Source organism: Microbacterium sp. NPDC057944 (genome assembly GCF_042887445.1).
Taxonomy (GTDB): domain Bacteria; phylum Actinomycetota; class Actinomycetes; order Actinomycetales; family Microbacteriaceae; genus Microbacterium; species Microbacterium natoriense.
The window spans coordinates 1,477,330-1,592,256 of the sequence record NZ_JBHVPJ010000001.1; the positions used below are offsets into that span (position 1 = coordinate 1,477,330).

Consider the following 114,927-nt stretch of genomic DNA (forward strand, 5'->3'; position numbering starts at 1 on the left):
CCCCTCGTCTGTTTTTCTCCCCCGCCCCCGCGGTTGGGGGGGGGGGCCCCCCCTCCCACACCCCCCGCGGCTGGGGGTCCTGCCCCCGGCTCCCCCCCCCCACGGGAGCGGAGAGGCGACGGTGGGAGTGTAAAGAATTCTTGACATGGGTGAGAGGGCGGCGTACGCTCATGTCAAGAATCTTTTACATGGAGGCTGACATGGTCTATCACGAGCGCTTCGCCTGGTCGGGGCTCATCACCTCGGTCGTCACGATGGTCGCCTATGTCGTGCTCGTGCTGCGGGATGCCGCGGGCGGACCTCTGGAGCAGGTCGACTGGCTCCCGCTGATGCTGTGGACCATCGGCGGCGGCATCGTGCTCAGCATCGTGCTCACGATCGCGTGGGGCATCATCGGCAGCCGCGGCGATCGCGAGTCGGCGATGGCGTCGGACATCCGCGACCGCGACATCAGCCAGCTGGGCGGGCGGGTCGAACAGGGCTTCGTCACGATCGCCGGGCTCGGCGTGATCGCCCTCTGCGCGGTCGGAGCCGACGTGTTCTGGATCGCCAACACGATGTTCGCGGGCTTCGCGATCGCGGCGTTCGTCGGCGGCATCGCCAGGGTGGTCGCCTACCGCAGGGGGCTCGTCTGATGGTCAAGCCGACGCTGGTGTCCAACAGCATCCGCTCTCATCGCGAGGCTGCGGGGTTCACGCAGGCCGAGCTCGCTCGCACGGTCGGCGTGACGCGGCAGACCCTCATCGCGATCGAGCAGCAGAAGTACTCCCCGACTCTCGAGCTGGCGTTCCAGATCGCACGCGCGTTCGGCGTCGGGCTCGACGAACTCTTCCAGTACCCGGAGGTGCGCAATGACTGAATCGATGAGGGCCTGGCGTCGTGAGACGTACGGGCCGGCCGCGGGGGTGGCGCTGGAGCAGGTGCCGATCCCCGAGCCCGGTGCCGGCGAGGTGCTGCTGCGCGTGCGTGCGACGTCCCTCAACGCGGGCGACGTGCGGCTCCTGCTCGGAGATCCGCTCCTGGTGCGTCCGGTGTTCGGGCTCACCCGTCCGAAGTATCCGATCCGCGGGATGGATACCGTGGGCGAGGTCGTCGCGGCGGGCCCCGGTGTCATCGGGGTCGAGGTCGGCGATGTCGTCCTGGGCGAGATGCAGGGCGGCGGAGGGCTGGGGGAGTACGTGAGCGTTCCGGCCACCAGGGTGCAGCCGCTGCCGCCGGGGATCGACGAGCGCATCGCGGTCACGCTCCCGGTCGCCGGTGGCACCGCATGGCAGGCGCTCGACCTCGCCGGGGTGGGCCTCGGTGAACGCCCTGCGCGGGTGCTGATCATCGGCGCCTCGGGCGGGGTCGGCACCTTCGCCGTGCAGTTCGCCGCCCTGCGCGGCGCCGAGGTGTGGGCCAGCTGCTCCGAGCGCAACGCGTCGTTCGTGCAGGGCCTCGGAGCGGTGCGGACTCTCGATCACCGTCGCGAGCCGCTCTCGGCGATCCCCGGCGGCCACTTCGACGCGGTCGTCGACATCGCCGGAGGCATCGACCTGCGCGACCTGCAGCGGCTCGTCGCGCGCGACGGCGTGATCGTGCTCGTCACCGGAGACGGAGGTCACGTGATGGGGCCGATCCCGCGCATGATCAGGGCGGCGCTGCTGTCGATCGGTTCGGGGCCGCGCATCCGCTCGCTCGCCGCGAGCAACCGGCCGGAGGTGCTCACGAAGATGCTCGAACTGCTGGCCGCCGGACGCTTCGCGCCCGTGATCGCGCAGGAGTATGACTTCGCGGATGCCGGCGCGGCGCTGGAGCGGCTCGAAGCCGGGCACGTCGTGGGCAAGCTCGTGGTCCGCGGCTCCTGAGCCGCGGGCGGCCGCTGCATCCCTGGCGACGCCCAGCCAGCGGTGACAGAATGGATGCTGGCGTGCCCGAGTCGCATCTTCCCCGGGCGCCGACTCTGACAGAGCGGCGTGGGTCGAAGGACCGCCGGGCCCCTGGACAGCGTCCGCCGCACCTGTGTCCCCAAGGAGCACCATGTCGACGCCTGAGACCGCCGTCACGTCCACTCGCACCGCGCATCACCGCCGCTACCTGATGTGCAAGCCGGAGCACTTCACGGTGAACTACTCGATCAACCCGTGGATGGAGCCGGCCAACCCGACCGACACGGCCAAGGCCGTCGCGCAGTGGCAGAAGCTGTACGACCTCTACATCGAGCTCGGCCACGAGGTGGAGCTCATCGAGCCGCTCGCCGGCTACCCCGACATGGTCTACACGGCCAACGGCGGCTTCCTCATCGACGGCCGTGCCTACGTGCCCTCGTTCTACTACGAGCAGCGTCAGGGCGAGTCCCCCGCGTTCGCCGACTGGTTCCGCGCGAACGGCTTCGACACCGTGATGCCGAAGGAGATCAACGAGGGCGAGGGCGACTTCCTGCTCGCGGGCGATGTGATCCTCGCCGGCACCGGCTTCCGCTCCGCCGGCGACAGCCACCGCGAGGTGAGCGAGGTCTTCGGCCGCGAGGTCGTGACGCTGACCCTCGTCGACCCGCGCTTCTACCACCTCGACACCGCGCTCACCGTGCTCGACCCCGTGGTCGAAGAAGGACGGACCGCGGGCATCGCGTACCTGCCGCACGCCTTCGACGAGGCCTCGCAGAAGGTGCTCGCCGAGCGCTTCCCCGACGCCATCCTGGTCTCCGACGAGGACGGTGCCGTCTTCGGGCTGAACTCGGCCAGCGACGGCTACAACGTCGTCATCTCGCCGCGGGCGAAGGGCTTCGAGAAGCAGCTGCGCGAGCGCGGCTACAACCCGATCCTCATCGACCTGTCCGAGCTGCTGCTCGGCGGCGGCGGCATCAAGTGCTGCACCCTCGAACTGCGCGGTGCCGAGTGACCTCCGCGGGCGTCGACGCCGCGGCCGAGCCGCACGTCGCGCACAACTACCACCCGCTGCCCGTCAACATCGCCCGCGGTGAGGGCGCCTGGGTGACGGACGTCGAGGGCAAGCGCTACCTCGATCTGCTGGCGGCCTACTCCGCGGTGAACTTCGGGCACCGGCATCCGGCCCTCGTCGCCGCGCTCACCGAGCAGCTCGGCAGGGTCACGCTCACGAGCCGCGCGTTCATGAGCGATCGGCTCGAGCCGTTCGCCGCGGCGCTCGCGAAGCTCGCGGGCAAGGACATGGTCCTGCCGATGAACACCGGGGCCGAGGCGGTGGAGACCGGCATCAAGGTCGCTCGCGCCTGGGGCTACCGGGTCAAGGGCATCGCCGACGGGCGGGCCCGGATCATCGTCGCGGCGGGCAACTTCCACGGCCGCACCACCACGATCGTGAGCTTCAGCGACGACGAGTCGGCGCGAGAGGGCTTCGGCCCGTACACGCCCGGCTTCGACGTCGTCCCGTACGGAGATGCGGATGCCGTGGCCGCCGCGATCACGCCGGACACCGCCGCCGTGCTGATCGAGCCGATCCAGGGTGAGGCGGGAGTCGTCATCCCGCCGGAGGGCTACCTCCGACGCATCCGCGAGATCTGCGATGAGAACAACGTGCTGTTCATCGCCGACGAGATCCAGGCCGGTCTCGGCCGCGTGGGCGAGACGTTCGCGTGCGACCGCGAGGAGGTCGTGCCCGACCTGTACCTGCTCGGCAAGGCGCTCGGCGGCGGCATCCTTCCGGTCTCGGCCGTTGTCGGGAACGCCGACGTGCTGGGCGTCATCCAGCCGGGCGAGCACGGCTCGACGTTCGGCGGCAACCCGCTCGCGGCGGCCGTCGGGTTCCGCGTCGTCGAGATGCTCGAGTCGGGCGAGTTCCAGGAGCGCGCCCGCGCTCTCGGCGCCCACCTCGCGCAGGCACTCGAGCCGCTGATCGGGCACGGCGTCACCGCGGTGCGCATCGCGGGCCTGTGGGCCGGCGTCGACATCGACCCCGCTCGCGGAACGGGGCGTGAGATCTCCGAGAAGCTGATGCACCGCGGCGTGCTCGTGAAGGACACGCACGGCCAGACGATCCGCATCGCACCGCCTCTGGTGATCCGTGCGACGGAGCTCGACTGGGCGGTCGAGCAGCTCCGTCTCGTGCTCGGCGAGTAGTCCATCGCATCGAACCGCTCCCCGCCGCGTACCGGGGAGCGGTTCGCGTGCGGAGCCGCGGCTTCGGGCTAGGCTGACCATCCAGGGGGTGGTCCGCATCGAGCAGCGAACGGACATGCGTATCGGCATCGACGCCTTCTCCGCGTTGCCTCCGGGCCGCGGCGGACCGACCGGGATCCTCGGCTTCGTCTGGGCGGTCTGGCCGTGGATGAACTGGATCCTGCCGGTGTTCCTCGTGCTCCACGGATTCATCGGCAGCGTCGGCGGCTGGGAGTCGCTGATGCTCCTCGTCGGCTCGCCCGTGATCGTCCCGGCATTCGGGCTCCTCGGCTCCCTGCCCCGCTTCATCCTCCGCAGGCGCGGTCACCGCACGGCGCCCGGTGTCATCGTTCCGCTGCTCTTCCTCAACTGGTGGGGGTGGGTGACGTTCACCCTCACGATGGAGGGATCCGGAGACAACGGCGCACTGCCCTCGACGCTCCGGATGTTCGTCACGGCCCCGCTGGCGCGTGACTACGAGGGGGCAGTCTTCGGCGGAGCGGTTCTGACTGCGGTGGCCGCCTGGGTGGTGGTCCTCGTGCTCGCGTGCGTGCTGAAGCGGCACCCGTCGCAGCAGACCCGCACGTGGAGCATCGTGGCGTGGGCATCCGCCGTCGTCGTCCCTGCCCTGCTCATCGGGGTGATCGTGCTCGGCGTCTCGCTGACCCCACAGCAGCGGGACTCCGCGGGGCTCACGGTCGCGGAGGTCGCGGCGACGCCCCTGCCGGAGCAGGCCGACCGCGCACGGGAGAACTACACCGAGACGCAGGAGCGGGCATCGGCGGTGCGCGAGCTGATCGCGCCGGACGGGTGGACCGTGAGCGAGAGCGGCTTCACCGGAACCCCGAGGGCGTGCCGTGTCGCGGATGCCGAGTGCTACGCGTTCGCCGCGGAGTTCGCGGTCCCCTCGACGTCGGGGGCGTCGGACCTGGAGTCGATCGTCGAGCCGCTGCGTGCTCAGGGCTGGGATGTCGAGGCGACAAGCCGTCTCGAGGCGACCGACGCGCAGGGCTACACGCTGCGCATCGAGGTCGTGCGAGACGACATCTATGTCGAGGTCACGAGCCCGCACTGGTGGGGCTACGACTACGACATCGGCGAGGCCATCGGAGACCGGGAGCCGCTCGATCCCGCTCGCGTCTACCGGTTCGACGAGTGGCCGGAGCTCGGGGCGTAGCCCGCCGGGGCTGTTCTTCGCCGCGCTCGTACGTGACCGGATGCGGTTTCGAGGTTAACAAGACCCGGTGACGGCGGTTTCATTACGCGATTGCGAGAAGTTCCCCTGAACGGGGGATTCTTCCGTCTTCGGGGTTGCCGTAGGCCTGTGCATGCCGCCATTCTGGGTGGCAGTGTCGGCGCCTGTGAGGCGCCTGTGAGCGTCCGGGGGGATCGCTGTGGCTGGTCGTGGTGTGAGGCGAGCGGTGGCTCGCATGGTGCTCGGTGTCGTGGCTGTGCTGTCGATGATGCTGGTGCCGCAGGTGGCGTCGGCCGGAGTGCTGCCGGCCGGTCCGGAGGTCGGAGTGCAGGCTCTGGCGGCTCCGGCGGGCGTGCTGGTGCCGCTGGCGGCGTCGGAGAAGGATGTCGATGGCGACACGATCCCCGACGTCGTCGAGCGGGAGGTGTGCGGCACGGCGACGTGTGCGGTGGGCACCGAGGATCGGGATGCCGACGGCATCCCCGACTGGACCGAGGTGCTGTCGTGCGATTCGACGACGTGCGCGAAGGTGACGGCCGATCGTGACAAGGACGGCATCTCCGACTTCGCGGAGCGTCTGGTGTGCGGGACCGACACGTGTTCGAACTCGAAGGAGGATGCCGACGGCGACCGCATCGGCGACTGGGTCGAGTTCGTGATCTGCGGGACGCGGACGTGCGCGGACGGCAGCGAGGACTTCGACGGCAACGGCGTCTCGGATGCGGCGGAGCTCGCGGCGTGCGTGGTGCGCATCGATGACCTTGCCATCACGGGCGGGCAGATCGCCTGGGGGCTGATCATCCTCGCGGTGGTCCTCCTCGGTGGTGGCGGAGGGCTGTGGTGGTGGCGTCGGCGCCGGGCCGCCGCTGAGGTGGCGGATGCCGACTCGACCGAGGCTGTTCTCTGATGTGGTTCCGTTCGCTGGCCGCCTCGACGGCGGCGGTGCTCGTGCTCGGTGTCGGCGCGGTGGCCCCGGCTCCGATGACCGCGGCCGAGTCGATGGAGGCTGCGCGTGATGAGGTGCTGCAGCGTGTCTACGCCGCTGCGGGACTGAACACGGAGGGGGAGCCGGAGGCGACGGCCACGCCCGAGCCGGAGTCGACGCCCGCTGTTCCGGGCGGGTTGTCGTCGGTGCCGGCGACGGGCGCGAAGACCGCAGCCGCGACGGATGCCGACCTGAGCCCCGGTGAGCAGGCGACGGTGTCGTCCGATGCGCTGGGCGTCGAGGCGGTGTTCTCCGGGCATGAGGTGACGGCGCCGGTGACGCTGAGTCTCACGGAGGCGCAGGCGCGCCGGTCGGCCGTGGTGGACACCTCCGGGGTCGTGGTGAGCGACCCGGTGGAGATCATCGCCCGCAACGACGACGGCGACAAGGTCACGTCGTTCCCCGCGGAGCTCATCGACGTTCCCGACGACGACCCCGAGCACGGCCCGGTGGTCAAGGACGTCATCCCGGGCATCAGCCTCTCGTTCGATGTCGACATGGACCGGGTGAAGGACGCCGGTGTGGCGACATCGACGCTGCGGATCTACACGCGGTCGACGCCGGACGAGGAGTGGACGGAGCTGCCGTCGTACTTCGACGCGAAGACGAAGACGGTCAAGGGCGAGTCGGATCACCTGTCGCAGTTCGTGGTCATCGGCACCCCGTTCCCCGTTCCCCCTGGCCCGGTCGTGGTTCTCGATCCGGACAACGACGAGGGCATCGTCACGACTCCGTCGCCGGCGACGGAGTTCCCGTACAACTGGAATCTCGTGCAGGGGCTGAGTGCGTACCTGGCCCTGCAGTGCAACGCGCAGGTCGTCGTCACCCGCCCGGCAGGGGTTCCGTTCGTGTCCCGCGCGACTCGGGCGGGGGTCGCCGCGGCGGCGAACCCGGTCGCGACGGTGGGGTTCGGTTTCGCGACGAACCAGGGGCACGCGTGGGGGACGGTGTCGGAGGGCGGCACGATGGGCTTCTCCCGGGGCGGGGCTGCGGACAATGCGCTGCGGGATTCGTTCCTGACGCACATGCCGACGTACACGGGCCGGCCGGCGAATGCGGAGCCGTCGAACGCGAACTTCCCGTTCTCCCAGTACGCGGGTCTTCCCGGAGCGTATGCGCACATCGAGACGTTGTTCCTGGACGGCAACTTCGACCGCCCGGTCATCGACAACGGGTTCCCGTCCATCGTCGACGGGGCGTTCCGGAGCCTGGGCGGGTATCTGGAGGGTGCGGGGTTCGACTGCACCGACCCGGTGGTGGGCGGGTGGCCGTCGCCGCCGTCGCAGGCGGAGCTCGCCCGGTGGCGGCAGCTCGGCTACCAGAACTACCAGACCTACGGGGCTGACCCGGTGTCGTTCTCGACGGGAAACCTCGTCGAGTCCTTCCCGCTCTTCGATCTCACGGGTCCTGGCGAGAGCAGCATCGGCGCATCGCTGGTCTACAACTCGCAGGACGGTCGGCTGTCGCGCGTCGGGGCGGGGTGGACGTTCGGGCTGGGAGCTCGGGCGCAGCGCTTCGACGACGACTCGGTCATGGTGGTGCGCGGTGACGGGGCGTCATTCGTGTTCGCTTCCGACGGGAACGGCGGATACACGGGTGAAGATGGCCTGGGGTTGACGTTGACGGAGGCCGGCGCCGGGCAGCTGCGGCTGGACAGTGACACGGGTGAGACGTGGGTGTTCGACGCGGCGGATCTCTGGGGCATCGGCGAGCTCGTCCGCCATGTCGACCGGCAGGGCAATGCGACGACGCTGACCTATGGGCCGGCGGACCGGAACGTCCATCAGTTCACCCCGCTCGCCTCCATCACGGATGCCGCGGGGCAGACCGTCTCCGTCAGCAGCGACGGCGTCGGACGTGTGACAGGGTTCATGCTCCCGGACGGTCGCACGTGGGGGCTGGCGTACAACGCGGCGGGCGACCTGACGTCTCTCTCGTGCCCGGATGGGACGACCCGGTCGTTCACGTACGACGCGGCGCATCGGATGCTGACCGCCGTCGACCCGAACGGCGTGACGTACCTCGTCAACGAGTACGACGACGCGGGTCGTGTGACGAAGCAGCTGGATGCGGAGAGCAACGTCCGCACGTTCGAGTACGGCGATGGGCAGACCACGTACACCGACAACGAGGGCCAGGATACGGTCTTCGCGTTCGACGACAAGTCCCGCATCACCGGCATCACCAACGCCGCCGGTGAGACGGCGACGTGGATGTTCACGCCCACGGGCGAAGTGAAGTCCCACACCGATGAGGCCGGCCGCACCTGGACCTACACGTACGACGGCGACGGGAACCTCCTCACGGAGACTGACCCCACCGGCGCAATCGTGGAGTACACGTACACCGCCGAGGGGGATGTCGCGACGGTCACCGACCTCGACGGCGACCGCACGGAGACGACCGTGTACGACGCGCGGGGTCTGGTGACCGAGGTGCAGCAGGCCGATGGCACGACCGTGCGGTTCGAGTACGACGCCGCGGGTGACCTGACCCGCAGCATCCTGCCCTCAGGGTCTGCGACCACGTACGTGTACGACGCCCGGGGCAACCTCGTCACGTCCACGGACCCGCTCGGACGCGTCACGACGTTCGCCTACGACGCGGGCAACAGGCTCACGTCGGTGACCGACCCGGCGGGCGGTGTCACCTCGTTCGCGTGGAATGCCGCTGACCGCCTCACCGCGTCGACGGATGCCGAGGGCGGGGTCACGGCGTACGCGTATGACGCGAACGGGCAGCTCACGTCTGCGACCGACCCGACCGGGGCGGTGACGTCGTATGCGTGGGACTCGATGGCACGTCTGGTGACGGTCACCGACCCTGAGGGTGGGGAGTCGTCGTTCTCCTACGACGCGGAGGACAACCTCACCGGGACGGTCGACCCGGAGGGAGGGACGACGACGTTCCTTCTCGACGATACGTACCGCACGGTCGGGGTCGTCGACCCCAACGGCGGGGAGTGGAAGCGGACCTACGATCCGACCGGCATCCTGACCGGCTCGACCGACCCGCTCGGCGCCTCCACGACGTTCGCGGTGGACGATGCCGGCCGTCCCACGACGACGACCGATGCGACCGGCGCCTCCTCGAAGGTGGCGTACGACAGCGCGGGCCGAGTCGTGTCGGAGACCGACGCCGCGGGTGGGAAGACGACCTACACGTACGACCTGATGGACCGGGTCACGAAGGTCACCGACCCGGCCGGCTTCGAGACCACGTACCTGTACGACGTGGACGGGTTCCTCATCGGGATGGTGGACCGCAACGGCAACCCGACGCTGTACGAGGTGGATGCCGCGGGGCAGGTGCTGACCGAGACGGATGCGACCGGGGCGGTCACGACCTTCGAGTACGACCCCGCCGGGCGCATCGTCTCCATCACCGATGCCGACGGACGAGTCACGGGCATCGAGTACGACCGCAACGGCCAGGAGACCGCGATCGTCGCTCCGGGTGGGGCGCGCACGGAGTACGCCTATGACGCGGCGGGGCGGATGCTATCGATGACCGACCCGATGGGCGCCACGACGACGTATGCGTATGACAGGGCGTCGCGTGTCGTGTCGGCGACCGACGCGCTCGGCGCGGTGTCGTCGTTCGCGTACGACAGGGCGGGGCGGCAGACGTCCGTCACAGATCCGCGGGAGGAGACCACGCGTTTCGGGTACGACTCTGCCGGTCAGCTCACGAGGGTGATCGAGGGGTATGCATCCGGGGAGCCGGTGTCGGCGGACACGAACGTGAAGACCGCGTACGCGTACACGCCGACCGGGCTGTTGGAGAGCATCACGAATCCGCTGGATGCGGTGACGTCGTTCGCGTATGACGCGGCGGGTCGTCCGACGTCGGAGACGGGTCCGACCGGTATCACCACGACGACCGCGTATGACGCGGCGGGGCGGGTGGCGCGGGTCACGAATCCTGCGGGTCTTGTCGCAGCGTACGCGTATGACGTGCGCAGTGACGTGAAGTCCCTGTCGCGGGCGGATGGGGAGGTGTCGTTCGAATACGACGGGGAGCAGCAGCCCATCGTGATGGACGACCCGACCGGCACCACCGGGTGGGTGTACGACAAGGTCGGCCGGCTGGTGGAGCAGACGGACACGCACGGCCAGACCCTGACCTCGACGTATACGGCGGCGGGCCTACGCTCCTCCCTCACATATCCGGATGGGGCGACGACGGCGTACACGTTCGATGCGGCGGGGAACCCGGTGACTCAGTCGACCCCGGATGGGGACCTGGGGTACACGTGGGATGCCGCGAATCGGTTGACCGGGGTGACGCGCCCGAATCAGGTGACGACGTCTGTCGCGTATGACGTGACGGGTCGGGTCACGCAGGTGCGGCACGAGACCCCGCAGCCTGCCACGGTGGCCCCGCCGGCGGTGGAGCCGGTGGTGCCGTTGCAGATGACGGCCGAGCAGTGCGCGGCATCCGATTACTACAAGGACCGGGATATCCCCGCGGCGGGTGGGCAGAAGCCGTGTGTGAAGACGTGGGACTATCTGAATCGTCGCACGCTCCCGGAGCCGGAGTCTCCGGTTCCGGCGGGTGCGTCGTTGCAGTACGACTACGAGTACGACCCGGCGGGGAACGTCACCGACACGGTCCGCACCATCGAAGGCCCCGAGCTGGCCGAGCCGGAGACGCCGGTGACTCCGGAGGTTCCGGCGGGTGAGGTGCCTGCCGTGGATGCTCCGGTGGTTCCGACGCCTGCTGCCGTGGTGCCGGAGGTTCTCGAGCATGCGTACACGTATGACCGGGTCGGGAGGCTGTCGTCGTCGACGGCGTCGGATGGGGAGGTCAACGAGTACGGGTATGACCCGGCCGGCAACCGCACCCGTGTGACCACCTCCGGCACCCCGGCGGGGGAGTCGGAGGTGGTGGCGCAGTTCAACGCGGCGGGGCAGCTCACCGGCACGACCACGACGGGTGCCGGTGCAGGGTCTGCGTCGTATGCGTTCGACGGGGCCGGGAACCGGTCGTCGCAGACGGTGAACGGCCAGTCGACCTCGTTCGCTCACGACCCCGCGGGACGGTTGTTGTCGACCCAGGCGGATGGGCGGTCGACGTCGTATGCGTATGACGGTCTCGACCGGCGCACCCAGGTCACCGATGTGACCGAGTTCGGCACGAACACGACCGGCACGGTCTGGGACGGATTCGACCCCGCCGCGACATCCAGTGACCTGCACGGGGCGACCGACCTGTTCCGTGACCCGTATGGTGCGGTCGCGTTCCAGGACGGCCCGTACGGGAACGAGTGGGTTCTCGGTGATCAGCGCAACGCGACCGCGACCGCGGGAGCGGACGGCGCCATCACCGACCTCGTCGACTACGCCGACTTCGGCGCCGCGGACTACGAATCCACAGGATGGTCCAGCCTGGTCGGCAACGACCAGCAACCCGGCGACCCCACCCTCGGACTCGACAACTACTACGCCCGCGACTACGACACCACCACAGGCACGTGGGTGCAGCCCGATGAATGGCGGGGCCTGCTTCAGCGGCCTCAGTCCCTGAATCGGTACGCGTACATCGAGAACACCCCCGTCGCCTTCAGCGACGACCTCGGATACGTCATCAAAGCGATGGCGATGTCGGACGGAGGCAGATCCGTCACGGCCAAGGTCGTCGGCAAGGCGCTGGCGAAGGCGACGGGAGCGAAGGCAAGCACTAGTGCGAACCAAGATACGGCGCGGTTCAGCGGGTCGAAGTTCCAGAAAGTGAACCCGAAGAAGGGTTTGAAGGCACCTGTCTTGCGTTCAGGGAACTATGTCTCCGCGACGCACAGCGATACTCCCAACATCAAGTCGAGGTTCTCGTATCTATCGGACAGCCAGCCTGATTTCTTGGGCACCCTCTTGTTCTTCGGGCTAGTTATCGGAATTGCGGCACTCGCTGTATGCACTGTGGCCAGCGGCGGAATCTGTGGTGCAGCATCGGCCGCCATCGCAAGCGCAGTTGTCAAAGTCGGGACCAAAGTTGGGATCAAAAAGGTTCCAGTCCCTGAGCCTAAGTTGCCTGTAGTTCCGAATCTCACGGGTGGTAGTCTGCAACAGGTCGGCGGACCGATCTGGGGGAACGGCAATCCTGCGAGCCTCCTCGGGACACGAAGCCCAGAGGTCCTCAGAGGACTAGCGAGCCGATCTGACGCAATCAAATTGCGTGACTTCTATCAAGCGGCCGCTGACGCAGGTCGAGGTGGCGCGACTGCACCTATAAGGGTTCTTCTAGCACAGGAGATTATCAATGCGTGGCAGTAGGAGGATAAACGAGGAGCGAACAACGCTGAAGATATCCGTTGTGGAAGGTTCATCGTCTGAGATCGGATTCGAGCCGGTCGGCACATCGTTCGTTGTGGAGGGTGGAGATTGGTTGACTTTGGAACTTCCCGTCAGTGTTGTCGCCGATGTTGAGATCGTTGCGTGGCCAAACGGGCTTGCAGTGTGGGTACCCTTCCACGGCGACTATCTCGTACGGGACTCCTCCGGGAACGAGTTGGATCGCCTGTGAACGTCGCAGGCGCGACAATGAAGAGCGACACGCAGCGCGCGATCATGCAATTAATAGATTTGGTTCCGCAATTGAATCCGATTCTTCGTGAGAGTGAGATCGACAATGACGAGATCTTGCCGCACTTGGTGCTTTCAGATGTCATTAGATGGATGACGAACCATCGCGCAGATGAACATGAAGCCTGTGTCACCGTCATTCGCTGGATGGAAGAATCGTATGCCGCTGGCTCGGAGTCTGTTCAAGAACTCGTCGTCGTGAGCGGTGTCGAAATGATCCCAGACCCAGGGTTTCCCGGATCCGAGTTTCGTGGCTGGTTGCGCGGACCATTGCGGGCAGCCGATCCCTGGCCGCGTGATTCACGTGGATGAAAGTGTGAAGAGGCTGAGCGGACCCCCTGCGGCGGGGTGGTATCCGGCGCCGGACGGATCGGCGGCGGTTTGGTGGTGGGACGGGGCGAAGTGGGCGCAGTCGCAGCCGCACCCGGTTGCGCCCAGAACGATCGCCAATCTGGCGGTCGCCACTCAATCTCTTCTGATCGTCACTGCCGTCGCTACGCTCGCGTTCTTCTGCGTCGACGTCTACGGCATCGCCGTGGTCACAGACTTCCTTGACGGACGCAACTCGTCGATCGAACTTCTTGATGCATACGACCAGTTGGCCTTTGGTGCCCTTGTCGTGTGGTCACTGGCTTTGCTCAGCACAGCCGTGTGTTGGGTCCTCTGGCAGTACCGGGTCGCCAAGCGATCTGCCGGGAGAACACGACGCGTAGCCAGCTGGCATGCGGGTGACTGGTTCATCCCTGTAGTCAACTACTGGCGTCCATACCAGGACATCGCTGATCTCTGGCGCGCGCTGGGGCGAGACCGGCCTCGGTGGCAGATCGTCTGGTGGATCCTGTGGGTCGCGAGCACCATCATGACCGCCGTCGCAAACCGGATCACGCTCACGGCCGTGACGCTTGAGCAACTGCGATCGGCGATGTGGTTCGATGCCGTCGCCGACCTCCTTCTTCTTGTCGCGGTGCCCTTCGCCTGGCTCGTCGTCAGCGGCATCACGCGCTTGGTCGCTCAACCAACACAAATGGGTGAACTCTTGACACCTCGCTGACGCGTGCTCGTTGTGGGGGCACGATGAGTGAGCACCAGACTGCGGAGGAAAGGGGAGAGGGTGGACCATCCGAATGACGGGCAGAGCCACGAGAGGGGTGTCGTTGGCGGGTCAACGATCACAGTGACTGCTGAGGATCAGAAGGCCGTGCTCCGTGGCTATCGCTCCCAATCACGCGGGATGCTCTGGATAATCCTGATGGTGGTGCTCCTGACAGCCGGAGCCGCACTGCTCAGCTCGATAGACGACTCGTGGGGTGATCCGGAGTGGTTCGCCATCGTCGCTCTCGCGATCATTGTCGTTCTCGTCTCCATCGTCTTCGTGTCATCTATGGGGTGGGTCCGACGACAGTTGCCGATCGGTAGCGAGATCGGTCTCCGGGTGGCGGATGAAGGACTTTACATGTCAAGCCCATCCGGTGACGACCTGATTCTCTGGCATCGGCTGTCGAACCTCAAACGCGTCGGTGGAGGAGTGTTCTTCAACTGCGAGCCCTCCAAGATTCAGTTGGCTGTTCCGGGGCGCCTGGTGAGCGAGGAGGACTTCGCGTCCTTCGGCCAGCACATTGAGTTCGCGGCGCGAACAGCTCAGGAGGAGCACGTCGTTTCACCAACTCCAACCGCTTCGACGGCGGACTCAGCGAAGACTTTTGTCATCACCGCAACCGCTTCCGATCAGAAGAACATGGCTCGACTGATGCGCCGCCGTTTTTCGCGATTGCTGCTCATCTCAACGGCGTGCGCGCTTGTCGGTATCGCTGGGGTGGTGATGATCGTTTGGGGGGTCCTTCCCGGCCCGCTCCTGGCGGTCTTTCTGACAGTCGCGGGAATCGCGTGTTTGTTGGTCGCAACAGTCGTCCGGGGGATCGGAAAGAATACGAAGTCAGCGTTTCCGCTCGGGGCGGAGCAGCGCCTCGTCCTTCGGGAGGAAGGGCTCGAAGTGACAGGGCAGTTGGGCACGATGACTCTCCCGTGGGATCGGTTGTCCGATCTGAAGAGGGAGAATGGTGCGGTTTTCGTCACGAACACGGCGACCAAGGTGGTGTTCGTCTTCTCGGGGCGGCTCGTGACTGACGAAGCCTTCGCAGCGATCGAGGAACGAATCAGACATGTGACTGATCGGGATGGGTGACGAACCGGCTGATGCCAGGGAAGGTCGAGCAGGCACCGAACGAGGATGCTCACCTGTTGGGAGCACTGCGGTCCTTGAGGATGAAGAAGGGAAGAAGTGATGCGAAGGTCGCGAACGTCGCGGGAAGGGCTGATCGCTGTTGCGCCGAAGCCTGGCTGGTATCCGGACCCGGAAGATCTCGATGGGTCGCTGCGGTGGTGGGACGGACAGGACTGGGCTGAGGCGACCGCTCCGTCTACGGCGGACGTCGCTTCTCTCCCCGGTGCGGTGGCCGTCGAAGTGGATTTCTGGTCGCGGTTGTACAGCGCTCGAGCAGACGAGTCGGCGAGGGGCAACGCCGCTGCGACCATGTCGGTCGTGATGGGGGTGGCTTCGGTCATCACCGGGCAGATTCCGCACTTCACGGCCGTGTTGTTGAGCGTGTTCACGGCAATCAGCGCGGTCGTATGGGGGCTGATCGGCGTGTGTCGAGCGATGAAGACCCGGGTGGGGCTCGCCCGTGCGCTCTCGGGCACGGTGCTCGGAGTCCTCGTGTGCGTGCTCTCCGCGATCGGCGTCGCCTACCTTGTCGGCACGTACTCATGAGTGCAACGTCGGTGAGATGTGGTGAGGCAACGAGGTGTCAAAGGTGACCGGTCGGTGCGATGCTGTCCCCATCCCTCGGGGCTCCGCCTGGTGGGCCGGAGGGATGTCGCAGTGACGGAGATGAACGGATTCGTGCTTCGTACCGCTGATGTGCGTCATGCGCTGCGGGAACATCTGTCTGGACGCGTGGATGCACACGAGCTCGAATCCTGGGCCGAGCGCCTCCATTCTGACGAGAGCGTCGAGTTCGACGATGCTTCGGGTGGGCTGGTCGCTCAGGCAGTGTTCGAACTGTCGACGCCAGAACTGTTCGGGTCAATGGATGTCGTCGTCGGCTCGTTGTGGGCTCGCCTGGGGGCGGGAGACGAGAAATCTGATCTGCGGTCCGCACTTGTCCGAGATCTCGCCGGGACCTCTCGTCCGTCAGAGGACGGCGTGGTTGAGGTCGGGGCTGGGAGGGCGGCACTCGCCCGCCTTCCTGAGGCGCCGCTCCCGGAGGAGCGCTTCTTCGATCGCATCGTGCGAGCTGTGTGGGAGCCCGGAGAGGTCTGGGATCGACATGTAGTTGATGCTGCGGTTCTGGCGTTGGTGGAGGGACTGGATAGTCCCAGCCTGCGTATCCTCGCGGGGCAGCGGGCGGATGAGTCTGAGGCGACGCAACGTCTTTTGATGACGGCGTGCGCGGAGCTCGGAATCCCGCATCCACCACGATACGAGCAGTGGGTTCCCGTCGAATGGGGCGGAAGAACATGGCGTCGACTCGCGACTGATCGCATGCGATTGCGATGCGAGATCCAGCACACGCAGGAACGCCGAGGTGTAGAACTGCGGGCGATGGTGAACGACATCGATCTCTGTATCGGCTTCGGCGACGATCCATTTCACCTGCTGCTGCCAGTCGTGAGCCACAGGTGCGACCGGTTCGCCAGCGAGAACTACTTCTTCGTCGACCGTTGCGAGTGGGGTCCCGGGCACATCGTCGTCTCACGCGATGACACGGCCGTGCACTGGGACTGGGCGGTCTCCGGGTACGGGCGGATGGCGGGCGGGGCATCGTTCCCTCTCGAGGAGTACGACGAGGAGATTGAGCGCATTTACACCGAGCTCGCGCGGACACGCGACGTTCAGTCGAGGTCTCCGGGGCAAGGGACTTCTGATGAAAGCTGGGCGCCGCCGGTGCCGATTGGATTAGGCGGACTCCCGATGATGCAGCCATTGGATCTAGGTGGCGCCCGGCGGCGCGAACAAGCACGGGCGGAGGACGTGCAGTGGTGTGCCGAGTTCACAGCTCAACGCGTGGAGGCCCTTGCGGAGGCTCGGCGCCTCGCTTCAAGACTGTGGATTCTCGGAGCAGTACTTCTCGGTGTGATCGTCGTCGGCTGCGCTATCGAACTGTTGATCGGACGCGCGTACGGGGCAGAGGTGAATCTGCTCACACGACCATGGTTGTGGGCATCCACGGCAATGTTGTGCCTGCTGTGGGGGCGTGCGCTGTGGATGGGTATCACGGCCGCGAGAGTGCGCCGCACTCTCGCGAGATCAGACGACCGGAGATAGGCCCGACGCGGTCGCGGTGACGCTGGCTATGCGGTAGCTGCCACGCGAAGCTCTTCGCCTGAGGTCACGAGAACGAAGCCGCCAGCGACGAGTTCAGTCTCGTCCCTCCGCTCTTGGCGCCTCGGCGAATCCGCAGCGTCGAGGATTCGAATCAACAGAAGTCTGGCATGCGCGCCCAAGGCGTGTGGCGTGATGCTGCTATCACTGGCTGATTCCCGCCCCTCCTCCGGTGTCTCCGTGACACCACGGGGTAGCCTGTGCCCGGGGGTGCGATGGCAGATCGGCGGGGGCTCGAACCGCGGGTGAGACACGGCATTCATGCGGTCACGTGGTGGATGTGGTGGCCGATGAGCTGGCTGTTGCCGGTGCTCTTCTGCTTCCACGGCGTGTTCGCGCCCGGAACGTTCATGGCCGCCCTGCTGATGGTCGGATCCGTGGTCATCGTGCCGCTGGTGGGGTTTCTCGGGATGCTCCCCCACAAGATCCTGCAGGATCGTGGCGTCGACTCGACGCCGCCGCCGATCACCGGACTGCTGATCCTGCACTGGTGGAGCGCGGTGACGGTGACGCTCGTGGCGACCGACTTCACGTGGGCGGGGGAGCCGACATCGGTGCTGCGCACGGCGTTGAGGGTGCCGATCTCCGAGGCGTCCGCACATGCGATCTTCGTCGTCGCGGTGATCGTCACGGTCGTGACCTGGGGTGCGATGGTGGCGTTCGCGCTCGCCGCCACCCCGGTCTCCGCCACTCACCGGATCTGGGGCGTGGTGGCGTGGATCGTGGTCTTCGCCGCCCCGGCGATCGTCGTGGCGGCGGTCGCCTCCGGGGCCGCGGCATCCGCGGAAGAGCAGGACGCGGCCGGCGACAGCCGCTCCGTCGCGAGCTCGCGCACGCTCGACGAGGAGCGCGCACTCGTGCAGGAGCGGTACGAGCAGCAGCAGGAGCGGCTGTCGGCGGTGCGTCAAGCGATTGTCGGCGGGGTCTGGCAGGCGCAGCCGACCGTGATCGACGACTGCCACGGCACCGCAGGGGAGTGCTATCGGATCACGATCGGCTACGTCTACACGCCCGACGGTCCGGTCGACGTCGACGATGTGCGCAGGGTGCTCGCCGATGCAGGCTGGGACATCGCCGACTCCGAGGATGAGGCCTTCGGGCCGGATCGGATCGAGGCGTCCGACGAGGCCGGGCGGACGCTCGTGTTCGACGCGTTCACGAACGGCAGTTTCACGCTCGAGCTGCACTCCGAATCCTGGTGGATCGCGCCGGAGTCCTTCCGGGCGATCGCGACCGGTGAAGAGCTGCCGCCGCCCGGAGAGCTTTACGCGCCCGACGACTGGCCCGAACTGGAACCCCGCTGACGCGGCCGGCGCTCGGCGGGGTCAGCCCGACTTCTTCGCCGTGCGGATCGGCGTGGTCGCTGCCGCCTCGTCGCTGAACTCCACCGGGTCGACCTCGTCGATCACGCTCAGTGGCCGGGTCTCGTCGAGCGTCATCAGGAACCGCCGGTTCTCGTCGCGGTGCAGACGCCCGCTCGTGAGCACCCAGGTCACCCCGATCGCGCACGCGACGAGTCCGGCCACACCGCCGAGCATGATCGCGGTGCGCGGCCCGAACGTGTCGGCCACCCATCCGGCGATCGGCGCGCCGATTGGGGTCGCCCCCATGATGACCGCCATGTACAGCGCGAGCACCCGTCCGCGCAGCGCCGGATCGGTGGTGGTCTGCACGTAGCCGTTCGCGGTGGTGAGCAGGGTCACGATCGTGAATCCGGTGAACATGAGCGTCACGGCGTACGCCGCATACGTCGGCATCGCCGCGGAGACGAAAGCGAACACGCCGAACCCGCCGGCGGCGAAGATCACCACCCGCACCCTGGCGCGGTCACGGCGTGCGGCCAGCAGCGCACCGGTGAGCGAACCGATCGCGAGGATCGAGCTCAGGATGCCGTAGCCGTCGGCGCCCGCGCCGAACTCGATCGCCATGGTGGACGCGAAGATCGGGAAGTTCATGCCGAAGGCGCCGATGAGGAACACCGTCACGAACACGACGCGCAGATCGCTGCGCCCCCACACGTAGCGGAAGCCCGCGGCGAGGCCACCGCGGTTGCGGTGCTTGGGGCGCGGTGCGAGTTGGCTCCTGCGCATGAGCATCAGCGCGACGATCATGGCGAGGAACGTGGCGGCGTTCACGATGAACACCCACCCGGAGCCGATCGCGACGATGAGCAGACCCCCGACGGCGGGGCCGATCATGCGCGCCAGGTTGAACGACGCCGAATTGAGCGCGACGGCGTTGGAGGTCTCGCTCGCCGACACCATGTCGGACACGAAGGTCTGCCTGGCCGGGGCGTCGAACGCGTTCACGACGCCGAACCCCGCCGCGAAGCAGAACATCATCGGCAGCGTCATCACGCCGAGCAGTAGCAGCGTTCCCACCGCGACCGCCAGGGCGAGCAGGGCGGTCTGGGTGGTGAGCAGGATGCGTCGGCGGTCGAAGCGGTCGGCGACCCAGCCGGTGAGGCTCACCAGCACCAGGGGCGGCCCGAACTGCAGCGCCATCGTGGCGCCCATCGCCGCGGCGTCATTGTTCGTCAGCTCGGTGAGCACGACCCAGTCCTGGGCGGTGGCCTGCATCCATCCGCCGACGTTCGAGACGAGAGCCCCGCCGAACCAGATGCGGTAGTTGACATTGGAGAAGGAACGGAACATCGCGCTCATCGCTCGGCCACCCTCCGCATCAGGACGCTGGCGTCGTGCAGGATCTTCAGCTCGTCCTCCGTGAACTCGAGCTCGCGCATGGCGTCGAACAGCAGCTCGTCTCGGCGCTGGATCGTCTCGGCGACGATCTCGACCCCGGCATCCGTGATGTCGACCTGCACGCGTCGGCGGTCCTCGTCATCGGGGGTGCGGGTCACGAACCCCTGTTCTTCGAGGCCGTTGATCATGCTCGTCATCGACGGGGCGGTCACGCGCTCGCGCTCGGCGAGAGACGTGATCGTGCGCCGGCCGTACATGCGCAGGGTGGACAGGACGGCGAGCTGCGCATCGCTCATGGCATCGATCGCGCGAGCGCACCGCAGGCGCCTCGCCAACCGGAACGTGGCCATGCGCAGTTCTGTCGCCGTGAGGTGGAGGGATTCATCAGACGCAGACATTACTTAGACAGTCTAAGTAATTCTTCGACCGGAGGGAAGCGCGGATGCCGGCTCGGCGCGCGAGAATGGACGGATGCCGCAGAACCTCGCGCTCGAGATCGCCGTACAGGACCCCGCCGGAGTGCGCGTCGCCGGAGCCGTCGGCGCCGCCCGCGTCGAGCTCGCCCAGGCCCTCGCCCTCGGCGGACTCACGCCGTCACCCGCCACCCTGGAGCTCTCGATCGAGGCCGCCCGAGAGGCGGGGCCCGAGGTGCACGTCCTGATCCGCCCCCGCGCCGGCGGCTTCCACTACGACGCCGACGAGCTCGCCGTCTCCGAGCGCGACGTCCGCCGTGCCGTCGACGCGGGAGCGCACGGTGTCGTGATCGGCGCCCTCGACCCATCCGGCGTCCTCGACCTCGACGCGATGGCGCGGCTGCGCGACGCCGCGGGCGGAGCATCCGTCACCCTGCACCGCGCCATCGACGTGACACCCGAACCGCTCGCGACCCTCCGCGCCGCCCGTGAACTCGGTCTACGCCGGGTGCTCACCTCCGGCGGCGCCTCGGCGGCCGTCGACGGCATCGACACCTTGCGCGCCCTCGTCGCCGCGGCCGAGGGGGCGATAGAGATCATGGCCGGAAGCGGGGTGACCGCGGCATCCGCCAGGGCGCTCGCCGCCACCGGCGTCGATGCCCTCCACTTCTCCGCCAAGCGCAGCGTCGTCGAAGACGGCGGCGTGCGCATGGGATCGGCGGCCGACGGCGTCGGCGGCTACGAGGTGACCGACCTCGCCACCGCTCGCGCCCTCATCGCCGCTCTCGCCTGAGCCATCGCCCTCGCGGCCCCCGCACCCCGTGGGTAGGGTGGGGGCGTGACGGATACGCGTGAGTTCACGGATGCCCACGGCATCGCCATCGTCTACGACGTGCACCCCGCGGCGGGTGTCGCGCGAGGGGTCGTGCAGCTGCTCCACGGAGTCGGCGAGCACGCGGGCCGCTACGGCGCGCTGATCGCCGCCCTCACCGACGCCGGATTCATCGTCTACGCCGACGACCACCGAGGCCACGGGCGCACCGGCATCCGCCAGCACGACGGACCCGCAGGGCTCGGCCACCTCGGCAAGGGCGGCATCCGTGCGACGAAGGAGGCGATCTGGCAGCTCACGGGCATCATCCGCGAGGAGAACCCCGATCTCCCCCTCGTGCTCCTCGGGCACTCGTGGGGATCGTTCCTCGCGCAGATGCTCGTCAACGACCACCCGGAGGCGTGGGATGCCGTCATCCTCTCCGGCTCCGCCCTGCGCACGCCGACCTCGCTGAACGCCGCCCCGCTGAACGCCCGGTGGGCAGGGGAGGGTGCGACGGGACTCGAGTGGCTCAGCCGCGACCCCGCGGTGTGGAAGGAGTTCGACGAGGACCCCCTCACCACCGACGTCCCGCTGCTGAAGCTGTTCGGCCCCATCGAGGCCGCGAAGCTCTACGGCCGCCCGCGCAAGGACCTCGGCCGCGACATCCCGATGCTGCTCCTCGTCGGCCGCGACGACCCGGTCGGCGGCCCCCGCAGCGTGCACAAGCTCGCCGACGAGTACCGCTCGCGCTCTGGGTTGACCGATGTCACGACGCTCGTCTACCCGGACGCTCGGCACGAGATCTTCAAGGAGCTCCAGCAGGAGGAGGTGCGCGCCGACGTCCTCGCCTGGCTCGACGCGCACATCGCCCGACGCTGAGCCGCGCATTCCCTCGACCCCGAAACATTTCGCTCGGAGTCGTGACGTTACGTCGGGTGTAACCGGATGACGATGAGCGCGCGCCACCCCTCTGCCTCCCCGTAGATTCGCGGCGAGAGGGAGGTTCTCCGATGGGCTTCGAGGATGACTGGCGCGGCTGGCACGCGTCGCGGGAGAACTACGCGGGCGCCGAGTACGGGCCGTCCGCGCTGGAATCGACGAACTGGCTGATCACCGAACCCGCCGCGGTCGACGGGGTCCCGGGGCTCTGGGCGCTCACCGGCGACGGCGGCATCCGGGGCAGCGACCTCGGAACGGCGGGGGCCAGCGTCACCCTGCGCGGAACCGAGACGATCAGGTTCGGCAGGCGCGAGCTGCGCGTGTTCGAGCGCAACGGCACGATCGGCCTCCGGGTGTTCAACCCGCAGCGGCCGCAGCGGCAGCGCTTCAGCGCGATCGACGCCTACCCGCCGCGGGAGGGCTGGCGGGTGCCCGCCGTCTTCGAGGAGACGCCAGGGGAGAGCATCACCATCACCGCGGTCGACGGCGAGGAGCAGGATTCTCCCGTCGCCGGGCGGCTGCACTTCACGCTCGACGGCATCCCGCTCTCCCTCACGGTGACGCGCGGGGCGCAGGGGGCGCTCAGCGCCGTGTTCGCCGACGCCACGAACGGCATCGAGACGTACCGGTTCCGGTTCCTGCCGGTCGACGAGCCCGCGGCCGACGGGAGCGCCTGGATCGACTTCAACAGGGCGTATCTGCCGCCGTGCGCGTTCTCCGACCAGTTCGTGTGCCCACTGCCTCCGGCCGGCAACCGCTACACGGCATCGATCCGCGCGGGCGAGCGGGCGGTGATCCTCGGCCGGTGAGGCTCCTCGCGCCTTAAGCTGGAGGGGTGCACGGTGAATACAAGGTCCCCGGAGGAAAGCTCGTCGTCGTCGACGTCGAGGTAGAGGACGGCAGGCTCGCGGGATTCCGCCTCGCCGGCGACTTCTTCCTCGAACCGGACTCGGCGCTCGACGACATCAACGCCGCGGTGAACGGCCTCCCCGCCGAGGCGGACGCGACGGCCATCGCCGCCGCCGTGCGCGCCGCGCTGCCCGACGGTGCGCAGCTGCTCGGGTTCACCCCCGACGCGGTCGGCACCGCGGTGCGTCGTGCGCTCGTCACGGCCCCCGGATGGCGTGACTTCGACTGGGAGATCGTGCACGAGAAGGCCGTCTCCCCGCGCATGAACCTGGCGCTCGACGAGGTGCTCACCTCGCGCGTGGGCGAAGGCCGCCGACGCCCCACGCTGCGCATCTGGGAGTGGGACCAGTCGGCCGTGGTGATCGGCTCGTTCCAGTCGTACCGCAACGAGGTCGACCCCGAGGGCGCGGCTCAGCACGGCTTCGACGTCGTCCGCCGCATCTCCGGCGGCGGGGCCATGCTCATGGCCGCCGGGCAGATCATCACGTACTCGCTCTACGTGCCGGCATCCCTCGTCGCCGGGATGACCTTCGCCGACTCCTACGCGTTCCTCGACGACTGGGTGCTGCAGGCGCTGCGCTCGCTCGGCATCGACGCGGTCTACCAGCCCCTCAACGACATCGCCTCCTCGTCGGGCAAGATCGGCGGCGCTGCGCAGAAGCGCCTCGCCAACGGCGGGGTGCTGCACCACGCCACCCTGTCGTACGACATCGACGGACAGGTCATGACCGAGGTGCTGCGTATCGGCCGCGAGAAACTCAGCGACAAGGGCACGACGTCCGCCGCCAAGCGCGTCGACCCGCTGCGCAGCCAGACCGGCCTGCCTCGCGCCGAGATCATCGAGCGCTTCAAGGACACCTTCCGCTCGCTCACCTCCGCAGAGGACGGTGCGATCACGGCCGACGAGTACGCCGACGCCGAGGCGCTCGTCGCGTCGAAGTTCGCGACGGACGCGTGGCTGCACAGGGTTCCGTGACCGACCCCTCGGAGGAACCCGGGGCGGCAGACGCTTCAGGAATTCGGACGGATGCAGGAATCTCGGACGATTCCGCGGCATCCGTCCGAAAAACGGACCGGTCTCCGAAAATCGGTGCGGTGACCGTGGGCGCGGTGACCGTGATCGAGGGCGACAATCTGGTGGCCGCCGCCACGCTCCCCTCCGGATCGTTCACGCTCGTGTACCTCGATCCGCCGTTCAACACGGGGCGCACGCGCGAACGTCGGGTGATGACCGCCACGCGGATGTCCACAACTCCGGAGGATCGGGTCGATACCGCGTCGGATGCTGCCGAAGCTGGCGGATCCGACGCGGATCTCCGGAGTTCTGGCACGGAGCCGAGCGAGCCCCGCGGTACGGAGCCGGCAAGACCGGAGCCCGAGCCCGAGACCGAGGTGCGGCACGGCTTCCACGGACATCAGTACGAGCGGGTGCGCGGGATGCTCCGCGCCTACGACGACCGCTTCGACGACTACGGCGACTTCCTCATGCCGCGGCTCGAGGAGGCCTGGCGGCTGCTCGCCGACGACGGCACGCTCTACCTGCACCTCGACTACCGCGAGGCGCACTACGCCAAGGTGATGCTCGACGCGGTCTTCGGGCGGGACTGCTTCCTCAACGAGCTGATCTGGGCCTACGACTACGGCGCCAAGTCGCGCCGCCGCTGGCCCACCAAGCACGACACGATCCTCGTCTACGTGAAGAACCCGCGCGAGTACGTGTTCAACTCCGACGACGTCGACCGCGAGCCGTACATGGCCCCCGGGCTGGTCACGGCCGAGAAGGCCGCACGGGGCAAGCTCCCCACCGACGTGTGGTGGCACACCATCGTGCCGACGACGGGGCGCGAGAAGACCGGTTACCCGACGCAGAAGCCCGCCGGCATCCTGCGCCGCATCGTGACGGCGTCGAGTCGTCCGGGAGACAGGGTGCTCGACCTCTTCGCCGGATCCGGCACGACGGGGGCCGTGGCGTCGGCCCTGGGGCGCGAAGCCGTGCTCGTCGACGACAACCCCGAGGCGATTCGGGTCATGAGCGAGCGGATGCCGCACGCCGAGGTGACGCGGGTCGGCTGAGTCAGGCGTCCGAGTCGGGGGTGATGGGGCCCTTGTCGACCACGAACGCCGAAAGCGTCTGCAGGAACTCGGTGAGGATGCGCGCGCGGTCCAGAGGCTCCTCCTCGTAGAGCATCTGCAGTCGCAGGCCCTCGGAGAGGGCCATGATCCATCGGGCGATCGTCGTCGTGGTGACTCCGTCGGGCATGGCGTCGGTGTCGAACGTGCCTTCGAGCGCCGCGGTGAATCCCTCCAGGCGCTCCCGATACAGGCGCACCATGTAGTCATGTGCCGGGTGGGAGTCGGGAATGGCCTCGGCCGAGATCATCGCGTTCAGCTGGAGCAGCGCGGGATCTGATGCGTGCGAGTCGAGCACGCGGATGTAGTGGTTGAGGTACGGGACTCCGGCGGGCTGGTCGTCGGCCTTCCTGTTGTCCTCCAGGTCGCGGGCGTTCAGCACGGCGAGGAGGATCTCTGGTTTGGACGGGAAGTGGTGCAGGAGACCAGCCTGAGAGATCCCCGCCCTGGCGGCGATGTCGGCGATGGAGGCGGAGTGGTAGCCGCCCTCTGAGAAGATCGTGCGCGCGACGTCGAGGATGTGCTCTCTGCGTGCTTCGCCCTTGGGGTTGCGGCGCTTGCGCGGCGGGGCGGACTCAGCGCCAGCGGTCATGCCAGTTCCTTTCGCCGTGGCTCTCAGAGTAGCGAGCGCGAGGTGCGCACTGTGGAAGGCGAGGCCCCGGCCGGAAACTTTTATCGACTTCGGTATTGATAAACCGACCAAGTACACGGTAATTTTATCGCCAAGACGGTGCACCCTCTCCGTCTTCACACAGCAGCAGTCACGACAAGGAGGTCCTGATGAAGTCGTCATGGAAGAAGCTGGCAGGAGTCGTCGCCGTCGCGGTGAGCGCCGCCATCGTGCTCACGGCCTGCGGAGGAACCGCCGGCGGAGGCGGAGACGTGGGCGGAGGGTCGCAGACACTGTCGATCGCCACGCAGCAGGACGTCGCCTCGTTCGACACCGGACAGCTCGACACGGGCCTGCAGGTCACGTACTGGCAGCCCGTCTACGACACGCTCCTGCGCTACACACCCAGCGGCGAGGTCGAGCCGAACATGGCGGAGGAGTTCGAGTACAACGAGGACAACACGGTCCTCACCCTGAAGCTCCGAGAGGGCATCACCTTCAGCGACGGCACCCCGTTCGATGCGGAGGTCGTCAAGGCCAACATCGAGCACCTCAAGGCGGGCACCGGAGTGGCGGTCTACATGGTAGGCCTCGTCGGAGAGGTCGTCGTCGTCGACGATCTGACCGTCGAGATCCACCTCACCGCTCCCGACCCCGCCTTCACCTACTACCTGTGCCTCGTCGCCGGAGCGATGGCATCGCCCGAGGCGTTCGGGGAGGAGTCGTTCGCGACGACCCCGGTCGGATCGGGGCCGTACCTGCTCGACGCCGACGCCACGATCCGCGGCAGCCAGTACACCTACGTGCGCAATCCCGACTACTGGAACCCCGACGCCTACCCCTACGACAAGCTCGTGCTGAAGCCGATGGAGGACGTGACCGCACGTCTGAACGCCATCAAGTCCGGTCAGGTGAACGCCACGAACATCGATGCCAGCGTCCTCAAGGAGGCGGAGGCCGCAGGGCTCACCATCAACGATGCGCCCGTCCAGTGGAACGGCCTGATGATCTTCGACCGCGCAGGGGCCGTGGTCCCCGCCCTCGGCGACCTGCGGGTACGCCAGGCGCTCAACCACGCGATCGACGGCCAGGCGATCGTCGACAACATCTACGGGGGCAAGGGGCTCCAGTCCCAGCAGATCTTCAACCCCGACGGCCCCGCGTTCGTGAAGGACCTCAACCAGGCGTACCCGTACGACCCCGAGCTCGCCAAGGAGCTGCTCGCAGAGGCGGGCTACCCCGACGGCTTCGAGATCACGATGCCCGAGATCAAGGGCGACCTCACCCAGCCGTACATCACGCAGCAGCTGGCTGACATCGGCGTCACCGTCACCTGGGACAAGGTCGCGTCGGAGAACGTCGTCGGCGACATCCTCGGCGGCAAGTACGCGATCATCTCCTTCGGGTCGAGCTCGGGGCACCCCTGGCGCGACATCTTCAAGATGGTCTCGGAGAACGGCGCCTGGAACCCGCTGCACAGCACCACCCCGGAGCTGAACGAGCTGTTCGCCGCCGTGCAGAACACGTCCGGCGACGAGCAGGTGGCCGCTTACCAGGCGGTGAACGAGTACATCACAGAGAACGCCTGGTTCGGCGTCTGGCTCTTCACCTCGGCCATCCAGGTCACCGACGCCCGGACGTCGACCCAGCCGCAGCTGGGCAGTCTCGTCCCCTACCTGTCGAGCTACGCGCCCGCAGAGTGATGAGAGGAGGGGCCGGTCGCGGCCGGCCCCTCCTCCGCTAAGGAGCCGAACGTGCTGATATTCCTCCTGCGACGACTCGCTGCCGGTGCGGTGCTGGTCGTCGCCATCTCCTTCGTCGCCTTCTCGCTCATGTATGCGGGCGGCGCCGACATCGCCCGCAGCATCCTCGGACCGGAGGCGACTCAGGCCCAGGTGCAGATGAAGGCCGCAGAGCTCGGGCTGGACCAGCCGCTGCTGGTGCAGTACGGCGCGTGGTTCGGCCGCATGATCACGGGGGACTTCGGCCGCTCGTGGTTCACGGCCGAGTCGGTGACCGACGCCGTCGTCTCCCGTCTCGGCGTCACGCTGTCGATCGTCGTCGTGTCCCTCGTCGCCGTCGCCGTGATCAGCGTGGTCCTCGGGGTCGTCGCAGCGATCCGCAGGGGCTGGGTCGACAAGGTCGTCCAGGTCGTCTCGGTCGTCGGCGTGGCCCTGCCCAACTTCTGGGTCGCGCTGGTGCTCGTCGTCGCCCTCGCGATCAGCATCCCCCTGTTCCCCGCCACCGGCTTCGTGCAGCCGCGGGAGAGCATCTCCGGATGGATGCTGTCGATCACCCTCCCTGTCATCGCGATCACCATCGGCGGCATCGCCGGAGCCGCGCAGCAGATCCGCGGCTCGGTGCTCGACGTCGCCAGGCAGGACTTCGTGCGAACCCTGCGATCGCGCGGTCTGCCGGAGCGCCGCGTGATCGTGCGACACATCCTGCGCAACTCCCTGGGGCCGGCGATGACGGTGCTGAGCCTCCAGTTCATCGCGATGATCGGCGGCTCCGTCACCATCGAGAAGGTCTTCGCGATCCCCGGCATGGGCATGCTGGCCCTGAACGCCACACTCCGAGGCGACATCCCGATCGTCATGGCCGTCGTGATGACGATGGCCATCGTCGTGGTCGTCGTCAATCTCATCATCGACCTGGTCAACGGCTGGGCGAGCCCGAAGGTGCGTGTGCAATGACGACCCCCACTACCCAGGCCATCACCACCGCGCGTCGCCGCGACCGGCCCAGCGTGTTCCGGGCCGTGCTGCGCAATCCGCTCGGCGCCGCCTCCGTCATCACGATCGCCGCCATCGTACTGCTCAGCGTCATCGCACCGTTGATCGCTCCGTACGATCCGGCCTACGTCGACATCACCGCCGCGAACGTGCCGCCGGGCACCGACGGCCACCTGCTGGGCGCCGACGCCTCCGGGCGCGATGTCCTCAGCCGTCTGCTCGTCGCAGGTCAGCTCACCCTCGCCGGCGCCGCGGTGACCGTGATCATCTCGGTGCTCCTCGGCGTCACCGTCGGTCTGGTGTCCGGCTACTTCGGAAAGACCTTCGACATGGTCGCGAGCTGGGTCTCCGACCTCGTGCTGGTGCTGCCGAGCAAGATCGTCCTCGTCGCGCTCTTCGCCGTGATCGGCCCGAACACGCTCGTCACGATGGCGGTGCTCGGAGTCATGGTCGCCCCGCAGTTCTACCGGCTGGTGCGCAACCTCGTGATGGGCGTGAAGAACGAGCTCTATGTCGACGCCGCCAGGGTCTCGGGGCTGTCGGATGCCGCGATCATCGGCAGGCACGTGCTGTTCGCCGTGCGTGCGCCCATCATCATCCAGGCGGCGTTCGTGGCCGGCATCGCCGTGGTCATCCAGGCGGGCCTCGAGTTCATCGGCCTGGGCGACCCGAACACGCCGACCTGGGGCGGCATGCTGCAGGATGCCTTCGCCGCCATGTACAAGGCGCCGACGATGCTCATCTGGCCCGGCCTCGCCATCGGACTGTTCGTCGCCGCCTGCGTGCTGTTGGGCAACGCCGTGCGCGATGCGCTGGAGGGGACGGATGCCGCGCTCGCCTCGGCGTCCGCCGCGCCCTCGTCCTCGACCACCGCGGTGCGGACCGTCCAGGCTCCCGTGGTGTCGGCGGACTCGACGGATGAGGAGGCGCTGCTGCGCGTGGAGGACCTCTCGGTCGGCTATCCGGACCGTGACGGTGGCGTCAAGACGGTCGTCGAATCGGTGTCGTTCTCGGTCCGCGCCGGCGAGGTCGTGGGCATCGTGGGAGAGTCGGGATCGGGCAAGTCGCAGACCGCGTTCTCGATCCTCGGGCTTCTGCCCAGCGGCGGATGCGTGACCGGCGGCCGCATCGTGTTCGAGGGGACGACGCTCGACAGGCGCGCCGGAGCGGCGCGCCTGCGGGGCACCCGCATCGCGTACATCCCGCAGGAGCCGATGAGCAACCTCGATCCGGCGTACCGCATCGGTGCGCAGCTCATGGAGCCGCTCGTGGTGGTCTCCAGGCTCAGCAGGGCGCAGGCCAAGGAGCGGGCGCTCGCACTCCTGGCGCGGGTGGGGATCGCCGACCCGCAGCGCGTGTTCGACTCGTACCCGCACGAGATCTCCGGCGGAATGGCGCAGCGCGTGCTGATCGCCGGCGCGATCGCGGGTGAGCCCGACCTGATCATCGCCGATGAGCCGACCACTGCTCTCGATGTGACCGTGCAGGCCGAGATCCTCGACATCCTGCGCGATCTGCAACGGGAGCGCGGTATGGCGATGATGCTGGTGACCCACAACTTCGGCGTCGTCGCCGACCTCTGCGACCGCGTCGTCGTGATGCAGACGGGGCGTGTCGTCGAGTCCGGTGCGGTGGCGGAGATCTTCGACGCCCCGCAGCATCCGTACACGAAGATGCTGCTCGGCTCGATCCTCGACGGCGGACCCGCTCGTCCCGACTACCAGGACGCCGATCACGCGTCCGCTCTCCCCGAGAAGGAGGCCGCACTGTGAACGCTCCGCTGCTGGAGGTGACGGACCTGAGGGTCGCGTATCCGCGCAAGGGGTTCCGACGCTCGCCGGTCGAGATCCTGCACGGCGTCTCGCTCGACGTGCGGCCGGGGGAGACCGTCGGCCTCGTGGGCGAGTCGGGATCGGGGAAGACCACCCTCGGACGCGCCATCCTCGGCCTCGCTCCTGTCACCGGCGGCTCGATCCGCTTCGCGGGCGACGACATCACGAGCATCACGAGGTCGGCGCGGCGACGGATCGCCCGCGACATCCAGGTCGTGTTCCAGGACCCCTACGGCTCTCTGAACCCGGCGCTGCGCATCGAGGACATCCTCGCCGAGCCTCTGCAGGTGCAGGGCGTCCGCAGGGACGCGGCCAGGGAGCGCGTCGCCGAGCTGCTGTCACAGGTGGGGCTTCCGGAGGATGCCGGGTCCCGCCTTCCGCGCGAGTTCTCCGGCGGCCAGCGTCAGCGGGTCGCCATCGCCCGCGCGTTGGCGCTGCAGCCCAAGCTGATCGTGTGCGATGAGCCCGTCTCCGCCCTCGATCTGTCGACGCAGGCCCGCGTGCTCGACCTCTTCATCGAGATCCAGGAGCGCACCGGCGTCGCCCTGCTGTTCGTGTCCCACGACCTCGCGGTCGTGCGCCACGTGAGCCATCGCGTCGCCGTCATGTACCGCGGAGACATCGTGGAGTTCGGGCGGGGCGACGCCGTCACTGCCGATCCCGAGCACGCCTACACGCGGCGTCTGCTGATGGCCGCGCCCGTGCCGCATCCCGCGGAGCAGCAGGAGCGTCGCGCGGAGCGGCGGCGAATGCTCGAGTCCGAGGCGCAGGCCAGGATCGAGGCCGCGTGAGCGGGGGATGCGCATGGACCTGACCATGGAGACGTTGGATCTCTCGTTGCGGGTGGCGGCGGCGATCCTGCTCGGCGCCGTGATCGGACTGGAGCGTCAGTGGCGATCCCGGATGGCCGGCATCCGCACCAACGCCCTCGTATCGGGAGGGTCCGCGCTCTTCGTGGTGCTCGGCGCCTACGGGTTCGACGGGGTCACCGCCGACCCGACGAGGGTCGCCGCGCAGGTGGTCTCCGGCATCGGATTCCTCGGCGCGGGCGTGATCCTGCGCGAAGGACTGAACATCCGCGGTCTGAACACGGCGGCGACGCTGTGGTGCGCCGCGGCCATCGGCTCCCTCGCCGGCGCGGGCCTGTACGTGCTCGCGCTCGTCGGGGCCGCCTTCATCGTCGGAGCGAACACCGTGATGCGCCCCGTCAGCAGACTGGTCAACAGCCGTCGTCGCCCGCTCGAAGTCGAGGGCGTCGAAGATGACGACGGTCCGCTGCAGCCGATCGAGTACATCCTCGAGGCGAAGACCAACGACAAGAGCGAGCACCGCGTGCGCGCGCTGGTCCTGCAGGCGGTCAACCGCCCGGAGCTCACGCTGCGCTCGATCCAGTCGTCCAGCGGCAAGAATTCGCGCGTGGTCGTCCACGCCGACCTGCTCGCCAGCGCCGACGCCGACGCCGCGGTGCTGGAACGCGCCGTCCAGCGCATCAGCCTCGACCCCAAGGTCATGTCGGTGCGCTGGTGGGCCGAGGACAACGCCGATGACTGACACACCACCGTTCGATCGCCCGATGATCTCAGGCGACGACGCACGCAAGGAGAAGAGCCGATGAAAGCCATCATGGTGATGTACGACACCCTCAACCGGAAGCTGCTGCCTCCGTACGGGGCCGATCAGGTGGTGGCGCCGAACTTCTCCCGGCTCACCGCGCGCACGGCGACCTTCGACAACTGCTACGCGGGATCGATGCCGTGCGTGCCCGCCCGGCGCGAGATGCACACGGGGCGATACAACTTCCTGCACCGCTCGTGGGGGCCGCTGGAGCCGTTCGACGACTCCGTCCCCGAGATGCTGCGCACGGCGGGTGTGTACACGCACCTCGTCACCGACAACCGTCACTACTGGGGCGACGGCGGGGCGACCTACCACGGGCGCTTCTCGACCTTCGAGTTCTTCCGCGGACAGGAGGGCGACGCCTGGAAGGGACAGGTCGCCGACCCCGAGATCCCCGACACGGTCGTGCACCGCAGCGATCGCGTATGGCGGCAGGACTGGATCAACCGCACGCACCTGCAGGACGAGGCCGACCACCCCCAGACGCTGACCTTCGATGCGGGACTCGAGTTCCTGCGCACCAACGTCGACGCCGACGACTGGTTCCTCCAGATCGAGGCGTTCGACCCGCACGAGCCGTTCTTCAGCTACGAGCAGTACCGCCGCCTCTACGCCTCCGACTACGAGGGGCCGAACTTCGACTGGCCCGCGTACCGGCGGGTGATCGAGGACGAGGCGGAGGTCGAGCAGCTGCGCAACGAGTACATGGCGCTCGTGACGATGTGCGACAACTCGCTCGGGCGTGTCCTGGACTTCATGGACGACAACGACATGTGGGATGACACGATGCTCATCGTGTGCACCGACCACGGTCTCCTCCTCGGGGAGCACAACTGGTGGGGCAAGAACGTGCAGCCCTGGTACGACGAGAACATCCACATCCCGCTGTTCGTGTGGGATCCGCGCTCCGCTGTCGCCGGAGAGCGTCGTTCCTCGCTCGTGCAGACGATCGATCTGGGGCCGACGCTGCTGGAGTTTTTCGGCATCCCGGCGACTCCCGACATGCAGGGGCGTGCACTGGCGCAGACCGTCAGATCGGACGAGCCGGTGCGCGAAGCCGGACTGTTCGGCAACGCGGGCGGGCACGTCAACGTGACCGACGGCCGATACGTCTACATGCGCGCCTGCGCCGAGGAGGAGAACGGGCCGCTCTTCGACTACACGCTGATGCCGACGCATATGGGCGGACGGTTCGCGCCCTCCGAGCTGGCGCAGGCCGAGCTGCACCCGGGATTCTCCTTCACCAAGGGGGCTCCGGTGCTCAAGGTCCCCGGCTTCGCGTTCGGCAGCCCGTGGTCGTACGGCACGCTGCTGTTCGATCTCGAGACCGACCCTGAGCAGGACGCTCCGCTGCGCGATGACGATCTGGAGCTGCGCATGGCGACGCTGCTCGTGGAGCAGATGCGCGCCGCCGATGCCCCACCAGAGCAGTTCGAACGTCTCGGGCTTCCCGCCCAGGGGCCGGTGGCCCGGGAGCATCTGCTGATCGAGGCGCAGTGGGAGCAGGTCCAGCGCGGGCTCTCCGCCGCTCCCACCGCGGCCGACCTCGGCGAGGACTCGGTGGTGGCGACCGCGACGATCGGCGAGCTCTTCGCCGACGACGCCGTGCGTGCGGTGGTGCTGGATGCCCTGCCGTTCCTCGACAACCCGTACATGGCCCACATGGCGGGGCCCATGACCCTGGTCGAGGTGGCAGCGATGAAGGTCGAGGTGGATGCGGCGGCGCTGATCTCCCTGGACGAACGGCTCATCGCGCTCTCGACGTCGCTCCCGGTCGTGGGGGCGTAGTGACCCACGACGGCGGATGCTGCACACCGCAGCGGGCGGAGGCGGTCGCGCTGCCCCTCCGTCCGATGCGGCTGTCGGCGCTGCGCCCTGCGCCCGCGGACGAGTGCGAGGTGCCTTCAGGGTCGTTCGTCATGGGCGACGCGTTCGGCGAGGGCTATCCGGACGACGGCGAGGGTCCCGCCCACGAGGTGGAGGTGAGCGGGTTCCGCATCGATGCGGAACCGGTCACGGTCGCCCGATTCGCTCGTTTCGTGGAGGCGACCGGATACGCGACCGTGGCCGAGCGGCTGGGCGGCTCCGCCGTGTTCCATGCGTTCGTCGCCGAGGGGGAGACGATCCTCGGCCGGTCCGAGGCTGCACCGTGGTGGTGGGAGGTCGCGGGGGCGACCTGGCGGCATCCGTCGGGCCCGCTCTCGGCCCCGGCCGCGGAGGATCACCCCGTCACGCAGGTCGCGTTCTCCGATGCGGTCTCATACTGCCTCTGGGCGGGGCGACGCCTGCCGACGGAGGCCGAGTGGGAGTACGCGGCGCGGGGCGGGCTCGCATCCGCGCGCTACGCGTGGGGTGACGAGCTGACGCCGGGCGGAGAACACCGGTGCAACATCTGGCAAGGGAGCTTCCCGGCGCGCGACGACGGCGATGACGGCTTCGTCGGCACGTCCCCCGTGGGGTCGTTTCCTGCCAACGGCTTCGGGCTGCACGACGTCGCCGGCAACGTGTGGGAGTGGTGTCAGGACTGGTTCGCGGCTGATTACTATTCCCGGTCGTCTCCGCGGGATCCGATGGGCCCGACGTCGGGGGAGTTCCGGGTGATGCGCGGCGGATCGCACTTGTGCCACGAGTCGTACTGCAACCGGTACCGGGTGTCGGCGCGCAGTGCGAGCGCCCCGGACTCGACGGCGGGGAACCTGGGCTTCCGCACCGTGGCCCTGTAGCGGCGGGCCGCGGTCCACGAACTACGGGCGCAGCAGCGCGATGAACCGTTCGATGTCGGCGGCCATGTCGAGCGTCGGGTCGAGCATCCACGCGGACTGGAGGCCGTCGGCGAGGGCGTGCAGCGAGCGGACGATCCAGGCGGGGTCGAGGTCGGCGCGGATGTCGCCGGCGTCCTGCGCCTCGATGACGCCGGCGATCGCGGCGCCCTCGACGGTGGCGGTGCGGGCGCGGAAGTAGGCGTGCGCCACGTGCTCCGGGTCTCCGGCCTCGGCCGCGAGCTGAGAGTAGAGCTGGACCAGGCCGGGCACCGAGGCGTTGTGCCGGATCACGGCGAGGAAGGCCGCGGTGGTGTCCTCCCCGACGTACTCCAGCTCGTCGCGCTCGTCGCGGGCGCGGAGGATGGCCACGAACAGCTCCTCCTTGGTGCCGAAGTAGTGCAGGAGTCCGGCGGGGCTCAGACCTGCGGCATCCGCGATCTCCCGCACCGACGCCTTGCGGTATCCGTGCGCCGCGACGACGGACAGCGCCGCTTCGAGGATCTCCTCGCGCTTGATGACGCCCTTCGCGTATGCCCCTCGAGTCGCCATGACCCCAGCGTAAACCGGCGGCGCCGATCGCGAAAACCGAACGAAGTTCGTGAATGGCTTGCGAGGTCGACATCCGATCTGCCAGCATGTCTCATGAATACCGAATGATGTTTGGTATTGGTCCCGAAACCGCTCAACGAGGAGCCCCCATGTCTCTCTCCCCGCTCGACCCGGCCGCCGAGATCGCGGCCACCGGCGTCATCGCCACCGAACCGCCCTCCGCAGGCTCTCCCGCCGCGAGTCCGCCCGCGAATCGGCGGCTGCTGCCCAGCATGCTGATCTCGTCGCTCACTCTGTTCGCCACCTACGGCGGCCTCATCGCGATCCTGCTGCCCTCGCAGATCGCGCTGCTGGACGAGAAGAACAAGGTCGCGAACCTCGCGATCGTCACGACCGTGTCGTTCGTCTTCACGCTGTTCGCGCAGCCCCTCGCCGGCGCCTTCAGCGACAGGACGCGCTCGCGGTTCGGCCGCCGAGCGCCGTGGATGGTCATGGGCGCGATCGTCGGCGGCATCTTCCTCTTCGGTCTCGGGTCGCTGACCGACATCCTGTGGATCACGGTGTTCTGGGTCGTCATCCAGGTCGCGCTGAACTTCCTCCAGGCGCCGCTGACGACGATCACCGCCGACCGGTTCCCGCGGTCGAAGCGCGGCGGCGCGAGCGCGATGATCGGACTCGGCACGCAGCTCGGGATGACGGTCGGCGTCATGATCGCGGCCGCACTCGGCTCGCAGATCGGGATCGGCTACTCCACCTTCGGCATCGCGGTGATCGTAGTGACGGTCCTGTTCGTCCTCCTCAACCGCGACTGGTCGTCCAAGAGCGCCCTGGTCGAGCCCTTCAGCTGGGGCGCCTTCTTCAAGGGCTTCTGGATCAACCCGCGCAAGCACCCCGACTTCGCCTGGGCTTTCGGGGCGAGGTTCCTGCTCATCCTCGGCTACTTCGTGGTCGCGACCTACCAGCTCTATCTGCTCACCGACTACATCGGGATGTCGCTCGTCGAGGCGCAGGGCGCGACCCTCACCCTGACGCTGATCCCTCTGATCCCGACGCTGATCGCCATCGTGCTCTCCGGGTGGCTGAGCGACAGGCTCGGACGCCGGAAGGTGTTCATCTACGTCGCCTCCGTCGTCATGGTGGCGGGGCTCTCGGTGCCGATCTTCCTGCCGAACATGACGGGCATGATCATCATGAGCGTCGTGAACGGCATCGGGTTCGGTCTGTACATGTCAGTGGACGCCGCGCTGATGACCGAGGTCCTGCCGAGCGAGGGCACCGCGGCGGGCAAGGATCTCGGCATCCTCAACGTCGCGACCAACATCCCGCAGGCGATGAGCCCCGCGATCGCCGCGGTGATCATCACGTCCTTCGGCGGCTACGCCATGCTCTTCGGCTTCGCAATCGTCTTCGTGATCCTCGCCGCCATCGCCACCGCACCGATCAAGGGAGTCCGCTGATGACCGAGAATACGACCATGACCGATTTCGTAGAGGTGGACACCGCGGCAGGGCGGGTGCGCGGACGCTGGCGCCCGACGACGGGGACCGGACGGATGCCGCGGTCGGCGGCGTTCCTCGGCATCCCCTTCGCCGAAGCCCCCGTCGGGCCGCTGCGATTCCAGGCTCCCGTGCCCAAGGCTCCGTGGGAGGGCGTGCGCGACGCGCTCGAGTTCGCCGCCACCGCGCAGCGCGGCGACCCCGGTGTGACGCTGATCCCCGAGCCGTCGGTGCCGGGGGAGTCCACCCTGAACGTGAACGTCTTCACGCCCGATCCCGAGGCGGCCGGCCTGCCCGTGCTCGTGTGGATCCACGGCGGCGGCTACTTCGCCGGGTCCCCCGCGAGCGCCTGGTACGACGGCCGCAACTTCAACCGCGACGGCGTCGTGACCGTGTCGATCTCGTACCGGCTCGGCTTCGACGGCTTCGGGTGGATCGAGGACGCCCCGTCGAACCGCGGCATCCGCGACTGGCTGCTCGCCCTGGAGTGGGTGCAGCAGAACATCGCGGCCTTCGGCGGCGACCCCTCGCGCGTCACGATCGCCGGGCAGTCCGCCGGCGGCGGCGCGGTGCTCACCCTGCTCGGGATGGAGAAGGCGCAGCACCTGTTCCACGGCGTCTACGCGATCTCGGGTGCGCTCGCCGACGTCTCGGCGGAGCGCGCCGAGAAGTTCGGCCGAGGTCTGGCTGCGGCCGGCGGGGTCGCGCCGACCGTCGCCGGCTTCTCCTCTCTCGACGAGGAGCGCGTGATCGCGCTCCAGAAGAAGGCGACGGAGCTGGGCCCGAGCTCTCTCGGCAGCATCGTCGAAGAGGGGCTTCCGCTCGGCCCGTCGGTCGACGGCGACCTTCTCGTGCGTCCGACGCGGGAGTCGCTGCGGGCGGGCGTCGGCGCCGACAAGCCGCTGGTGATGGGCGCGACCGACGACGAGTTCACGATGGCCTTCTCGGGGGTCGCGAAGAAGCTGCGCTGGGTGCCCAAGGCGTTCCTGCTGAACAGGCTCGGGATGCCGAAGGGCGCGATGCGCCCCTACCTGGCCGCCAACCAGGACGCCCTGGAGCGCGGCACCGCGGGCATCGCCGGGCGCCTGCTCACGGACAGGATGTTCCGCACCGCCGTGCTGAACATCGCCGAGGACCGCGGGGACGCTCCGACCTGGCTGTACCGGTTCTCCTGGCCGTCCGGCACGTTCGGGTTCGCCGAGCACTGCCTCGACGTGCCCTTCTTCTTCGACTGCCTCGACGGCCCCGCGATGGTGCCGCTCGCCGGCCCGAACCCGCCCCAGGCCCTCGCCGATCAGGTGCACGCGGCCGCGACCTCGTTCATCGAGACGGGCGACCCCGGTTGGCCCGTCCACGACGGCGATCGCGGCGTCGTCCGCGTGTGGGACACGCCGGTCAGCGAGGTGGTGGACGGTTACGCGTCGGTGCGTGCGCTGCTGGAACCGGTGTCGTGACCGCGGCATCCGTGCGGGAGGGGCAGGCCCCTCCCGCCAGTCCGTCGCGCCCGCGTGCGCTGCTGTGGACCGCCGTCGCCCTGTTCGTCGTGTTCGTGCTGCTCGGCGTCGGCGTGCTCGCCTCCCCGCCGTCTCCGTGGACGCAGGGGCTCGACGACGCGTGGCGTGCGCTGCTCGGAGTGGGGCCGGAGTCGGCGCTGCCGGCCGGTCCGGTGGCGCAGCTGTTCCAGAACCTCGGCGCCCTGCCCGGCTTCGCGCTCATGATGGTCGTGCTGCCGCTCGCGCTCGTCACGATCGGGCGCTGGCGCTCCGCGCTCTTCGTGATCGCCGTGCAGCTCGCCGGCCCCGGACTGCTCTCGCAGCTCACGAAGAACCTCGTCGACCGTCCCCGCCCCGCCGCCGACGAGGCCGCGGGTCTCTTCGGGCCGCTCGTCATGGTCGACCACGGATCGTTCCCCTCGGGGCACGCCGTGAGCACGGCGACGGTGATCGTCACGGTGTTCGCGCTGATCCCGGCATCCGCGGTGTGGATGCGCCGGGTCTGGACGGTCGTCGGCGTGCTGCTCGCGATCGGCATCGTGTGGCAGCGCACGCTCATCAACGCGCACTGGTTCAGCGACACGCTCGCCGGACTCATCGGAGGCGCGGCGGTCGCGCTGCTGCTCTGGTGGGCGTTCGAGCCCTGGCTGCGTCGGGATCGGGCCCGGAAGGCGACCTTCCTCGGTCGCTGAGCGCTGAGCGCTGAGCCCTGGGGACCGCGTGGGGTGGCACCGCGCGGCGCTACCCCACGCGGTACGCGCGGTAGTGCACGGCGCTGGCCAGGCGCTGCGCCGACGCGAGGAAGAGACTCCGCTGCAGGTGGGCGAGCGCCGGGGCCGAGGTCTCGACGGACACCGTCGTGCGGAAGGAGTACAGAGCCGGATCGACGTCCTCCCCGCGGCCCAGCCGGGCCAGCACCTCGGGCGAACCCGTGCGCAGCCCGCGGGCGTGGAGCAGCAGGAGGTCGCCGGATGCCGTGCGCGCCGAGTACCTGCTGTCGATCTCGATCGTGCCGTCGGGGCGGACGAGCTGCCAGTCGGCGCCGCCGGGCAGGACCTCCGCGTCCACCTCTCCGCTCACCCGTCCGCCGAGGATCGGCACGACCCTGCGGTGGCCGGCGCTGGTGCCGAGGTGGTCCTCCAACGGGCCGAGCGCGACCTCGACGTCGAAGGCGGGGGTGAGCGTGGGGACGGGCAGGGTCATCGGTCGTCCTTCGGACCGTGGGGAGCGGATGCCGCGGCATCCCCGGTGAGCACGACGCACAGCCTCTCGAGCACCGGAACCGCCGCGGAGAGCACCGCGCGCTCCTCCTCGTCGAGGGCATCGGCCGCGCGTGCCACGAGCGCGGAGTGGGCGGCGTCGAAGCGGTCGAACAGATCGAGCGCGCGCGCCGAGGCGCGGACGACCACGCGGCGGCCGTCGGCCGGGTCGGGTGTGCGCTCGACGAGACCATCGGCCTGCATGGCTCCGAGCAGGTTGCTCACCGTCGGACGGCTCAGACGCAGCGTCGCCGCGATCTCGGCCGGACCCTTCGCGACACCGCGCGGGAGGGTGCGGAGCACGTCGATCTGCGCCTCGGAGAGCTCGGGGAGGCGAGCCTCGGCACGGGTCGCCGCGAGCAGCGCCCGCCGCAGCGGGGAGATCACGCCGGCGAGGCGGGCGGCATCGAGAGCGCTCATCGGTCCGCCCTCGCGCTCAGCGACGGACGCTCGTTGAGCGTCTCGGGGAGGAAGCCCGCCGCGGTCTTGTAGTCGGCGGCGATCCGCTCGCGCTCGGCGCGCGGCACCACGTCGTCGATGTCGGCGAACCCCTCGGGCGCGCGCTCGGCGGCGACGAGCATCACCCGCTCGGGGCCGGTGGCCCTGGTGCCGGCGAGCAGGGCGGTCATCGCGGGACGGCGGTCGTCCTCGTAGCGGGTGAGCGCCTCGTCGATCGAGTCGGCCGTGGCGAGGTGGAACGCGAGGGTGCGCGCGTCGAGGATAGCCTGTGAGCCGCCGTTCGAGCCGTTCGGGTACATCGCGTGCGCGGCGTCGCCGAGGAGCGTCGTGCGGCCGAAGGTCCACCGGGGCAGTGCGTCGCGGTCGACCATCGGATATTCCAGGATCTCCTCGGCTGCGGCGATCGCCCCCGGAACATCGAGCCAGTCGAAGCTCCAGTCGCGGAACAGCTCCGCGATCGGCGCCGGGTCGATCGCCCGGTTCCAGTCGGCGTCGCCCGAGCCCCCGACGCGCTTCTCGGCGATGAAGTTCACGAGCACCCGGCCGTCGGCATCCGCCTCCTGCAGCGGATACGCGACGAACTTCTGCTCGCCGTCGCCGGCCATGATCATGGTGCGACCGTCGAGGAACGCCGGGATGCGGGTGACCCCGCGCCACAGCGTCAGGCCGCTCCAGGGCGGAGCGCCCTCCGCCGGATAGCGCAGGGCCCGCAGGGCGGAGTGGATGCCGTCGGCCCCGATGATCACATCGGCCGTCGCCTCGACCTCGCCGTCGGCCGTCGCGAATCGCGCGGTCTCGGTGCCGTCGGCGTTCGAGCGGATGCCGACGAGGCGGTGCCCGAGACGGATCGGCTCGGCCAGCCGCGCGTCGGCGAGATCGCGCAGGGCCAGTTGCAGCCGCCCGCGGTGCACCGACAGCTGCGACCAGCGGTACCCGGCGGCGACGCCGCGCGGCTCGTCCCAGATCGCCTGCCCGAAGCGCGTGAAGTACGCGAGCGTGCGCGGCTCGACCCCGAGCGCGGCGATGGTCTCGGCGACGCCCAGTTCGGTGAGCTCGCGCACCGCATGCGGGAGCAGGTTGATGCCGACCCCGAGTCCGCGGATGCCGGTGCTGCGCTCGTAGACGGTGACGTCGGTGAGGCCGGCCTCATGCAGGCTGATCGCGGCGGCGAGCCCGCCGATGCCCGCGCCGACGACGATGATCTTCATCGATCTCTCCCTCTCGCGCCCGCCGTGGGCGTCGGGGATAGTTTTGCAACAAAACTAGTTTGAGCGCAAGAGGGGAGTTCAGCCCTGGGCGGCCGTGCGGGCGGCGGACTCGAGGATGACGTCGACCCCGAGCAGGAAGAGCTCCCGGTCCTGCAGGTCCGACAGCAGGACGCTGTGCTCCGCGATCAGCGGGAACTGCCGCGGATCGGCGAGGAGAGGGGAGTCGATCCACGGGCTGTCCGCGCCGTCGTCCTCGGCGACCGCGCGCGCCCTGGCGATGCCGGCCGCGACCGACAGGACGTGCGAGGCGAGCAGCGCGTAATGATGCACGAGGGCCTGTCCGCGCAGCCCCGCCTGATGCAGAGCCTCGAGCATGAGCTCGATGGCGGCGAGCTCGCCGGGGCCGTGGGTGGTCAGCGTGGTCGCCTCGGTGCCGATCGCGGGGTGGCGGACGTACAGTGCGAGCGTCTCCTCGGCGAGTGCGCGCAGGCGATCCGCCCACTCCTCGACGGGCAGGGAGACGGATGCGGCGGCGCGGCCGTTCAGCTCGTCGAGGAGTGCGCCCATCAGCGCCTCCTTGCTCGCGAAGTGCCGGTAGATCGCCGTGGGGTCCGCGCCGAGCCGTGCGCCGAGGTCGCGGACCGAGATCGACGCGACCCCGGTCGCCGCGAGCTCCATGCCGGCCTCGATGATCACCGCGCGATCCAGCCGCACGCGGGTTGATGCCTTGTCGTTCGCCATCGTCTCTCCGGTCTTCCTCGCTCCATCGTGCCATGACGCGGCGCGATCTCCTCAGCAGACTACGGCTGTACAACACCAGTGACAACAGTGTTGACATTGACGATGACGACGGATAGCTTTGTCGCGATCCTGCAGCTTCGACGACGAAGAAAGGCGCGCGATGACGAGCGACATCATCTTCCACGGAGGTCCCGTGTTCACCGGAAGCGGTGCACCCCTCGAGAACCACGCGGTCATCGTCCGCGGCGGACGCATCGCGGCCGTGGTCCCCGAGGTCGACCTCGCCGCCGCATCCGACGCCCGGCGCATCGACCTGCGCGGAGCCCTGCTCAGCCCGGGGTTCCAGGACGCGCACATCCATCCGGTCGGCGGCGGCATCGAGCTGCTGCAGTGCAACCTGACGGATTCCGAGAACGCCGAGGAGACCGCGGCCCTCATCCGCGCCTACTTCGCGGAGAACCCCGAGGTCGAATGGGTTCTCGGCGGCGGCTGGGGCATGGACCACTACCCGGGCGGCAACCCGCCCCGGCAGCTGCTCGACGAGGCGGCGGGCGGACGGCCCGTGCTGCTGCAGAGCCGCGACCACCACAGCACCTGGGCCAGCACCGCGGCCATCGAGCGCGCTGGCATCACCGCCGAGACCGCGGATCCCGAAGACGGCCGCATCGTCCGCGAAGCCGACGGGTTCCCCGCCGGGACCTTCCACGAGGGTGCTGGCGACCTGTTCGCCCACGTGCGCCCCGTGACCTCGGACGAGCTCGCCTACCAGGGGCTGCTGCGCGCGCAGGACGAGCTCATCGCCCTCGGCATCACCGGCTGGCAGGACGCGATGGTCGGCGCCGACGTCGCCGGCATCGCCGATCCGCTCGGCGCCTACGAGCGGGCCATCGAGGAGGGCGCCCTCAAGGTGCACGTCGTCGGAGCCCAGTGGTGGGTGCGCGACGGAGGCATCGAGCAGGTCGAACGGATGATCGCCCGGCGCGAGGCGGCAGCCACGGCTCATCCCGACCGCCGCCTCGATCTCGGCACCACGAAGATCATGGTCGACGGCGTCGCCGAGAACCAGACGGCCGCGATGCTCACTCCGTACCGCGACGGCTCGGGGCACGACACCTGCAACCACGGCCTCAGTTTCATCGCCCCGGAGAACCTCCGCCGCTACGTCACTGCCCTGGATGCCGCAGGGCAGCAGGTGCACATGCACGCGCTCGGCGACCGGGCGGTGCGCGAGGCGCTCGACGCCCTCCAGGATGCGCACGACGTGAACGGCGAGACCGACGGCCGGCACCACCTCGCCCACCTGCAGATCGTCGCGGAGGACGACGTCCCCCGCTTCGCAGAGCTCGACGCCATCGCGAACATCCAGGCGCTGTGGGCCACGCACGAGGACCAGCTCGACGAGCTCACCCTCCCGTTCCTCCAGGACGGGCAGGAGGCCAGGCAGTACCCGTTCGGGGACTTCGCACGCGAGGGCGTCCGCTTCGCCGCCGGAAGCGACTGGCCGGTGTCGACCGCCGACCCGATCGCGGCCATCCACATCGCCGTGAACCGCACCGTGCCCGGCTCCGAACGCGGCCCGCTCGGCGGCGAGCACCAGCGTCTCGACCTGGAGACCGCGCTCGCCGCGTACACCTCCGGCACCGCGTACGTGAACCGCCGCGAAGGCGACACGGGCAGCATCCGCGAGGGCTATCTCGCCAACCTCGTCGTGCTCGACCCGAACCCGTTCGCCGGTCCGGCATCCGAGATCCACCGCACCCGCGTCGCCTCGACCTGGATCGAGGGGCAGCCCGTGTACGAAGCCGAATCCGCCACCACCCGCAAGGAGTCCTGATGTCGCGCATGTTCCTCCGTGGCGGCGCCGTCGCCGTCGCCGGCATCCTCTCGGTCGCCGCTCTGGCCGCCTGCTCGCCCGCAGCCGGGGGAGGAGGCGCCGACGAGCCGATCGACTGGAAGATCACGTCGACGACCGCGGCCCCCAGCGGCGACATCGACTCGTTCACCTTCGCGAGCTACTCCGAGCCGTACTCGCTCGACTACGCCTACGCCTTCGACTACTCCGACAACCAGGTGCTCGCGAACGTCTGCGAGTCGCTCCTGCGGCTGAACCCCGACTTCTCGCTCACGCCGGCCCTCGCCGAGTCCGTCGATCACCCGACGCCGGAGACCTGGGTCTACACCATCCGCCAGGGCGTGACGTTCCACGACGGGACGCCGTTGACCGCCGCCGACGTCGTCGCCTCGATGTCGCGCCACCTCGACCCCGCGGTCGGATCGTCGTGGTTCTCGGTGTACCAGAACGTCGTCGACATCTCGCAGACGGGCGAGAACCAGGTCACCGTGACCATGTCGGGTCCCGACTCGCAGTTCAACCTCTCGATGGGCGGCTCGGCGGGTGTGATCGAATCCGCGGCGACCCTCGCCGAGAAGGGCGCCGACTACGGCAACTCGACCGGAGGGGTCAACTGCACCGGGCCGTTCTCCTTCACGACGTGGGAGTCGGGGGAGTCGATCACCCTCACGCGCTACGACGGATACTGGGACGAGGATCTCCGGGCGCGCTCGGGCGAGGTGAGGTTCGTCTTCATGGGCGACTCCACGGCGCGGGTGAACGCGATGAAGTCGGGCAGCGTCGACGGCGGCTGGATGATCCCGATGGAGGCCGTGCCGCAGCTGCGCGCCTCCGGCAAGGGCGACGTGCTGTTCGGCGCCTCCACCGCCGTCGGCAACATCGTGATCAGCGACCTCGACGGCCCGCTCGGCGATCTCAGGGTGCGCAAGGCGCTGCTGCTGGCGATGGACCGCCAGGGCATCGTGCAGGCTGCGGCCCGAGGCGTGGGCGAGGTCACCGACGTCATGACCACCGAGTCGGTCTGGCGCGACGGATCGGATGCCGCCCGCACCACGGCCTTCGACGACATCACCCACTACGAGCAGAACCTCGAGGAGGCGAAGAAGCTCATCGCCGAAGCGGGCGTCGAAGGCGAGACCCTCACGTACGTCACCGCGCCGATCGGCAACGACTTCGCCGTCATCTCGCAGGCCACGGCCGCGGCCGCGCAGTCGATCGGCCTGAAGGTGAAGGTCGAGTCCGTGAGCCCCGCCGCGTACACGGCGCTGTTCTCCGACCCGAGCGCCAGGGAAGGGGTCGACCTCTTCTACACGAGCTGGTACCTCTCCAGCCCCGACGCGCTCGAGATGTACTCGGTGCTGCGCACCGGCGAGTTCAGCAACTACGGCGGCTGGTCCGACCCCGCATTCGACGAGGTCGTGAACCAGGCGATCGCCACCGACGACCCCGCCGCCCGCAGCGAGCTCACCGCGAAGGCGCAGCAGATCGCGAACGCCGAACTGCCGTGGCTGCCGCTGTCGACCGGCCCGCTGCCGCTCTTCCAGGGCGAGCGCATCAGCGGGATCTCCCCGTCGATGGCCTTCCTCTACTACCCCTGGGCCGCCGAGGTCGGGGCCCGCTGAGGTCGGATGCCGCGCATCGCCCGGTGCGCGGCATCCCCCCCTCTCCCGACACGGACGCCCTTCACCCCTGAACCCTGAGGAGATCACCCGATGCATGCCGCTCGACGCGTCGCCGGGAAGCTCGGCGGACTGCTGCTGACGCTGTTCCTCGCCTCGCTGCTCGTCTTCTTCTCGCGCTTCCTCGTGCCGGGGGATCCCGTGAGCTTCCTGCTGCGGGGCCGCAAACCCAGCCCCGAGGCCGTGGCGCAGGTCACCGCCCAGTACGGCCTCGACCGCTCGCCGATCGAGCAGTACCTCCGCTGGATCGGCGGGGCGGTGCGGGGCGACTTCGGCCGCTCGCTGCAGTTCCGGCAGGACGTGAGCGTCGTGCTCGGCGAGCGGCTGCCCGTCACGCTCACCCTGGTGGTGATGGCGGGCGCGATCATCGCGATCGTCGGGCTCGTGCTCGGAGCGGTCGCCGCCCTGAACAGGGGTCGGCTCGTGGACCGCGTCGTGCTGATCGGGCTCACCGTGCTCGGGGCGATCCCGTCGTTCGTCGGCTCGATCATGCTCATCGCGGTGTTCTCGGTGCAGCTCGGCTGGTTCCCCTCGTTCGGGTCGGGGGAGGGCTTCCTCGACACCGTCCACCACCTGGTGCTGCCCTCGATCGCGCTGGCGATCGTGTTCATCGTGCTCGTCGGCAAGGTGACGCGCTCCGCGATGGTCGAGCAGCTGAGCCGGGAGCACGTCGAGGTCTCCACGAGCCGCGGCGTGAAGCGCTCGATCGTCGTGCGCCGACACGTGCTGCGCAACGCGCTGGGCCCCATCCTCACGGTCAGCGGCGTGCTCGTCGCCGGACTCATCGTCGCGAGCTCGATCGTGGAGGCCGCGTTCGGCCTCTCGGGTGTGGGCTCGCTGCTCGTCCAGTCGGTCGACCGCCTGGACTTCCCCGTCGTCCAGGCGATCGTGCTGCTGGTGGTGGCGGCGTTCGTCGTCATCAACGCGATCGTCGACATCCTCGAACCCTGGATCGACCCCCGATCCGCCGCAGGAGCTGGTGCCCGATGACCTCCTCGACCCCCACACTGGCGGTGCGCGTGCTGCGTGCGCCGCGCATCCCCCGGCCGCCGATCCTCTTCGCGATCAGCGCCGTCGTACTCCTCGTCGTCACGCTGGCCGCGGTCCTCGCCCCGTGGATCTCCCCCTACGACCCGGATGCCGTCGACTTCACCGCGTTCTACGCCCCGCCGTCCGCCGCGCACTGGCTCGGCACCGACGCGCTCGGCCGCGACATCCTCAGCCGCATCATCTGGGGCGGGCGCACCGCGCTGATCGGCCCGCTCGCCGTCGTGCTGTTCTCCACGGTGCTCGGCATCCTGCTCGGCCTCCTCGCGGGGTGGCGCGGCGGGTGGATCGACGCCGTCCTCGGCCGCGTGTTCGACGTGCTCTTCGCGTTCCCCTCGCTGCTGATCGCGATCATGGCCGTCGCGCTGTTCGGCAAGGGGCTGCTCGCCCCGGTGATCGCGATGAGCATCGCCTACGCGCCGTTCGTCGCGCGGCTGACGCGGTCGCTCGTCGCCGCCGAGCGCGCCAGACCCTACGTCTCGGCCTATCGGGTGCAGGGGTTCGGCGGCGCGTGGATCGCACTGCGCCGCGTGCTGCCCAACATTACGCCCATCGTCGGCGCGCAGTCGACGCTGAACTTCGGCTACGTGCTCGCCGAGCTCGCCGGCCTCTCCTTCCTCGGCCTCGGCGTGCAGCCGCCGACGGCCGACTGGGGCGGCATGATCAACGAGGCCCAGTCGGGCGTCGCCTCAGGGCAGTTCCTCCCCGCCATCGCCCCGGCCGTGATCGTCGTGATCGTGGTCGTCGCGGTGAACATCATCGGCGAGGAACTGTCGGACCGCATCGGCGGATCGGAGTTCGCATGACCCTTCTCGACATCCGCGACCTGACGCTCGACCTGCCGGACGGCATCCGCCTGCTCCACGGCATCTCGCTGAGCGTCGCGCCGGGGGAGACCGTCGGACTCGTGGGCGAGTCCGGCTCCGGCAAATCCCTCACCGCGCGCTCCGTGCTCGGTCTGCTGCCCGCCGGTGCCGCAGTCGGAGGCACCGTGACGGTCGACGGCCGCTCGCCGCTCCGGGCAGGGGCCGATCGGCAGGAGATCCGTCGGCACGAGGCGGCTATGGTCTTCCAGGATCCCCGCGCAGGCATCAACCCCATGCGCACGGTCGGCGATCACGTCACCGAGGCGCTGCGGCTGTGCGAGGGCTGGCCCGCGGGGAAGGCGCGCGACCGCGCCGTCGAGCTGCTGACCGCCGTGCGGCTGCCCGCGCCGAGCGAGCATCTGGAGCAGCATCCCCACGAGCTCTCCGGAGGCATGCTGCAGCGGGTGATGATCGCGGGGGCGTTGAGCGCGTCGCCGAAGCTGCTCGTGTGCGACGAGCCCACCACCGCTCTCGACGTCACCACCCAGGCCGAGATCGTGCAGGTGCTGCGCGACCTCTGCGCGCAGACCGGAATGGGGATGCTGTTCATCACCCACGACCTCAACCTCGCCGCATCCCTGTGCGACCGGCTCGTCGTGATGAAGGACGGCGCCGTCGTGGAGGAGGGCCCGGCCCGATCCGTGCTGACCGCGCCCGCAGCGGACTACACGCGCAGGCTGGTCGCGGCGACGCCGAAGCTCACCGGTGCGGTGGCGGTGGCGCCCGAGACCTCCGCCGACGCCCAGCTCGTGGTCACCGGGGTGGGGAAGACCTATCGTCGCAGGGGGCGCAGCGACGTCGCCGCCGTGGTCGACGCCGAGCTCGTGATCCCCCGAGGCGGTTCGCTCGCCGTCGTGGGCGAGTCGGGCTCGGGCAAGTCGACGCTCGCGCGCATGATCGTCGGGCTGGAGGAGCCGGATGCCGGGGAGATCCGCATCGGCGGTCGCTCGATGGCCGGCATCCCCCGCACCCGCGCGGAGCGACTGGAGCGCGCCAAGAGCGTGCAGATGGTGTTCCAGGACCCGTACATGTCGCTCGACCCCCGCATCCCGGCCGGGCGCGCGATCGAAGACGTGCTGACGCTGCACACGGGGCGCACCGGCGCCGGGGCACGCGCACGGGCGCTGGAGCTCCTCGTCGCGGTCGGGCTCTCCGAGGAGCACCTGACCGCGCGACCCCGGACTCTCTCCGGGGGCCAGCGCCAGCGCGTCGCGATCGCCAGGGCGCTCGCCGTGGAGCCGGAGCTGCTCGTGATGGACGAGGCCACCAGTGCGCTCGACGTCTCGGTGCAGGCGCAGGTGCTCGACCTCGTCGCCGGCATCCGTCAGCAGCAGGGACTCACGCTGCTGTTCATCAGCCATGACCTCGCCGTGGTGCGGCGCGTGTGCGCCGAGACGATCGTGATGAAGCGCGGGCGCATCGTCGAAGCCGGACCCACCTCGCAGCTGCTCGATGATCCGCAGCACGAGTACACCCGCCTGCTCATCGACTCGGTGCCCGTCCCCGTCGTGTGAAGATCCGGGCCGCCGCCGTCACTTTGTCGGCGCCATGGCCGCTGTGTCGGCTGACGCGCCGGGGCTGCGCCGGCATCCGGTGTCTCGCGCTGACAGAACGACGACGGATGCCGGGGCGAGGCCAGCATGACCAGCCCGCCACGGCGGCTCAGGCCACGTACACCTTGCGGAGCGTCTCGGTCACGGTCCACACGGTCTGCATGCCCTCGGCCAGACGCACGAGAGAGCCGGGGCCCACCTCCAGCGGCGGCAGAGGAGGCGACACGAACTCGATCACGGCGTGACCCGACAGCACGACGAAGACCTCGTCGGCCTCGGTGTCGGATGCTGTGCCGGGGGTCATCTCCCAGATGCCGATCTCGGTGTCCCCGACGGTCGCGAGGGGCAGCAGCGCCGCGGTCGGCGCCCCGGACACGACGGTCGCCGCGGGCAGCGCCTCGTGCGGGAGATCGACAGCGCGCGCGTCGAGCCCGGACCCGGCATCGATCCCGGACCCCGCGTCGACCCCCGACCCGGCGCCGGCGTCGAGCCCGGACCCGGCGTCGAGCGCGCTCACGAGTCGAACCCCATGCCCACGGCGTCGAGCGCCTTGAGGAAGAGGTTGCGCTTCCCGTCGTTGTGGTCGGCCTGGTTCATCGCGGCTCGGACCAGGTTGATGCCGATCGCGGCGGCGGGCTCCGGCGGGAACGGGATCGGCTTCTCGCGCACCATCTTCAGCTCGGTGCGCTCGGTCTCCTCACCCGACAGCTTGTCGAGCATGACGTCGGCCGCGAAGCGCGCGGCGCCGACGCCCAGTCCGGTGAAGCCGGTCGCATACGCCACGCGGCCCTTGCGCGCGGTGCCGAAGAACGCGCAGAAGCGACTGGACGAGTCGATCGCCCCCGCCCAGCGGTGCGTGAACGTCAGCCCCTCCAGCTGCGGGAACGTCGTGAAGAAGTGCGAGGCGAGCTTGCGGTGGCTCTCCATGCGGTCCTCGTACTCCGGGCGCACCTTGCCGCCGAAGTGGTAGATCGCGTCGTACCCGCCGAACAGGATGCGGTTGTCGGCGGTGAGCCGGTAGTAGTGGAACTGGTTCGCGCTGTCGGCGAGGCCCTGACGGTTCGACCAGCCGATCGACGCGAGCTGCTCGTCGCTCAGCGGCTCCGTCATCAGCACGTAGTCGTACACGGGAACGGTCATGAGGCGGTTGCGCTTCAGCAGCGACGGGAACACGTTGGTCGCGAGCGCCACGGCATCCGCCGTCACCCGCCCGCCGGGGGTGATCACAGTGATCGGACCCGACCCGTCGCCCTCGACGCCGCGTACGATGGAGTGCTCGTAGATCTCCACGCCGAGCTCGACGGCGACGCGCGCCAGCTCCATCCCGAGCTTCGCGGGGTGCACCATCGCGCAGCCCTCGCGGTCCCAGTCTCCGGCGAGGAACGTGGGGGAGTGCACCTCGGCCTGCACCGCGGACTCGTCGAGGTAGCCGTGCTCCTCCCGGTACCACTCGACCTGGTGCGGCTCGACCGCGACGGCCAGCTGCCCCGTGCGCTCGAAGTCGACCTTCATGTCGTACTTCGCGACCGTCGCCTCGATCGCGTCGAGGTTCTCCAGGCCCAGCTCCTCGAGCCGGTCGATCTCCTCGGGCCAGCGGTTCACGCCGTTCTCGTGCCCGTGGGTGAGGCTGGCCTCGCAGAAGCCGCCGTTGCGACCCGACGCCGCCCAGGCGATGCGCGAGGCCTCCAGCAGCACGACGCGCCGCTCGGGATCGCGCTCCTTGGCGCGGACGGCCGTCCACAGGCCGGCGTATCCGCCTCCGACGATGGCCAGGTCGGCCGTGATGTCGGCGGAGAGCGTCGGGTGCTCGACGCGTTCGACGTCGTCGAGCCAGAACACCCCGAGCGCGGTGTCGCGCAGGGAGGCGTCGATGACCGACTCGGCGGGCTTCTGGCGTTCGAAGACGGTGGTTCCCATGATCACTCCGTTGCGATCGGGGCGCGCGTCAGCGCGTGCCCCAGTTGTAGAGGTCCTTGTAGAGGCCCGCGTAGAGCAGGCTCTCGGTGTGCACGACGCCGGGGATGGTGCGGATGCGGGTCGCGATGAGGTCGATGAGGTCCTCGTCGCTCTCGCACACGGCCTCGACGAGGATGTCGAAGGTGCCGAGCGTGACGACGACGTAGGCCAGCTCGGTGATCTTGGTGAGCTCCTGCGCGATCGACCGCGGATCCTTGTCGACGCGGATGCCGATCATCGACATGCGGTGGAAGCCGAGCTGCATCGGATCGGTCACGGCGACGATCTGGATGATGCCCGCCTCCGTCATCCGCTGCACCCGCTGGCGTGCGGCGGCCTCGCTGAGCCCGACCGCGCGGCCGATCTCGGCGTAGGGGCGGCGGCCGTCCTCCTGGAGGAGCTCGACGATCCTCTTCGAGACGTCATCCAGGGCGGGGTGCTTCGGAGTGCTGCTCATGTGTCGATATTGACAGGTTGAACACGCCCATGCAACTGATTCAGTTGTTTCGAGGGAGAAAGAGCTTCAGAATCCGCACGGATGCCGGTACGATATCGCCATGTCCTCAGAGAAGAACTCCGCGACGCTGCAGAACTTCATCGGCGGCCGCTACGTGCCCGTGAACGGAGCGGGTCACCTGCCGCTCATCGACCCCGCGACCGAGGAGGTCTACGGGCAGCTGCCCCTGTCGGATGCGAGCGACGTCGACGCGGCCTACGCCGCGGCATCCGCCGCCTTCCCGCTCTGGCGCGACACCACGCCCGCCGACCGTCAGCTGGCGCTGTTCCGCATCGCCGACGAGATGGAGGCGCGTGCGGAGGAGTTCGCCGACCTGGAGTCGCAGGACACCGGGAAGCCGCGCGCGAGCCTCGTGGCCGATGAGATCGTGCAGTCGATCGACCAGCTGCGCTTCTTCGCCGGAGCCGCCCGCAGTCTCGAGGGGCGCGCCGCCGCGGAGTACATGGCCGGCCACACGTCCTTCGTGCGGCGCGAGCCCGTCGGCGTGATCGGTCAGGTCACCCCGTGGAACTACCCGCTCAACATGGCGGTGTGGAAGATCGCCCCCGCGCTCGCCGCGGGCAACACCGTCGTGCTCAAGCCTGCAGAGTCGACCCCGCTCACCACGCTGCTGCTCGCCGAGATCGTGGCGATGCACACCCCCGGCGGCACCCTCAACGTCGTGCTGGGCGACCGTGACACCGGTGTGGCCCTGGTCGAGCATCCGGTTCCGCAGATGGTCGCGATCACGGGTTCGGTGCGCGCGGGCATGGCCGTCGCACGGTCGGCCGCGAACGACGTCAAGCGCGTGCACCTGGAGCTCGGCGGCAAGGCCCCGGCGATCGTGTTCCCCGGCGCCGACATCGCGAAGGCGGCATCCGGCATCGTCACGGGCGCCTTCTTCAACGCCGGGCAGGACTGCACCGCCGCGACCCGTGTGCTCGTGCACTCGTCGATCCACGACGAGCTCGTCGCCGCTCTGGTGGAGAAGACGAAGACGGACGCCCGCACCGGGGGTCCGCGTGAGGAGGGCGTGCTCTACGGGCCGCTGTCGAGCGCGGCGCAGCTCGCGCAGGTGCAGGGCTTCGTCGACCGGCTCCCCGCGCACGCGAAGATCGAGGTCGGCGGCAAGCGGCAGGGGGATGCCGGGTACTTCTTCGAGGCCACGATCGTGTCGGGGATGCAGCAGGACGACGAGGCCGTGCAGGGCGAGATCTTCGGCCCCGTGCTGACGGTGCAGTCCTTCGAGACCGACGAGGAGGCGCTCGCGCTGGCGAACGGCGTGGACTACGCGCTCGCGTCGTCGGTGTGGACGACCGATCACGCGCGGGCCATGCGCTTCTCGCGTGACCTCGACTTCGGCTGCGTGTGGATCAACACGCACATCCCGTTCGTGTCGGACATGCCGCACGGCGGCTTCAAGCACTCCGGCTACGGCAAGGACCTGTCGCAGTACGGCTTCGACGACTACACGCGCATCAAGCACGTCATGACCGCGCTCGACTGATCCCGCGCCCGCGGGTCGTTGAGCGAGTGGAGCGAGACGAAACGGGGTGCGGTGTGCGCGGCTTCGGCTGGAGTCGTGCGGATCATGAAGCGTTTCGTCTCGGTCGCTGCGCGTCCTCGCTCAACGACCGGGTGACGGTACCCCGACCGGGTGGCGGTGACCGCGGGTGGTGGCCCCGCGGGCCGTCGGACGAGCGGAGCGAGACGAGACGGAGAGGTCAGGCGTTCGACGACTGGCGCAGTGCGCGGGTGGTCTGCTCCATCGCCTCGGCGGATTCGGCGACGATCGCCCGCATGGCCGACTCGGCGCGCTCGGCATCCCTCGACTGCACCCCGGCGGCGACCTCGCCGTGCAGGCGCAGAGCCTCCGGATCCGCGACGTCCGGCATCAGGTCGTGGTGCGTCCTGCCCTCGAGGACCGCGACGACGATCGGCGACAGGCTGCTGAGCATGACGTTGTGCGAGGCCTGGAGCAGCGTGGTGTGGAAGTCGATGTCGTGGGCGAGGTACTCGTCGGTGTCGGCGGCGCGTGAGGTCGACGACATCCCGATGACCGCGGCGGTCAGCGCACCGCACTGCGCCGGGGTCGCGTGGAGCGCGGCGAGCCGGGCTGCGACGGGTTCGACGGCGCTGCGGAGCTCGCTGAGGCTCTGCAGCAGTTCGGCGCGCCGCGGTCCGTCGAGCCGCCACCGCAGTACGCGCTGGTCGTAGGGGCTCCACGTCTCCGGCGGCTGCACGATGATGCCGACGCGCTGGCGCGACGCGACCATGCCGAGCGATTCGAGCACGCGCACCGCCTCGCGGATCGCGCTGCGTGAGGCGCCGAACTCGGCCACGGCGTCGTCCATGATGATCCGGCTGCCGGGGGTGCGGCGCTCGGCGCCGATGTCCGCACCCCAGCGCTCGACGATCACATCGTGCAGAGCGTTCTGAGGCATGGCCTCATGGTAGGGGAAAGACCCGATGTTTGCATCCGCTCACGCCAGCGGAGCAGATAATCCCGCACAGATCTTGAAATAGTCTGATTATTTAGGTACCGTACTCGTAAATATCAGACGGAAGCGCCGTGGCTCTCGGACAGTGCTTCCCCCATGGGAGGAACAATGATGGTTCCCTTGACACTGCTGAAGACGGCGGACCCTGCCCCGATCGTCCCTGTCGGCTCGGACGCCCAGCTCATCACCGCCGCACTGATCGGCTTCGCCGTGATCATCGTCCTGATCACCTGGCTGAAGGTGCATCCCTTCCTCGCCCTGACGATCGGCGCCCTCGGCGTCGGCATCGGCGCGGGCATGGCCACCGGCCAGGCGCTCACCAGCTTCTCCAACGGCTTCGGCTCGACCATGGGCGGCGTCGGCGTGCTGATCGCCCTCGGCGCGATGTTCGGCAAGCTGCTCGCCGACTCCGGCGGCGCGGATCGCGTCGTCGACACCCTCGTGTCGCGGTCGAGCAAGAGAGCGCTGCCCTGGACGATGGGCGTCGTCGGCGCCGTGATCGGTCTGCCGATGTTCTTCGAGATCGGCCTCGTGCTGCTCATCCCGGTGATCATCCTCGTCGCCCGCCGCTCGGGCGTCGCGCTGATGAAGATCGCCATCCCCACCCTCGCCGGCCTCTCCGCGATGCACGGCCTCGTGCCCCCGCACCCCGGACCGCTGATCGCGATCGACGCCCTCGGCGCGAACCTCGGCCTCACCCTCGCCTTCGGCGTGATCATCGCGATCCCGACGATCATCATCGCGGGCCCCGTCTTCAGCGGGTTCGCCGCGAAGTGGGCGCCCGTGCCCGTGCCCGACATGTTCCTCACCGCCGAGGACAAGGGCGAGGACGTCACGCAGCGCCCGCGCCCCTCGTTCGCCGCCGCGCTCTCCAGCATCCTGCTTCCGGTCGTGCTCATGATGGGCAAGGCGCTCGCCGCGGTCATCGCGCCCGACTCGACGGATGCGTGGAAGGTCGTGCTCGACTTCGTCGGCACCCCCGCGATCGCGCTGCTCATCACGCTGATCTTCGGCATCTTCGTGCTCGGCGCCGGCGGGAAGATGAACCGCACCAGCGTCGCGCACTCCCTGGAGAGCAGCCTCCCGCCGATCGCCGGCATCCTCCTCATCGTGGGTGCGGGCGGCGCGTTCAAGCAGGTCCTCATCGACACCGGCATCGGCGAGGTCATCACCAGGGCCGTGCTCGAGAGCGGTGTCTCGGTGCTGCTGCTCGGCTGGCTCGTCGCCGTGCTCGTGCGCATCGCCACGGGCTCAGCCACGATCGCCACGATCACGGCGGCCGGTCTCATGACCTCCGCCGCGTCGACGCTCCCCGGCCCGGAGGTCGCCCTCCTCGTGCTCGCGATCGGCTCCGGCTCGGTGTTCCTCTCGCACGTGAACGACGCCGGGTTCTGGCTCGTCAAGCAGTACCTCGGAACGAGCCTGCCGCAGACGTTCAAGACCTGGACGGTGCTGGAGTGCCTGATCTCGGTCGTCGGCCTCGCCGGCGTGCTGCTCCTGGACCTGGTGGTCTGATCATGACGTCGACGAACGGACAGGACGCCGTGCAGACCCCGCCGGACCCGCCCATCGTGCTGGTCGTGATGGGTGTCTCCGGATCGGGCAAGTCCACCGTGGCCGGCATGCTCGCGGGGCGGCTGGGCTGGGACCTCGAAGAGGGCGACGATCTCCACCCGGCGGCGAACGTCGCCAAGATGGCCGCCGGGGTGCCCCTCACAGACGAGGACCGGTGGCCGTGGCTGGAGCGGATCGCCGCGTGGATCCAGCTGCACACGGCATCCGGAACCCCCGGGATCGTGACCTGCTCGGCGCTGCGACGCGTCTACCGGGACCGGCTCAGCGGACCGGGCGTCGCCTTCGTCCATCTCGACGGCACGCGGGAGACGATCGCGAACAGGCTCAGCACCCGCTTCGATCACTTCATGCCGCAGAGCCTGCTGGGCTCGCAGTTCGCGACCCTGGAGCCGCTCGAGCCCGACGAGGAGGGCATCGTCGTCGACCTCGGCCGCGGCCCGAAGGACGAGGTCAAGGAGATCATGCGGCGCCTGCAGCTGTCGGCGCTCCCCGCGCCGGAGTACACCGACGAGGGGATGCTGGCCGACTGAGGCCCGCTCCGGCGCGACCGACGAGTCTCGCACGGCGCCCTGACCGACTCCCGTGCGAGACTGTCGGTCGTGGCGGAACGCCGGCCGAGGGCACCCGCCGGCCGGCGAGGAGGGGGACGCGTCGACATGGGGATCTTCAGCCTGCTCGAAGAGGCGCGAGCACGCATCGACGAGGGCGAGCAGGGGGCGGCGCGCGCCCTGCTGATCGAAGGGCTCGCAGGGGCGACATCGGCGACCGGCGCCGACGAGGCGTGCGCTCTCGCCGAGGCGACGGGACTGCTCATCGGACTCGACGTGGAGATCGAGCAGCCGGAGACGATCGATCGCCACCTGGAACGCCTGGCCGCTCTCACCGATGGCGTCGACGACGAGCGCACGGCGGAGGCGCTGGCGTACGCGGAGCTCCCGCGGATCGAGTTCGTGCACGGTCTGAACGACGTCGATCCGGTGCTGCACGTGGAGGTGCTCCAGCGCGCCGTCGCCCTCGACGCCCGCTGGCGCGACTCCCCGCATGCGGGCGTCCGGCGGGCAGCCGCCGAGGCCGCACTCACCGCGCAGATGATCCGCAAGTGGCTGGGGCAGTCGCCCTCCTCCATCGCCGTGGCTCTCGACGAGCTCGCCCTCCGCCTCGGCGGAGAAGCCGACCAGCGGTCGGCGACGATCAGGCTCGATGCGATGTTCACCGCCTCGCGGCTGCGCGTCGAGAACGACCTCGACCTCTCCGGTGTTCCCGAGGTGCTCGATCTGGTCGTACGGGAGGCGCGCTCCGGTCCCGGTTCCGCGGGATTCGCCCTCGACGCCGCGCTGCTCCTCGCCGACATCGCGATCGCCGAGGGCGCTCCGGCGCTCGATGCCGTCGCCCCCCTGAGGCGGCTGCTGGCAGACGGGCTCGGCGAACCAGGTGTGCAGCGCGCGCGGCGCGAGACCCGGCACCTGGGGGAGATCCTCGATCGTCTCGACGGAGCGGATCGGGATGCCGTCGCCGCCGAGGAGTGGTCTGCTCTCCTCGGGCGGTACGCGACGGACGCCGATGCCGATGCGCGCTCCCTCGTCCTCTCCGATCTTCTTCGCCACGTCGGCCCCACCGCGTACGCGACGGCATCCGGTCTTGCGCTGCTGCGCGAGGCCGACCGGGTGTTCCGGTCAGACGACGATCCGCGGTCGGCCCTCGCCCGGTTCGGCGTCGCGGCGGGCATCGCGAGCGTGCTCGGCCATCCCGATGGGGCGACGGCGGCGCGCGAGTCCTCGTCTCCGGAGCGGGATCCCGCGGCGGCCGTGGCCGCGTCCCTCGCCGTGGAGGAGCGGTTCGCCGCCTTCTGGGACGACGTCGAGACGGTGCCGATGATGGCCGCGCTGCTCCTCGACAGGGCGCTCCGGCAGTCCGATCTCGGGAGGCGGGACGACGCGCTGTCGACGCTCGCCCGACTCTCCGCGAACGTGCGGGCGACGGGGCACGACATCGCCAGGTCGGAGCGCGTGCAGGCGGGGTACTGGGAGAGCAGGTTCCTCCGTGAGGCCGGAGGGCAGGACGCATCCCGGAAGACGATCGACGAGGTTCTCGCCGCGTTCTCCGCGGACCCGTCCGGCGACGTGCGCCTGTGGGCGGCCAACGCGCTGTGGTCGGCGTGGCGCTCCGACCTCACAGGGCAGACCGAATCGAGGGAGCTGCGGCGCCTCTTCGCCGAACGATTCGCCGACGACCCCGACGTGAGGATCCGCCGACTCGATGCGACCAGGATGCTCGGCGACGCGGTGGAGTCGCATGAGCAGGGGAGCACGGGCGCGGCGATCGATCTGCTCCGCGCGCTCGACGCCCGCTTCGGCGACGTCGAGGACGACGACATCCAGGACACGGTCCGCCGCGCCCGCGAGAACCTCCGGATCCTCTCGCTGCTACCGGGGGCGGATGCCGCGTCCGGTGATGCGGCGACCGAACGGTACCGGTCGCTGCGGGACCGTCTCTACGCCGCCGACGAGCTCGCCGAGAAGGGGCGGATCGCCGACGCGGAGGGCCTGTGGAGGGGCATCGTCGAGGAGAGCGCCGGAACAGACGACGTCGATGTCGCGATGCTGCGGCTCGCGGCGCTGGACGCCTGGGCGGGCTGGCTCCAGGACGCCAAGTACTGGGAGCAGGTCGCGACGCTGGCGCGCCAGGCGACCGTCATCCGGGCAGGGAGCGACCTCCGCGCCGAGCGCGTGCAGGCCCGCGCGTACCTCCGGCTGGGCATGGCGCTCGGAGCTCTCGGGGACCCTCGCGGGGCGATCGCGGCATACGAGGCGCTCGATGCGCTCGCCGAGGGGGCGACAGACGGAGAGCTGGCGACGACGCGCCAGCAGGGCGTCTACAACAGCGCCATCATGATCGACGAGAGCGGCGACGTCGCCGGCGCTCTCGCCGCCTACGAGCACGTCGTCGCCGTGCACGGGCAGTCGATCGACACGGCATCCGGTCGGCTCCGCTGCGCGAAGGCGCTCCGGAACCAGGCGATCCTCTTCGGAGGACTCGCGCGCACGGCGGAGGCCGCCGGAGCGCACCGCCGGGTGCTCGACATCGGTGCGGGCACCGCCGACGCAGACCTGATGGTGCGCGTCAGGGCGTCGGCGTTCGATCTCGCCGCGTGCTTCGCGGCGCTCGGCGATCACGCCTCGGAGGCCGCGACCTACGCCTGGATCCGCTCTGCCCCGCACCTCGGCCTCTCCGCGGCGGAGGCCCGTTCCGCGGCGCGTGCGGAGAAGGCCGCGCGGCGACGAGCGCGCTGACGCCGTCCGTCTGACGCCGGCGTCGTCCGCTCAGCGCAGCGGGTCTTTCACGCGGCGGTGCTCCGCGAACGACGCGTACGGACGTTCGTCGACCTTGGTCGCGCCGTCGGCGATCCAGCCGTGCGCCGCGTAGAAGGCGTCTGCCCTGTCGTTGCCGTCGAGCACCCACAGGTAGGCGCGGGTGTGCCCGGCATCCGCGATGACCTTCTCCGCGGCGGTGAGCAGGGCGTGGCCGACGCCGGTCGACCATGCGGAGGGGTCGGCGTAGATGCCGTACACCTCGCCGTCGGCCAGCCCGTCGCCGTCGCGCCCCGAGCCGAACGATGTCCAGCCGATGACGGCGCCGTCGCGGACAGCGACGAGGATGCCGAGGCCGGTCGGCAGCGGTTCGGCGACGAAGCGCCGCCACCCCGCCGCACGCTCCTCGATGGAGAGGCCGTCGAGGAGCTCCTGCGGCATGAGTCCTCGGTACGCGACCTGCCAGGAGCGCACGTGCACGGCGGCGACCTCGTCGGCGTCGTCGATCTGAGCCTCGCGGATCACCAGCTGCGTCATCCGTCCACCCTAAGGGAGGCGGATCGGGCACGTGCAACACCCGTCGACAAGTACGACGCGATGTGTCAGGCTGATCGAAGTCGACTCCCGGGGGATCACCATGGCCAGGCCGATCGCAGGTCCGCAGTCTCTGCTCCGCACGCTCAACGGGCGGGCGATCCTCGAGACCCTCGGGCGCAGGGGGCCGCAGACCCGCGCCGAGCTCATGGCCGCGACCGGCCTCTCGCGCACCGCCGTCACCCAGGTGCTGCGGATGCTCGAGGGCGCGGGCGCCGTCGTCCCCGCCGGCGTCGACCGTGAGACCAGGGGGCCCGCGGCGAGCAGGGTGGCGCTGCATCCCCGACTCGGCGTGGCCGCCGCCGTCCACGTCGACCACCATGCCGCGCACGTCGCGCTCGTCGACCCGATGGGCGTCGTCAGAGCGGAGCAGCACGCGCCCTTCCCGCTCCGCGGCGACCGGGTCGAGCACATCACGGGCCTCATCGACGAGTGCCTGCTGGCGGTGCAGGCGCCGCTGCGCCTCGTCGTCGTCGGAGTGCCCGGCATCGTCACGGCCGACGGCGGCATCCGCGACGACCAGGGCCCAGACGGCGGCGCGTTCAAGGCGGCCCTGATCTCCCGGCTCGACTGTCCCGTGCGCGTGGAGAACGACGTCAACCTCGCCGCTCTGGCCGAGCTCACCTCGGGAGCGGGCGCCGAGCTCTCCAGCTTCGCGCTGCTGCTGCTCGACGACGGCCTCGGCGGGGGCATCGTGATCGACGGCATGCTGCACAGAGGCTTCTCCGGTGTCGCGGGAGAGGTCATGTACCTGCCGCAGACCCCGCTGCCGATCGGCGCGCCCGTGCTGGGCGACGCGGTCGTGGGTGACCTGGCGCTGACGAACGGGCGCGACCCCTCGCTCACGCTCGACCAGCACCTCGACGCGGCGGCCGCCGGTGATGAGGCCGCGCTCGCGATGGCCGCCGAGATGGGGCGGCGCATCACCCTCGTCGCGGGCAGCGTCGCCCTCGTGCTCGACCCCGAGGCGTTCGTGCTGAGCGGATCGGCGGCGCACCCCGTGCTCGTCGACGCCGTGCAGTCCGTGGCCGACGCCTACGCCGCGCAGCTGCCCATGCGCTTCCTGGTCTCGTCGTTCGGGCCGGAGGCGCCGCTGGTCGGCGCGATCGGCGAGGCGGCATCCGCCCTCCGCACCACCGTGTTCAGCAGCGTCCTCCCCGACAGGAGCAGTCGATGATCTCCGACCTCGCCGATCGGCTCGGCCTCGCCCCCGGAGCACGGGCGATCATCCTCAACGCCGACGACTTCGGCATGTGCCACGCGGCGAACCTCGCGATCACCGAGCTGCTGGATGCCGGGCGCATCGACTCCACGACGGTGATGGTGCCGTGCCCGTGGTCGCCGGAGGCGCTGGCGTTCGCGGCATCCCGCACCGACCTCGACGTGGGCGTGCACCTCGTGCTGACCAGCGAGTGGACCCGGTACCGCTGGCGGCCGCTCACCGGCGTGGGCACGACGCTCGTCGACGCCGACGGGTTCTTCCCCTCGGAGGTGCGGCCGGTCGAGGAGAACGCGGCCGAAGACGACGTCGCCGCCGAGATCGCCGCGCAGCTGCAGACCGCGCTCGACGCCGGGGTCGACGTCACCCACCTCGACAACCACATGGGCTCGGTCTACGGACTCCTCACCGGCCGCGACTTCCTCGCACCGGTGTTCGCGCTCGCCGCACGCCACGGTCTGCCCTTCCGGCTGCCGCGCAGCATGGACGGCGCAGACGCGGACGTCGAGCTGCAGCGCACCCTCGACCGGGCGGCCGCTGCGGCGGACTCCCTCGGCGTCGAGATCATCGACCGGCTCTGGTCGCACCCCTTCGAGATCGTCGGCGAGGGCACGGATGCCGAGGAGGGGTACGAGCAGGTGCGCGACGGCTTCATCGCGCTGCTGCGCGCCGTCCCCGCCGGAGTCACCGAGATCTACCTGCATCCGATGATCGACGACGCGGAGCTCAGGGCGGCGGTCGACTTCGCCGCCGCCAAGCGCGGGTACGAGCACCGGCTGCTCGCCGACCCCGCTGTGCTGCAGGCGATCGAGGACGAGGGTCTCGTGCGCATCGGCTGGCGCGCGCTGCGTGAGCTGCAGCGAAGTGCGGCGCGGTGACCCTGTTCGGCGCGCTCCGCGACCGCCGCATCGACGCGGCGCCGCCGCGCGCCCAGACGATCGCCTTCGGCGCCTCCGGGTTCCCGACCCAGCTGATGGCGCAGACCTTCTCGGCCTTCGTCGTCTACTTCTACGTCACGCACCTGGGCGTGCCGCCGGGATGGGTCGCCGCGGCCATGATCGCCCACGGCATCCTCAACGCCGTGCTCAACCCCGTCGTGGGTGCGCTGTCCGACCGGATCCGCACGCCGTGGGGGCGCCGGGTGCCCTGGATCGGACTCGGCATCGTGCCGCTGGTCGTGGCCTTCGCGCTGGTGTGGATGCCGCCTGAGCTCCCCGTCCCCGGGCTGATCGCCTGGTTCCTCGTGGTCGTCGCGGTGTACGACATCGCCTTCGTCGTGGTCGTGCTCAACATCTCCGCCCTGTTCCCCGAGATCTTCCGCACCACGGAGGAGCGCGCCCGCGGCAACGTCCCGCGGCAGATCTTCGCGATCCTCGGCATGGTGCTGGGCACCGCAGGAGCCCCGGCGCTGTACGGCTCGCTGGGCTGGCCTGGCATGGCGCTCGTGCTCGGCGGGGTCTGCCTCGTCCTCCTCGTGTGGTCGTTCCTCGGCGGCATGGTCGAGCGCACCGTGCCGGAGGCGGCGTCCGAGGCCATGACCTGGCGGCGCCAGCTGACGCTCACCTTCGCCAACCGCGCTTTCGTGCCGTACGTGCTCGGGTCGCTGTGCGTGCAGACGTCGATCGCGATCATCCTCGCCGCGCTCCCGTTCTACGTGCGGTACTCGCTGCACGCGGCGGAAGGGGAGGGCAGCGTGCTGCTCGGCGCCATCTTCGTGACGGCCATCCCGTCGATCGTGCTGTGGAGCGCGGTCGTGCGGCGCACCTCGCCGCGTACGGCGCTGCTGTGGAGCGTCGGCGTCTTCGGCGTCGCCGTGCTCGGCTACCTGCTCCCGACCTCGGTGCTCGCCGCGGCTCTCGTCGGCATCGCGGTGGGGGTCGGCATCGGTGGCCTCCTCCAGCTGCTCGAGGTGATGCTGGCGCAGATCATCGACGACGACGCCGTGCGCACGGGGCATCGGCGCGAGGGCGCGTACTTCGGGGTGAACGGGTTCGTCGTGCGCGGGGCCGTGGTGGTGCAGGCGATCGTCGCCGCCGTCGTGCTGACGGCATCCGGGTTCGACGCGACGCTGGGCGACAGCCAGCCGGATGCCGTGGACGGCGGCATCCGCGTGATGGTCGCGGTGATCCCGCTCGTCTTCACAGCCCTGGCCTGGGTGTGCTTCTGGTTCTACCCGATCCGCACCCGCGACCTCTGACCCTTCCGAGCACCCTGAGGGCGTCGCCCGAGCGCGACACGAGGCGGAGGGATCGCCCGTCCGGGCGAATCGGGGAAGGGGTACCCGTTCTTCGCCCGGACGGGCGATCCCGGAGCCGTACCGATCACACTGCCGCGCGACGAGCCTCCCAGCCGGTGCGGACCATCTCGTCGACCGTGTAGCGCATCCGCCAGTCGAGGTCGCGGGCGGCGAGCTCGCCGGTCGCGACGATGCGGTCGGGGTCGCCGGGGCGCCGGGGGCCGACCTCGGGGGTGAAGTCGATGCCGGTCACGCGAGCCACGGCATCCATGATCTGCGTCACGCTGAGGCCGTCACCCGAGCCCAGGTTGTAGGCGGGCTCGATCGACTCGCCCGCCGACAGGCGTCGCGCGGCGGCGACGTGCGCGGCGGCGATGTCGCCCACGTGCACGTAGTCGCGCACGTTCGTGCCGTCGGGGGTGGCGTAGTCGTCTCCGAAGATCTTCGGGGTCCTGCCCGCGATCAGCGCCTCGAACACGATAGGGAAGAGGTTGTGCGGACTCACGTCGTAGACCGTGGGGTCGGCCGAGCCGACGACGTTGAAGTAGCGCAGCGATGTGTGCCGGAGCGGATGCGCGGAGTCGGCGGTCGCGGTGGCCTGGTCGCGCAGCAGCCATTCGCCGATGAGCTTCGACTCGCCGTAGGGGTTGGCCGGCCGCTTCGCCGTGTCTTCGACGACCAGATCGACGTCGGGGGTGCCGAACACCGCGGCCGACGACGAGAACACGATGTTCGCGACACCCGCGGCGGCCATCGCCTCCAGCACCACGCGCGTGCCCTCGACGTTCTGCGCGTAGGTGTGCAGCGGACGCTGCACCGAGACGCCCGCGTACTTGAAGCCGGCGACGTGGATCACTCCCTCGGCGTCGTGCTCACGCAGCGTGCGCTCGACGAGGTCCCGATCGAGGATGCTGCCGCGGACGAACGGCACGCCCTCCGGCACGAACGACGCGACCCCGCTGGAGAGGTCATCGATCACGACCGGAGCGAGCCCGGCATCCGACAGTGCCCGCACGACGTGCGATCCGATGTAGCCGGCGCCGCCGGTGACGATCCAGGACATGGTTCTCCTTCAGGGTCGGGTGCTCAGTATTCCAGGGCGACCTGCGTGCTCGCCGCACGGGCGCACGTCCTCAGGCGTCGCGACCGGCGCCGGCGGACGGCACGACGGTGAACAGGTGGGGCGCGGAGAACCCGGATGCCGCGAACGCGGAGGCCACGGCGTCCGACACGTCCGCGACGGCGTCGGCCTCGATCAGCGCGATCGCGGCTCCGCCGAAGCCGCCGCCCGTCATCCGTGCGCCGAGCGCCCCGGCGGCGAGGGCCGCCTCGACCGCCGTGTCGAGCTCGGGAACCGAGATCTCGAAGTCGTCGCGCATCGAGGCGTGCGAGGCGACGAGCAGGTCGCCGATCGCCCTGGCGCCGGACTCGCGCAGCACGCGGACGGTGTCGAGCACACGCTGGTTCTCGGTCACGACGTGGCGCACGCGGCGGAACGTGACGTCGTCCATGAGCGCCTCGGCCCTGGGCAGGTCGGCGACCGTCACGTCGCGCAGCGAGGGGACGCCCATGATCGCGGCCCCGCGCTCGCAGGCAGCACGGCGCTCTCCATAGCCTCCGGTGGAGTGCGCGTGCTTCACGCGGGTGTCCATGACGAGGATCGCGAGACCGGCCTCGGCCACGCCGAGCGGCACGAGCTGCGCCTCCAGCGAGCGGCAGTCGAGGAAGGTCGCGGCATCCGGCTCGCCGAGCATGGATGCCATCTGGTCCATGATCCCGGTGGGCGCTCCCACGGCCTCGTTCTCGGCCCTGCGGCCCACGCGGGCGAGGGCGACCCGGTCGAGGCCGGCTCCCCACAGGTCGTTCAGGGCGGATGCCGTGGCGCCCTCGATCGCAGCGGACGAGGAGAGCCCGGCGCCGACGGGGACGTCGGAGGCGATCGCGATGTCGACGCCCGATCCCGCGACGGACGCGGCCTGAGCCAGAGCCCAGGCGACCCCCAGCGGGTAGGCCGCCCACTCCGGGACGGCGGGCTCCGCGCCGGCCGCCGTCGGGAACAGGCCGTCGAGCTCGTCGAGGGCGACCTCGACCGGCTCCGCGGCGAACGTCGAGGCGACACGCACACGGCCGACACCGTCCTCGCGTCGACCGACGGCCGCGACCGTGCGGTGCGGGATCGCGAAGGGCAGCACGAATCCGTCGTTGTAGTCGGTGTGCTCGCCGATGAGGTTCACCCGGCCGGGAGCCGACCAGAGGCCCTCGGGCTCGCGGCCGGTGAGCTCGAGGAACAGCGCCGTCGCGGCATCCTGGGTGGTGGTCATGCGGACGCCTCCTCTGCGCGGGCGATGGCTTCGCGGATGCGGGCGGCGCCCTGCTCGGGTGCGACCTCGGCGGCCCATGCCCACATGGCGGCCTCGGATCCGGCGAGGAACTTGAGCTTGTCGGCGGCGCGGCGAGGACTGGTGAGCTGCAGGTGCAGGCGCACGCTGTCGCGGCCGGTGTTGACCGGAGCCTGGTGCCACGCGGCGATGTACGGGGTCGGGGTCTCGTACAGCGCGTCGACGCCGCGGAGCAGACGCAGGTAGAGCGGGGCGAGCTCGTCGCGCTCGGCATCCGTCGTCTCGGCGAAGTCGGGGACGTGACGGTGGGGCATCAGGTGCACCTCCAGCGGCCAGCGGGCGGCGAAGGGCACGAAGGCCGTCCAGTGCTCGCCGCGGAAGACGACCCGCTCCGACGACTGCTCGAACTCGAGGATGCGCTGGAACAGGTCGGGCGCCGTGCGGTCGATGCTCTCCAGCACGCGGGTGGTGCGCGGGGTGACGTAGGGGTAGGCGTAGATCTGGCCGTGCGGGTGGGGCAGGGTCACGCCGATCGCCTCGCCGCGGTTCTCGAAGGGGAAGACCTGCTCGATACCGGGCAGCTGCGACAGAGCGGCGGTGCGGTCGGCCCAGGCCTCGATCACGGTGCGGGCGCGGGTGACGCTCTGGGTGCCGAAGGATCCGGTGTGCTCCGGGCTGAAGCACACGACCTCGCAGCGGCCGACCGAGGTGCGGGTGCGTCCGAGTCCGAGGGCGGCGAGGTCGTCGAGTCCACGCGGAGGGTTGGACGCTCCGGGAGCGTCGCCGGTGGCCTCGGCGAGGGCGGGTCCGAACGCGGGGGACTTGTTCTCGAACACCGCGACGTCGTAGCGCGAGGGGACCTCCGACGGATTGGTCGGAGTCTGCGGCGCCAGCGGGTCGGCGTCGGCGCTCGGCATCATGACGCGGTTCTGGCGGTTCGCGGCGACCGTGATCCAGTCACCGGTGAGCACGTCGAGCCGCATCGTGGCCGTGTCGGGGCGCGGGTCGAGGGTGCGCGCGTCGATCGAGCGCTCCGCGGGGAGCGCGGTGTCGGGGTCGTCGTAGTAGATGAGGTCGCGGCCGTCGGCGAGCGTCGTCGCGCGCTTGGTGACGCCGGCGGAGAGGGTCGCCGTTCGGAACTCCGGAGATTCGTGCGTGTTCACGTAAACATGGTACGTCCGACGGCGTGGTAACGTCAACATTGAGGAGTTGTGAACGGAGGATGCCGGTGACCCGCAGCGAACTCGGACTCCCCGGCGAGCAGATGCCGCGCCGTCGCCCGGCATCGGGGCGGGTGTCGATGGCCCTCGTCGCCGCCCGCGCCGGCGTCTCCGGCCAGACCGTCTCCCGCGTCGTCAACGACAGCCCCCGGGTCGACCCCGCCACGCGCGAGCGCGTCGAGAAGGCGATGGCCGAGCTCGGCTACCGCCCGCACCGTGCCGCCAGGGCTCTGCGCACCGGCCGCTCGCAGACCATCGGCCTCGTCGTCACGACCCTCGCCACCGTCGGCAACTCGCGGATGCTGCAGGCCACAGCCGAGGCCGCGGCGGAGCGCGAATACGCCCTCACGCTCGTCACCGCGTCCGGTGGCGTCGCCGAGGCGTTCGAGCACCTCGCCGAGCAGGAGGTCGACGGTGCGATCGTGCTGAACGAGGCCTCCGCGCAGGTGCCGACCGCTCAGCGTCCCGCCGGACTGCGGCTCGTCGTGGTCGATGCGGCCACCGACGACGGTTTCATCTCCGTGCACAGCGACCACGCCGGAGGCGCGGCACTGGCCGCCGCACGACTCCTTGAGCTCGGGCACCCGATCGTCCACCACCTCGCGGGGCCTGCCGACTCCTTCGCGGCGGCCGAGCGCGAGCGCGGGTGGCGGGACTCCCTCGCCGCGGCCGGGATCGACGCCCCCGAGGTGGTCAGGGGCGACTGGAGCGCCGAGTCGGGATACGTCGCGGGGGCCGCCCTCTCCGCGGCATCCGCCGTCTTCTGCGCGAACGACCAGATGGCGCTGGGGCTGCTGCGCGCGCTCGCCGAGTCGGGGCGCCGTGTGCCGGACGACGTCGCCGTGATCGGCTTCGACGACGTCCCGGATGCCGCGAACTACCGCCCGCCGCTGACGACGATCCGCCAGGACTTCACGGCCCTCGCTCACCGTGCGGTCGCCGCGCTGGTCGCCGACATCGAGGGCGAGGGGCCGGCATCCGGCCCCTCGATCATCCCGACGCTGCTGATCGAGCGCTCCAGCACTCGCTGACCCGGCCGCCGGCCTGCCGCCCTGCCCCCTGCCCGCAGCCCGCAGGATCGATCGAAAACGCGGCCGCGGGTTCGCTGCCGGATGCGTTTCTGACCGATCGTGAGGGAACGGGCAGGCCGGAATGCGCTTTCCTAGAAGGGTTGCGAGAACGCGATGTGGCATGGGATGCTGTCGGAAAGCGCTTACCCGCACTGATGGACGCGCACCCACTTCCCACAGAACGGACCACTGATGTCACAGGCGACCACCCGCGAGATCGGGATCATCATGAACGGCGTCTCCGGGCGCATGGGCTACCGGCAGCACCTGGTGCGCTCGATCCTCGCGATCCGCGAGGAGGGCGGCATCGAGCTGCCGGACGGGAGCCGCATCACCGTGAAGCCGATCCTGGTCGGACGCAACGAGGCGAAGCTCGCCGAGCTCGCCGAGAAGCACGGCATCGAGGACTACACGACCGATCTGGATGCCGCGCTCGCCGACCCGCGGTGGGAGATCTACGCCGACTTCCTCGTGACGAAGGCCAGAGCATCCGCGATCCGCAAGGCCATCGTCGCGGGGAAGGCGATCTACACGGAGAAGCCCACCGCGGAGTCCCTCGACGAAGCGCTCGAACTCGCCCGGCTGGCGAAGACGGCCGGCGTCAAGACCGGCGTCGTGCACGACAAGCTGTACCTCCCCGGCCTGCAGAAGCTCAAGCGCCTCATCGACTCCGGCTTCTTCGGACGCATCCTGTCGGTGCGCGGCGAGTTCGGCTACTGGGTCTTCGAGGGGGACTGGCAGCCCGCCCAGCGCCCGAGCTGGAACTACCGCACCGAAGACGGCGGCGGCATCATCTCCGACATGTTCCCGCACTGGAACTACGTGCTGGAGAACCTGTTCGGCGAGGTCAGGAGCGTGTACGCGCAGGCCGCCGTGCACATCGCCGACCGGTGGGACGAGAAGGGCGAGCACTACACCGCCACCGCCGAGGACGCCGCGTACGGCATCTTCGAGATCGAGGGCGGCATCATCGCCGAGATCAACTCCAGTTGGACCGTGCGCGTGAACCGCGACGAGCTCGTCGAGTTCCAGGTCGACGGCACGCACGGCTCCGCCGTGGTCGGACTGTTCGGCGCGAAGATCCAGCCGCGCAACGCCACGCCGAAGCCGGTGTGGAACCCCGACCTCGAGGACACCCGCGACTACGACGCCGACTGGCAGAAGGTCCCGACCAACGACGTGTTCCTCAACGGCTTCCGCCAGCAGTGGGAGGAGTACCTCGTCTCCTACGTCGAGGGCACTGAGTACCCGTTCGACCTGCTCGCCGGCGCCAAGGGCGTGCAGTTCGCCGAAGCCGGCCTCACCTCCAGTGCCGAGGGTCGCAAGATCGCCATCGAACCGCTGGCGCTCTGATGGCCACCCTGACGCTCCTCGCGCCCGACGGCACGGTGTCGCACGCGGCGCTGAACGACTCCGGAGGCTACGCGCGCCCGGCATCCGCTCTGCGCAGCCGCGTCGCGTACGCCGCGGCGCACGTCGTGCCGAAGGTGCACGCCGACAACACCCCTGGTCGTCCCGCCGACATCGACTGGGACTCCACCCTCGCGTTCCGTCGCAACGTGTACTCGTGGGGTCTCGGCGTCGCCGACGCCATGGACACGGCGCAGCGCAACATGGGACTGGATGCCGCGGCCACCCGCGAGCTCATCGCCCGCAGCGCCGAGGTGGCGCGCGAGGAAGGCGGCTCGGTCGTGGTCGGTGTCAACACCGACCACGTCGACGAGCAGCGCATCTCGCTCGATCGGGTGATCGACGCCTACCGGGAGCAGCTGCACTTCACCGAGGAGCAGGGGGCGGGGCCGGTGCTGATGGCCTCCCGCCACCTCGCGCGCGTGGCCGCGGATGCCGACGACTACCGTCGCGTGTACCGCGCGGTGCTGGAGAGCGCGACCGTCCCGGTGGTGCTGCACTGGCTGGGCACGGCCTTCGATCCGGAGCTCGCGGGCTATTTCGGAGCGGACGACTGGCAGACGGCATCCGCCGTGCTCCTCGACATCATCGCGGAGAACCCCGGCAAGGTCGGGGGAGTGAAGATGAGCCTGCTGAACGCCGAGAGCGAGATCGTCGTGCGCTCGCAGCTGCCCGACGGCGTGCGCATGTTCACCGGCGACGACTTCAACTACGTGGGTCTCATCGGCGGCGATACGGCGCCGGATGCGGGAACGTCGAATTCACGGGACGTCGCCGAGCGCACGGCAAGCTCGCGTGAGGATGCCGTGCACTCGGCGAGAGGACGTGAACTCGGCGGCTCCGAGCGCGGGCACTCCGATGCGCTGCTCGGCGCGTTCGCGGCGATCACCCCGGTCGCGTCGGCGGCGATCCAGGCTCTGGACGCAGGGGATCCGGCGCGCTACCGGGAGATCCTGGGCCCGACGGAAGAGCTCAGTCGGCAGGTCTTCGCCGCGCCGACGTTCTACTACAAGACCGGCGTCGCCTTCCTGTCCTGGCTGAACGGTCACCAGCCCGCGTTCCAGATGGTCGCGGGGCTCCACTCGGCCCGCAGTCTCCCGCACCTCAGCCGCATCGTCGAGCTCGCGAACGCCTCGCTCGCGCTGGAGCATCCGGAGCTCGCGCGAGAGCGCTGGCACGGGATGCTGCGTCTGAACGGAGTCGACGCATGAGCAGTCAGGCCGCAATGTCGGCGGGGAACCCGAATGTCGGTCGACACGGCATCCCTTCGACCGGCATTCGGGATCTGAGCCGACAGAGCGACGGCGCCCCTGACCCTCGCATGTCGATCAATCAGGCCACGATCAAGCACGCCGACCTCGCGACGGCCCTGCGGGTGACGGCGGATGCCGGCATCCAGGCCATCGGACTGTGGCGCGAGCCCGTGAACGAGGTCGGACTCGACGTCGCCGCGCGGATGCTCGCCGACTCGGGTCTGCGGTTCACGACGCACTGCCGCGGTGGGTTCTTCACCCTGCCCGACGGACCGGAGCGCACCGCAGCGCTCGATGACAACCGTCGCGCGATCGAGGAGACCGCGACGCTCGCCGCTGCCGGCGCCGACGGGTCGACGGCCGTGCTCGTGCTCGTGGCCGGCGGTCTTCCCGAGGGCTCACGCGATCTCGTGGGCGCGCGGGAACGAGTGCGTGATGCGATCGGCGTGCTCGCCGACGACGCGAGGGCCGCGGGGGTGACGCTCGCGATCGAGCCGCTGCATCCGATGTACGCGTCTGACCGGGCGGTCGTCTCGACCCTCGGCCAGGCGCTCGACATCGCGGCGGACTTCGAGCCCGCGGTCGTCGGCGCGGCGGTCGACACCTTCCACATCTGGTGGGACCCGCAGGTGCTCGACCAGATCGCCCGCGCAGGGCGGGAGGGCCGCATCGCGACGTACCAGGTGTGCGACTGGAAGACCCCGCTCGCCGCCGATGTGCTGCTGTCACGGCACTACACGGGCGACGGGGTGATCGACTTCGGCTCGCTCACCCGTGCCGTCGTCCAGGCCGGCTATAACCGCGACATCGAGGTCGAGATCTTCAACGCCGACATCTGGGCGGATGCTCCGGATGCCGTCGTGCGCCGCACCGCGGAGACCTTCGCTGCCGCGGTGTCACCGCACCTGGGGTGAGGCCACTCCTCCCTTCGGTCGTTGAGCGAGGGAGCGGAGCGACCGAGACGAAACGGGGTTCCGGCGAGACGAAGCTGCGGCACTGCAGGAGAGAACACGAGAGGATGAGCACATGACCAGGATCCGTGCGGGGCTCTGCTCGGTGACCTTCCGAGCGCTCGGGCCCGAGGAGATCATCGCGCTCGCCGCCGATGCCGGGCTCGAGGCGATCGAGTGGGGCGGCGACGTGCACGTGCCTGCGGGTGACACCGGCCGTGCGCAGCGGGTCGCGCGGGCGACGAGGGATGCCGGCCTCGCGGTGGCGTCGTACGGGGCGTACTTCCGGGCGGGAGCGGGGGAGGACATCACCCCCGTCCTCGACAGCGCGGAGGCTCTCGGCGCCGACCGCGTGCGGATCTGGGCGGGTTCCGTCGACGCCGCAGAAGCGACGGATGCCGAGTGGGCACAGGTCGTCGAGCGGCTGCGGGCCGCGGCATCCGAAGCCGGAGAGTGGGGCATCGAACTGGCGCTGGAGTTCCACTCCGGCACCCTCGCCGCCACCGCGCCGTCGACGCTGCGGCTCCTCGCCGAGGTCGGGAGTCCGCACCTGCGCACCTACTGGCAGCCGACGGTCGCGGCATCGGTCGATGACGCCATCGACGAGTACCGACAGATCGCGGCCCACACGAGCGCCGCCCATGTCTTCTCCTGGTGGCCGGTGAAGGAGCGCCTCCCGCTCCGCGAGCGCGCAGATCTGTGGACGCGCTTCTTCTCCGATGCGCGCGCCGCCGCGCAGCCGCCGCGCGACGCGCTGCTGGAGTTCGTGCCCGGCGATGACCCGTCGCTCCTCGCATCCGAGGCGGCGACGCTGCGCTCCTACCTCGCGGCCTGACGTCGCGCTCACGGCGGGGAAGCGAGTCCCTCGATCCGGCACCTGATGTCGCTGCGCCCGCCGTGTACCGGCGCGAGGTGCCGATTGCGCGTGAGCATTCGTGCTGGCTCGGGAGCGGTTCCGTGTCGTAGAGTGGTGTCGTCCGGCTGGCAAACGTTTGCCAAAAAGACTGGCGTACACCGGCCGACTAATGGTAAGAAGTTTTACGAACGGGGCTGACCGGCTCCGACGGATGCTCTTCCGAACGCGCAGGAGACGACGATGTCACACGCACGATCCACTTCCTTCCGCAGGCGCCTCCTCACGGCCTGCGTCGCCGCCGCGGTCGCGCTGCCACTCGGCTTCGCCACAGCGGCCTCCGCCTCCACGGGCGCCGCATCGCCGGCGGCCTCGGCACCCGTGACCGCGGGCCCCACTCCGGCAACAGCCTCCGCGGCTCAGCCGGCCGCATCCGTCACCGCGGCGACCCTGATCTCGCAGGGGCGTCCGGCCACGGCGTCGTCGGTGGAGACATCGGCATTCCCGGCATCCGCCGCGGTGGACGGGTCGGGAACGACGCGCTGGGCGAGCGTGGAGGGCGTCGACCCGCAGTGGATCCAGATCGACCTGGGCGTCGGGGCGTCCGTATCGCGGGTGCTGCTGAACTGGGAGGCCGCGTACGCGTCGAAGTACCGAGTGCAGATCTCCGCCGACGGGTCGTCGTGGACGACGCTGAAGGACGAGACGGCGGGCGACGGCGGCACCGACGACATCACGGGACTGAACGGCACCGGACGCTATCTGCGCATCCACGGCACCGCCCGCGGCACCTCGTACGGATACTCGCTGTACGAGGTCCAGGTGTACGGCACGGCCGGCACCGGCACGCCGGGCGGCGGCACGATCGTCGACGTCTCCACGGCGGCGCAGCTCACGTCGGCCCTCGCGGTCGCGACCCCCGGCCAGACCATCCGCCTCGCGCCGGGGACCTACCAGGGCAGCTTCGTCGCGACGACGCCGGGCACGGCATCCGCTCCCATCACGCTCACCGGTCCGCGCACGGCCGTCATCACGAACGACGGCCCCAGCGGCACCCTGAACGGATGCCCGCACCCCGGCGACGGCTGGGACTCCGGATACGGTCTCTGGCTGTACGGCGCCTCCTACTGGAACGTCTCGGGCCTCACCGTCGCCGACGCGAAGAAGGGCATCGTGCTCGACACGGCGACCCACGTCACGATCGACGGGGTGCTCGTGCGCGACATCGACGACGAGGGAGTGCACTTCCGGAAGTCCTCCGCCGACGGCGTCATCAGGAACTCGCAGATCATGCGCACCGGACTCGCCCAGCCCGGGTACGGCGAGGGCCTCTACCTCGGCTCCGCGAACTCCAACTTCACCTGCTACGCCGATTCGTCCGGGCGCGACCGCTCCGACCGGGTCCAGGTGCTCGACAACGCCTTCGGCCCAGGGATCGCCGCCGAGCACATCGACGTCAAGGAGGGCACCGAGGGCGGTGTCGTCCGCGGCAACACCTTCGACGGCACCGGGCTCTCCGGGCAGAACTCGGCCGACTCCTGGGTCGACGTCAAGGGCAACGGGTACCTCTTCGAGGACAACACCGGAACCTTCTCCTCTCCCGGCGTCTTCGCGAACGGCTACGAGACCCACAATCCGCTCACCGGCTGGGGATGCGGCAACATCTGGCGCGGCAACGACTCCGACCTCGGCGGCGTCGGCCGCTACGCGGTGTTCGTCTCCTCGACCTCGAAGTGCTCAGCCAACCCCAACAAGGTCTACGCCTCGAACACCGTGACAGGCGCCACCTCCGGGCTCACCAACGTCGCGGTCACCCCCTGACCGCGTCTCCCCATCGATGAAGATCGGAAGCTGCATATGAAGACCACCCATCGGGTCATCGCGGTGCTCGCCGCCGCGACCCTGTCGCTGACCTGCGTGCCGGCTGCGGCCGGCGCCGCGGAGATCGCACCCCCGTCCGCCGCACCGGCGTCGCCGGCAGTCCAGGCGGGCCCGCTGACCTCCACCGAGGTCGGCCCGCTCGCCGAGACGCTCATCTCGCAGGGGCGTCCGGCGACGGCATCCTCCGTGGAGACGTCCGCGTTCCCCGCATCCGCCGCTCTGGACGGATCCTCGACCACCCGCTGGGCGAGCCAGGAGGGCGTCGATCCGCAGTGGATCACGGTCGACCTGGGCGCCGGAGCCTCGGTGTCTCGGGTGCTGCTGAACTGGGAGGACGCGTACGCATCGACGTACACGGTGCAGATCTCGGACGACGGCACGACCTGGACCACGCTCAAGAACGAGACGGCGGGCGACGGCGGCACCGATGACATCACAGGGCTCGACGGCACCGGCCGCTACCTGCGGGTGCACGGCACCGCGCGCGGCACCGCCTACGGCTACTCGCTCTGGGAGCTGCAGGTCTACGGCACGCCGGGTACCCCGGGCGGCGGCACCAGCAGCGGTTCGACCACCACGGTCACCTCGATCTCGGCGCTGCAGACCGCCATCAACAACTCCGATCCCGGTGACACGATCGTGCTGAAGAACGGCAGCTACAGCGTCTCCTCCGCGGTGAGCCTCGGATCCGGCGCCTCCGGGACCTCATCCGAGCCGGTGACCATCAAGGCCGAGACCGTCGGCGGAGTGACGCTGACCGGATCATCGAGCTTCTCCTTCTCCGGCGTGCACGACGTCAGCATCCAGGGCTTCAGGTTCACGCAGTCGACGACGATCGACGTGGGCTCGAGCAGCAAGGCGGTGGACTTCATCCGCAACGAGTTCCTCTTCGCCCAGTCGGCCGAGCACAACCTGATCGTCCGCTCGGACGACTCGGAGATCGCGTACAACTGGTTCCACGGCAAGAGCACGATCGGCGTCTACCTCGGCATCGAGGGACCGGGAACGGACACCGTCGCCAAGAACTCCCACATCCACCACAACTACTTCTCCGACCAGACCTTCGCCGGAGCCAACGGCGGCGAGTCGATCAGGCTCGGCACCAGCCCGAAGGCGCTCTCCAGCGGAGGTGCGATCGTGGAGTACAACCTGTTCGAGAACGCGAACGGCGACCCCGAGGCGATCTCGGTCAAGTCCAGCGGGCACACCATCCGCTACAACACGATCCGCGACAGCAAGGGCGGCATCGTGCTGCGCCACGGCAACAACAACAAGGTGCTGTCGAACTACATCCTCAACGGCGAGAACGGCATCCGCATCTACGGCAACGACCACGTGATCATGAACAACTACGTGAGCGGCATCAGCAACGTCGACGGGGCGATCATCGTCGGCTCCGGCACGGTGCGCGACCACTTCGTGGGGGAGAGTGCCGACTCGCGCAAGAAGTACGACGCTCCTGACCGCATCCGCATCGGACTGAACACCGTCGTGAACAACGTCAACGGCCTGGCCGGCGAGACGCACCGCACGGTGGAGCCGCGGAACGTGACGATCGTCGACAACATCTTCCAGGGCAGCACGAACAAGCTCGCCGACGTCCCGCTCATGCAGGACTTCTACTGGCGCGGCAACATCCTGTGGGGGTCGGCCGCCAACGGGAACATCCCCACGGTGGGATACACGCGGGTCAACCCGCAGCTCGCCCAGGATGCCACGGGCGTGTGGAAGATCGGCTCGTCGAGCCCCGCGGTGAACGCGGCGTTCATGACCGACCACGGCACGTGGGTGACGGATGACATCGAGGGCCGTCAGCGTGCGGGCGTCTACGACGTCGGCGCCCACGAGACGACCGGCAACGCGGCGACGCGTGCTCCGCTGACCACCTCCAAGGTCGGCCCGAGCGCCCCGTAGCCCGCGCACACGCGAGCGGCCGTCCCTCTCGAGGGGCGGCCGTTCCGTGTGCGGGGTGTTTCGCCTCGGTCGCTGCCCTCCCTCGCTCGACGACCGGGTGGGGCCGTCGACTCAGCGCGGGATGCGGAACGTGTCGTAGGGGATGCGCTGCACGAGGTCGAGCGCGATCTCCGCGGCATCCGCCTCGGTCAGCCGGTGCGTGGCGACGAGCGACGCGAGGTACGAGGCATCGGCTCTGCGTGCCATGTCGTGACGCGCGGGGATCGAGCAGAACGCCCTCGTGTCGTCGATGAAGCCCGAGGTCTTCGCGAAGCCCGCGCTGTCGGTGATGGCGCGGCGGTAGCGCTCCATCGCGTCGGGGGTGTCGAGGAACCACCACGGGGCGCCGACGTACACGCTCGGGTAGAAGCCGGCGAGGGGGGCGAGCTCGCGCGAGAACGCGGTCTCGTCGACCGTGAACAGCACGAGCCGCAGCGCGGTGCCCGTGCCGAAGTCGTTCAGCGCCTGGCGCAGCGGCTCGGTGTACGTGGTGGGCAGCGGCAGGTCATGACCGGTGTCGGCGCCATGGCGCGCGAGCGTCGGCGCGTGGTGGTTGCGATGCACCCCCGGGTGCAGCTGCATCACCATGCCGTCGTCGGCCGACATCTCGATGAGCCGGTAGAGGATGTCGCGGCGGTAGGCGACGCCCTCCGCGGCGGTCGCACGGCCGCGGAAGCCGGCGACGTGGATGCGCGCGGCCTCGGCGGGGTCGAGCGGAACGGCCCACGCGTCGGCCACCCCCGTGTCGGTCGCGGTGCCGCCGACCGAGCGGAAGTAGGCGCGTCGGGCGCGCAGCGCCGCCAGCATCCCCTCGTAGGTGCCGCAGGGGATGCCGGATGCCGCGGCCAGCCGATCGACGGCGGCGAGCCATCCGGGCGCGGACGGGTCCATCACCCGATCCGCGCGGAACGTGGGCAGCACTCTGCCGTGGAAGCTCGGGTCGGAGGTGAGGGCGCGGTGCGCGGCGAGGTCGTCTGCGGGGTCGTCGGTGGTGGCGAGCACATCGACGCCGAAGCGCTCGAACAGCGCACGGGGGCGGAACTCGTCTTCGCGCAGGAGCTCGGCGACCTCGTCGTAGATCGCGTCCGCCGTGTCGGCGCTCAACCGTGCGGTGACCCCGAAGACTTCGCTGAGCTGGTACTCGAGCCAGTACTGCACGGGCGTCGCCCGGAAGAGACGCCAGTGCGCGGCGAGCACGCGCCAGGCTTCCCGAGGGTCGACAGCGGGCTCGCCGGAGGGCGCCTGCACGCGGCCGAGGGGGATGCCGGCCCCGTGCAGCACGCGGGTGACGTAGTGGTCGCCCGTGATGAGCAGGTCGGTGGGCGAGGCGAACGGCTCGTTCTCGGCGAGCAGGGCGGCGGGGACGTGACCGTGCGGGGAGCAGATCGGGGCGTCGGCGACGGAGGTGTAGAGCTCGCGGGCGATGTCTCGGGTGGCGGGATCGCTGGGGAACAGTCGATCCGGATGCATCTTCGTGGTCGGCATGCTGTCCTTCGGCGGTCGTGCGGGGGATGCGGGGATCCCCTCATCGACGGTACCTGTTCTCCCGTGCGGTTGGCAACCGTTTGCCATAGAATGTCGGAAGTCGACGCCGTCGTCGGCATCCGACCGGAGGAGAACGTATGCCGCACGGGCAGTCAGAGACCGAGGCGCCCACCATCGCGCACCTGGGCGTCGGCGCCTTCCACCGTGCCCATCAGGCCTGGTACACCGACCGCGCGGCTGAGGTCGGGGAGCGCTGGCGGATCGTCGCGTTCACCGGGCGCTCGGCGACCCAGGCCCGCCTCCTCGAGGCGAGAGGCGGCCGGTACACGCTCGTCACCAGGGGCGCGGAGGGCGACGGCTTCAGCGAGGTGCGCAGCATTCGCGCCGTCCACGACGGCGCCGAGAGAGCCCCCTGGGAGCACGCGCTCGCCGCCCCAGAGACGCACATCGTCACCCTCACCGTCACCGAGGCGGGCTACCTGCCCGGCGGCACCGCGTCGACGAGGCTCGCCGGCGGTCTCGCGGCCCGGCGAGCCTCGGGCGCGGGACCGCTCACCGTCATCAGCTGCGACAACCTCGGCGGCAACGGAGACGTCGCCAGGGACGCCGTGTTCGACGCGGCGATGAGGGTCGACCACACCCTCGCCGACTGGATCGACGAGCACGTCGTGTTCCTCTCCTCGATGGTCGATCGCATCACGCCTCGGACGACCGATGCCGACATCGACGAGGTCGAGCGCGCCACCGGCATCCGCGACGAGGGCACGGTCGTCACCGAGCCCTTCTCGGAATGGGTGATCGAAGACGGCTTCGCCGGGCCCCGTCCTGCCTGGGAACGCGTCGGCGTGCGGTTCACGCGCGACCTCGCACCGTATGAGCAGCGCAAGCTGCGGCTGCTCAACGGCGCGCACTCCCTCCTCGCCTACCACGGGCTGCTGCGCGGCATCGGCGACGTGGCCTCCGCCTTCGGTGACCCCGCCCTGCGCGACCTCGTGGAGGAGTACTGGACCGTCGCCGCGGAGAGCTGCGTGCTGCCCCGCGGCGAGGTCGAGGAGGCGATCGCCGCGACGCGCGTCCGGTTCGCCAACCCGCGCATCCGTCACCTGCTCGCGCAGATCGCGACGGACGGCACCCTTAAGCTCCCCGTCCGCATCGTTCCCGTGCTCGACCACGCGCTGCGATCGGGAGCGGATGCCGCGGCCCCGGCATCCGTCATCGCGGCCTGGGCCATCGCCGGCGGCCACTCGCCCGCCGAGATCGACGCGCTCCTGGACGGGGCGGGGGGAACCGCCGCCGCAATGCGCGCGGCGATCGGACGAGAACTCCGTAGGCTGGGAGAAGATCCCGTCGCAGCGGCGACGCGGGTCGAACCAGTGAGGAGCTAGGCATGGCAGACGACATCGCGGTCGGATCGCCCGCCGAGTCGGACGCCGTGCGTGCGTCCGAGAGCGTGACGATCTACGACGTCGCCAAGCTCGCCGGCGTCAATCCGTCGACCGTGTCGCGTGCGCTCAACCGACCCGGTCGCGTGAACGCCGTGACCGAGCGCCGCATCCGCGCGGCGGCCGAGACCCTCAACTACCACGTCAACCCGATGGCACGGGCGCTGCCGACCGGGCGCACCTCGATCGTCGGCCTCGTGGTCTCCGACATCACGAACCCGGTGTTCTTCGACGTCATCCGCGGTGCGGAGGCGGCGGCCACCCGGTCGGGCTACACGCTGGTGCTCACCGAGTCCGAGGAGTCGGACGAGCGCGAGTACGAGCGCGCCCAGCGGATGCTGCGCATGGTCGACGGGATGCTGCTGGCCACCCCGCGCATGTCGGACGAGCAGATCACGGCCCTCGCACGGCAGAAGCCGGTCGCGGTCGTGAACCGCCTCGTCGACGATGTGCTGTCGGTGATCCCCGACGTGCAGCACGGCATCGCCGAGGCCGTCCGTCACCTCCGCGGGCTCGGCCACAGCCGCATCGCGTACGTGCCGGGTCCTCCGCTGTCGTGGATGGCTCGGCGCCGCGGCGAGCTGCTCGCCCAGCGCTGCGAGTGGGCGCACATCGAGCTCGCGACGCTCGACTCCGTCGCACCGACCGTCGCCGGGGGCCGCAGCGCCGCGGTGGCCGTGCGCGACAGCGGCGCCACCGCCGTGATCGCCTACAACGACCTCATCGCCATCGGCCTCATGCAGGAGCTCGTCGAGACCGGCATCCGCATCCCCGCCGACATCAGCGTCGTCGGCTTCGACGACATCTTCGGGGCCGACTTCACCTCGCCGCCGCTCACGACGGTCAAGTCGCCGCTGCGCGAGGGCGGCGACCACGCCATGGCGGCGCTTCTCGGACGCGTGACGGACACCGAGGTCTCGGCCGACGGCTTCGATCTCGCGACCACGCTCGTCGTGCGCGGGTCGACGGGCCCCGCCGCCCGCTGATCCGTCGCCCCCGAGGGAGACGCAGGAGGGGCGGATGCCGTCGGCACCCGCCCCTCCTGCGTGCTCAGCAGGCGAGGGGGCCGACGTCTTCGGGGGTGAGGGGCTCGCGCTTCGCGTGGCCCCAGCCGAGCTCGTGCGCGCCCACGTCGGCCGCACCGGTGCGCTTGCGGCCGTCGATGTCGTCGCGCACGAACGCCGAGTGGTCCTGGGCCCCCGCGTTCACCGCGGGGCTGCCGCTGCCGATGCGCATCACGTCGGCGGCGTCGCGGCTGAGCAGCGGATCGACGCGCGTGAAGCCGGACGCAGGCAGGTCGCCGTCGGGTGCGGCACCCCACAGGATGTTGCCCGCCCACGTGAAGCCGGTGCCGGTGGGCACGCTGGCGAGGGTTCCGGCATCCCCCTGGATGATGTTGTCGACGATCACGCAGTCGGCCGGGGGGATCGGACGATGCGTCTCACCGGAGATGCCGCCCGCGTTGCCCACGATCGTGTTGAGCGCCACGCGCACGCGGTCGACCGCGTCGTTCTTGTTGCGGGAGTTCGCCGGCTCCCCCTCGTAGTGGTCGCGCACGGTGCCCGCGCCGAGCACGACGGCGGTGTCGGCGGTCTCGCCGATGTAGTTGTTCACGATGACGTGGTCGTTGCCGTAGATGCGGATGCCGCGCTGGCCGCGGATGATGTGGTTCGACTCCACGCGCGTGCGGTTGCCGTGCCGCAGCACGATGCCGCCGCCGCTGTCGCGGAAGGTGTTGAAGCGCACGGTGTTGTCGCTGGACTTCACCGAGATCGCCTCGGGGTCGCCGTTCGTGCGCTCGAAGAGGTTGTACTCGACGACCGCGTAGGCGCTGCTCAGCGCGCGGGGGCTGACGCCGAGGCGGATCGGCTCGCCGCCGTTGTCTCCGGGGAAGGAGTGGTCGGAGAAGTAGTTGTGGTGGATGTGCACGTTCTCGGCCATCTCGGTCGAGTTCGCTCCCTCGATGCCGAGGAACAGCCCCAGCGTCGACTTGCTGTGGAAGTGGTTGTACTCGATCACCGTGTTGTCGGCGCGCACCATCATGAAGTGCATGCCCTCGATGTCGGCCAGGCGGAACTCGTTGCGGCTGAACGTGACGGCGTTGCAGGTCGGCAGGACCTCGATCATCGTCGACTGCGTGAACACGAAGCCGCTGATGACGAGGTCGTGCGTGCCGTCGAAGACGAAGCTCTGCGCTCCGGTGAGGGTGACGCCTCCGACGGTCGCGGCCATGATCGTGAGCGGTTTGTTGCCGCGTCCGCCCACTCCGGTGAGGTCGATGGGGGCGCCGTCCGTGACGGCGTAGGTGCCGTCGGCGACGATGATCGTGCCGCCCTTGGTCATCGCGCGCACCGCGGTCTGCAGCTCGGCGATGCTCGACACGTGCGAGTACGGGCCGCGGCCGGGCAGCATCGGCGCGATGCGATCGCGGGCGGATGCCGCGGTCGGCCGGCCGAGCACGGCGGCGCCCGCCTGCTGCGGGATGGTGACGGCCGCCGCGGCGCCGGCCACGGCGGACAGGATGAACGTTCGGCGTTTCATTTTTCCTCCTCGTCGAGGGATGGGGGGGGTGGAGGGTCGGGCCCCTCGGTGCGCGATCCCGAGGGGGCGGAAGCGAGAGGGGTGAGGGGCCCGACCGGCTCAGGGGGCGTCGGTGAGGAACAGCTCGATCACCGGCACGGGGGAGTCGGGGCGCTGCACCGGCAGCTGCAGTGTGAGCGTCCCGTCGGGGAGGCCGCCCATGAGCGTGTTCTGCGCCACGCGGTTCGGGTCGATGTGCAGCGGCACCAGTTCGGAGGCATCCGCCATCAGCTGCGCGTAGCCGACCTTGCCGGCGAGGCCGGGCAGGTGCAGGTGCTTGAACGGCCAGGAGAACAGGTGCACGTAGAGGCGGTCGCCGCGGAGCGTGTACCGGGTGTCGTCGGGCGCCTGCCACGGGGCGGGGCCGGCGCCGTGCACGGAGCGGGCGTGATCGTCCATCCAGGAGGCGATCTCGTCGAAGGTGCGCTGCGCCGTCGCGTCGAGGCGCCCTCGGCCGTCGGGTCCGACGTTGAGCAGCAGGTTGCCGTCTTTCGAGACCCCATCGATGAGCAGCTTGATCAGCGACTCCGGGCTCTTCGCGTCGAGGTTGTCGCGGTCGTACCCCCAGCTGCCGTCGAGGGTCTGGCAGGCCTCCCACGCGACGGGGACGCCGTCGCGCTCCATCGGCTTCAGGGGCTGGTACTGCTCGGGGGTGACGATGTCGCCGGGGATGCCGAGGCGGTCGTTCACGATGATGTTCGGCTGCAGCGCCCTGACCATGCTCAGCAGGTTCTCGGCATCCCAGTCCGCCGCCCCCTTGCCGCCCCAGTAGTCGGGGCGGTGGGTGTAGGAGAAGTCGAAGAACAGGTAGTCGATCTGCCCGTACCCGGTGAGGAGCTCGCGGACCTGCCCGTGCAGGTAGCGCTGATAGTCGCGGATGTCGCGGTCGGCGGCTGCGGCCTTGAACTCCTCGTCGTCGCGCTGCGGGTGCGTGCCGTCGATGGGGAACGAGGGGTGGTGCCAGTCGATGAGGGAGTAGTAGAGGCCCACGCGGAGCCCCTCGGCCCGGCAGGCGTCGACGAACTCGGCGACGGCGTCGCGACCGAACGGCGTGTTCATCGAGGTGTAGTCGGTGAGCGCGGAGTCCCACAGGCAGAAGCCGTCGTGGTGCTTCGCGGTGAGCACCACGTAGCCCGCGCCCGCGGCCTTCGCCGTGCGCGCCCAGGCTCGCGGGTCGTAGCGGTCGGGATCGAAGTGCGCGAAGTACGGCTCGTACTCGGCATCCGTCATGCGCTCGCGGTTCTTGACCCACTCGTGCCTGGCGGCCAGCGAGTACAGGCCCCAGTGCACGAACATCCCGAGGCGCGCCTCGGTGAACCAGGCGAGGTCGGCGGATGCCGTCATGACGATGCTCCTTCTGAGGTATCTGCGGGGGAGACGAGGGCGTCGCGGAGCGCGGCGAGCTCGTCGGACGTGACGCCGTGGGCGCGGAGGTAGTCGGCGGCCGATCCCCACTCCGCGTCGAGGGCGACGAGGGTGTCGCGCATGACCTCGGCGGGGGACTCGGTCGCGAGCATCCACGCATGGCGGGACTCGGGGTACTTCTCCGCGAGCCGCGCGGAGGTCGCCTTGCGGTGCTCGGCGGGGATGAGGTCGGCGGTGAGCGCGTAGTCGGCGACGACGGCCTCGCGGTCGGCGCCGACGGCCGAGAGCGCGAGCGCGATCGTGACGCCGGTGCGGTCCTTGCCCGCGGTGCAGTGGACGAGCGTCGGCTCGCCCTCGGCGATGATGCGCACGGCCTCCACGAGCTGCGCCGATGAGCGGGAGAGCAGGTGCGCGTAGATCTCGCCGAGGCTGAAGTCCTCGACGAAGAAGGAGCGGGTCGAGCCGAGGTAGAGCGGGAGCCGGGTGATCGCGACGCCGTCGACGGCGGTGGCGTCCTCGGAAACCTCGTCGTCGGCGCGGAGGTCGACGATGCGGCGGACGCGGGAGCGCACGGCATCCGCTCCCCCCGCGTCGACCGCGGCGAGGTGACCCGAGCGGAACAGGCGCCCGGTGCGGATCACCCCGCCGGATGCCGGGATGCCGCCGACGTCCCGGAAACCGGGCACGCCGTCGACCACGATCACGCCCACGGGTCAGCCCTTCAGAGCGCCGGACGTGAGTCCGCGGGCGAAGGAGCGCTGGAACAGCAGGAACACGATCACCGACGGCGCGAGCGCGAGCAGCGACGCGGCCATGACCACGCCGGGAGTGACCTCCGGCTCGATGCGCAGCGTGCGCAGCGCGAGGGGGAGCGTGTAGGTGTCGCTCGACGTCGAGACGAGCAGCGGCAGCAGGTACTGGTCCCAGATCATCGTGAAGCCGAACACGCCGATGACGCCGAGGGCGGGCTTGCACAGCGGGACGATGATCTGCGCGAAGACCCGCAGCTCGCTGGCCCCGTCGATGCGTGCGGCCTCCTCCAGCTCGAGCGGCACGTCCTTCATGAACTCCGTCATGACGAGGATCGAGAACGCCCAGGCGCCGATCGGGACGATCATGCCCGCGAGCGTGCCCATCAGGTTGATGTGCACGAGGGGGAGGTCGGCCAGGAGGATCGACAGCGGCAGGGCGAGGATCTCATCGGGCAGCATCATCGTGGCGAGGATCGCGACCATCGCCAGCGCCGAGAAGCGGAACTTCTTGCGGGCGAGGGCGTAGCCGGCGAGCACCGACACGACGACCTGCAGCAGCAGGCCGAAGCCGACCACGAAGAACGAGTTCATGAGGTAGCCGAGCACGCCGAAGTCGAAGGCGACGGCGAAGTTGTCCAGCGTGGGCCGGTTGGGGATGACGCTGAGCTCCGTCGGGTCGGAGACCTCGCTGAAGGCGCCGGACAGCAGCGCGACCAGGGGGCCTGCGAACAGGACGACCACGACGGCGTACAGCAGCACCTTCACGCCGATTCCGACGACGGTGCGGCTCTCGGTGAGTCCGAGAGCGGTATCGGTTCCGGCGCTCATGCGTCCTTCTTCTTCCGCAGCAGCAGCTGCACGGTGAGCGTCAGCACGAGGGTCGCGAGGAACAGCAGCACTGCGCCCGCCGATCCGACCCCGAGCTTCTGCTGCTCCAGTCCGAGCTTGTAGAGGAGGGTCATGACGACCTCGGTGGCGCCGTTCGGGCCGCCGTTGGTCATCAGGTAGACCTCGGTGAACACCCGGAAGCCGCGGATGGCGGCGAGGATGAACAGGATCGTGAACACCGGGCGGAGTCCGGGGAGGGTCACGTGGACGATCCGCTGCCAGCGGTTCGCGCCGTCGACCGTCGCGGCCTCGTACAGCCCGCGGTCGATGCCGGCGAGACCGGCGAGGATGATCATCATGTCGTAGGGGCCGCCGCGCCAGATGCCCATCAGCATGATCGACCACATGGCCGAGTCCGGGCTGTTGATGTACTCGCTGGGGGCGATGCCCATGATGCCGATGATCGAGTTCAGGAACCCGTCGGGAGACGGGTGGTACATGATGCGCCACAGCTCGGCGACCACGGCCATCGGGACGACCACGGGCAGGAACGCCGCGGATCGGATGAAGGAGAGCTTGCGGGTCTGGCCCTCCAGCAGGAGCGCGAGGAGGAAGCCGAGGATGAGGCAGCCCGCGGTCTGCCCGAGGGCGAGCACGAGCGTGTTGATCGTCGCGTCGCGGAAGGCCGCGTCGGTGAGGATCGTCTCGTAGTTCTTGAACCCCACGAACTCGTTGCCGAGGTAGGGGCGGACGTTCTCGACGGACATGCCGACGGCCTGGAACATCGGGATGTAGCGGAAGATCAGGAACAGCAGCAGGGCGGGGGCGAGGAAGGCCCACGGGACCCACCACTGGCCCTGCACTCGATGGCGGCGGCGCCGCCGGGCGGGCGGCGGGGACGCGATGGCCCCCGCCGCTGCCTGGGGTGCGTCGGCCGCGGTCGCGGCGTCGGCTGTGTGGATGGTCACTGCTTGAGGATTCCCTGCGTCAGGAGCTCGGCCGTCAGCTTGCCGTCGAGCTTGGTGAGTTCTTCTTCGACGTCGAGCGAGCAGTCGGCGAGCAGCGCGTTGATGGTGTCGGCGCTCATCTGGCGGACCGGGGTCCAGCTCGGGATGGTCGGAGCGTAGTGGCCGCTCTCCTGGTAGGCGGTCGCGAAGGTCTGCCAGCGGGGGTCGTCGCGCACGTCGGCGATGTCGACCTTCTCGTTCACCGGGAGCTGGATCGCGAAGGCATCTGTGCCCTCCATGCCGAACTTCTGGGCGTCGGGGCTGACGTACCAGTCGGCGAAGGCCGTCTGGCCCTTTTCGTTCTCGGAGCCGGCCATCAGGTAGACCGTGCCGCCCTCGGCGAGCACGGAGGAGTCCTTCGGGCCCTTGGGGGCGGGGACGACGGTGTACTTGTCGGCGCCCAGCACCTTGTCGAAGCGGGGCATCATGTACGGGCCGGTCAGGTACATGCCCGCGACGCCGGACTCGAACGCCTCGTTGGTCGGCGGCGTGTCCATGCTGGGAGCGCCCGGCTGGACGACCCCGGCCTTGCACTGCAGGTCGCGGAACCAGGTCGCGGCCTCGATCGCCTCGTCGGAGCTCATCGACGGCAGCCATTCGTCGCCGGAGCCCGTGATGAAGTCGCCGCCCGCGGCCCACAGGAAGTTGGAGAAGTACCAGGAGGCGTAGCCGCGCTTGGTCGATCCGGGAACCGCGAGGCCGTAGGTGTCGGCCTGGCCGTTGCCGTCGGGGTCCTTCTCGGTGAAGGCCGTGGCGACCTCGAGCATCTCGTCCCAGTCGGTCGGCGCCTCGAGGCCGAGGTTCTGCAGCCAGTCGCTGCGGATCATGAGCGCGTTCGCCTGTGCCGAGTACGGGATGCCGTAGGTCTTGCCGTCGACGGCCTTGCCGGCCTCGAGCGCCTGCGCCGTCATGTCCTTGGAGTTCTTGATGTCCTTGAGGTCGATCTCGCGGAGGATGCCCTGGGACTGCATGGTGCCGAGCTGGCTGACGTCGTTGAGCACGATGTCGGGCAGGTCCTTCTGCCCTGCACGCTGGGCGAGCTTGATCTCGAAGTCGTCGAAGATCGCGGTGACCTCGGCCTTGTAGCCGGTGGCCTCCGTGAACGCCTCGACCTGCCGGATCGTCGCCGCCTCGCTGGGGCTTCCGGGGGTCGTGCGGGTCCAGATCTCGAGGACGGCATCCTCGTCCTGCGTGACGCCGGAACCGCCTTCGGGGGCGGCCGTGCTGGAGCAGCCGGCAAGGGCGAGCGTCACGACGCCCAGGATTGCGGCTGCTTTCATCTTTGTGTGCATGGGTTCTCCAGGGTTTGGCAAACGCTTGCCACTTTGCAAGACGTCGTTGGCGAATCTAACCTAGGGACGCGAGCACTGTCAATCATTGATCGGATGTTTCGCCTTCGAAGGAGAGCACATGGAGCGCATGCGAGCGCGGCTGGTGATGGAGGAGCGACGTCGAGACGACGTCTATCCGGCAGAGGTTCTGGCAGGTATCGACCGTACCGTGGACCTGGTCCGACCGTTCCTCACCGCAGAGGAGCTGGCGGCGGACCCCGAGGCGCTGCGCGATGTCGACGTGCTGCTCACGGGGTGGGGGGCGCCGGTGATCGACGCGGTCCTGCTGGAGCGTGCTCCGCGGCTGACGGCGGTGCTGCACGCGGCCGGATCGGTCAAGCACATCGTCACCGATGCCGCCTGGGCGCGAGGGATCACGGTGGTCTCGGCGGCCGCGGCGAACGCCGAGCCCGTCGCCGAGATGACGGCGGCGCAGATCGTGCTCGCCGCCCGCGGAGTGCCCGCAGCGCGGCGGGCGTACCGCGAGCTGCGGTCGAAGGATGCCGCGGCGCAGTTCGCCTCCGGAACGCGGAGCAGCGTGGTCGGGCTGGTGGCGCTCGGCGCGATCGGACGCCGTGTCGCGGAGCGGCTGCAGGGCACCGGCCTGCGGCTGCTGGCCGCCGATCCCTACGCCTCTCCCGCGGCGGCTGCGGAGCTGGGGATCGAGCTCGTCTCGATCGAGGAGCTGTTCTCACGCTCGGAGGTGGTGAGCCTGCACGCCCCGCTGCTGCCGGCGACGACGGGCATGATCGGCGCTGGGCTGCTCGAGCGGATGCCGCAGGGCGCGACGCTCGTCAACACCGCTCGCGGCGGGCTGATCGACGAAGCCGCACTGGTCTCGGTGCTCTCGCGCCGGACCGACCTCACGGCGCTCCTGGACGTGACGGTCGACGAGCCGCCCGCGCCCGACTCGCCGCTCTGGGAGCTCGAGAACGTCGAGCTGACACCGCACGTCGCGGGCTCCATGGGCGCGGACCGCGGGGCGATGGGCGAGCTCGTGGGAGAGGAGCTGGAGCGCCTCGTCGCAGGGGAGCCCCTGCTGCACGTGATCGACGAGAGCGCTCTCGCGAGGATGGCCTGACCCGGCAAGCGGTTGCCAGGCCGCGAAGCCTCTCGGAGTCTGTCGGACATCCCAGTATGCTCGGGTCATGAGCACGCCGGAAAGCCTTTCCCCGGTCCGCCGGCCGCGGCACGCGCGCGGAGCGGCCCCGACCCTGCACGACGTCGCGCGCGAGGCCGGCGTCTCACTCGCCACCGCATCCCGTGTCCTCAACGGCTCGGAGCGCAAGGTCGCCGAGTCGTTCCGCGAGCGCGTCGAGCTGGCGGCGTCCGAACTCGGCTACACGGCGAACGTCTCCGCGCAGTCGACCGCCAGGGGAACCTCTCCCGTGATCGCGCTGCTCGTCGCCGATATCGCCGACCCGTACTTCGGCCTCATCGCCTCCGGCGTCGCGCGCGGAGCGGACGAGCACGGTCTCGTCGTCACGATCGCGATCACCGAACGGGACCCCGAGCGCGAGGCCCGCATCGTGCGGGCGCTCCGCGGACAGCGCCCTCAGGGGCTCATCCTCGCGGCCTCCCGCACCACGGGGCCGCCCGACACGGGAACGGCGCGCGAGCTCGCAGAGTTCTCGCGCCTGGGCGGGCGGATCGTGACCTTCGGCGCCGGCGAGGGCGACGGACGCCACGTCGAGATCGACAACCGCAGCGGTGCGCGGGCGCTGGGCGAGCGCATGGCCCAGCTCGGCTACCGGTCAGCGATCCTGATCGGAGCCGCGGAGGGCGTGCTGACCTCCGACGAGCGCCTCGCGGGCTTCGAGACCGGGTTCTCCGCGGGTGGTGGCTCGGTCGACCGCGTGCTGCGCGGTGACTTCCGCCGGGAGTCGGGCACGGCCCTGATGGCCGCCCAGCTCGCCGCGGGCGTCGAACCCGGCACCCTGGTGTTCGGGATGAGCGACATCGTCGCGATCGGCGCGATGTCGGCGATCCGCGACGCCGGACGCGCCGTGGGCGGGGACATCGCGGTGTGCGGCTTCGACGACGTGCCGTCCAGCAGCGACGTCGCACCAGCCCTCACGACGGTCCGGGTGCCGCTCAGCGAGGTCGGCTACCAGGCGTTCCGGGCGACCGTCGACGCGGACTGGCAGCAGGCGCCGCTCCCGCTCGAGGTGATCGTGCGCGCGAGCACTCCCGGTCTCGCATGACCTCCGTCGTCCTGGCGCCCGACAGCTTCAAGGGCACGATCACGGCCGCGGACGCCGCGGATGCGCTCGCCGCGGGATGGGCCTCGGTCGACCCCGCCGCGTCCTTCGTGCACCGGCCCATGGCCGACGGGGGAGAGGGCACGGTCGCCGCGTTCGCCGCGGCGGTGCCGGGCGCAGAGCGGATGCCGGTCACGGTGGACGGACCCGCGGGCGAACCGATCGGCACGGCCTGGTTGCTGCTGCCACCCACAGACGAGGCACCCGGCGGCACCGCGGTCGTCGACCTCGCCTCCACATCGGGCATCGAGCTCCTCACGACGCTGCGCCCGTGGGATGCCGACACCACCGGACTCGGACAGGCGATCGCCGCCGCGCTCGGCCACGGCGTCTCGCGGCTCGTCGTCGGCATCGGGTCCAGTGCGTCGACCGACGGCGGGATGGGGATGCTGACCGCTCTCGGAGCGCGGTTCCTCGACGCCGCGGGAGCACCCGTCGCCCGCGGGGCTCGGGGACTCGTCGACCTCGCCTCCGTCGACCTCGCGGGTCTGCGGTCGGCGCCATCGACGCTCGTGCTCACCGACGTGACCAACCCGCTGACCGGTCCGCGCGGCGCCGCCGCCGTGTTCGGCCCGCAGAAGGGGCTCACGGCATCCGACATCCCCGTCGTGGACGCAGGGCTCGCGCGTCTCGCCGGGCTGCTGGGCCTCGACGCGTCCATGCCCGGTGCGGGCGCGGCCGGAGGAACCGGCGCCGCACTCGTGGTGTGGGGCGCGGCTCTCGCCCCCGGTGCGGCGGAGGTCGCATCGCTCATCGGGCTCGCCGATGCGATCGCCCGCGCCGACGTGGTGATCACGGGCGAGGGGTCGTACGACGGGCAGTCCGGCGACGGCAAGGTGCCCTCGTACATCTCCGCCCTGGCCGCCGACGCGGGGGCTCGCGCGCTGCTCGCGGCCGGCCGGATCACCCCGGATGCCGACACCTCGCCGTTCGCGGCATCCGCCTCGTTGACGGCGCTCGCCGGATCGTCGGAGGCCGCTCTCGCCGACCCTGCTCGCTGGCTCGTCGAAGCCGGCGCCGCGCTCGCCCGCAGCATCCGCTGAGGCGTGTCGTCTCGTCGCTGCGCTCCTCGCTCAGCGGCCGGGGGCAGCAGAGCGGGTCGTCGAGCGAGCGGAGCGAGACGAGACGCGGTGAGATCCGCGCGCCCTAGCCTCCGAGCGCGGCGGACACCACGGCGCGGGCCTCCGACTGCACCTCGGCGAGGTGCTCGGGGCCCAGGAGGCTCTCGGCGTACAGCTTGTAGACGTCTTCCGTGCCCGAGGGGCGGGCAGCGAACCAGGCGTGCTCGGTCTGCACCTTGAGGCCGCCGATCGCCGCGCCGTTGCCCGGTGCGTGCGACAGCTTCGCGGTGATGGGCTCGCCGGCGAGAGTCGACGCCGACACCGCCTCGGGGGCGAGCTTCGCCAGCGCGGCCTTCTGCTCGGGCGAGGCCGGCGCGTCGACGCGCTGGTACGCGGACGAGCCGAACGCCTCCTCCAGCTCGCGGTACCGCTCCGACGGGGTCTTGCCCGTCACGGCGATGATCTCGGCGGCGAGCAGGCACAGCAGGATGCCGTCCTTGTCGGTCGACCAGACGGTGCCGTCCTTGCGCAGGAACGAGGCGCCGGCCGACTCCTCCCCGCCGAACGCGACCGAGCCGTCGAGCAGGCCGGGCACGAACCACTTGAACCCGACCGGCACCTCCAGCAGGCGGCGACCCAGCGACTCGGCGACGCGGTCGATGATCATCGACGACACGAGCGTCTTGCCGATCGCGGCATCCCGCGGCCACTCCGCGCGGTGCGAGAACAGGTAGTCGATCGCGACCGCGAGGTAGTGGTTGGGGTTCATGAGACCGGCATCCGGGGTCACGATGCCGTGGCGGTCGGCATCCGCGTCGTTGCCCGTGAGCACGTCGTAGTCGCCCTTCCTGGCGACCAGGGAGGCCATGGCCGAGGGGGACGACGGGTCCATGCGGATCTTCTCGTCCCAGTCCAACGTCATGAAGCGCCACGTCGGGTCGACCTCGGGGTTCACGACGGTGAGGTCGAGGTCGTGCACCTCCTTGATGAGCGCCCAGTACTCGACGGATGCTCCGCCCAGCGGATCCGCGCCGATCCGCACGCCCGCGCGGCGGATGGCGTCGACGTCGATGATGGTGGAGAGGTCGCGCACGTACGCGTCGCGGAAGTCGTACTCGCCGATCGTGTCTCCGTCGACATCGGCGTAGCGGACGCGCTTGACGCCGTCGAGGCCGTTCGCGATGAGCTGGTTGGCGCGGTCGGCGATCCAGCCGGTCGCATCCGTGTCTGCGGGGCCGCCGTGCGGAGGGTTGTACTTGAAGCCGCCGTCGCGGGGCGGGTTGTGGCTCGGGGTGACCACGATGCCGTCGGCGCGGCCCGCGGCATCCGCAGCCAGGTCGCGGTTGTGGGTGAGGATCGCGTGGCTCAGCGCCGGCGTCGGCACCCAGGAGTCGCGGGAGTCGACGCGCACGTCCACCCCGTTGGCGATGAGCACCTCGATGGCGCTGCGCTCGGCCGGGAGGGACAGCGCGTGGGTGTCGCGTCCGAGGAAGAGCGGGCCGGTGATGCCCTGGCCGGTGCGATAGTCGACGATCGCCTGGGTGGTCGCGAGGATGTGATTCTCGTTGAAGCTGTTCGACAGCGAGGAGCCGCGGTGGCCGCTGGTGCCGAACACGACGCGCTGGGCGGCGACGCCGGGGTCCGGTACGCGGTCGTAGTAGGCGGCGATCAGCTCGTCGACGTCGATGAGGTCACTTTCCTCCGCGGGGAGGCCGGCACGGCTCGTCATGCAGACAGTCTGCACCGCGCGGGCCGTTCGTGCACGTCTCATTTCCAGAGGTGTGAAGGTTTTCGTCGGCGGGAGTCTCGCGCGCGACGCGGAGGGCTAAGGTGAAACGCGTGACTGAACGCCGCACCTACAGCTACCTCGGCCCCGCAGGAACGTTCACCGAAGCGGCGCTCGACCAGGTCCCCGAGGCGCGCGGTCAGGTATGGCGCCCCGTGCACAACGTCGGGGAGGCGCTCGACGATGTGCTGTCGGGGGTGTCGGATGCCGCGATGATCGCGATCGAGAACTCGATCGAGGGCGGCGTCTCCACCACACAGGACGCGCTGGCCACGCTGCCAGGACTGCGGATCATCGGCGAGTACCTCGTCAGGGTGAACTTCGTGCTGGTGGCGCCCCGAGGCACCCGGCTCGAGGACGTCTCCGTCATCGCCGCCCACCCCGTCGCCTACGCCCAGTGCCACGGCTGGCTCGGCGAGCACCTGCCGCAGCACTCCCACGTGCCGGCCGCGAGCAACGTCGCCTCCGCGATCGGCGTGCTCAACGGCTCGCTCCCCGCCCAGGCGGCGATCGCACCCCCCGGCATCGTGAAGCACTACGACGTGGACGTGCTCGCCGATGGCATCGGCGACAACGCCCAGGCGGTCACCCGCTTCGTTCTCGTGACCCGCACGACGCGCTCGCCGGAGCCCACCGGGGCCGACAAGACCTCGCTCATCGTCGAGCTGCCCCACGACCACCCCGGTTCGCTGCTCGAGATGCTCGAGCAGTTCTCGACCCGCGGCATCAACCTGTCGCTGATCGAATCCCGCCCCATCGGCGACGAGCTCGGCCGCTACCGGTTCGTCATCGACGCCGACGGTCACATCGAGCACGAGCGCATGGCCGACGCGCTGCTCGGCATCCGCCGGTTCAGCCCCCGAGTGGTGTTCCTCGGCTCCTACCCCCGTGCCGACAGGCAGATCGTGCAGTACCCGGAGCGCTACTCCGACGACGTGTTCGTCGAGGCGCGCGACTGGCTGCGCGGCATCCTCTCCGGAGAGCCCGACGCCTGACCGCCCTCGCGTGCGGGCACGCGCTCCCGCCTCGCCGTGCGTCCTCCTCCCCGCCCCCGTGGGCGTCCCACCGATGGTATGGATCAAAAATGTAGGTGCAGGGGGCCTGGGAGCGGCATTTCTGATCCATCCTGGGCAGTTCAGAAGCCAGGCGAGTCGGACTGCACAAACAGGTGAGCGGGCGGGTTGTCCACTTGGCCTGGGACAGGAGCTCGAACACCGCGACGGGAAAGCATCGTCGGTGCGAGCATGCCGGAATGCGTCATCGAATCCCCCTCCCCGAACAGCTGGGGCCCGAGTTCAGCGTCCGGAGGGCCGCAGCCCTCGGCATCCGCAGGGGGAGAGCGGATGCCGCCGACCTCGTGCGTCCGTTCCACGGCGTGAGATCGGTTGCGCCTCCGGAATCGTTCCGGGCGAGAGTGGACTGCTATCTTCCGCGGATGCGCCCGGAGCAGCGCTTCGTCGGGAGGACGGCGGTGCGTCTGTGGGCGCTTCCGCTCTCAGAAGCCTGGTGCGTCGAGGAAGAGCTCGAGGTCGCGTCGCCGCAGGAGCACAGCCCTCCGCGAGCGGCGGGGGTCAGGGGGCGCCGGCTCGGCGCCGCACGGGCGCGGACCTGGCATCTCCGAGGGGCGCCCGTGGTCGATCCCGTCGCCGCGGTCTTCAGCTGCGCCGGAGAGCTCAGCGTGCGCGAGCTGGTGGTCCTGCTCGACGCGCTCGTCACAGGCTGCTCCCACTATCCGGGGCTCGACGAGGCCGGCCGACCCCGGCTCTTCCTGCACGAGGTCGAGACCCGGCTCGATGAGTGGGGACGGTTCCGCGGCAGCGGCAAGGTGGGAGAAGCCCTCCGGCGTGCGCGAGAGGGGGTCGAATCGCCGAAGGAGACGGAGACGCGGCTGGTCATCGTGGATGTCGGTCTACCGGAACCGGAGGTGCAGTTCGTGGTGAGGGACGGATCCCGCTTCGTCGCCAGAGTGGATCTCGCGTACCCCGAGCTGCGGATCGCGATCGAATACGAGGGCGACGGGCATCGCACCGACAAGGCGCAGTGGCGGAAGGACATCGCGCGTCAGCGGGATCTCGAGGGCTGCGGGTGGCTCGTCATCCGCCTCACCCAGTCGGACCTCGATGATCCCGGCGTCTTTCTCGCGTGCCTCCGTCGGGCTCTCTCTTCTCGCGTGAACACCCGATGATGGATCAGAAATGCTGTGGAGAGGCTCCCTGGAGAGTCATTTCTGATCCATAGCGCGATCGATCGTCGATCGTCGATCGTCGATAGTGCGATCGATCGCGGGCGGGGTCAGTGCTCGCGGAACAGCGGCCAGGCGCTGCCCGGCGTCATGCGGGAGTGCAGAGCGCCCTTCGCCGACGCCAGGCTGGGGTAGCTGCCCGTTGCGGCATCCGACCCTGCCATCACGACCGTGTAGCCGTCGTCGTCGTGGCGGATGCTGCCGACGACTCCGTTCGTGCCGTAGGCGACCCAGAGAGCGAGGGTCTTCGTGGTACTCATCATCGAACTCCTTCCGTTGCGGGCGACGCTACGCCTGTCCCGCACAGAAGACCACCCTCGTGCGGCGATTCACATCGCGGCGGCGATGAGCTCCAGCGTCTGCGCGCGGCCGGGCGAGGAGTCGCGAGGCTCCGCATCGTACGACGCGGCGACCGGAGACAGCATGACCTCGTCGACGCCGTACCGCTCCGCGAACCCGCGCACCTCGGCGGCGACCGACTCCCCGGTGCCGACGAACCAGCGCTCGCGGGCGGCCGACACGACCTGCTCGGTGGCGGCATCCGCATCCGCCTCCGCCGAGGCGGCGACGGCCTGCTCGACGGTCTCCAGCGCGACCAGCGGCTTGTTCAGACGCAGCCGCGCCATCATGCGCAGCTGGGGGAGAGCGCGGGCCTCCGCCTCGTCCTGCGTCGGCGCGGCCACGGCATTCACGGTGAGGAAGGTGCGCGGCTCGGGGTGCTCCTCGCTCGGGCGGTAGCCGGTGCGGTACAGGTCGAGGGCGCGCTCCAGCCCCTGGCCGGAGAAGTGGTTGGCGAACACGTACGGCAGGCCGTGGGATGCCGCCAGCTGCGCCGAGTAGTCGCTCGAGCCGAGCAGCCACACCTCGGGGGAGCCGGTGGCGGCGGGCGTCGCGTGCACCGTGTACTCGCCGCCCGACGTGAAGCGGACCGTTGCGCCGTCTCCGGAGAGGAGCGCCGCGATGTCCTGCACGTGACGCGGGAACTGCTCGACGTCACTCGTGGTGCCGGAGCCGCGGAGCAGCTGGGTGATGACGGGGTCGCTGCCCGGCGCCCGGCCGAGACCGAGGTCGATGCGTCCGGGGGCGATGGCCTCCAGCGCGGCGAACTGCTCCGCGACGATGAGCGGGGCGTGGTTCGGGAGCATCACGCCGCCGGAGCCCAGCCGGATGCTCGTGGTGCGGGTCGCGGCGGCCGCGATCAGCACGGGAGGAGTCGTGGATGCCACGGCCGGCATGTTGTGGTGCTCGGCGAACCAGTAGCGGCGGTACCCCAGCCGATCGGCGATCTGCGCGAGGCTGAGGGAGGCCGCGATGGCCTCCGCGCTGGTCTGCCCGGAGCGGACCGGGACGAGGTCGAGGACGGAGAGAGCGGTCACCCAGGCTCCAACCGCTGCTCGCGTGCGGGCATTCCCAGTACCGTGGTGGGCATGGGCGTCGAATTCTTCTACATCCTCGTCGGCAGCGTCGTCGTGGCGGCGATCGCGCGATGGCGGGGGTGGCCGGCGCCGCTGCTGGTCACGGTGGTCGCGCTCGCGGCATCCTTCCTCCCGTTCGTCCCCGATCTGCAGACCGACGGGCACCTGCTGCTGAACCTCGTGCTGCCGCCGCTGCTGTACTCGGCGGCGCTCGACGTCTCGTTCGTGGGCTTCAAGCGCAGCCTGCCGCAGATCCAGCGCCTCGGGATCTGGCTCGTGCTGCTCACGACGCTCGCGGTCGGCGTGGTGGCGTGGCTGATCCTGCCGTCGCTGACCCTGCCTGGCGCACTGCTGCTCGGCGCGATCGTCGCCCCGCCCGACGCGGTGTCGGCCGCGGCGATCGGCCGCAAGCTCGGACTGCCCCGGCGCATCATGAACGTGCTCTCCGGTGAGAGCCTCATCAACGACGCCACCTCGCTCACCCTGTACCGGGTGTTCGCCTCGCTCCTCGTCAGCGCCACCGTCACCATCACCGTGTGGGACGGCATCTGGCAGTTCATCGTCGCCGTCGTGGTCGGCGTCGTCATCGGCCTGATCTTCGGCATCGTGCTGCACCAGCTGCGGATGCGGATCGACGACGCGGTCGTGATCGGCACCTTCGGGCTGCTCGCCCCGTTCGGCGCGTACGCGATCGCGGAGCACCTCGGCGGATCCGGCGTGCTCGCCGTCGTGGCGATGGGCATCTACGTCGGCTTCAACGCCCCGCGCACCGACTACACCACGCGGCAGCAGGAGAAGCCCCTGTGGCTCTCGGCAGACCTGCTGCTGGAGAGCTTCGTGTTCGCCTACATCGGGCTGCAGTTCCCCCGTGTTCTCCGAGACCTCAGCGGAGAGTCGGTCGGACACATCCTGTGGCTGTCGGCGGCGGTGCTGGTGGTCGTGCTGCTGGTGCGTCCGCTCTACGTGTACCCCGCGAACGCGTGGGCGAACCGCCTCGACCGCAAACGCCTCGAGCGGTGGGACCGCGGGGTCGAGTCCGGCGAGTTCGAGAAGCGGCGAGGCCGCTCGCGGCGATGGCGCGATCAGGATCCCGATGAGCTGCGCGAGCAGATCGTGAAGGAGCGGATGGCGGGGCTCCAGCTCACCTGGAAGGACAACGCCGTCATCTCCTGGGCGGGCATGCGCGGCGTCGTCACGCTGGCGACCGCCCTCGCGGCGGCCGACCTCGCGACGCTCGCCCCCGAGGCCTCACACGCGATCGTCGTCGTCGCCTTCATCGTGACCGTCGGCACGCTCCTGCTGCAGGGGCTCACGCTGCCGGTGCTGATCCGGCGCCTCGGCATCAGGAGCGACTCGGAGCACGAGGAGGACGCGCAGGCGCTCGCCGCTGTGCAGGCGAAGACCCGCGAGGCGGGCAAGGAGTTCATCGCCGCCAAGCGCGTGGAGTGGGAGGCGAAGCACGGCTCCCTCGACCTCAGCGTCTTCGACGCCTTCGCCAAGCGGATGACCCGCGTGGAGAAGGACGCCGATGAGGCGCAGCAGGTGGAGGATGCCGCGGCCCGCCCCTCGTACGAGGACCTCGTCTCCCTGTTCAGGGGGTGGCTGCACGTGCGTCGGGAGATCGTTCTCGCCGAGCGCGATGCCGGCAACCTCGACGAGGAGGTCATGCGCGAGCTGCTCGCGGCGATGGACGCCGAGGAGCTGGCGCTCGACACCCGCGGCGCGATGCGCCAGCAGGAGCGGTAGCTCCCTCAGTATCCGCTCGTCCCGTTCACAACTCCTCAAAGAACGGGTTCGCGCTCGAGGACGCCCCTGTGGTTCCGGGGCGGGCGCTTGCGTGGTCTGCGGTTCGTGAGGAGTTGTGAACCGCTCAGACACGAGAGCGCCCCACCCCGCGGACGGGATGGGGCGCTCTCGCGTGCGATGGGCGAGCCGTCAGCTCGCGGCGACCGGCTGCTTGTTCGACGAGGCGTCCGCCTCGGGGGAGTCGTCGCCCGAATCGTCGGCGAAGGGCAGGCCCTCGCGCGGCGCGTTGTAGAGCTCCTCGTCGAGGATGCCCTCGCGCTTGGCGACGATGGTCGGCACGAGCGCCTGACCGGCGACGTTCACCGCGGTGCGGCCCATGTCGAGGATCGGGTCGATCGCGATGAGCAGGCCGACGCCGGCGAGCGGCAGGCCGAGCGTGGAGAGCGTCAGCGTGAGCATCACGATGGCGCCGGTGGTTCCGGCGGTCGCGGCCGAGCCCACCACCGAGACGACGATGATCATGATGTACTGCCACCACTCCAGCTGGATGCCGAAGAACTGCGCCACGAAGATCGCGGCGATGGCCGGGTAGATCGCGGCGCAGCCGTCCATCTTGGTGGTCGCGCCCAGCGGCACGGCGAAGGACGCGTAGGAGCGCGGCACGCCGAGGTTGCGCTCGGTCACGCGCTCGGTGAGCGGGAGGGTGCCGATCGACGAGCGACTGACGAAGGCCAGCTGCACGGCCGGCCACACGCCCGAGAAGTACTGCCTGATCGACAGGCCGTTGGTCTTGACGATGATCGGGTAGACCACGAAGAGCACGAGGGCGAGGCCGATGTAGATGGCGATGGCGAACCATCCGAGCGAGGCCAGCTTCTCCCAGCCGTACTTGACGACGGCGGCGCCGATGAGGCCGAAGGTGCCGAGCGGGGCGATGCGGATGATCCACCACAGCACGCGCTGGATGACCTTGAGCAGCGACTCGGTGAAGGCGAGGAAGGGCTCTGCCTTCTTGCCCGCCTTGAGCGCGGCGATGCCCACGGCCACGGCGACGACGATGATCTGCAGCACGTTGAAGCCGATGCTGGAGGTCGCGCTGCCCGACTCCGCGTCGACCGAGGTGCTCACGGTGAGGCCGAGGAAGTTCTGCGGGATGAGGCCCGTGAGGAAGTTCCACCAGGTGCCGACCGTGTACGGGTCGCCCTCCTGCAGGCCCTCGCCCGCGCGGGATCCTGGTTGGATGATGAGGCCGAGGCCGATGCCGATCACCACGGCGATGAACGCCGTGTAGGCGAACCAGAGGAGCGTCTGCCCCGCCAGGCGCGCGGCGTTCTGCACGCGGCGCAGGTTCGAGATGCTCGCGACGATCGCGGTGAAGATCAGCGGGATGACGGCGGCGCGCAGCAGCGTCACGTACGAGCCGCCGATCGTGTCGAGGGTCGCGGAGAGGCCGTTCGGCGCCTCGGCGGTGGCGCCGAGGTTGCGGGCGACGAGGCCTGCGACGATGCCGAGGACGAGGGCGGCGATGATCTGGAAGCCGAACGAGGTCAGCAGCTTCCGTACGGGACCGCGGGTGTCGGGCGCCTTCGCGGCGCGGGCGGTGGTGCTCATGTGGGGGGACTCCAGGAATGACTGCGTGCCGAGTGCACGCCATAGCCTCAACGCTAGGAGCGCCTGTGAATTCCCTGGGTGGATGTGACGAAGCATGACGGATGCCGGCGGCATCCGTCATGCCCGGCGTCAGGTCGTGCACTCCTCGAAGTTGTCCTTGAGGATCTTGACGGTGAGGTCGCGGTCCTCGACGCTGGACGCCTGGTCCTTGCCCTGCGCGATGTAGCTGAGGGTCTCGTTGCTGAGCTTCGAATCGAGCAGGTAGCCGGCGAAGCAGGCCGCGGCGTCCGCGTTCACCTGATCACTCATGCTCTGCGAGGTGTAGTAGTCGATCAGTCCGTCCGTCAGCTGCTTCTCGGTCGGTCGGCTCGCACCGCAGGCGGCGAGGGAGAGGGCGAGGGCGGCGACGGGCAGCGCCATCAGCACGCGTGCGGGGGTGCGCAACTTCCGGTCCGGATTCATGGCCTCCACCGTACGCGTTCCGGCGCCGGATCAGAGGGCGGCGGGCGGAGAGAACTGCCCATACCCCGGGGAGGGCGCCTGTGGCACCATGTGGTCATGTTCATGGTGACGACGAACGACATCCCCGGCTACCGCATCACCAACGTGCTCGGGGAGGTCATGGGCATCACGGTCCGCTCGACCGACTTCGGGCAGGGGTTCACGGCGGGTTTCCGGGCGCTCGGCGGCGGGGAGATCCCCGAGTACACGCAGATGATGTACGAGAGTCGCCAGGTCGTGATGAGCCGCATGTGGGCCGAGGCGCAGCAGCGCGGCGGCAACGCGATCGTCGCCATGCGCTTCGACGCCGGGTCGATCGGCACCTTCAGCGAGATCTGCGCCTACGGGACGGCCGTGGTGGTGGAGCCGGTCGGGGCGCCGCCCGCACCGCCCATCGTCCCGCAGCAGCCGGCGGTGTGACTCAGGCCATCACGAGCAGCTCGCCGACCTCGCACTGCAGCGCCTCGCAGATCGCCCGCAGCGTCGAGTAGCGGATGGCGCGTGCGCGGTCGTTCTTGAGGACCGACAGGTTGACGATGCTGACGCCGACCTGCGCGCTCAGCTCGGTGAGGGTCATGCCGCGATCGGCGAGCAGCTCATCGAGTCGGCAGTGGATGCCGGTGAACTCGTCGTCGCTCTCGGCCGGGGTCACACCAGCCCCTCCGTCTCCTTCTCCAGCTGCTCCTTCTCGCCCTGCAGTCGACTGCCGTGGCGGAAGATCGCGGCGAGGGCGAAGCATCCGACGCCCACGGCGAAGGGCCAGACCGGCACGCTGAGCTCGAAGGGGATGAAGGCGTCGTCCGTCTGCGGTAGAGCCTGTGCGGCGACGGTCATCCCGACCTGACGGAGGATGCCGCCGATCACCGCCGTCGTCATGACGATGATCGCGGTCGCGACGAAGACCCGGGGGACGGTCGCGTCGAACGGGGCGCCGAGCGCGGCGCGCTGCGCGGCCACGTGGATCGCCCATGCGATCGAGGCGGAGCAGACCAGCAGCAGCACGCCGGAGATGAACATCAGGATCTGCGCGCCCACAGGCGGGTCCACCACGGCGCCATAGCAGTCCAACTCCGTCCCACCTTCGGCGCCTGCGAAGTCGCAGTTGTCCGGTGTGGAGGCCTTCGCGCGGTCGAGCACCGGCTGGTCGAGGGAGATCGTCTTCATGGTGAGCGCCTGGAACACGGCGAGGAGCACGCCGGCCCCGCACAGGAGCACCCAGCCGAGGCTGAGCCGGTCGACCACGTCGAGGACGAGGGTGTTGCGGCGCCGGCGGTGGGAGCTCGCGACGCTCATCGCGACGACTGCTCCGACGATCAGCAGCCCGACGAGCAGGGTCAGCAGAGCCCCGCCCAGATTCTCCGCGGTGAACGTCATCAGACCAGCCCTCTCTGCGCCCGACGGGACATCCTTCCGCCATAACGACTATCGATATTATCGATTTTCGTTAAGGTATCGGATGCTGGTCCTCCCGTCAACGGACGCCCTGCGCGACGGCATCCGCTCCACCCCGTCACCGACCGCCACGGGCGGTATGCCCACGGCGAACACGGGCATACCGGCTCGATGTGGTGGTTACTCTCGATGTACAAGCGCTTCACGCGTCTTCGCCCCGTGCGAATAAGGAGTCACAGCATGTTCGAGAGATTCACGGACCGAGCCCGTCGAGTGGTCGTCCTCGCCCAAGAAGAGGCGAAGATGCTCAACCACAACTACATCGGCACCGAGCACATCCTGCTCGGCCTCATCCACGAGGGCGAGGGCGTCGCCGCCAAGGCGCTCGAAAGCCTCGGCATCTCCCTTGACGCCGTCCGCGAGCAGGTTCAGGACATCATCGGCCAGGGTCAGCAGCAGCCGACCGGCCACATCCCGTTCACGCCGCGCGCCAAGAAGGTGCTCGAGCTCAGCCTCCGCGAGGCCCTGCAGCTCGGCCACAACTACATCGGCACCGAGCACATCCTGCTCGGCCTCATCCGCGAGGGCGAGGGCGTCGCCGCCCAGGTGCTCGTCAAGCTCGGCGCCGACCTGAACAAGGTGCGCCAGCAGGTCATCCAGCTGCTGTCCGGCGCCCCCGGTCGTGAGCCCGCCGCCGTCGGCGCGCAGACCAACGACTCGCAGGCCAGCGCCCAGGGCGGGTCGGCGGTGCTCGACCAGTTCGGCCGCAACCTCACGCAGGCCGCGCGCGACAACAAGCTCGACCCGGTCATCGGGCGCGAGAAGGAGGCGGAGCGGGTCATGCAGATCCTCTCTCGTCGCTCCAAGAACAACCCCGTCCTCATCGGCGAGCCCGGCGTCGGCAAGACCGCCGTCGTCGAGGGACTGGCGCAGGCCATCGTCAAGGGCGATGTCCCCGAGACGCTGAAGGACAAGCAGCTCTACTCGCTCGACCTCGGCTCGCTCATCGCCGGTTCCCGCTACCGCGGTGACTTCGAGGAGCGCCTGAAGAAGGTCACCAAGGAGATCCGCACGCGCGGCGACATCATCGTCTTCATCGACGAGATCCACACCCTCGTGGGTGCGGGTGCCGCTGAGGGTGCGATCGACGCCGCGTCGATCCTCAAGCCGCTCCTCGCCCGTGGAGAGCTCCAGACCATCGGCGCCACCACGCTCGACGAGTACCGCAAGCACTTCGAGAAGGATGCTGCGCTCGAGCGCCGCTTCCAGCCGGTGCAGGTCAACGAGCCGACGCTGCCGCACACGATCAACATCCTCAAGGGTCTGCGCGACCGCTACGAGGCGCACCACAAGGTGCAGATCACCGACGGCGCACTCGTGGCCGCGGCGAACCTCGCCGACCGCTACGTGTCCGACCGCTTCCTGCCCGACAAGGCGATCGACCTGATCGACGAGGCCGGTGCGCGTCTGCGCCTCAGCATCCTGTCGTCGCCGCCCGAGCTGCGCGAGTTCGACGAGAAGATCGCCGCTGTCCGCGAGCAGAAGGAGCTGGCCTCCGAGGAGCAGGACTTCGAGAAGGCGGCTTCGCTGCGCGACGAGGAGAAGAGCCTCCTCGCGGAGCGCCTGCGCCTCGAGAAGCAGTGGCGTTCGGGTGACGTCGCGACCTCCGCGGTCGTCGACGAGGGCCTGATCGCCGAGGTGCTCGCACAGGCCACCGGCATCCCCGTCTTCAAGCTCACCGAAGAGGAGTCCTCGCGTCTCGTCTTCATGGAGAAGGCCCTGCACCAGCGCGTCATCGGTCAGGAGGAGGCGATCGCCGCCCTCTCCAAGACGATCCGCCGCCAGCGCGCCGGCCTCAAGGACCCGAAGCGTCCCTCCGGCTCGTTCATCTTCGCCGGCCCCACGGGCGTCGGAAAGACCGAGCTCGCCAAGGCGCTCGCCGAGTTCCTGTTCGACGACGAAGCCGCCCTGATCTCGCTCGACATGAGCGAGTTCGGCGAGAAGCACACCGTCTCGCGTCTGTTCGGAGCCCCTCCCGGGTTCGTCGGATTCGAAGAGGGCGGCCAGCTCACCGAGAAGGTGCGTCGCAAGCCGTTCAGCGTGGTCCTGTTCGACGAGATCGAGAAGGCCCACCCGGACATCTTCAACTCGCTCCTGCAGATCCTCGAAGAGGGTCGTCTCACCGACGGTCAGGGTCGGATCGTGGACTTCAAGAACACGGTCATCATCATGACCACCAACCTCGGTGCACGCGACATCGCGGGCGGTCCCGTCGGCTTCCAGATCGAGGGCAGCAACGCCACGACCTACGAGCGCATGAAGGGCAAGGTCAACGAGGAGCTGAAGCGTCACTTCAAGCCCGAGTTCCTGAACCGCGTCGACGACATCATCGTGTTCCCGCAGCTCAACAAGGAGGAGCTGGTGCAGATCGTCGATCTGTTCACCAAGCGCCTCGGCGAGCGGCTGCTCGACCGCGACATGACGATCGAGCTGTCGCAGGCCGCGAAGGAGCGTCTCATCGAGATCGGCTTCGACCCGGCCCTCGGCGCTCGTCCGCTGCGTCGCGCGATGCAGCACGAGATCGAGGACCGTCTGTCGGAGAAGATCCTGCACGGCGAGCTCAACTCCGGCGACCACGTCAAGGTGGATGCCGCGGACGGCGAGTTCCAGTTCGAGCACGGTCCGCGAGGCGAGAAGGTCGCGGTCGGTGTGACCACCGGCGGCGAGATCTCGGCCACCCCCGACCTGGCGGTCGCCAGCGGGGAGTGACCTCCCGATGAACGAAGGGGCGGATGCTGCGGCATCCGCCCCTTCGTCGTCCCCGGGACAGCCCGTGGATCTCCGGCGCCGGGCACGGCTTCGGAGTGCGGCCTCGGGCACCGTTTCGGAGTGCGGCTCCGGGCACAGTTTCGGAGTGCGGCTCCGGGCACAGTTTCGGAGTGCGGCGGTGACACGCCGGTGTCGGGTCTGTGGACGCGGCGTGTCGGATGCCGGGTCCGAAACTGTGCTCACGAGGGGGAACCGTGCTCACGGGGGGAGCCGTGTGCGAGAGGCGGACCCCGGGCGGACGGGCCAGACGAGAGGTGTGCGACACCGTGTCGTGCGGGCGGGGTCCGGATTCGTGCGGAGGGTGGAAGTGGCGGCGTCGGTCAGCGGCTAGCATCGCAGGGACTTCGATCGAGCAGGAGGGTGCGATGGCGCACTGGGAACCGCGCGCAGCGGACGGACGCATCTTCTCCGGCGGCTGGCGCGAGCCCGGCGGCGGCACGGCGTCGGTGATCTCTCCCGGCGACGGCCTGCCCGTCGGCACCGTGGGCATCGCCGACGACGCGGATGTCGAGCGCGCAGGTCTCCTCGCCGTCGACGCGCAGCGCGAGTGGGCGCGGTCGTCGTACCGCGTCAGAGCGGGCGTGCTCAGCCGGGCCGCCGAGGCGCTGCGCGAGATCCGCGCCGACGTCGAGTACCTGCTCGTGCGCGAGAGCGGCTCCCTGCCGAGCAAGGCCAGCCACGAGGTGAGCAAGGCGATCGACGAGCTCGTCGAGGCCGCGAGCCTGGTGACGATGTCGCAGGGCGACGTGCTCCCCGTCGACGACCCCACGACCCTCGGCATCGCCCGCCGCATCCCCGTCGGGGTGGTCGGCGTGATCGCGCCGTGGAACGCCCCGCTCATGCTCGCGATCCGTTCCGTGGCGCCGGCGATCGCCCTCGGCAACGCCGTGATCGTGAAGCCCGACGTCAAGACCGCGTTCTCGGGTGGCGCCGTGATGGCCGAGATCTTCGAGAGGGCGGGGCTGCCGGACGGCATCCTGCACATCCTCCCCGGTGGACCCGAGACCGGCGAGGCAGTCGTGCGCTCCCCGCACACGAACGTCATCTCCTTTACCGGGTCGTCCGCCGCCGGCCGCCGCGTCGGCGAGGTCGCCGGCGGCCTGCTCAAGCGGGTCATCCTGGAACTCGGCGGCAACAACGCGTTCATCGTGATGGCGGACGCCGACCTCGACCTGGCCGTCGCCAGCGGCATCGGCGGCTCCTTCCGGCACCAGGGGCAGATCTGCATGGCGACCGGTCGGCACCTCGTGCACGAGAGCATCGCCGACGAGTACGTCGAGCGGCTGCGGGCCGCGGCATCCGCCCTGCGCCTCGGCGACCCGCTCACCGACGGCACGACCCTCGGCCCGCTCATCACCACCGCCCAGGCGGAGCGGGTGCAGGGCATCGTCGACCAGGCCGTCGCCGACGGCGCGCGGGTCGTGCACGGCGGCACCCACGAGGGCGTCTTCTTCGCGCCGACGGTGCTGGACGGAGTGGATGCCGCGAACGCGGCGTTCCAGAGCGAGATCTTCGGCCCCGTCGCGCCGGTGACCCGGTTCGCCACGGAGGCGGAGGCACTGGCCCTCGCGAACGCGAGCGACTACGGCCTCTCCGCCGCGATCCACACGCGCGACATCGCCCGCGGCCTCGGCTTCGCCTCCCGGCTGCGCGCCGGCATGGTCGCGCTCAACGGGCAGACGATCTACGACGCCGCGCACATCCCCATGGGCGGGATCGGCGCCTCCGGCAACGGCGGGCGGCACGGCGGCCACTGGAACCTGGACGAGTTCACCTACTGGCAGTGGGTGACGGTCCCGACGATCTCAGACTGAGACCCGGTCTGCGGACGGAGAGGGCGAGTCGCGCCGAGGGGGTCGACTCGCCCTCTTCCGTTGTCCCGCGAGGGGCGTTTCGTCTCGCTGCGCTCGCTCAACGACCGGGGGCGCTCGCTCGACGACCGAGGAGCTGCGCTCGCTCAACGACCGGGGCTGCGCTCGCTCGACGACCGAGTGGGCGGATGTGCGACATCGTGTCGGAGTCCGGGCCCGACTTTCGCGCCGCGGTCACGTATCGGGCGGGAATCCGCGAAATCTAGCCTGGGATTCCCGCAGTCGAGGAGGAGTCCGTGTCCGCATCCGTCAAGAGCCCCCGTGCCCCGCTGTCGCCGCTCGGCGACGACGCCTGGCCCGACTCCGTCGAGGTCCTGATCATGGGCGGCGGTCCTGTGGGCATGTCGTGCGCGATCCTTCTCGCCCAGCGCGGCATCGACGTGCTGCTCGCCGAGCGCCGCGACTTCGTGTTCCGCTTCCCCCGCGCGCACCTGCTCAACCCGCGCACCATGGAGGCGTTCCACGACATGCGCGTGGCCGACGACATCTACGCCGCCACCCCCACGCACGACCGCTGGCGCAAGGCCGTCTGGTACACGACCGCGACCGGCCCCGGACGCTTCGACGGCATGAAGATCGGCGAGGTCCCCGCCTGGGGCGGCGGACCGGATGCCGAGCGCTACCGCTCCTCGAGCCCCCGGGCCTTCGCCAACATGCCGCAGCTGCGACTGGACCCTCTCATCCACCGCCATGCCGTGGCCGCGGCCCCCGGTCGCATCCGCAGCAGGCAGGAGGTCGTCGGCATCGAGCAGGAGGCGGATGCCGCCGTCGTCACGGTCCGCGATCTGGAGTCGGGGGAGCTGCGCACCGTGCGCGCCCGCTACGTCATCGCGGCGGACGGCGGCCGCGACAGCGCGGTCCTGCTCGGCGTCGAGATGGAGGGCCCGCGCGACATGCGCGAGGTCGTCAACTACCACGTCAGCATGGACCTCTCCGCGTGGTCGGAGCCCGATGCGCTGCTCGGCCACTTCATGCACCCCGCCGGGGGAGCTCGCCGCCGGGGCACGATCCAGGCGCTCGGCCCGACGCACTACAACCGCGACGCGGAGGAGTGGCTGGTCTCCGTCGCCGCCTGGATGGTCGAGGGCGACCCCGACGACGAAGCGGCGCTGTTCGCGTCGATCCGCCGCATGCTCGGCCTCGCCGACGATCACGAGATCACCATGCACTCGATGACGCGCTGGAGCTATGACGCGCTCGTCGCGAAGCGCTTCCGCGAGGGGCGCGTGTTCCTCGCCGGCGACGCCGCGCACAAGCATCCTCCGACCGGCGGGCTCGGCCTCAACAGCGGCATCCAGGACGCGCAGAACCTGTGCTGGAAGCTGGCAGCGGTGCTCGATGGTCAGGCGACGGATGCTCTGCTCGACAGCTACCAGGCCGAGCGGAGGCCCACGGTCGCCTGGTACACGGCGCACTCGCTCGAGAACGCGAACCGGCATCCTCCGATCGCCGAGGCCCTGGGCTTCACCGACGACGAGGCCGAGGGCTTCCGCAGCCTCGAGGTCTTCGTGAGCGACACCCCCGAGGGGGCGGCGATGCGCGAGCGCGTGGCCGCGGAGGTCGGGCACAACGCCCACGACTACAGCCAGCTGGGCGTCGAGGCCGGGTACCACTACTGGGCGGGGGCGCTCGTGCCCGACGGCACCCCGGTGCCCGGTGACCCGTCGGATCCGGTGACGTTCCACGCGACATCGCGCCCGGGGCACCACCTTCCGCACGTGTGGCTCGCGGGGCAGGAGCGGGTCTCCTCGCACGACCTGATCGCCCCCGTCGGCCTGACGCTGCTCACCTCGGCATCCGCCGCTGAGCGGTGGACGGATGCCGTGGCCGCCGTCGAGACGAGCATGCCGATCACCGTCGCGGTCATCGCCAACGACGACGAGGGCTGGGCCGTCGCCCGGCAGGTCGCCGCCGACGGCGCCCTCCTCGTGCGGCCCGACCGCAAGGTCGCGTGGCGTGCGTCGGCTCTTCCCGAGGACGCGGCATCCGCCCTCTCGTCCGCGCTCGCCGTGATCCTCCGCGGCGGCGATGCCCCCGCCGACGACCCCGCCGAGCCCTATCTGCGTCGCATCCGCGCCGCGGCCGACGTCCTCGTGCGCTGAGCCCTCAGCGGCGATCCGACACCGTGTCGGATCGCCGCGGAGGAGTTTCCCGCAGCCCGCCGATCCCCGCCGCTCGCCGCTTCCGTAGCGTCGGAAGCGCGACGCGAACCCGCACCACCCTTCTGAAGGAGCCCCCGTGATCATCGACGTCCACGGCCACATGACCGCCCCGGATTCCTATTACGCGTGGAAGGCGTCGCTGCTGGCGGCCCGCGGATCGCACGGCGGCAAGCCCCCTGTGATCAGCGACGACGAGCTCATCGCCTCGTACCACGCGCCGCACCCGAGCTTCGGTCACGTGTCGCACCTCGACCACATCGACGGTGCGGGCATCGACCTGCAGCTGCTGTCGCCGCGCCCGTTCCACGCCATGCACTCGGAGCGTCCGACGAAGATCGTCGAGTGGTTCACGGCCGAGACGAACAACATCATCCACCGCACCGCCGAGCTGTTCCCCGGACGCTTCCGCGGCATCGCCGGCATCCCGCAGAGCCCGTACCTCACGGTCGAGCAGTGGCTGCCCGAGCTGCGCCGCGCGGTCACCGAGCTCGGCTTCGTCGGCGCCATGGTGAACTCCGACCCGTACGAGGGCACCGAGGTGCCGCCGGCGATGGGCGAGCGCTACTGGTACCCGCTGTACGAGGCGCTGTGCGAGCTCGACGTCCCGATGCTGCTGCACTCGGCAGGGTGCAAGTACCCTGCTCGCGAGCCGTACAGCCTGCACTTCATCCAGGAGGAGACGGTCTCGGTCTGGAGCATGATCCAGGCGAACGTGTTCGCGGACTTCCCCGACCTCAAGGTCATCGTCGCCCACGGGGGCGGAGCGATCCCGTACCAGATGGGCCGCTTCCTCCCCTCGGTGGTGCGCACCGGGGTCTCGTACCTCGACAAGCTCCGCAACTTCTACTTCGACTCCTGCCTCTACACGCAGGACAGCCTGGAGCTGCTCATGAAGGCCGTCGGCACCGACCGCGTGCTGTTCGGCTCGGAGAAGCCGGGCACCGGTTCGCAGATCGACCCCGCGACCGGTCGCTGGTTCGACGACATCCATCTGCTCATCGACGACATCGAGTGGCTCGACGCCGACCGTCGAGCCGACGTGCTCGAGAACAACGCCCGCAGCCTCTTCCGGCTCTGAGCATCCGCACTTCGAGAAGGGATCCATCATGACCGAGATCGTCGCCGGATTCGGCACCTCGCACGGACCGCAGCTGAAGGCCGCGCCGCCCGCGGCCTGGGAGACTCGCGGCACCGCCGACCGCCGCAGCAAGGGACTCAAGTTCCGCGGGGGCACCTACTCCTTCGAGGAGCTCGCGGCGCTCCGCGAGGACTTCTCCGCCGAGATCACGCACGACGTGATGCAGCGCCGATGGGACAGCTGCCAGGCGTCGATGGACGACCTGTCGCGCTTCATCCACGAGCAGCAGGTCGACGTGCTCGTCATCATCTCCAGCGACCACAAGGAGACCTACGGAGACGAGTGGCTCGCGCCGTTCTCGGTCTTCTGGGGCGACGAGGTCGCGCACGTGCCCTACACGCAGGCGCAGCTCGACGAGATGGCGCCCGGTCTCGCCGAGGCCGCCCTGGGCGATGTGCCCGACCGCACCGTCATGCGTCCGACCCACCGAGGTCTCGGCAAGCACATCATCCAGTCCACGCAGGCAGACGACTTCGACACGGGCGCCACCGAGGTGATCCCCGCGGGCCGCTACGAGAACCACACGATCCCGCACGGCTTCGGCTTCATCTACCAGCGCTTCATGGGCCAGGAGTCCACGATCCCGATGGTGCCGATCTTCATCAACACCTTCTGGGAGCCGAACCCGCCGAGCGCCAAGCGCTGCTACGACTTCGGCCGCGCCGTCGGCCGCGCCATCCAGTCGTTCCCCGGAGACCTCCGCGTGGGCGTCGTCGCCTCGGGCGGCCTCAGCCACTTCGTGATCGACGAGAAGCTCGACGGCGAGTTCATCCAGGCCATGAAGGACCACGACGCCGACTACCTGACGTCGGTCCCCGCCGGCGAGATGATGTCGGGCGCATCCGAGCTGCGCAACTGGATCGCCGTCGCCGGCATCGCCGACGAGGTCGGGCTGAACGTCACGCGCGTCGACTACGAGCCCTGCTACCGCACCGAGGCGGGCACCGGCAACGCCATGGGGTTCCTGACCTGGGAGCGCCCCTGAGATGACCGCATCCTCGGAGATCGTCGCGGCGCTGCGGAAGCTCGACAGCTGCGCCGTCTCGGACGCCCTGGACACCCTGGGGCTGCCGGGGGCGGTGACGCCGCTGCATCCGATGTGGCCGGCGGGCCGCACGGTCGCCGGTCGGGTGCGCACGGTGACCGCCGCGCCCAAGGCCGCGGCCGGGCCGGCGACCCACATCGCCACCCCGCTCGTCGCGATCGCCGAGCCCGATGACGTCGTCGTCATCGACAACCACGCCCGCACGGACGTGTCGTGCTGGGGCGGCCTCCTCGCGGAGGCTGCCGTGCAGCGCGGCGTCGCCGGGGTGATCGTCGACGGCGCCTGCCGTGACGTGCAGGAGAGCGAGGCCCTCGGCCTCGCGGTCTTCGCCCGCGCGGCCGTGCCCGTGAGCGCGCGCGGCCGCATCGTGCAGCAGGCGATGGACGAGCGCATCCAGGTCGCCGGCGTCTCCGTCGCCTCGTTCGACTACGTGATCGCCGACGTCAACGGGGTCGTGTTCGTCACGGCATCCGACGCCGAGCGCGTGATCGCCCTCGCCCAGCGCATCGTCGACCGCGAGGCGCGCATGGCGGATGCCGTGCGCAGCGGCCGCGACGTGAGCGAGGTCATGCACGACTCCCAGTTCCCCACCGTCACCGCGGAGTGAGAAGAATGACCGACACCCTCATCGAGCGGTTCGCCGCCCTCGGCACCGCCACCGTCTCCGATGCGCTCGACCGGCACGCGCGCCCCGGCAGCCTGCTCGGCATCGCGCCCCTCGCCGACGGCCAGCGCATGACCGGTCGCGCCTTCACCGTCCGCTACGTCAGCGCGCAGGTGCCCGCCGGCACCGTCGGCGACTTCATCGACCAGGTCGAGCCGGGGCAGGTCGTCGTGCTCGACAACGACGGACGCGTGGACTGCACGGTGTGGGGCGACATCCTCACCGCCGTCGCGCACCACCGCGGCATCTCCGGCACCGTGATCGAGGGCGTCTGCCGCGACACGCACCGCGCCCTGTCGATCGGCTATCCGATCTACAGCCGCGGGCGCTTCATGCGCACCGGCAAGGACCGGGTCGAGGTCGCCGAGGAGCAGGGGCCCGTCACGATCGGCGGGGTCACCGTGCGGCCGGGCGACATCCTGATCGGCGACTCGGACGGCGTCGTCGCGATCCCGCAGGACATCGAGGATGCCGTGCTGGAGACCGCGGAGATGATCCACGCCCGCGAGGAGTCCATCCTCGCCGCGGCCCTCGGCGGCGCCTCGATCGCCGAGGCGCGGGCGCGGTTCGGCTATCACGACCTCCAGCGGGCCGAGCAGTGATCGATCCGGACGCGGATGCCGCAGAGCTGCTGCGCCTCGGCACCGCCACCCTGTACGAGGCCTCGCGCAGCGACTGCTTCCTCGACGCGGCGTTCCGCCCGGCGTGGGACGGCGCGCAGCTCGTCGGCAGGGCCGTGCCCGTCTCGGCCCAGGCGGGCGACAACCTCGCACTGCACCACGGCATCGCGGCCGCCGGCGACGGCGACGTGCTCGTGGTCGACGGCGGGGGAGCCCCCTTCGGCTACTGGGGAGAGGTCATGGCGGTCGCGGCGCAGGCGCGCGGCATCCGTGGGCTGGTGATCGACGGCGGCGTGCGCGACACCGTGCAGCTCGCCGCGCTCGGGTTCCCCGCGTTCAGCACCGCGATCTCCATCCGCGGCACGATCAAGCAGTGGCCGGGAACGGTCGGGCTGCCGATCACGCTGCGCGGTCGCGTCATCCGCCGTGGCGACGTGATCGTCGCCGATCGCGACGGCGTCATCGCCCTCCCGGTCGACCGCTACGACGAGGTGCTCGCGGCATCCCGAGAGCGCGCGGAGAAGGAGGACGCCTACATGGCGCGCCTCCGCGAGGGCGAGCTGACCCTCGACGTGTACGACTTCCGGCGCCTCGGCGCGCCGATCACCCCGGCCTGAGAGCGCGCCGGTCACCCCGGCCCGAGAGGGAGAACATGACCCAGGAACTGGACGCCGACGTCCTCATCATCGGAGCGGGCCCCGTCGGCCTCGTCGCCGCCCTCGACCTGTCGGCCCGCGGCGTCTCCGTGATCGTCGTCGAGCAGCGCGAGTACCTCGAACCGCCGAACGTGAAGTGCAACCACGTCGCCTCGCGCACCATGGAGGCCTTCCGCCGCCTCGGCCTCGCCGCCGAGGTCCGCGCGGCCGGGCTCCCCGCCGACTACCCGCAGGACGTCGCCTTCCGCACCGCCCTCACGGGGCGCGAGCTCGCCCGCATCCCGATCCCCGCGAGCGGAGAGCGGTACACGTCGACCGTCGGGCCCGACACCTCGTGGAACACCCCCGAACCCCCGCACCGCATCAACCAGACCTTCCTGGAGCCGATCCTCGCGCGGCACGCGGCGGAAGCCCCCGGTGTCACGCTGCTCAACCGGACCCTGTTCCACACGCTCTCGCAGGACGAGGAGTCCGTGTCGATCGTCGTCTCCGACCTCGACGGCGCGAACGAGCGCACCCTCCGCGGACGCCACCTCATCGGCGCCGACGGCGGACGCTCGAACGTGCGCAAGCAGATCGGCGCGACGCTCAGCGGCGACCCGGTGCTGCAGCACGTGCAGTCCACCTGCATCCGCTCCGCCGACCTGTACGCGCGCATGACCGCGGACGAGCCGCGCGCCTGGGGGTACTACACCTTCAACGCGCGCCGCCTCGGCCACGTGTACGCGATCGACGGTCGCGAGACCTTCCTCGTGCACACGTACCTGTCACCCGACGAGGCCGCAGCGGAGGGATCGGTCGACCGGGATGCCGCGATCCGCGCGATCCTCGGCGTCGACGACGACTTCGCGTACGAGGCCGTCTCCAAGGAGGACTGGGTGGCGCGGCGCCTGCTCGCCGACCGGTTCCGCGACCGCCGCGTGTTCCTCGCCGGAGACGCCACGCACCTGTGGGTCCCGTTCGCCGGGTTCGGCATGAACGCCGGCATCGCCGACGTGCTCAACCTCACGTGGGCGCTCGGCGCGCACCTGAACGGATGGGCGGATGCCGGCATCCTCGACGCGTACGAGGCCGAGCGTCGCCCGATCACCGAGCAGGTCTCGCACTTCGCGATGAACCACCAGCAGAAGCTCGCGAAGCCCTCGCTGCCCGACGCCCTGGAAGACGACACGGAGGAGGGCGCCGCGGCGCGGGCGTCCTTCGGCGCTGCCGTGCATGCGCTGAACGAGCCGCAGTTCGCCGCCGCGGGGCTCAACTACGGCTACGTCTACGACGCCTCGCCGATCATCGACTACGACGGCGAGGAGGCCCCCGGGTACTCGATGGGCGCGTACACGCCGTCGACCGTGCCCGGATGCCGTGCCCCGCACTTCCGCCTCGCCGACGGGACCTCGTTCTACGACCTGCTCACCAGCGGCTACACGCTCGTCGCCCGGCCGGGGGCCGACGGCGCCGCGCTCGCCGCGCTCGCCGCTGGGGCAGAGCGCCGCGGCATCCCGTTCGCCGTCGTCGACGGGTCCACCGCTCCCGCCGAGTACCGCTTCCCGCTCACGCTCGTGCGGCAGGACCAGCACGTGGTGTGGCGCGGCGAGGGCGCGGATGCCGCGGCATCCGCCGAGCTGTGGGACCTGCTCCGCGGCGCGGTCGCCGCGCGCTGAGACGCTCTCCCTCGGTCGTTGGGTAAGCCGAGTCCCGAGCGTTGAGGGAGGGAGCTTCGCACGTGGGGGTCCTCCCTCGCGACTCGCACGCTCGGGACTCCCCGCGCGCTCGGGACTCGACGCATGCTCGGGACTCGACGTGCTTTCGCGTGTTCGGGAGGAGAAGTCTTGTTCGGGAGGAGTCTTGGCGGGGATGTCTCCTCCCGAGCGTGAGTTCTCCTCCCGAGCGTGCGATGGGGGGCTCGCCTCGGGGTTGGACGTGTTTTCGCGTGTTCGGGAGGAGAAGTCTTGTTCGGGAGGAGTCTTGGTGGGGATTCCTCCTCCCGAGCGTGAGTTCTCCTCCCGAGGGTGAGTTCTCCTCCCGGGCGTGCGACGGGGGCTTGCCTCGGGTTTGGACGTGTTTTCGCGTGTTGGGGAGGAGAAGTCTTGTTCGGGAGGAGTGTTGGCGGGGATTCCTCCTCCCGAGTGTGAGTTCTCCTCCCGAGCGTGTGATGGGGGGCTTTGCCTCGGGGTTGGATGTGCTTTCGCGTGTTCGGGAGGGGAAGCCTTATTCGGGAGGAGTCTTGGTGGGGATTCGTTCTCCCGGGCGTGCGTTCTCCTCCCGGGCGTGCGACGGGGGCTTGCCTCGGGGTTGGACGTGTTTCGCGTGTTCGGGAGGAGAAGTCTTGTTCGGGAGGAGTCTTGGCGGGGATTCCTCCTCCCGAGCGTGAGTTCTCCTCCCGAGCGTGCGTTCTCCTCCGCTAACGGGAGGCGGAGCGGTCAGCGGCGGATGACCTTCGTCGCGGCCATCGCCTTCAGCCCCTCGACGCCGAACTCGAGGCCGTAGCCCGAGGCCTTCGTGCCGCCGAAGGGGATGGAGGGGTCGACGCCGCCATGCTGGTTGATCCACACGGTGCCGGCGTCGAGGCGCTCGGCGACCGCCGCGGCGGCATCCGCATCCGCTCCCCAGACCGAGGCGCCGAGTCCCTGCTCGGTGCCGTTGGCGCGGCGGATCGCGTCGTCCACGTCGGAATAGCGGATGACGGGGAGCACCGGGCCGAACTGCTCCTCGGCGACGACCGCGGCATCGTCGTCGACGTCGGCGACGATGGTCGGGCGGTAGAAGAGCGGTCCGAGCTCGGGTGCGGGTTCGCCGCCGGTGACGATGCGGGCTCCGCGGTCGCGGGCGTCGTCGACGAGTCGCGCGACGATGTCGAACTGCGCGGGGTTCTGTACGGGGCCGAGCCTGTTCGACTTGTCGTGGCCCGAGCCGATCGGCGCCGCCTCGGCCCTGGCTGCGAGGGCGGCGACGGTCTCCTCGTACACGGAGTCGTGCACGTAGAGGCGCTTGAGCGCGGCACACACCTGCCCGGTGTTCATGAACGCGCCCCAGAACAGGGTGTCGGCGACGGCCTCGACATCCGTTCCCGGCAGCACGATGCCCGCGTCGTTGCCGCCGAGCTCCAGGGTGAGGCGCGCGAGGTTCGCCGCGGAGCTCTCGACGATGCGCCGCCCGGTGGCGGTCGATCCGGTGAACACGATCTTCGCGATGTCGGGGTGCGAGGCGAGGGCGGCTCCCACCTCGCGGTCGCCGGAGACCGCCGTGACGACCCCGGCCGGAAGGTGGCGGTTCAGGATCTCGACGAGGGCGAGGACGCTGAGCGGGGTGTTCTCCGAGGGCTTGATGACCACGGTGTTGCCCATCCGCAGCGCGGGGGCGAGGTGCCACACCGCGATCATGACCGGGAAGTTCCACGGACCGAT

98 protein-coding genes (1 of these 98 only partly in view) are annotated in these 114,927 nt (G+C 69.9%); 67 read left to right on the forward strand and 31 right to left on the reverse strand.

Annotated elements, in window-relative coordinates; all coding sequences use genetic code 11:
- The first annotated feature begins 188 nt into the window (after window positions 1-188).
- The 15 genes from ACFVRO_RS06670 (at window position 189) to ACFVRO_RS06740 (ending at window position 18,561) form a co-directional block, all read left to right on the forward strand.
- Entirely contained in the window at window positions 189-635 is a 447-nt protein-coding gene (locus ACFVRO_RS06670) for a hypothetical protein (protein WP_223585812.1), read from the forward strand.
- Window positions 635-859 carry a helix-turn-helix transcriptional regulator gene (locus ACFVRO_RS06675; protein ID WP_105675110.1) on the forward strand — a complete coding sequence of 75 codons (225 nt, stop codon included), beginning with the start codon at window positions 635-637 and terminating at the stop codon, window positions 857-859. The genes ACFVRO_RS06670 and ACFVRO_RS06675 overlap by 1 nt, the downstream gene beginning before the upstream one ends.
- The gene (locus ACFVRO_RS06680; protein WP_386950608.1) at window positions 852-1,847 is read left to right on the forward strand and encodes an NAD(P)-dependent alcohol dehydrogenase; all 996 of its coding nucleotides are present in this window, start codon (window positions 852-854) and stop codon (window positions 1,845-1,847) included. The genes ACFVRO_RS06675 and ACFVRO_RS06680 overlap by 8 nt, the downstream gene beginning before the upstream one ends.
- 172 nt (window positions 1,848-2,019) lie before the next feature.
- A complete protein-coding gene (ddaH, locus tag ACFVRO_RS06685; protein WP_386950610.1) occupies window positions 2,020-2,880 on the forward strand; it encodes a dimethylargininase in 861 nt (286 codons plus the stop codon).
- Window positions 2,877-4,076 (forward strand): ornithine--oxo-acid transaminase, encoded by a 1,200-nt coding sequence (gene rocD / locus ACFVRO_RS06690; protein ID WP_386950612.1) that lies wholly within the window; start codon window positions 2,877-2,879, stop codon window positions 4,074-4,076. Before ddaH ends, rocD begins: the two co-directional genes overlap by 4 nt.
- Window positions 4,077-4,191: 115 nt before the next feature.
- The gene (locus ACFVRO_RS06695; RefSeq protein WP_386950615.1) at window positions 4,192-5,292 is read left to right on the forward strand and encodes a hypothetical protein; all 1,101 of its coding nucleotides are present in this window, start codon (window positions 4,192-4,194) and stop codon (window positions 5,290-5,292) included.
- 244 nt (window positions 5,293-5,536) lie between these two features.
- Complete coding sequence (locus ACFVRO_RS06700) at window positions 5,537-6,217, forward strand: LPXTG cell wall anchor domain-containing protein (protein ID WP_386950617.1); 681 nt, start codon at window positions 5,537-5,539, stop codon at window positions 6,215-6,217.
- The gene (locus ACFVRO_RS06705; protein WP_386950620.1) at window positions 6,217-12,567 is read left to right on the forward strand and encodes a DUF6531 domain-containing protein; all 6,351 of its coding nucleotides are present in this window, start codon (window positions 6,217-6,219) and stop codon (window positions 12,565-12,567) included. Before ACFVRO_RS06700 ends, ACFVRO_RS06705 begins: the two co-directional genes overlap by 1 nt.
- The gene (locus ACFVRO_RS06710) at window positions 12,554-12,817 is read left to right on the forward strand and encodes a hypothetical protein (RefSeq protein WP_386950623.1); all 264 of its coding nucleotides are present in this window, start codon (window positions 12,554-12,556) and stop codon (window positions 12,815-12,817) included. The genes ACFVRO_RS06705 and ACFVRO_RS06710 overlap by 14 nt, the downstream gene beginning before the upstream one ends.
- Complete coding sequence (locus ACFVRO_RS06715) at window positions 12,814-13,188, forward strand: hypothetical protein (protein ID WP_386950625.1); 375 nt, start codon at window positions 12,814-12,816, stop codon at window positions 13,186-13,188. Before ACFVRO_RS06710 ends, ACFVRO_RS06715 begins: the two co-directional genes overlap by 4 nt.
- Window positions 13,189-13,192: 4 nt before the next feature.
- Entirely contained in the window at window positions 13,193-13,927 is a 735-nt protein-coding gene (locus ACFVRO_RS06720) for a DUF4328 domain-containing protein (RefSeq protein ID WP_386950628.1), read from the forward strand.
- Window positions 13,928-13,954: 27 nt separating this feature from the next.
- Entirely contained in the window at window positions 13,955-15,058 is a 1,104-nt protein-coding gene (locus ACFVRO_RS06725) for a hypothetical protein (RefSeq protein WP_386950631.1), read from the forward strand.
- Between the two features lie 99 nt (window positions 15,059-15,157).
- On the forward strand, window positions 15,158-15,643 hold the full coding sequence (locus tag ACFVRO_RS06730; protein ID WP_386950633.1) for a DUF2510 domain-containing protein: 486 nt from the start codon (window positions 15,158-15,160) through the stop codon (window positions 15,641-15,643).
- A 111-nt stretch (window positions 15,644-15,754) separates the two neighbouring features.
- The gene (locus ACFVRO_RS06735; protein ID WP_386950634.1) at window positions 15,755-17,200 is read left to right on the forward strand and encodes a hypothetical protein; all 1,446 of its coding nucleotides are present in this window, start codon (window positions 15,755-15,757) and stop codon (window positions 17,198-17,200) included.
- Window positions 17,201-17,607: 407 nt separating this feature from the next.
- Window positions 17,608-18,561, forward strand: a complete 954-nt coding sequence (locus tag ACFVRO_RS06740; RefSeq protein WP_386950636.1) for a hypothetical protein — start codon at window positions 17,608-17,610, stop codon at window positions 18,559-18,561.
- 21 nt (window positions 18,562-18,582) lie between these two features.
- Here the strand turns inward: ACFVRO_RS06740 and ACFVRO_RS06745 are convergent, their stop codons facing one another.
- Entirely contained in the window at window positions 18,583-19,911 is a 1,329-nt protein-coding gene (locus tag ACFVRO_RS06745) for an MFS transporter (RefSeq protein WP_386951611.1), read from the reverse strand.
- Window positions 19,912-19,916: 5 nt separating this feature from the next.
- Entirely contained in the window at window positions 19,917-20,357 is a 441-nt protein-coding gene (locus tag ACFVRO_RS06750; RefSeq protein WP_105675140.1) for a MarR family winged helix-turn-helix transcriptional regulator, read from the reverse strand.
- A 73-nt stretch (window positions 20,358-20,430) separates the two neighbouring features.
- Here ACFVRO_RS06750 and ACFVRO_RS06755 point away from each other — a divergent pair, with 73 nt between their 5' ends.
- The 5 genes from ACFVRO_RS06755 (at window position 20,431) to ACFVRO_RS06775 (ending at window position 25,107) form a co-directional block, all read left to right on the forward strand.
- Window positions 20,431-21,165, forward strand: coding sequence for a copper homeostasis protein CutC (locus ACFVRO_RS06755; RefSeq protein WP_386950639.1), 735 nt, complete (start codon window positions 20,431-20,433; stop codon window positions 21,163-21,165).
- 45 nt (window positions 21,166-21,210) lie between these two features.
- Complete coding sequence (locus ACFVRO_RS06760) at window positions 21,211-22,065, forward strand: alpha/beta fold hydrolase (protein WP_105675144.1); 855 nt, start codon at window positions 21,211-21,213, stop codon at window positions 22,063-22,065.
- Window positions 22,066-22,196: 131 nt separating this feature from the next.
- Window positions 22,197-22,934 carry a DUF1684 domain-containing protein gene (locus ACFVRO_RS06765; protein WP_386950642.1) on the forward strand — a complete coding sequence of 246 codons (738 nt, stop codon included), beginning with the start codon at window positions 22,197-22,199 and terminating at the stop codon, window positions 22,932-22,934.
- Between the two features lie 26 nt (window positions 22,935-22,960).
- Window positions 22,961-24,010 carry a biotin/lipoate A/B protein ligase family protein gene (locus tag ACFVRO_RS06770; protein WP_105675148.1) on the forward strand — a complete coding sequence of 350 codons (1,050 nt, stop codon included), beginning with the start codon at window positions 22,961-22,963 and terminating at the stop codon, window positions 24,008-24,010.
- A gap of 119 nt (window positions 24,011-24,129) precedes the next feature.
- The gene (locus ACFVRO_RS06775) at window positions 24,130-25,107 is read left to right on the forward strand and encodes a DNA-methyltransferase (protein WP_386950645.1); all 978 of its coding nucleotides are present in this window, start codon (window positions 24,130-24,132) and stop codon (window positions 25,105-25,107) included.
- 1 nt (window position 25,108) lies between these two features.
- Here the strand turns inward: ACFVRO_RS06775 and ACFVRO_RS06780 are convergent, their stop codons facing one another.
- Window positions 25,109-25,756, reverse strand: coding sequence for a TetR/AcrR family transcriptional regulator (locus ACFVRO_RS06780; protein WP_386950648.1), 648 nt, complete (start codon window positions 25,754-25,756; stop codon window positions 25,109-25,111).
- Between the two features lie 188 nt (window positions 25,757-25,944).
- On the opposite strand from ACFVRO_RS06780, the gene ACFVRO_RS06785 reads away from it, so the two are divergent.
- The 7 genes from ACFVRO_RS06785 to ACFVRO_RS06815 are packed head-to-tail and all read left to right on the forward strand — an operon-like array spanning window position 25,945 to window position 34,681.
- Window positions 25,945-27,477, forward strand: a complete 1,533-nt coding sequence (locus ACFVRO_RS06785) for an ABC transporter substrate-binding protein (protein ID WP_386950650.1) — start codon at window positions 25,945-25,947, stop codon at window positions 27,475-27,477.
- Between the two features lie 51 nt (window positions 27,478-27,528).
- On the forward strand, window positions 27,529-28,470 hold the full coding sequence (locus ACFVRO_RS06790; protein WP_386950651.1) for an ABC transporter permease: 942 nt from the start codon (window positions 27,529-27,531) through the stop codon (window positions 28,468-28,470).
- Window positions 28,467-30,281 (forward strand): dipeptide/oligopeptide/nickel ABC transporter permease/ATP-binding protein, encoded by a 1,815-nt coding sequence (locus tag ACFVRO_RS06795; protein WP_386950654.1) that lies wholly within the window; start codon window positions 28,467-28,469, stop codon window positions 30,279-30,281. The genes ACFVRO_RS06790 and ACFVRO_RS06795 overlap by 4 nt, the downstream gene beginning before the upstream one ends.
- Entirely contained in the window at window positions 30,278-31,132 is an 855-nt protein-coding gene (locus ACFVRO_RS06800) for an ATP-binding cassette domain-containing protein (protein WP_386950657.1), read from the forward strand. The genes ACFVRO_RS06795 and ACFVRO_RS06800 overlap by 4 nt, the downstream gene beginning before the upstream one ends.
- A 13-nt stretch (window positions 31,133-31,145) precedes the next feature.
- A complete protein-coding gene (locus tag ACFVRO_RS06805; protein ID WP_386950660.1) occupies window positions 31,146-31,892 on the forward strand; it encodes an MgtC/SapB family protein in 747 nt (248 codons plus the stop codon).
- A 60-nt stretch (window positions 31,893-31,952) separates the two neighbouring features.
- The gene (locus ACFVRO_RS06810; RefSeq protein WP_386950662.1) at window positions 31,953-33,746 is read left to right on the forward strand and encodes a sulfatase; all 1,794 of its coding nucleotides are present in this window, start codon (window positions 31,953-31,955) and stop codon (window positions 33,744-33,746) included.
- Window positions 33,746-34,681, forward strand: coding sequence for a formylglycine-generating enzyme family protein (locus tag ACFVRO_RS06815; RefSeq protein ID WP_386950664.1), 936 nt, complete (start codon window positions 33,746-33,748; stop codon window positions 34,679-34,681). Before ACFVRO_RS06810 ends, ACFVRO_RS06815 begins: the two co-directional genes overlap by 1 nt.
- 21 nt (window positions 34,682-34,702) lie before the next feature.
- Here the strand turns inward: ACFVRO_RS06815 and ACFVRO_RS06820 are convergent, their stop codons facing one another.
- Window positions 34,703-35,269 (reverse strand): TetR/AcrR family transcriptional regulator, encoded by a 567-nt coding sequence (locus ACFVRO_RS06820; protein WP_386950666.1) that lies wholly within the window; start codon window positions 35,267-35,269, stop codon window positions 34,703-34,705.
- Window positions 35,270-35,418: 149 nt separating this feature from the next.
- On the opposite strand from ACFVRO_RS06820, the gene ACFVRO_RS06825 reads away from it, so the two are divergent.
- The 3 genes from ACFVRO_RS06825 to ACFVRO_RS06835 are packed head-to-tail and all read left to right on the forward strand — an operon-like array spanning window position 35,419 to window position 38,950.
- Window positions 35,419-36,726 carry an MFS transporter gene (locus ACFVRO_RS06825; protein WP_386950668.1) on the forward strand — a complete coding sequence of 436 codons (1,308 nt, stop codon included), beginning with the start codon at window positions 35,419-35,421 and terminating at the stop codon, window positions 36,724-36,726.
- 17 nt (window positions 36,727-36,743) lie between these two features.
- On the forward strand, window positions 36,744-38,219 hold the full coding sequence (locus tag ACFVRO_RS06830; RefSeq protein ID WP_386950671.1) for a carboxylesterase/lipase family protein: 1,476 nt from the start codon (window positions 36,744-36,746) through the stop codon (window positions 38,217-38,219).
- A complete protein-coding gene (locus tag ACFVRO_RS06835; protein WP_386950674.1) occupies window positions 38,216-38,950 on the forward strand; it encodes a phosphatase PAP2 family protein in 735 nt (244 codons plus the stop codon). Before ACFVRO_RS06830 ends, ACFVRO_RS06835 begins: the two co-directional genes overlap by 4 nt.
- 49 nt (window positions 38,951-38,999) lie before the next feature.
- On the opposite strand, the gene ACFVRO_RS06840 is transcribed toward ACFVRO_RS06835, so the two are convergent.
- From ACFVRO_RS06840 to ACFVRO_RS06855, 4 genes are all read right to left on the reverse strand, one after another.
- Window positions 39,000-39,461: a DUF3237 domain-containing protein gene (locus ACFVRO_RS06840; RefSeq protein ID WP_386950677.1), complete on the reverse strand. Its 462-nt coding sequence runs from the start codon at window positions 39,459-39,461 to the stop codon at window positions 39,000-39,002.
- A complete protein-coding gene (locus ACFVRO_RS06845; RefSeq protein WP_386950679.1) occupies window positions 39,458-39,937 on the reverse strand; it encodes a MarR family winged helix-turn-helix transcriptional regulator in 480 nt (159 codons plus the stop codon). The genes ACFVRO_RS06840 and ACFVRO_RS06845 overlap by 4 nt, the downstream gene beginning before the upstream one ends.
- Window positions 39,934-41,184: a flavin-dependent oxidoreductase gene (locus ACFVRO_RS06850; RefSeq protein ID WP_386950682.1), complete on the reverse strand. Its 1,251-nt coding sequence runs from the start codon at window positions 41,182-41,184 to the stop codon at window positions 39,934-39,936. The genes ACFVRO_RS06845 and ACFVRO_RS06850 overlap by 4 nt, the downstream gene beginning before the upstream one ends.
- Before the next feature lie 78 nt (window positions 41,185-41,262).
- Window positions 41,263-41,925 (reverse strand): TetR/AcrR family transcriptional regulator, encoded by a 663-nt coding sequence (locus ACFVRO_RS06855; protein WP_386950685.1) that lies wholly within the window; start codon window positions 41,923-41,925, stop codon window positions 41,263-41,265.
- 160 nt (window positions 41,926-42,085) lie between these two features.
- Here ACFVRO_RS06855 and ACFVRO_RS06860 point away from each other — a divergent pair, with 160 nt between their 5' ends.
- The 5 genes from ACFVRO_RS06860 (at window position 42,086) to ACFVRO_RS06880 (ending at window position 48,883) form a co-directional block, all read left to right on the forward strand.
- Complete coding sequence (locus ACFVRO_RS06860; protein WP_386950688.1) at window positions 42,086-43,759, forward strand: amidohydrolase; 1,674 nt, start codon at window positions 42,086-42,088, stop codon at window positions 43,757-43,759.
- Window positions 43,759-45,399 carry an ABC transporter substrate-binding protein gene (locus ACFVRO_RS06865; RefSeq protein ID WP_386950690.1) on the forward strand — a complete coding sequence of 547 codons (1,641 nt, stop codon included), beginning with the start codon at window positions 43,759-43,761 and terminating at the stop codon, window positions 45,397-45,399. Before ACFVRO_RS06860 ends, ACFVRO_RS06865 begins: the two co-directional genes overlap by 1 nt.
- 90 nt (window positions 45,400-45,489) lie before the next feature.
- Window positions 45,490-46,446, forward strand: a complete 957-nt coding sequence (locus tag ACFVRO_RS06870; protein WP_386950693.1) for an ABC transporter permease — start codon at window positions 45,490-45,492, stop codon at window positions 46,444-46,446.
- Entirely contained in the window at window positions 46,443-47,309 is an 867-nt protein-coding gene (locus ACFVRO_RS06875; protein ID WP_386950694.1) for an ABC transporter permease, read from the forward strand. The genes ACFVRO_RS06870 and ACFVRO_RS06875 overlap by 4 nt, the downstream gene beginning before the upstream one ends.
- Window positions 47,306-48,883, forward strand: a complete 1,578-nt coding sequence (locus tag ACFVRO_RS06880; protein ID WP_386950697.1) for a dipeptide ABC transporter ATP-binding protein — start codon at window positions 47,306-47,308, stop codon at window positions 48,881-48,883. Before ACFVRO_RS06875 ends, ACFVRO_RS06880 begins: the two co-directional genes overlap by 4 nt.
- A gap of 148 nt (window positions 48,884-49,031) precedes the next feature.
- On the opposite strand, the gene ACFVRO_RS06885 is transcribed toward ACFVRO_RS06880, so the two are convergent.
- The 3 genes from ACFVRO_RS06885 to ACFVRO_RS06895 are packed head-to-tail and all read right to left on the reverse strand — an operon-like array spanning window position 49,032 to window position 51,335.
- Entirely contained in the window at window positions 49,032-49,439 is a 408-nt protein-coding gene (locus ACFVRO_RS06885) for a cupin domain-containing protein (RefSeq protein ID WP_386950699.1), read from the reverse strand.
- Window positions 49,436-50,839, reverse strand: a complete 1,404-nt coding sequence (locus tag ACFVRO_RS06890; protein ID WP_386950700.1) for an NAD(P)/FAD-dependent oxidoreductase — start codon at window positions 50,837-50,839, stop codon at window positions 49,436-49,438. The genes ACFVRO_RS06885 and ACFVRO_RS06890 overlap by 4 nt, the downstream gene beginning before the upstream one ends.
- Window positions 50,840-50,867: 28 nt before the next feature.
- Window positions 50,868-51,335 (reverse strand): Lrp/AsnC family transcriptional regulator, encoded by a 468-nt coding sequence (locus tag ACFVRO_RS06895; protein WP_105675177.1) that lies wholly within the window; start codon window positions 51,333-51,335, stop codon window positions 50,868-50,870.
- 100 nt (window positions 51,336-51,435) lie between these two features.
- Here ACFVRO_RS06895 and ACFVRO_RS06900 point away from each other — a divergent pair, with 100 nt between their 5' ends.
- On the forward strand, window positions 51,436-52,881 hold the full coding sequence (locus tag ACFVRO_RS06900; RefSeq protein WP_105675179.1) for a gamma-aminobutyraldehyde dehydrogenase: 1,446 nt from the start codon (window positions 51,436-51,438) through the stop codon (window positions 52,879-52,881).
- Between the two features lie 217 nt (window positions 52,882-53,098).
- On the opposite strand, the gene ACFVRO_RS06905 is transcribed toward ACFVRO_RS06900, so the two are convergent.
- A complete protein-coding gene (locus tag ACFVRO_RS06905; RefSeq protein ID WP_386950702.1) occupies window positions 53,099-53,818 on the reverse strand; it encodes a FadR/GntR family transcriptional regulator in 720 nt (239 codons plus the stop codon).
- Between the two features lie 168 nt (window positions 53,819-53,986).
- Here ACFVRO_RS06905 and ACFVRO_RS06910 point away from each other — a divergent pair, with 168 nt between their 5' ends.
- The 3 genes from ACFVRO_RS06910 (at window position 53,987) to ACFVRO_RS06920 (ending at window position 58,740) form a co-directional block, all read left to right on the forward strand.
- Window positions 53,987-55,390, forward strand: a complete 1,404-nt coding sequence (locus ACFVRO_RS06910) for a GntP family permease (protein WP_105675183.1) — start codon at window positions 53,987-53,989, stop codon at window positions 55,388-55,390.
- 2 nt (window positions 55,391-55,392) lie between these two features.
- Window positions 55,393-55,980, forward strand: a complete 588-nt coding sequence (locus ACFVRO_RS06915; protein ID WP_341941238.1) for a gluconokinase — start codon at window positions 55,393-55,395, stop codon at window positions 55,978-55,980.
- Between the two features lie 126 nt (window positions 55,981-56,106).
- Entirely contained in the window at window positions 56,107-58,740 is a 2,634-nt protein-coding gene (locus tag ACFVRO_RS06920) for a hypothetical protein (RefSeq protein ID WP_386950704.1), read from the forward strand.
- A 30-nt stretch (window positions 58,741-58,770) separates the two neighbouring features.
- Here ACFVRO_RS06920 and ACFVRO_RS06925 read toward each other — a convergent pair whose 3' ends face one another.
- The gene (locus tag ACFVRO_RS06925) at window positions 58,771-59,295 is read right to left on the reverse strand and encodes a GNAT family N-acetyltransferase (protein WP_386950707.1); all 525 of its coding nucleotides are present in this window, start codon (window positions 59,293-59,295) and stop codon (window positions 58,771-58,773) included.
- Between the two features lie 100 nt (window positions 59,296-59,395).
- Here ACFVRO_RS06925 and ACFVRO_RS06930 point away from each other — a divergent pair, with 100 nt between their 5' ends.
- The 3 genes from ACFVRO_RS06930 to ACFVRO_RS06940 are packed head-to-tail and all read left to right on the forward strand — an operon-like array spanning window position 59,396 to window position 62,768.
- Window positions 59,396-60,529: an ROK family protein gene (locus tag ACFVRO_RS06930; protein ID WP_386950709.1), complete on the forward strand. Its 1,134-nt coding sequence runs from the start codon at window positions 59,396-59,398 to the stop codon at window positions 60,527-60,529.
- Window positions 60,526-61,449, forward strand: a complete 924-nt coding sequence (locus ACFVRO_RS06935; RefSeq protein WP_386950712.1) for a polysaccharide deacetylase family protein — start codon at window positions 60,526-60,528, stop codon at window positions 61,447-61,449. The genes ACFVRO_RS06930 and ACFVRO_RS06935 overlap by 4 nt, the downstream gene beginning before the upstream one ends.
- Entirely contained in the window at window positions 61,446-62,768 is a 1,323-nt protein-coding gene (locus ACFVRO_RS06940) for an MFS transporter (RefSeq protein WP_386950715.1), read from the forward strand. Before ACFVRO_RS06935 ends, ACFVRO_RS06940 begins: the two co-directional genes overlap by 4 nt.
- A 124-nt stretch (window positions 62,769-62,892) precedes the next feature.
- Here ACFVRO_RS06940 and galE read toward each other — a convergent pair whose 3' ends face one another.
- From galE to galT, 3 genes are all read right to left on the reverse strand, one after another.
- A complete protein-coding gene (galE, locus tag ACFVRO_RS06945) occupies window positions 62,893-63,870 on the reverse strand; it encodes a UDP-glucose 4-epimerase GalE (RefSeq protein ID WP_386950717.1) in 978 nt (325 codons plus the stop codon).
- A 70-nt stretch (window positions 63,871-63,940) separates the two neighbouring features.
- Window positions 63,941-65,128: a galactokinase gene (galK, locus tag ACFVRO_RS06950; RefSeq protein WP_386950720.1), complete on the reverse strand. Its 1,188-nt coding sequence runs from the start codon at window positions 65,126-65,128 to the stop codon at window positions 63,941-63,943.
- The gene (gene galT / locus ACFVRO_RS06955; RefSeq protein WP_223585848.1) at window positions 65,125-66,309 is read right to left on the reverse strand and encodes a galactose-1-phosphate uridylyltransferase; all 1,185 of its coding nucleotides are present in this window, start codon (window positions 66,307-66,309) and stop codon (window positions 65,125-65,127) included. The genes galK and galT overlap by 4 nt, the downstream gene beginning before the upstream one ends.
- Before the next feature lie 137 nt (window positions 66,310-66,446).
- On the opposite strand from galT, the gene ACFVRO_RS06960 reads away from it, so the two are divergent.
- From ACFVRO_RS06960 to ACFVRO_RS06990, 7 genes are all read left to right on the forward strand, one after another.
- The gene (locus tag ACFVRO_RS06960; protein WP_386951612.1) at window positions 66,447-67,397 is read left to right on the forward strand and encodes a LacI family DNA-binding transcriptional regulator; all 951 of its coding nucleotides are present in this window, start codon (window positions 66,447-66,449) and stop codon (window positions 67,395-67,397) included.
- Window positions 67,398-67,628: 231 nt separating this feature from the next.
- A complete protein-coding gene (locus ACFVRO_RS06965) occupies window positions 67,629-68,789 on the forward strand; it encodes a Gfo/Idh/MocA family protein (RefSeq protein ID WP_386950723.1) in 1,161 nt (386 codons plus the stop codon).
- On the forward strand, window positions 68,789-70,057 hold the full coding sequence (locus ACFVRO_RS06970) for a dihydrodipicolinate synthase family protein (protein WP_386950726.1): 1,269 nt from the start codon (window positions 68,789-68,791) through the stop codon (window positions 70,055-70,057). Before ACFVRO_RS06965 ends, ACFVRO_RS06970 begins: the two co-directional genes overlap by 1 nt.
- Before the next feature lie 110 nt (window positions 70,058-70,167).
- Window positions 70,168-71,013: a sugar phosphate isomerase/epimerase family protein gene (locus ACFVRO_RS06975; RefSeq protein WP_386950728.1), complete on the forward strand. Its 846-nt coding sequence runs from the start codon at window positions 70,168-70,170 to the stop codon at window positions 71,011-71,013.
- Between the two features lie 112 nt (window positions 71,014-71,125).
- A complete protein-coding gene (locus ACFVRO_RS06980) occupies window positions 71,126-71,884 on the forward strand; it encodes a sugar phosphate isomerase/epimerase family protein (protein ID WP_386950730.1) in 759 nt (252 codons plus the stop codon).
- A 261-nt stretch (window positions 71,885-72,145) separates the two neighbouring features.
- Complete coding sequence (locus ACFVRO_RS06985) at window positions 72,146-73,723, forward strand: discoidin domain-containing protein (protein WP_386950733.1); 1,578 nt, start codon at window positions 72,146-72,148, stop codon at window positions 73,721-73,723.
- A 36-nt stretch (window positions 73,724-73,759) separates the two neighbouring features.
- On the forward strand, window positions 73,760-75,697 hold the full coding sequence (locus tag ACFVRO_RS06990) for a chondroitinase-B domain-containing protein (RefSeq protein ID WP_386950736.1): 1,938 nt from the start codon (window positions 73,760-73,762) through the stop codon (window positions 75,695-75,697).
- 111 nt (window positions 75,698-75,808) lie between these two features.
- Here ACFVRO_RS06990 and uxaC read toward each other — a convergent pair whose 3' ends face one another.
- Window positions 75,809-77,221 (reverse strand): glucuronate isomerase, encoded by a 1,413-nt coding sequence (gene uxaC, locus ACFVRO_RS06995; RefSeq protein ID WP_386950739.1) that lies wholly within the window; start codon window positions 77,219-77,221, stop codon window positions 75,809-75,811.
- A gap of 137 nt (window positions 77,222-77,358) precedes the next feature.
- On the opposite strand from uxaC, the gene ACFVRO_RS07000 reads away from it, so the two are divergent.
- Window positions 77,359-78,606, forward strand: coding sequence for a mannitol dehydrogenase family protein (locus tag ACFVRO_RS07000; protein ID WP_386950741.1), 1,248 nt, complete (start codon window positions 77,359-77,361; stop codon window positions 78,604-78,606).
- 2 nt (window positions 78,607-78,608) lie between these two features.
- Window positions 78,609-79,649, forward strand: a complete 1,041-nt coding sequence (locus ACFVRO_RS07005) for a LacI family DNA-binding transcriptional regulator (RefSeq protein WP_386950744.1) — start codon at window positions 78,609-78,611, stop codon at window positions 79,647-79,649.
- 64 nt (window positions 79,650-79,713) lie between these two features.
- On the opposite strand, the gene ACFVRO_RS07010 is transcribed toward ACFVRO_RS07005, so the two are convergent.
- From ACFVRO_RS07010 to ACFVRO_RS07035, 6 genes are all read right to left on the reverse strand, one after another.
- Window positions 79,714-81,204, reverse strand: coding sequence for a polysaccharide lyase 6 family protein (locus ACFVRO_RS07010; RefSeq protein ID WP_386950747.1), 1,491 nt, complete (start codon window positions 81,202-81,204; stop codon window positions 79,714-79,716).
- 99 nt (window positions 81,205-81,303) lie between these two features.
- Window positions 81,304-82,587: an alpha-L-fucosidase gene (locus ACFVRO_RS07015; RefSeq protein WP_386950750.1), complete on the reverse strand. Its 1,284-nt coding sequence runs from the start codon at window positions 82,585-82,587 to the stop codon at window positions 81,304-81,306.
- Entirely contained in the window at window positions 82,584-83,318 is a 735-nt protein-coding gene (locus ACFVRO_RS07020) for a tyrosine-protein phosphatase (protein ID WP_386950753.1), read from the reverse strand. Before ACFVRO_RS07020 ends, ACFVRO_RS07015 begins: the two co-directional genes overlap by 4 nt.
- A gap of 3 nt (window positions 83,319-83,321) precedes the next feature.
- Window positions 83,322-84,188: a carbohydrate ABC transporter permease gene (locus ACFVRO_RS07025; RefSeq protein WP_105672930.1), complete on the reverse strand. Its 867-nt coding sequence runs from the start codon at window positions 84,186-84,188 to the stop codon at window positions 83,322-83,324.
- Window positions 84,185-85,156, reverse strand: a complete 972-nt coding sequence (locus ACFVRO_RS07030; protein ID WP_223585860.1) for a carbohydrate ABC transporter permease — start codon at window positions 85,154-85,156, stop codon at window positions 84,185-84,187. The genes ACFVRO_RS07025 and ACFVRO_RS07030 overlap by 4 nt, the downstream gene beginning before the upstream one ends.
- Complete coding sequence (locus ACFVRO_RS07035; RefSeq protein ID WP_181155822.1) at window positions 85,153-86,475, reverse strand: sugar ABC transporter substrate-binding protein; 1,323 nt, start codon at window positions 86,473-86,475, stop codon at window positions 85,153-85,155. The genes ACFVRO_RS07030 and ACFVRO_RS07035 overlap by 4 nt, the downstream gene beginning before the upstream one ends.
- Before the next feature lie 130 nt (window positions 86,476-86,605).
- Between ACFVRO_RS07035 and ACFVRO_RS07040 the strand changes: the two genes are divergently transcribed.
- The 3 genes from ACFVRO_RS07040 (at window position 86,606) to ACFVRO_RS07050 (ending at window position 89,830) form a co-directional block, all read left to right on the forward strand.
- Window positions 86,606-87,607 carry a hydroxyacid dehydrogenase gene (locus ACFVRO_RS07040; protein WP_386950756.1) on the forward strand — a complete coding sequence of 334 codons (1,002 nt, stop codon included), beginning with the start codon at window positions 86,606-86,608 and terminating at the stop codon, window positions 87,605-87,607.
- 67 nt (window positions 87,608-87,674) lie between these two features.
- Window positions 87,675-88,730, forward strand: coding sequence for a LacI family DNA-binding transcriptional regulator (locus ACFVRO_RS07045; RefSeq protein ID WP_386950759.1), 1,056 nt, complete (start codon window positions 87,675-87,677; stop codon window positions 88,728-88,730).
- Complete coding sequence (locus ACFVRO_RS07050) at window positions 88,727-89,830, forward strand: glycerate kinase (protein WP_386950763.1); 1,104 nt, start codon at window positions 88,727-88,729, stop codon at window positions 89,828-89,830. Before ACFVRO_RS07045 ends, ACFVRO_RS07050 begins: the two co-directional genes overlap by 4 nt.
- 103 nt (window positions 89,831-89,933) lie before the next feature.
- Here ACFVRO_RS07050 and pgm read toward each other — a convergent pair whose 3' ends face one another.
- Window positions 89,934-91,577, reverse strand: a complete 1,644-nt coding sequence (gene pgm, locus ACFVRO_RS07055; RefSeq protein ID WP_386950766.1) for a phosphoglucomutase (alpha-D-glucose-1,6-bisphosphate-dependent) — start codon at window positions 91,575-91,577, stop codon at window positions 89,934-89,936.
- Between the two features lie 101 nt (window positions 91,578-91,678).
- On the opposite strand from pgm, the gene pheA reads away from it, so the two are divergent.
- Together pheA and ACFVRO_RS07065 are read left to right on the forward strand one after the other, a co-directional pair.
- Entirely contained in the window at window positions 91,679-92,629 is a 951-nt protein-coding gene (gene pheA, locus ACFVRO_RS07060; RefSeq protein ID WP_386950769.1) for a prephenate dehydratase, read from the forward strand.
- A 257-nt stretch (window positions 92,630-92,886) separates the two neighbouring features.
- Window positions 92,887-93,819 carry an endonuclease domain-containing protein gene (locus tag ACFVRO_RS07065; RefSeq protein ID WP_386950772.1) on the forward strand — a complete coding sequence of 311 codons (933 nt, stop codon included), beginning with the start codon at window positions 92,887-92,889 and terminating at the stop codon, window positions 93,817-93,819.
- Between the two features lie 107 nt (window positions 93,820-93,926).
- Here ACFVRO_RS07065 and ACFVRO_RS07070 read toward each other — a convergent pair whose 3' ends face one another.
- Together ACFVRO_RS07070 and ACFVRO_RS07075 are read right to left on the reverse strand one after the other, a co-directional pair.
- Window positions 93,927-94,136 carry a methyltransferase gene (locus tag ACFVRO_RS07070; RefSeq protein ID WP_341941264.1) on the reverse strand — a complete coding sequence of 70 codons (210 nt, stop codon included), beginning with the start codon at window positions 94,134-94,136 and terminating at the stop codon, window positions 93,927-93,929.
- A gap of 69 nt (window positions 94,137-94,205) precedes the next feature.
- Complete coding sequence (locus ACFVRO_RS07075; RefSeq protein ID WP_386950775.1) at window positions 94,206-95,252, reverse strand: LLM class flavin-dependent oxidoreductase; 1,047 nt, start codon at window positions 95,250-95,252, stop codon at window positions 94,206-94,208.
- A gap of 51 nt (window positions 95,253-95,303) precedes the next feature.
- Between ACFVRO_RS07075 and ACFVRO_RS07080 the strand changes: the two genes are divergently transcribed.
- Window positions 95,304-97,037 carry a cation:proton antiporter gene (locus ACFVRO_RS07080; protein WP_386950778.1) on the forward strand — a complete coding sequence of 578 codons (1,734 nt, stop codon included), beginning with the start codon at window positions 95,304-95,306 and terminating at the stop codon, window positions 97,035-97,037.
- 189 nt (window positions 97,038-97,226) lie between these two features.
- Here the strand turns inward: ACFVRO_RS07080 and ACFVRO_RS07085 are convergent, their stop codons facing one another.
- The gene (locus ACFVRO_RS07085) at window positions 97,227-98,648 is read right to left on the reverse strand and encodes a dicarboxylate/amino acid:cation symporter (RefSeq protein ID WP_386950781.1); all 1,422 of its coding nucleotides are present in this window, start codon (window positions 98,646-98,648) and stop codon (window positions 97,227-97,229) included.
- Between the two features lie 129 nt (window positions 98,649-98,777).
- Window positions 98,778-99,110, reverse strand: coding sequence for a hypothetical protein (locus ACFVRO_RS07090; protein ID WP_105672920.1), 333 nt, complete (start codon window positions 99,108-99,110; stop codon window positions 98,778-98,780).
- 96 nt (window positions 99,111-99,206) lie between these two features.
- Between ACFVRO_RS07090 and ACFVRO_RS07095 the strand changes: the two genes are divergently transcribed.
- Window positions 99,207-99,569 carry a YbjQ family protein gene (locus ACFVRO_RS07095; RefSeq protein ID WP_386950784.1) on the forward strand — a complete coding sequence of 121 codons (363 nt, stop codon included), beginning with the start codon at window positions 99,207-99,209 and terminating at the stop codon, window positions 99,567-99,569.
- Between the two features lies 1 nt (window position 99,570).
- Here the strand turns inward: ACFVRO_RS07095 and ACFVRO_RS07100 are convergent, their stop codons facing one another.
- Complete coding sequence (locus tag ACFVRO_RS07100) at window positions 99,571-99,801, reverse strand: helix-turn-helix transcriptional regulator (RefSeq protein WP_341941271.1); 231 nt, start codon at window positions 99,799-99,801, stop codon at window positions 99,571-99,573.
- The gene (locus ACFVRO_RS07105) at window positions 99,798-100,523 is read right to left on the reverse strand and encodes a hypothetical protein (protein ID WP_386950786.1); all 726 of its coding nucleotides are present in this window, start codon (window positions 100,521-100,523) and stop codon (window positions 99,798-99,800) included. Before ACFVRO_RS07105 ends, ACFVRO_RS07100 begins: the two co-directional genes overlap by 4 nt.
- A gap of 258 nt (window positions 100,524-100,781) precedes the next feature.
- Between ACFVRO_RS07105 and ACFVRO_RS07110 the strand changes: the two genes are divergently transcribed.
- From ACFVRO_RS07110 to ACFVRO_RS07150, 9 genes are all read left to right on the forward strand, one after another.
- Window positions 100,782-103,310 carry an ATP-dependent Clp protease ATP-binding subunit gene (locus tag ACFVRO_RS07110; RefSeq protein ID WP_386950789.1) on the forward strand — a complete coding sequence of 843 codons (2,529 nt, stop codon included), beginning with the start codon at window positions 100,782-100,784 and terminating at the stop codon, window positions 103,308-103,310.
- 425 nt (window positions 103,311-103,735) lie between these two features.
- Entirely contained in the window at window positions 103,736-105,184 is a 1,449-nt protein-coding gene (locus tag ACFVRO_RS07115; RefSeq protein WP_386950792.1) for an aldehyde dehydrogenase family protein, read from the forward strand.
- Window positions 105,185-105,477: 293 nt separating this feature from the next.
- Window positions 105,478-107,343 carry an FAD-dependent monooxygenase gene (locus ACFVRO_RS07120; protein WP_386950796.1) on the forward strand — a complete coding sequence of 622 codons (1,866 nt, stop codon included), beginning with the start codon at window positions 105,478-105,480 and terminating at the stop codon, window positions 107,341-107,343.
- 136 nt (window positions 107,344-107,479) lie between these two features.
- Window positions 107,480-108,481, forward strand: a complete 1,002-nt coding sequence (locus ACFVRO_RS07125; protein WP_386950799.1) for an amidohydrolase family protein — start codon at window positions 107,480-107,482, stop codon at window positions 108,479-108,481.
- Window positions 108,482-108,509: 28 nt separating this feature from the next.
- Window positions 108,510-109,526 (forward strand): hypothetical protein, encoded by a 1,017-nt coding sequence (locus ACFVRO_RS07130; RefSeq protein WP_386950802.1) that lies wholly within the window; start codon window positions 108,510-108,512, stop codon window positions 109,524-109,526.
- 1 nt (window position 109,527) lies between these two features.
- Window positions 109,528-110,193: an RraA family protein gene (locus tag ACFVRO_RS07135; protein ID WP_386950805.1), complete on the forward strand. Its 666-nt coding sequence runs from the start codon at window positions 109,528-109,530 to the stop codon at window positions 110,191-110,193.
- Between the two features lie 5 nt (window positions 110,194-110,198).
- Window positions 110,199-110,852: an RraA family protein gene (locus tag ACFVRO_RS07140; protein ID WP_386950807.1), complete on the forward strand. Its 654-nt coding sequence runs from the start codon at window positions 110,199-110,201 to the stop codon at window positions 110,850-110,852.
- Window positions 110,849-111,487: a 4-carboxy-4-hydroxy-2-oxoadipate aldolase/oxaloacetate decarboxylase gene (locus ACFVRO_RS07145; protein WP_105672910.1), complete on the forward strand. Its 639-nt coding sequence runs from the start codon at window positions 110,849-110,851 to the stop codon at window positions 111,485-111,487. The genes ACFVRO_RS07140 and ACFVRO_RS07145 overlap by 4 nt, the downstream gene beginning before the upstream one ends.
- Window positions 111,488-111,522: 35 nt before the next feature.
- On the forward strand, window positions 111,523-113,184 hold the full coding sequence (locus ACFVRO_RS07150; RefSeq protein ID WP_386950810.1) for an FAD-dependent oxidoreductase: 1,662 nt from the start codon (window positions 111,523-111,525) through the stop codon (window positions 113,182-113,184).
- 759 nt (window positions 113,185-113,943) lie between these two features.
- On the opposite strand, the gene ACFVRO_RS07155 is transcribed toward ACFVRO_RS07150, so the two are convergent.
- Window positions 113,944-114,927 carry the 3' portion of an aldehyde dehydrogenase family protein gene (locus tag ACFVRO_RS07155; protein WP_386950813.1) on the reverse strand. It continues 393 nt past the right edge of the window, so only the last 984 of its 1,377 coding nucleotides appear in the window; the start codon falls outside the window, past its right edge; it ends in the stop codon at window positions 113,944-113,946.

What these genes read in the sequence shown, in the direction of transcription:
- ACFVRO_RS07000 (WP_386950741.1), top strand. Translation starts at nt 77,359, where the DNA reads ATGCCGCACGGGCAGTCAGAGACCGAGGCGCCCACCATCGCGCACCTG.
- ACFVRO_RS06895 (WP_105675177.1), bottom strand. Translation starts at nt 51,335, where the DNA reads ATGAGCAGCACTCCGAAGCACCCCGCCCTGGATGACGTCTCGAAGAGG.
- ACFVRO_RS06985 (WP_386950733.1), top strand. Translation starts at nt 72,146, where the DNA reads ATGTCACACGCACGATCCACTTCCTTCCGCAGGCGCCTCCTCACGGCC.
- ACFVRO_RS06930 (WP_386950709.1), top strand. Translation starts at nt 59,396, where the DNA reads ATGGCCAGGCCGATCGCAGGTCCGCAGTCTCTGCTCCGCACGCTCAAC.
- ACFVRO_RS07080 (WP_386950778.1), top strand. Translation starts at nt 95,304, where the DNA reads ATGGGCGTCGAATTCTTCTACATCCTCGTCGGCAGCGTCGTCGTGGCG.
- ACFVRO_RS06830 (WP_386950671.1), top strand. Translation starts at nt 36,744, where the DNA reads ATGACCGATTTCGTAGAGGTGGACACCGCGGCAGGGCGGGTGCGCGGA.
- ACFVRO_RS06900 (WP_105675179.1), top strand. Translation starts at nt 51,436, where the DNA reads ATGTCCTCAGAGAAGAACTCCGCGACGCTGCAGAACTTCATCGGCGGC.
- ACFVRO_RS06965 (WP_386950723.1), top strand. Translation starts at nt 67,629, where the DNA reads ATGTCACAGGCGACCACCCGCGAGATCGGGATCATCATGAACGGCGTC.
- ACFVRO_RS07085 (WP_386950781.1), bottom strand. Translation starts at nt 98,648, where the DNA reads ATGAGCACCACCGCCCGCGCCGCGAAGGCGCCCGACACCCGCGGTCCC.
- ACFVRO_RS07065 (WP_386950772.1), top strand. Translation starts at nt 92,887, where the DNA reads ATGCGTCATCGAATCCCCCTCCCCGAACAGCTGGGGCCCGAGTTCAGC.
- ACFVRO_RS07150 (WP_386950810.1), top strand. Translation starts at nt 111,523, where the DNA reads ATGACCCAGGAACTGGACGCCGACGTCCTCATCATCGGAGCGGGCCCC.
- ACFVRO_RS06785 (WP_386950650.1), top strand. Translation starts at nt 25,945, where the DNA reads ATGAAGTCGTCATGGAAGAAGCTGGCAGGAGTCGTCGCCGTCGCGGTG.
- ACFVRO_RS07010 (WP_386950747.1), bottom strand. Translation starts at nt 81,204, where the DNA reads ATGAAACGCCGAACGTTCATCCTGTCCGCCGTGGCCGGCGCCGCGGCG.
- ACFVRO_RS07095 (WP_386950784.1), top strand. Translation starts at nt 99,207, where the DNA reads ATGTTCATGGTGACGACGAACGACATCCCCGGCTACCGCATCACCAAC.
- ACFVRO_RS07070 (WP_341941264.1), bottom strand. Translation starts at nt 94,136, where the DNA reads ATGAGTACCACGAAGACCCTCGCTCTCTGGGTCGCCTACGGCACGAAC.
- ACFVRO_RS06750 (WP_105675140.1), bottom strand. Translation starts at nt 20,357, where the DNA reads ATGTCTGCGTCTGATGAATCCCTCCACCTCACGGCGACAGAACTGCGC.
- ACFVRO_RS06910 (WP_105675183.1), top strand. Translation starts at nt 53,987, where the DNA reads ATGGTTCCCTTGACACTGCTGAAGACGGCGGACCCTGCCCCGATCGTC.
- ACFVRO_RS06855 (WP_386950685.1), bottom strand. Translation starts at nt 41,925, where the DNA reads ATGGCGAACGACAAGGCATCAACCCGCGTGCGGCTGGATCGCGCGGTG.
- ACFVRO_RS06975 (WP_386950728.1), top strand. Translation starts at nt 70,168, where the DNA reads ATGTCGATCAATCAGGCCACGATCAAGCACGCCGACCTCGCGACGGCC.
- ACFVRO_RS06845 (WP_386950679.1), bottom strand. Translation starts at nt 39,937, where the DNA reads ATGAGCGCTCTCGATGCCGCCCGCCTCGCCGGCGTGATCTCCCCGCTG.
- ACFVRO_RS06860 (WP_386950688.1), top strand. Translation starts at nt 42,086, where the DNA reads ATGACGAGCGACATCATCTTCCACGGAGGTCCCGTGTTCACCGGAAGC.
- ACFVRO_RS06710 (WP_386950623.1), top strand. Translation starts at nt 12,554, where the DNA reads ATGCGTGGCAGTAGGAGGATAAACGAGGAGCGAACAACGCTGAAGATA.
- ACFVRO_RS06905 (WP_386950702.1), bottom strand. Translation starts at nt 53,818, where the DNA reads ATGCCTCAGAACGCTCTGCACGATGTGATCGTCGAGCGCTGGGGTGCG.
- ACFVRO_RS06780 (WP_386950648.1), bottom strand. Translation starts at nt 25,756, where the DNA reads ATGACCGCTGGCGCTGAGTCCGCCCCGCCGCGCAAGCGCCGCAACCCC.
- ACFVRO_RS06875 (WP_386950694.1), top strand. Translation starts at nt 46,443, where the DNA reads ATGACCTCCTCGACCCCCACACTGGCGGTGCGCGTGCTGCGTGCGCCG.
- ACFVRO_RS06890 (WP_386950700.1), bottom strand. Translation starts at nt 50,839, where the DNA reads ATGGGAACCACCGTCTTCGAACGCCAGAAGCCCGCCGAGTCGGTCATC.
- ACFVRO_RS06825 (WP_386950668.1), top strand. Translation starts at nt 35,419, where the DNA reads ATGTCTCTCTCCCCGCTCGACCCGGCCGCCGAGATCGCGGCCACCGGC.
- galE (WP_386950717.1), bottom strand. Translation starts at nt 63,870, where the DNA reads ATGTCCTGGATCGTCACCGGCGGCGCCGGCTACATCGGATCGCACGTC.
- galK (WP_386950720.1), bottom strand. Translation starts at nt 65,128, where the DNA reads ATGACCACCACCCAGGATGCCGCGACGGCGCTGTTCCTCGAGCTCACC.
- pgm (WP_386950766.1), bottom strand. Translation starts at nt 91,577, where the DNA reads ATGACGAGCCGTGCCGGCCTCCCCGCGGAGGAAAGTGACCTCATCGAC.
- ACFVRO_RS07050 (WP_386950763.1), top strand. Translation starts at nt 88,727, where the DNA reads ATGACCTCCGTCGTCCTGGCGCCCGACAGCTTCAAGGGCACGATCACG.
- ACFVRO_RS06880 (WP_386950697.1), top strand. Translation starts at nt 47,306, where the DNA reads ATGACCCTTCTCGACATCCGCGACCTGACGCTCGACCTGCCGGACGGC.
- ACFVRO_RS06705 (WP_386950620.1), top strand. Translation starts at nt 6,217, where the DNA reads ATGTGGTTCCGTTCGCTGGCCGCCTCGACGGCGGCGGTGCTCGTGCTC.
- ACFVRO_RS06695 (WP_386950615.1), top strand. Translation starts at nt 4,192, where the DNA reads ATGCGTATCGGCATCGACGCCTTCTCCGCGTTGCCTCCGGGCCGCGGC.
- ACFVRO_RS07035 (WP_181155822.1), bottom strand. Translation starts at nt 86,475, where the DNA reads ATGAAAGCAGCCGCAATCCTGGGCGTCGTGACGCTCGCCCTTGCCGGC.
- ACFVRO_RS07025 (WP_105672930.1), bottom strand. Translation starts at nt 84,188, where the DNA reads ATGAGCGCCGGAACCGATACCGCTCTCGGACTCACCGAGAGCCGCACC.
- ACFVRO_RS06920 (WP_386950704.1), top strand. Translation starts at nt 56,107, where the DNA reads ATGGGGATCTTCAGCCTGCTCGAAGAGGCGCGAGCACGCATCGACGAG.
- ACFVRO_RS07130 (WP_386950802.1), top strand. Translation starts at nt 108,510, where the DNA reads ATGACCGAGATCGTCGCCGGATTCGGCACCTCGCACGGACCGCAGCTG.
- ACFVRO_RS06670 (WP_223585812.1), top strand. Translation starts at nt 189, where the DNA reads ATGGAGGCTGACATGGTCTATCACGAGCGCTTCGCCTGGTCGGGGCTC.
- ACFVRO_RS06730 (WP_386950633.1), top strand. Translation starts at nt 15,158, where the DNA reads ATGCGAAGGTCGCGAACGTCGCGGGAAGGGCTGATCGCTGTTGCGCCG.
- ACFVRO_RS06680 (WP_386950608.1), top strand. Translation starts at nt 852, where the DNA reads ATGACTGAATCGATGAGGGCCTGGCGTCGTGAGACGTACGGGCCGGCC.
- ACFVRO_RS07040 (WP_386950756.1), top strand. Translation starts at nt 86,606, where the DNA reads ATGGAGCGCATGCGAGCGCGGCTGGTGATGGAGGAGCGACGTCGAGAC.
- ACFVRO_RS06915 (WP_341941238.1), top strand. Translation starts at nt 55,393, where the DNA reads ATGACGTCGACGAACGGACAGGACGCCGTGCAGACCCCGCCGGACCCG.
- ACFVRO_RS06960 (WP_386951612.1), top strand. Translation starts at nt 66,447, where the DNA reads ATGGCCCTCGTCGCCGCCCGCGCCGGCGTCTCCGGCCAGACCGTCTCC.
- ACFVRO_RS06935 (WP_386950712.1), top strand. Translation starts at nt 60,526, where the DNA reads ATGATCTCCGACCTCGCCGATCGGCTCGGCCTCGCCCCCGGAGCACGG.
- ACFVRO_RS07135 (WP_386950805.1), top strand. Translation starts at nt 109,528, where the DNA reads ATGACCGCATCCTCGGAGATCGTCGCGGCGCTGCGGAAGCTCGACAGC.
- ACFVRO_RS07115 (WP_386950792.1), top strand. Translation starts at nt 103,736, where the DNA reads ATGGCGCACTGGGAACCGCGCGCAGCGGACGGACGCATCTTCTCCGGC.
- ACFVRO_RS07105 (WP_386950786.1), bottom strand. Translation starts at nt 100,523, where the DNA reads ATGACGTTCACCGCGGAGAATCTGGGCGGGGCTCTGCTGACCCTGCTC.
- ACFVRO_RS06755 (WP_386950639.1), top strand. Translation starts at nt 20,431, where the DNA reads ATGCCGCAGAACCTCGCGCTCGAGATCGCCGTACAGGACCCCGCCGGA.
- ACFVRO_RS07110 (WP_386950789.1), top strand. Translation starts at nt 100,782, where the DNA reads ATGTTCGAGAGATTCACGGACCGAGCCCGTCGAGTGGTCGTCCTCGCC.
- ACFVRO_RS06810 (WP_386950662.1), top strand. Translation starts at nt 31,953, where the DNA reads ATGAAAGCCATCATGGTGATGTACGACACCCTCAACCGGAAGCTGCTG.
- ACFVRO_RS07090 (WP_105672920.1), bottom strand. Translation starts at nt 99,110, where the DNA reads ATGAATCCGGACCGGAAGTTGCGCACCCCCGCACGCGTGCTGATGGCG.
- ACFVRO_RS06765 (WP_386950642.1), top strand. Translation starts at nt 22,197, where the DNA reads ATGGGCTTCGAGGATGACTGGCGCGGCTGGCACGCGTCGCGGGAGAAC.
- ACFVRO_RS06675 (WP_105675110.1), top strand. Translation starts at nt 635, where the DNA reads ATGGTCAAGCCGACGCTGGTGTCCAACAGCATCCGCTCTCATCGCGAG.
- ACFVRO_RS07140 (WP_386950807.1), top strand. Translation starts at nt 110,199, where the DNA reads ATGACCGACACCCTCATCGAGCGGTTCGCCGCCCTCGGCACCGCCACC.
- ACFVRO_RS06870 (WP_386950693.1), top strand. Translation starts at nt 45,490, where the DNA reads ATGCATGCCGCTCGACGCGTCGCCGGGAAGCTCGGCGGACTGCTGCTG.
- ACFVRO_RS07015 (WP_386950750.1), bottom strand. Translation starts at nt 82,587, where the DNA reads ATGACGGCATCCGCCGACCTCGCCTGGTTCACCGAGGCGCGCCTCGGG.
- ACFVRO_RS06850 (WP_386950682.1), bottom strand. Translation starts at nt 41,184, where the DNA reads ATGAAGATCATCGTCGTCGGCGCGGGCATCGGCGGGCTCGCCGCCGCG.
- ACFVRO_RS06925 (WP_386950707.1), bottom strand. Translation starts at nt 59,295, where the DNA reads ATGACGCAGCTGGTGATCCGCGAGGCTCAGATCGACGACGCCGACGAG.
- uxaC (WP_386950739.1), bottom strand. Translation starts at nt 77,221, where the DNA reads ATGCCGACCACGAAGATGCATCCGGATCGACTGTTCCCCAGCGATCCC.
- ACFVRO_RS06840 (WP_386950677.1), bottom strand. Translation starts at nt 39,461, where the DNA reads ATGACCCTGCCCGTCCCCACGCTCACCCCCGCCTTCGACGTCGAGGTC.
- ACFVRO_RS06745 (WP_386951611.1), bottom strand. Translation starts at nt 19,911, where the DNA reads ATGTTCCGTTCCTTCTCCAATGTCAACTACCGCATCTGGTTCGGCGGG.
- ACFVRO_RS07045 (WP_386950759.1), top strand. Translation starts at nt 87,675, where the DNA reads ATGAGCACGCCGGAAAGCCTTTCCCCGGTCCGCCGGCCGCGGCACGCG.
- ACFVRO_RS06980 (WP_386950730.1), top strand. Translation starts at nt 71,126, where the DNA reads ATGACCAGGATCCGTGCGGGGCTCTGCTCGGTGACCTTCCGAGCGCTC.
- ACFVRO_RS06795 (WP_386950654.1), top strand. Translation starts at nt 28,467, where the DNA reads ATGACGACCCCCACTACCCAGGCCATCACCACCGCGCGTCGCCGCGAC.
- ACFVRO_RS06805 (WP_386950660.1), top strand. Translation starts at nt 31,146, where the DNA reads ATGGACCTGACCATGGAGACGTTGGATCTCTCGTTGCGGGTGGCGGCG.
- ddaH (WP_386950610.1), top strand. Translation starts at nt 2,020, where the DNA reads ATGTCGACGCCTGAGACCGCCGTCACGTCCACTCGCACCGCGCATCAC.
- ACFVRO_RS06970 (WP_386950726.1), top strand. Translation starts at nt 68,789, where the DNA reads ATGGCCACCCTGACGCTCCTCGCGCCCGACGGCACGGTGTCGCACGCG.
- ACFVRO_RS06990 (WP_386950736.1), top strand. Translation starts at nt 73,760, where the DNA reads ATGAAGACCACCCATCGGGTCATCGCGGTGCTCGCCGCCGCGACCCTG.
- ACFVRO_RS07005 (WP_386950744.1), top strand. Translation starts at nt 78,609, where the DNA reads ATGGCAGACGACATCGCGGTCGGATCGCCCGCCGAGTCGGACGCCGTG.
- ACFVRO_RS06740 (WP_386950636.1), top strand. Translation starts at nt 17,608, where the DNA reads ATGGCCGCCCTGCTGATGGTCGGATCCGTGGTCATCGTGCCGCTGGTG.
- ACFVRO_RS06865 (WP_386950690.1), top strand. Translation starts at nt 43,759, where the DNA reads ATGTCGCGCATGTTCCTCCGTGGCGGCGCCGTCGCCGTCGCCGGCATC.
- ACFVRO_RS06820 (WP_386950666.1), bottom strand. Translation starts at nt 35,269, where the DNA reads ATGGCGACTCGAGGGGCATACGCGAAGGGCGTCATCAAGCGCGAGGAG.